Consider the following 111,236-nt stretch of genomic DNA (forward strand, 5'->3'; position numbering starts at 1 on the left):
CCTAGGACACCGCCCTTTCACGGCGGTAACAGGGGTTCGAGTCCCCTAGGGGACGCCACTTTTAAAAGTTGTACGCGGGAATAGCTCAGTTGGTAGAGCACGACCTTGCCAAGGTCGGGGTCGCGAGTTCGAGTCTCGTTTCCCGCTCCAAATAAACGAAAACGCCGCTCATTCGAGCGGCGTTTTCGTTTCTGCGTTCTGGACTCAGGCCAGGTCGTGCTGGCGGGTCGGAGACGCCTCGATGGCGCGTTCAGCCATCTCCTTCAGTTGCCGCATGGATTCGGCCGATTCCCGGTCGATCTTGCCGCGCATCACCAGCCAGTTCGCGATCTGCATGGCCAGTCCAGTGAAACGGTACTCCAGGGTGCGGACGAACCGGGTTCCGCTGTCTTTGCCTTCGCATTCATAGGTCAGCACCAATTCCAATCCATGGGTGCCCCGAGCGGTGGCACGCCAGAGACGGCCGGGGCTGTGCTCGGTCACGTCCCAGCTCAGGTGCCCCGCGCGCCCGCCGGCGTGAATGTCTTCCTCGAAATGGCTGCCGGCCGGCAGCGGACCGGCGGGCCCGTCCACGCGAAGGGAAGACGGGTGCCATTCGGGCCAGCGGGTGGCGGTGCTGGCGTACGCCAGGACGCGCTCCGGGCTGCGGTCGATCTGCACTTCGTGCTGCATTCGGGTCATGGAGCGCTCCTGTTCCAATGGTTCCCAGTGCAGGCTGCCCTTGAGCCAGTCCATCAGCGGGAATACCAGGTTGAAGTTGTGGGTCTGCATCAGGTCGCGGCGATGGTGAAGCTCGTGCAGCCGGCGCATGTGTCTGATCCATGGCAGGCGCGAAATGGGGTGATCGGCAGGCAGGTGCTCACAGGCGTGGAAGACTTCGTAGCTGAGGTAGCCGGCCAGTAGCGTGGTGGAGAAGAGGGCGGCGATGTTGCTGTTCACGAAGCACAGCAGCCACCAGGCGGCGAACAGACCGACGCTGTAGAAGACGATCAACCAGGCGGGAAAGAGAATTACGCGCCAGTCGCGGGCGGATTCCCAGGTCATCTTCCCAGCGACGAAGAAGCTGTGGTGATCGCCCGTATGGCGCTTGTAGAACATTGAGCCAGCACGGGTCTTGTGGTGGCCAAGATTCTTGTGGATGGAGTACTCGCCCCAGTTGAAGAAGACCAGGGCCGCGGGCACTACCAGCCATTCCCAGGTTTTCACGTCGCTCAGGCTGCTGATGAAGAAAGTCAGGCAGGCCGCGCCGTAGAGCAACACGAAACCGCCATGCAACCAGACGTTGTAGAGGGGGTGGATGCCCGCCCGATAGCGGTCGCGAAAGGCCTGGGTGTCGTGGCTCATGGCTGCTCCCGCAGTCTTGTTGACATATCAGGGAGCATAGTGATGAATGCTTTATTCCGATAATGGATAGTCGAAATGAGCATTATTCATGATCCTGAATTTGCGCCGAATCGACCTGAACCTGCTGCTGGTGTTCGACGCCCTGATGCAGGAGCAGAACCTGTCGCGGGCCGCCACGCGCCTGCATATGAGTCAGCCAGCGGTGAGCAATGCCCTGGCGCGGCTGCGTAGCCAACTGGGCGAGCCGTTGTTCAAGCGCACGGCGCGCGGCATGTCACCTACCGCCCATGCCCAGGTGCTCTACGCGCCAGTACGCCAGGCGCTGAACCTGCTGCAGCTGGGGCTGGGTGCCCAGGAAGTCTTCGATCCAGCGGCCGAGCATTGCTTTCGGCTGTCGATGAACGACTACGCCCAGGCCATGCTGCTGCCGGCGCTGCTGGAACAGTTGAAGGGCGAAGCGCCGAAGGTGGTGCTGGAGGTACAGGACGATGAAGCACAAAGCCTGGTGACACGTCTGGCAACCGGCGAGCTGGACCTGGCCATCGACTACCTCTATTTCGACAACCCTGACCTCTGCTACCAGCCCCTGATGGAAGAGGAGCTGGTGGTGATCGGTCGCGCCGGACACCCGGCTTTCGCGAATAGGCTCACCCGCGAGGGCTACCTGGACAGCCAGCACGTACTGATATTGCCGCGTGCCGGTCGTGGCTCGCCGCTGGAAATCGTGCTCGGCTCTGCGAAGGTGAAGCGTCGGGTCGGGCTGCAGGTTCCCCACTACCTGTCGATCCCGCCCATCGTGGCTCGCTCCGACCTGCTGGGCACCGTGCCGCGTCGGCTGGCGCTGCACTTCGCCGCCGTCTATGCGCTGGAGGTGGCGCCGCTGCCAGTGGAGACTGCGCCCGTGCAGGTGAGCCTGATCTGGCACCGTCAGCAGGAACTGGCGCCCGGACTGGGTTGGTTGCGAGAACAGTTGGCGGAACTCGGCGCGACACTGGCCATTGGCTGATATTCATCTGCGCGCCGCCATCATTTCGATCGCAATCAGTGGCTTGAACAGCTGGACCGACAGGCGGTTCGGGGCGCTCTAGGCTCCCGGCAACAGCGCGTTTCGATGTGTCTTTGGGGTGGGGCAAACAAGTTAGCTAGCGAACGAATTGCCATTTGGGTGGGTCCTATCTTCCGAATTGATCGTTGGCCCTTGGCTAGCCGCGCATCAGCGCCTGCCGAGTCACCGGCTTTGATCGGACCCCCGATGATCCTTTCCGTTTTGCCTTGTTTGTTGTCCGGAGTTTGATTTATGAAATCTGTTATCGCCCTTGCTTCCGCCCTGACCATCGTTCTTTCGGCCACCACCGCCATGGCCGCAGGCGGCGGCGATCGCACCACCCAGCGCTGGCAGGCTCGCCTGGCGAAGGTCCAGCTGGAGCAGAAGCAGCAAGAGGCTGTCGCCGCCAAGCAGCGCGCCGAACAGGCTCGTCAGGGCTGATCCGAAGCGGCGGCCGGCGTCCTTCCCCAGGCCCCGCATTCTCGCCCCATTAAAAAGGCCCGCCCGGCAATGCCAGGCGGGCCTTTTTGCATCTGCTTAATCGCGCGTACGGCGCAGGAGCGGCCAGGAGCCGAGCAGCGCGGGCACTCCCAGGCCCAGCCAGGCCAGGCTGTCCCACCAGCCGTCGCCCAGAAGCGCGCTGAAGAGGCCCACCGCACAGAGCAGGCCGATGACCAGGGGCAGGCTGAAGGTGGATTGGCGCCACTTCATGCCGCGGCCTCCCCGGAAGAACGTTGCGCGGTGCTGCGCCGCTGGCGAACCCACCAGAGATAGAGGCCGCTGCCCAGCACGATGATGGTGAGGACATCCAGCGCGGCCCAGAGCAGTTGCATGGGGCGGCCGCCATAGTCACCGAAATGCAGTGGCTGGGACATCGCTAGTGCATCCATGTACCACGGGCGTTGGGCGACGGCGGTGACCTCCAGGGTTCGCGCGTCGATCAGCACTGGCGTCCAGAGGTGAGCGGTCAGGTGCGTGCTGCCAACCATGAACACCGTGTAGTGATGCTCGCTGGAGAAGCGCGTGCCGGGGAAGGCGATGAAATCCGCCTGCATGCCCGGAAGTGCTGCGCTGGCGATCGTGAGTACGTTGTCCGCCGGGGCGCGCTCGGTCAGCGGCGGTGCGTTGCGGTACGGCTCCACCAGCGCGGTCAGTGCGTCCTGGCGCCAGGCGCCGATCAGCAGGTCGGCACAGGCGCTGACCACGCCGGTGATACCCACCACCAGGGCCCAGGTCAGGGTGACGATGCCGATCAGGTTGTGCAGGTCCAGCCAGCGCGTGCGGGTCGAGCGCTGGTGGCGTACCTCGGCGAACTTGAGTCGGCGCATGAAGGGCGAGTAGAGCACCACGCCGGAAACGATGGCGACGACGAAGAGGACGCCCATGAATGCCAGCAGCAGCTTGCCCGGCAGGCCGACGAACATGTCCACGTGCAGGCGCAGGATGAACATCAGCACGCCGCCATTGGCCGCTGGCATCGCCAGCGCTTCGCCGGTGCGGGCGTCGAGCATGAAGGTGTGCGAAGAGTTGGGCTCGGTTCCGGCGGTGGCTGCGGTAATGGCGACCACGCCGTTGGGCTCGTCCTTTTCATAGCCCAGGTATTGCACCACCTCGCCGGGACGGTGGCGCTGGGCGGCGTCCACCAGCTGCTGCAACCCGAGGTGCGGCGTTTTCGGGGCCATCTCGCGAAGTTCGGGTGCTTCGCCGAGGAGGTGCTCCAGCTCGTGATGAAAGATCAGCGGCAAGCCGGTGAGGGCCAGCATCAGAAGGAAGAGGGTGCAGATCAGGCTGGTCCAGGTGTGGATTACGGACCAGCGGCGGATGGTGGAAGATTTCATCGGCATTCCAATGGCGAAGGCCGCCCTTGAGGCGGCCTCGGTGGTACTGGGTAACGACCTAGTGCCTTACCACTTGTAGCTGGCACTCGCGATAACGCTGCGCTCGTCGCCGTAGTAGCAGTAGAAGCCGTCGCAGGTCGAAATGTAGTCCTTGTCGAGCAGGTTGGTCGCGTTCAGCGCAAGCGAGGCGCCGGTCAGGCTGCTGTCCAGGCGACCGAGGTCGTAATGCACGGCCGCGTCGAACACGGTGTAGGAGTCCGCATGGCCCAACTCGGTGTTGGCCTGGTCGCCATAGGTGTTGCCGGTATAGCGCGCGCCGGCGCCGATGCCGAAGCCGTCGAGCACGCCGTCGTGCCAGGTGTAGTCGGTCCACAGCGAAGCCTGGCGGTTGGGCATCAGCTGCAGGCGATTGCCCTTGAACTCACCGTCCTGCACTTCGGATTCCGCCTGGGTGTAGGCGGCGATCACTTTCAGGTTTTCAGTCACGTCCGCCACGGCTTCCAGCTCCAGGCCCTTGACCTTCACTTCGCCGGTCTGGCTGGTGACGGGGATGCCGGCGATGCGGTTGGTGACCGATACGTTCTGCTGCGTCAGGTCGTAGACGGCTGCGGTGAGCATGATGTCCGTGCCGGGCGGCTGGTACTTGACGCCCAGTTCCCACTGCTTGCCCTGGGTCGGCTTGAACGACTCGGTCGGCGAGGCCGTGGCATTGCTGGTCGGCTGGAAGGACTCGGCGTACGACAGGTACGGCACGAATCCGGACTCGAACACATAGCTGAGGGCGGCATTGCCGCTGAACTCCTGGTCGCGTTCGGTGTTGGTGGCGTCGCCCTTGTTGAAGAACTCGGTGCCGGTGTGCACCCAGTCTTCGCGGCCGCCAAGGGTCAGGCGCCACTGGTCGAGGGCCATCTGATCCTGGACGTAGAGGCCGGTCTGACGGGTCTTCTGGTTGTAGTCGTAGAAGGCGTCGGAGCGCGGCGGGCGAGTGATCGGCAGGCCGTAAATCGGATCGGTCACGTTGACGCCCGGTACCTGGCCGAAGATCGACAGGAAGTTGGTGTTGCTGCGCTGGTGGTCGAGACCGAGCAGCAGGGTGTGGGTGATGTCGCCGGTGGCGAAATCAGCCTGGAAGTTGTTGTCCACGGCGAACTGGCTGATGTCCTCGTCCACGTTGGTGGAGCTGCGGCCAGTGTTGCCCTCGTCGTCGACGACAAAGCCGAAATCGGCGAAGGCCGGGATGTAGCTGTTGACGGTAATGGTCTGGAACGACAGATCGGACTTGGTGTAGCGCAGGTTCTGACGGAACTGCCAGACGTCGTTGAAGCGATGCTCGAAGGCGTAGCCCAGCGCGTAATAGGTGCGGTCGTAGTACTCGTAATTCGGGTCGCCCAGGTTCTTGTGGTGGGAGATCTCGCCGAACGGCATGTCGATCTTGGTGCCCTGGATGGGGCGGAACTGGCTGGTAACGCCGGTATCGTCGCGGGTGAACTGCGACAGCAGGGTCAGGGTGGTATCGGTGTCGATGTTCCAGGTCAGGCTGGGCGCGATGTTGTAGCGCTTGTCATCGATATGGTCGATCTGCGTGCCGCCGTCGCGTACCACGCCGCTGACGCCGTAGAGGAACTGGCCCTGCTCATCGATCTTGCCGGTGCTGGCGAAGTTGATCTGGCGGTGATTGTCGCTGCCGTACTGGACCTCGATCTCATGGCTCGCGTCGGCGCTCGGACGGCGGCTGACCATGTCCAGCAGGCCGCCAGGCGGGGTCTGGCCATACACGGACGATGCCGGGCCGCGCAGCAGGGCCAGGCGGTCCAGGTTCCAGGTTTCCGGTTTCGGGTTGGCGTATACGCCCTTGGGCAGCGGCAGGCCATCGAGGAACTGGGTCGGCTCGAAGCCACGCACGCGCATCCAGTCGAAGCGGGTGTCGCTGCCGTAGCTGCTGGAGACGATCCCCGGCATGTACTTCACGGCGTCGTCGAGGCTATGCACGCCGCGGTCTTGCATCTGCTCGCGGGTGGCGACGGAAATCGAACGCGGGACCTCGACCAGGGCCGTGTCGGTCTTGGTGCCGGCGGCGGTGCGCTTGGCCAGGTAGCCGGTGGTGGGACCCCACGCGGTTTCGTAGCTGCGACTTCCGTCGATGTTCACATCCGGCAGGCTCATCGCTTCATCGGCCACCGGCGCCAGGCTGTAGCTGTCGGTACCGTTCTGCACCAGGCGCAGGTTGCTGCCCTGCAGCGCCTTGGACAGCGCCTGCAGCGGGCTCAGCTCGCCCTGCACCGAGGGAGCGGTCTTGCCGGCGGTGAGGGCGGGGTCAACGCTGAGGATGATGCCGGCATCCGCCGCGATGCGGTTCAGGGTGCTGGCCAGCGGCGCGGAGGGCAGCTCATAGGTGTCGGCCTGGGCCTGGCTGGCCAGACTGCCAACGGTGACGGCCAGCGCCATCAGGGTGCGGCGGAAGGGTGCGGAAGCGCGTTGCATTGCGAACATCTCCTAAGTGAGAAATCGTCTCAATGCCTTCTTGCCGAGCCAGAATCGAAAAGTGACAGGGGGACGCTAAATTTTTTTCCCCGTCCCTGGGTGTCGTTGTTTTCGAGGTGGGCAGCGCCGCGCTGCCCACCTTGCATCTTCAGTCCTTGGCCGGCACTACGCGTGTCCACCAGTGACCCATGCGCTCGATGCGTACGGGCAGGCTGGGGGGCAGGGCGGCCAGTGCCTTGTCGCTGTCGTTGAGCGGGAAGACGCCGCTGATACGCAGGTCGTCCAGGCCAGGGTCCAGGCCCAGATAACCTTCGTGGTACTCGCTCAGGGTGTCGAGCAACTGGGACAGCGGCATGTCTTCCGCCACCAGCAATCCCCGGCTCCAGGCTTCGGCACCCACGGGGGCGGCGCGCGTGGGCCCAAGATGGTTGTTGTCGATCCAGACCTGCTCGCCAGCGCGGACCACCCGCTCGGCTGAGCCGTTGTGCGGTCGTGCCGCTACGGCGGATTCCAGCACGATCAACTGGGTCGCCTCGCCGTCGCGGCGCACGAGGAAGCGGGTGCCGAGAGGCTGCAGACGGCCCTGATCGGTTTCGATGATGAAGGGGCGCGGGTCGTCGTGGCCGGTCTTCACCAGGATTTCACCGCTGCGCAGATAGATACGGCGCTGCGGACCGTCGAAATCGATGTCCAGTGCAGTGCGGCTGTTGAGTTGCACGAGGCTGCTGTCCGCGAGGCGCAGTTCACGGTGTTCGCCGTTGGCCGTTCTTTCATCGGCCAGGTAATCGCCGAGCGGACGCTGCTGGGCCAGCAGGCCAAGGCCAAGCCCAACCGCCAGAACCAGGGCCAAGGCATTGCCAGCCAGGCGATGCAGGCTGCGCCGACGTACGCCGCCACCGCGTAGTAGGGCGCGTCTGGCGTGGGGGGAGGCTGCCGCTGCCAGTTGCTGGTCGATGCCGGAAAGCTGCTGCCATACCTGGGCATGTTCGGGGTGCGCGCCGAGCCAGCGGCGGAACTCGTGCCGCTCCTGATCGGTGGCCTCACCGGAGTCCAGGCGCAGTTGCCAGGCGATGGCCTCGTCCAGCGCGCGTGCGGACACCCGGCTCATACCGGCTCCCCGTACAGGGCGATGTAGCACTGGCGCATGCCCTGGGCCAGGTATTGGCGAACCCGCGAGGGGGAAACGCCCAGGCGCTCGGCAATCTCGGCATGGCCGAGGCCGTCGACGCGGTTATAGAGGAATGCGGCGCGTGCCTTGCTGGACAGCTGGCCGAGCAGGCGATCGATTTCGCGCAGGCTTTCCAGGACCAGTGCCTGGTCTTCGGGACTCGGGTGCAAGTCTTCGGAGGTCTGGGCCAGCTCTTCCAGGTAGGCGCGCTCCAGGTCATTGCGGCGGAACTGGTCGACCAGCAGCCCACGGGCGATGGTGGCCAGCAGGGCGCGGGGTTCGCGGGGCGGTTGCAGGTCGGTTCGCGCGAGGAGGCGGACGAAAGTGTCCTGGCTCACGTCCTCGGCGCGATGGGGGCATTGCACCGTCTTGCGAAGCCAGTGGAACAGCCAGTCGCGATGGTCTCGGTAAAGCAGCCCTACCAGTTGCGGATTCGCGGAATTACCGGCCGACACGCTGACCTCATTGAGAAGTACTTGAAAGAGTGTTTACGAATGATTCGCAATGATGGCAGAGGCTGGCACCTTGCCGCAATTGTGTCGGTAAATCGGGCGATGGGTGGCGGAACTTGGGAACAAGAAGGGGCGGTCAGAGTGCCGCCCCGGCAGGGGTCAGTGCTTGTTGCCGTTTTCCGGCAGGGCCAGCAGTTGCTTTTCGTGGTTCCAGTCGAACGGCTCGCCATTCTGCTCGGCTTCGTAGCGGCGCTCGTCGAGGCGCTGGAACAGCTCGATTTCTTCGTCGGGCATGAAGTGCAGGCAGTCGCCGCCGAAGAACCAGAGCAGGTCGCGCGGCACCAGGTGGGCGATCTGCGGGTAGCGATGGAAGACCTGGCTGATCAGGTCCTGGCCGAGATACAGGCTGCCTTCCGGATCACGCGGGAGTTCACTCATCAGGTCGTCGAAACGCTCGACGAAGAGCGCATGGTTCTCCTCGGGAACCTGCTCTGCCTCGCCCAGGGCGACCAGGATGCTGCGCAGGTGAGCGAGCAGGGCGAGGTGGTGGTCGAGATAGGGATTGGACATGGCGGACTTCCTGAAGCTGGATCGGGCGCGGGAGTATAAGGCCCGCCGCGCCCTCTGTCCTGCCCACTGGCTTAGCGGATCTTGCCCGCGCTGGGTGCCAGTTCCTCCTTGCTGAAGTCGTCGACGTCTATGACCCGCCGTCGGGCCGCCTCGAGGGCGCGGAGCTGCGTGGCACCCTCCGCATCCAGCAGTCCCGCGGCCAGGGCCGCATCCACCAGCGGTTCCTCAGGGACGGGATTCAGGCTGCCCGCCTTGAGTGCATGTTGCAGCTTGCGCTGCAAGGGTTGGCAGTGGTTGGCGAGGTCGACGGCTTGTTGCAGGGCGCCCACCGGGTCGTCTGCCGATTGCGGTCGGTAGCAGCCGGCGAGCAGTTCCTCCAGCGCCGGATCGCCCCGGTCACGACCGATCACCCCGGCGACTTCGGCGGCCAGTGCATCCGAGGGACCGGGGTGGCGGCGGCCAAGCGGGAACACCAGCACGCGCAGCACTGCGCCCATGAACGCATTGGGGAAGTTGTCGAGCAGTCCGTCCAGGGCCTGCTCGGCCTTGCCCAGGCTTTCCTCCAGCGCCCAGCGCACCAGTGGTTGCAGGTATTCGGGATAGTCGCGGTCGTGATAGCGCTTGAGGGCCGCCGATGCCAGGTAGAGGTAGCTCAGGGCGTCGCCGAGTCGCGCGGACAGGCGCTCGCGGCGTTTCAGCTCACCGCCGAGCAGCAGCATGCTGCTGTCGGCGAGCAGGGCGAAGGACGCGGCCAGACGGTCGAGGGCGCGGAAGTAGGGGCGGCAAAGATTGTCGCCGGGCGCGTCGCCGATGCGCCCGAGGCTTAGGCCCAGCAACAGGCTGCTGGCGGCATTGCCCACGGCGAAGCCAATGTGCCCGAGCAGCAACTGGTCGAACTCCTCCAGTGCCTGCTCGGGGTCATCGTGGCCGGCCAGGGCCATTTCCTTGAGGACGAACGGATGGCAACGGATCGCGCCCTGGCCAAAGATCATCAGGTTGCGCGAGAGGATGTTGGCGCCTTCCACCGTGATGGAGATGGGCGCCCCCTGCCATGCGCGGCCCAGGTAGTTGTTCGGACCGAGGATGATGCCCTTGCCGCCATGCACGTCCATGGCGAGGCCAATGCATTCGCGGCCGCGCTCGGTGAGGTGGTACTTGAGGATGGCCGACAGCACCGAAGGCTTTTCGCCCAGGTCCACCGCGCTGGCGGTGAGGATGCGAGCGCTGTCCATCAGCCAGGCGTTGCCGGCAATGCGCGCCAGGGCTTCCTGGATGCCTTCGAACGCCGCCAGGGGCACGTTGAACTGTTCGCGGACGCGGGCGTACTGGCCCGTCACCAGGCTGGTGAACTTGGCGGCACCGGTGGAGGCGGCGGGAAGGGAAATGGAGCGGCCCACCGAGAGGCAATTCATCAGCATCATCCAACCCTTGCCGAGCATGGTCTGGCCGCCGATGACGAAGTCGAGCGGCACGAACACATCCTTGCCGGAATTCGGACCGTTCATGAAAGCCGCACCCAAGGGGAGGTGGCGCCGACCGATTTCCACGCCGGGGGTATTCGTCGGGATGAGCGCCAGGCTGATGCCGAGTTCTTCCTCTTCTCCCAGCAGATACTCCGGGTCGTAGGCCTTGAATGCCAACCCGAGCAAGGTGGCCACCGGACCGAGCGTGATGTAGCGCTTTTCCCAGGTCAGGCGCAGGCCGATTACTTCCTCGCCTTGCCACTGGCCCTTGCAGACGATGCCGACGTCCGGCATGGCGCCGGCATCCGAACCGGCGAGCGGTCCGGTGAGGGCGAAGCAGGGGATGTCCTCGCCGCTAGCCAGGCGTGGCAGATAGTGTTGGCGCTGCTCGTCGGTACCGTAATGCAGCAGCAGTTCGGCGGGGCCGAGCGAGTTGGGCACCATCACGGTGGAGGCCAGGTCGCCGCTACGGGTTGCGAGCTTCATCGCGACCTGGGAGTGGGCATAGGCAGAAAAACCCTTGCCGCCATATTCCTTCGGAATGATCAGGGCGAAGAATCCGTGCTGCTTGATGTGCGCCCAGGCCTCGGGCGGCAGGTCGAGTTGCTGGCCGATCTGCCAGTCGCTGACCATGGCGCAGAGTTCTTCAGTGGGGCCGTCGAGGAAGGCCTGTTCCTCTTCGGTCAGCTGCGGGCGAGGGGAATCCAGGAGCTTGCGCCAGTCCGGACGTCCGCTGAACAGTTCGCCGTCCCACCAGACCGTGCCGGCCTCGATGGCATCGCGCTCGGTCTCGGACATCGGCGGCAGCACGCGCTGGAACCAGGCAAACAGCGGTGCGCTGAGCCATTGCCTGCGCAGCCCAGGGAGCAGCAGCGGCAGGGCGACGGCCAGCCAGAGCAGCCAGAACACCAGCAGCAACCAGCCCGGGGGATGGCCGAATAGCCCCATCAGCAAGAGAAAACCGGCGACCAACCCCAGTGCGGGCAGGGGGGGCGTGCGGTGGTGGGCGAGCAAGGCGACGCCCAGGATCAGGGCGAGTAACCAGAGCAACAGCATGGTCGATCCTCCTTGATGGCGGCGCGGGACCGTCACGAGATTAGTCGCCAGCCATGAGCATGGCGACAGGAACGGCGAGCTTGGCCGGAATGTCGTACCCGGGGTCGCGGGGCGCTGGATAGACTTGCGTGTCACCCGTAGGAGAGCACGCCATGCAGCACTACCTGGAGCCCGGCCGCTTCGTTGATAGTGACCACCCCCTGGTGGTCGAGTTCGCGCAAATGCACCGTGGCGCAAGCCGCGACCCCATCGAGCAGGCGGTCAGCCTGTACCGCGCGGTGCGTGACGAGATTCGCTACAACCCCTATGTGTTCAGCCGCGACCCGCAGACCCTGAAGGCCAGCCATGCGCTGGGCGCTCGCGAATCCTACTGCGTGCCCAAGGCGATCCTGCTGGCAGCCTGCGCGCGGCATTGCGGCATTCCTGCACGCATCGGCCTGGCCGACGTACGCAACCACCTGGCCACGCCCCGGTTGCTGGAACTCTTGCGCAGCGAAGTGTTCGCCATGCACGGCTACACCGAGTTGCACCTCGACGGTCGTTGGGTCAAGGCCACACCAGCGTTCAACCTGGCGCTGTGCCGACTGTTCAATGTGCCGCCGCTGGAGTTCGACGGTCGCCAGGACAGCGTCTTCCACCCGTTCAACAAGAAGGGCGAGCGCTACATGGAATACCTGGCTGACCACGGCCAGTTCGCGGACCTGCCCGAGCAGCTGTTCTTCGACCACCTTGCCTCGGTTTACCCGCACCTGTTCCGTGAAGGTGCGGCTTTCCTGACCGGTGACCTGCATGCCGAGGCTGGCGCAGCGAGCTGACGCACAGTTTCATGAGTAAAGTTTGCCGGGCGCTTTGCCATTAACCGGCCTGCCAGTAGCATCGTCGCATTGCACAGGGAGCGACGAATGCGAACCAAACTGGATGCCTGTCTGCACGCGGTCAATCAGGTAGTGCTGGGCAAGGAAGCACAGGTGCGCCTGGCCCTGACCTGCCTGCTGGCCCGTGGACACCTGCTGATCGAAGACCTGCCCGGCATGGGCAAGACAACCCTGGGCCAGGCCCTGGCCAGGGTGCTGGGGCTGAGCTTCCAGCGCATCCAGTTCACCTCGGATCTCTTGCCCGGCGACATCCTCGGCACCTCGGTGTTCGACAAGGACAGCAGCCAGTTCGTCTTCCACCCCGGACCGGTATTTGCCGAGCTGGTGCTGGCCGACGAGATCAATCGCGCCACGCCCAAAAGCCAGAGCGCATTGCTGGAAGCCATGGAGGAGGGGCAGGTGACCATCGAGGGGGCGACTCGCCCGCTGCCGGAGCCCTTCTTCGTCATCGCCACGCAGAACCCGGCGAGCCAGGGTGGCACCTTCGCCTTGCCGGAGTCGCAGCTGGATCGCTTCCTTATGCGCCTGTCCCTCGGCTATCCGGCCAGGGCGGCGGAGAAGGCGCTGCTGCAAGGTGAAGCGCGGCGCGAGCTGCTGCCGCGCCTGGAGCCCATCTTCAATCACGCTGAACTCGGGCTGATCCAGGCGGAAGTACCCAAGGTGTTAGCCCGCGACGCACTGGTGGATTACGTGCTGCGCCTGGTGGATGCCACCCGCAGCCAACCGCAGTTCGCCTGGGGCCTGTCGCCCCGCGCCAGCCTGGCGTTGCTGTCGGCGGCGCGTGCCTGGGCGCTGCTGGCGGGGCGCGATTATGTGATTCCGGAAGATGTCCAGGCGGTCCTGCCTTCGGTGGTCGGCCACCGCCTGCGCGAGCGCGCCGATCCTTCCGGCCATGGCGGCGGCGCGCTGGTGCAGTGGTTGCTGCGCGAAGTGCCGGCCCTCTGATGTTGGAACTCCAGGTCGACCGCTGGCTGGCGCGGCGCATCCCGGCAGCGAACCAGGTGCGCCTGAATCAGCGGCGGATCTTCATTCTGCCCACCCGCGCCGGTGCCGCTTTCGGGCTGGCCCTCCTGCCGATGCTGCTGGTGGCGATCAATTACCAGAACAGCCTGGCCTACGCGCTGACCTTCCTGCTGCTGTCGGTGTTCCTGGTGGCCATCCTGCATACCTTCCGCAACCTTGCGGGGCTGAACCTCAAGGCGGCTGGCGGGGCGCCCGTATTCCTCGGCGAGCAGGCGCATTTCCACGTCACGCTGGAAAGCGGCGGCCGCGAACACCAGGCCATTGCGCTGGGCTGGCCGCCCTTACCGTTGCAGGTGCAGGACGTAGCGGCCAATGGCGCCTGCGAGGTCGAGCTGCACGTGCCCACCCGGCATCGTGGCTGGCTGCGGCCCCGGCGTCTGCGTGTCGAAAGCCGTTATCCGCTCGGCTTACTGGTGGCGTGGAGCTGGGTGGACCTGGATCAGGCCTTGCTGGTCTATCCGCGCCCGCTGGAGGGCGACCTTCCGCTGATGCCCGGCCGTGGTGATGATGACGGCGACGATGGCCAGCATGTGCTCGGCGCCGGGGCGGACGACTACCAGGGCCTGCGCGCCTACCAGCCGGGCGATTCGCGCCGGCGCTTGCACTGGAAGGCATTTTCCCGTGGCCAGGGGCTGTTCGTGAAAGACTTCGCCGCCCTGGCCGGACGCGACATCTGGCTCGACCTCGACCGACTGGACGGCGACCTGGAGCAGCGCCTGAGTCTGCTCTGCTACTGGGTGCTGCAGTTTTCCACCCGTGGCCAGCCGTTCGGCCTGCGCCTGGGCGGCCAGGAACTGGGGGCCGATGTCGGCGAAGGGCACCGGGAAGCCTGTCTGCGGGCCCTGGCCCTGTTCGGAACAGCGCAATGAAGGCCAGGCTGCCGATTACCCGGATCGGCCTGACCTGGCTGCTGGTGGCGCAGGTGCTGGTGATCCTGCCGCACCTGCCTTATCTGCCGCTGTGGATCATCGCCATGTGGCTGGGCTGCGCTGCCTGGCGCATCCAGATATTCCGCATGCGCGCGCAGTACCCCAGGGGCACGGTCAAGGCCGCGCTGATTCTGGCGATCGCCCTGGGTGTTTTCTTCTCCAGGGGCACCCTGGTGGGGCTGGAGGCAGCGGTCGTGCTGCTGGTGGCGGTGTTCATCCTCAAGCTTGTGGAACTGCGCACCCAGCGTGATGCGCTGGTGCTGGTCCTGCTCGGGTTTTTCACCCAGGTGACGGCCTACCTCTTCAACGACGGCATGTTGGCCGGCCTGTACAGCCTGCTGCCCCTTTGTGCGTTGTTGGCTTCACTGGTGGGGTTGCAGCAGAGCCGCTTCGCCGAACGCCCGCTGGTGCCGTTGAAGGCGGCGGGCAGCCTGTTGCTGCAGGCGATACCGCTGATGCTTTTGCTGTTCATGTTCTTTCCGCGCCTGGGGCCGTTGTGGTCGCTGCCCTTGCCGGGCGACAAGGGCGTCACTGGGCTCTCGGATGCCATGAGTCCGGCGGATATCGCTGAACTGAGCCGCTCCGGTGATCTGGCCTTCCGCGCCAGCTTCGAAGGACCGGTACCGCCGATGAGCCAGCTCTACTGGCGCGCGCTGACGCTCGAGCGATTCGATGGGCGTCGCTGGTCCCAGTCCCTTACGTCCCAGTTCGGCCAGGAGGCGGACTGGCGCCGCGAAGGTGAACCGCTGCGCTACAGCATCGTCATGCAGCCCAGCGGCAGGCCGTGGCTGTTCGGCCTGGACGTGGCCGAGACGCGCGAGGAAGGCGTACGCGCCCGGGGCGACTTCCGCCTCGAACGACGCACACCGGTGGATCGCCCGCTGCTCTATCAGGTCACCTCCTGGCCCCAGGCCGTGCGTGAACCCGAGGGCAACCCCGATGCTCTGCGCAGGGCCCTGCAGCTGCCGCCGAACGGAGAGTCGCGAACGCGAGCCTGGGCCGAGGAGCTCAAGCGGCAGCACGCCGAACCGCAACAGCTGGTGGATGCACTGCTGGCGCATTTCAATCGCGAGCCCTATGTCTACACGCTCAAGCCGCCGCCTCTCGGAGAGAACAACATCGATGCGTTCCTCTTCGATACGCGCCGGGGTTTCTGCGCCCATTACGCCGGCGCCATGACCTTCATCCTGCGAGCCGCCGGGGTTCCCGCGCGGGTCGTCGCCGGTTACCAGGGTGGCGAACTCAATCCCGCCGGCAACTATGTGCTGGTGCACCAGTTCGATGCGCATGCCTGGGTGGAGTACTGGCTGCCGGGACGCGGTTGGATCAGCGTCGATCCCACCTTCCAGGTGGCGCCCAACCGCATCGAACTTGGCCTTGAAGATGCCGTGGCCCGCGAACAGAGTTTCCTCGAGGGCTCGCCCCTATCTCCGTTGCGCTTTCGACAGCTGGGGTGGCTGAACCAGGCGCGCCTGGCCTGGGACAATCTCAACTACGGCTGGCAACGCTGGGTGCTGGGCTATCAGGGTGAGGCCCAGATGGAACTGGTGCGGCGCTGGTTCGGCAGCCTGGATGGACGCTCGCTCGGTCTCGGCATGGTCGGTGCTGGAGCGGTGCTGATGGCACTGCTGGCCGTGTTCCTGTTCGCGCCCTGGCGCCGTGGGCGTGACCCGCAGCTGCGTCAGTTCGAAGTGTTCGAGCGACTGCTGGCGCGTCATGGCGTAGTGCGCGGCAAGGGCGAAGGGCCGCGCGCCTTCGCTGAACGCGCGAGTCGCGAGTTGCCCCGGCAAGCGGCCCAGATCCGCGCGTTTCTCGCTGCATTCGAGGCCAGCCGATACGCCAGCCAGCGGGCGTCCGATCCCGCCACGCAGCTGCGCGCCCTGCGCAAGGCATTGCCCTGGCGCCTGCGTGGAACGCGCGGATGATCCATGCTGAGTAACCTGCCGCAGTCATTTGCGTGCCTGATCCCTGGAGAGACCGACGATGGCCGGAATGCTGGATGACCTGATCGCCCAAGTCATTGGTCTGGAGATTCGCCTGCATGCCTGTGCCGAGCGCCTGGCGGCCGGCACGGATGATGAGGCCCTGCATGACCTGCGCGTCGCTACCCGGCGCCTGCGCAGCCTGCTGCGGCCGTTTCGTGGCTTGCCTGCGGTCGATGTGCTGAACGAGTCGGCTGCCGCCCTGGCCGGTCTGAGCGGGCCGCTGCGAGATCTGGAAGTGCTGATCATCGAGTTGCGCAGCCACGGTCTGGATCGGCTGACGACTGACCGCGAACGTGCGCGGCACCTTGGCTACGCGCAGCTCCTGCTAGCGCCGGAGCTTGCTCGTCTCTTCCAGGTGCTCGAAGCCTGGCCCCATCTGATGCGCGTGTGCGAGCGCGAGGGATTACTGAAGGGCTTGCAGGGCGCCGTGGGCAAGTCGCTTCGCAAGAGTCGCCGTCGGCTCATACAAGCGCTGGAGGATCCTTCCCATGACCGCCATCGCCTGCGTCTGTTGATCAAGCGCCTGCGCTACGGCGTGGAAGCCCATCCGGACCTGATCGGCTTGTCGCCCAAGACCCAGAGGCTGCTGGTGGGCGCGCAATCGGCCCTGGGCAAGTGGCACGACAACGTGCAGTGGCTGGTCCGTGCGGAGCGGGAGCCGGACCTGCGTCCGCGAATTCGAGCCTGGCAGGTGGCGCTGCATGCCGCCGAAGTGCGTTCGGACCGGGTTCTGGAGAAGCTGCTGCGGCGTCTGGCCTGATCGATCGTGGCCGTTATCCCGTTGGCGTTGGCGCGGCAGCCCTGTGACGCGTCTTTCGAGCCGGTGGGGCAATGCCCTAAGATCGCCGACTGAACGATTTACTACAGGGACTGCAGATGAAATTTTTCTCCGAACTGATCCAGGCGGCTCGCAGCAATTCGAATGCAATCGTGGTGCCTGCCACCTGGGGACAGGGGCGGGCGGTCTTCGGTGGCGTCGTTGCGGCGCTGGCGTTCGAAGCCATGCGTGCCAAGGTCGAGGCGGGTCGGCCCGTTCGATCCCTGGCGATGACGTTCGTCGGTCCACTTGAGCCCGAAGTGCCTGCCAGTTTCGAGGCCGAACTGTTACGCGAAGGCAAGGCGGTGAGCCAGGTGTTCTGCCGCGTGGTGCAGAAGGGTCAGGTGGTGGCGTTGGTGCAAGGCAGCTTCGGCGGTTCGCGCCAGTCGGTGGTGCAGATGACCGCCGAGCCCGCCCCCGACATGAAGCCCGCCGCTGATTGCTTCGAATTGCCCTTCATCCCGGGCGTTACGCCGGAGTTCACCCGTCACCTGGCCATGCGCTGGGCCATCGGCGGCATGCCGTTCTCCGGAAGCCGCGAACGCGACATGGGCGGCTGGGTCCGTTTCCGGGGAGAAGTAGATCGGGAACCTGTCACTGAGGCCCATCTGCTGGCCCTGGTCGATGCCTGGCCGCCGGCTACGGTACCGCACCTCCCAGCGCCCGCACCGGGTAGCACGCTGACCTGGACCATCGAATTCGTGCAGCCGCTACCCGAGCTGGATACCCATGACTGGTGCAAATATCGCGCGCGCATCGAGCACGCGAGCGATGGTTACGGCCATGCGTCAGCGGCGCTGTGGACGCCGGACGGCCAGCTGGTGGCCATGAGTCGGCAGACCGTGGTGGTGTTTGGCTGATTGCGCCTTTCCGTAGGTTGGGCCGGGCGGCGTTCCGCGAGCGCAGCGAAGCCCAACGTGGCGCGGTATCAGGTCCGCACTGTTGGGCTTCGCGTAGCTCAGCCGCAACCTACAGTTAGGGCGGCGACCATTCGTGATCAGCGCTTCTTGTTGCGCCAGTTGCGCCACCACTGGCCACTGAGCAGGAAGCGCGGGAAGGTAATGAACTGCTCCACCAGCAACCGGCCGACAGCGTCCTTGCGATCGTGGAAGGGTTCCGGTGCCACCGCTTCCATCCTGTGCCCGCGTCCTTGCAGTGCAAGGGAGGCGACGATGCCGATGATGCCGAGCACGAACGGCCGGAAGCCCAGATTGAACAGCCCGTACACCAGGGTGATGGCCGCCAGGATGAACAGCGGCACGGCAATCACATGCAGGATCAGGTTGGCTGGATGCTGGTGATTGTCGGAGTAGGTCCGCCATTGCCACGCATGCAGGTTGGGAAGTCGTTTGCCCATGTCCGTCTCCTTGGGGGAATGTCGGCAGCATAGACCGGCCCTGATGGGCCGGCGAATGCCTTCTCCCTATGGAGCGGATAGCCTGTCGCCGAACTCTGCTGGATCTCGCGAGCTAGAGAAGAACAAGGCGAAAGAGGCTGAGGGGGCGGAGTTTACGAGCTGTAAATGAGCAAGCCCGAAGCCTCTTTTAACGCAGTTGTTCCGACGCGCAGCAGATCCAGCTCAGGCGCGCAGTTTGAGCTGGCGGATCGCCTGCGACAGCTCGCTGGCCAGCTCCGCCAGCTCGTTGCTGGTCGCGGCGGATTCTACGGTTTGGCTGACGGTCAGCTCAGTGACGTCGCGAATCCCCACCACGGCGCGGGTCATTTCCTCGGCCACCTGGCTCTGCTGTTCGGCGGCCACCGCGATCTGCGTATTGCTCTCGCGCATCTGGGCGACCGCGCCGGTGATCGCAGCGAGGGCAGCACCCGCCTCGTGGGCGGCCTGCACGCAATCGTCGGCCTTGATCGAGCTTTCCCGCATGAATTCCACCGCGTCGCGAGTGCCGGCCTGGAGGGCGCCGATCATGCTGGTGATCTCGTCGGTGGAGTCCTGCACACGCTTGGCCAGATTGCGCACTTCGTCCGCCACGACGGCGAATCCACGGCCCATTTCACCGGCGCGTGCGGCTTCGATAGCGGCGTTAAGCGCCAGCAGGTTGGTCTGCTCGGCGATGCCGTGGATGACGTTGACCACGCCGCTGATCTTCTGGCTGTCCTCGGCCAGCCGCTGAATCGTCTCCGCTGTCTGCTGAACGCCGGTCGAAAGCCCGGCGATGGAATGCTCGACACGTTCCACCACCAACTGACCGGCACCGGCTAGCTGGTCGGCGTTCTGCGACTGGTCGCGGGTGTCCGCCGCGTGCTGAGCGATGTGGTGCACGGTGGTGGACATCTCGTTGATGGCGGTGGCGGCCTGGTCGGTTTCGCTCTGCTGGCCGAGCATGCCCTGGCGCACCTCACCCATGCTGCCGGCAAGACGTGCTGCGCCTTCGTCGAGCCGCGCCACGGCCTGGGCAACGGTGCCAACCACCCGCGCATAACCGGCTTGCATGGCATTGAAGGCGCCGGCCATCTGTCCCACTTCGTCACGGCTGTCCAGCGGCACGCGCGCGGAAAGATCGCCGCTGCGTTCGACGTGAAGCATCACGTCCTTGAGGGTGTTGAGGTGACTGAGCAGGAAGCGGATCAGCAATTGCGAAGCCGCCAGCAGAGCGACCATCAGCAGGAATACGGAGATTGCGTACTCCACGGCGCGGGCGCCGAGCAGTTGGCTCAGGCTCGGGCTGCTGGCCAGCACGGCGACGCGCTGGCCCTCGGCGAGATCGAACACTTGGGCGCCGATGACCGGATCGCTGCCGAACAGAGCGTCAGGCTCCAGTTCCACCCAGCCGTTGGCGCGGGCCAGCGCCTGGCCGCCAGGCAATTGCGGGGCGCTACCGGCATCGAAGGCGAGGACCTGGGGTGAGGGGGGCAGGGGTTGGGCGGCGGGCCAGGATTTCAGTAGCTGGGCCTGGGCCGTAGCGGCTTTGCGGGCGTCTTCCGCCCGGCCCTGCTGCTCCAGGTAAAGCGCGTGGAGGACCAGCAGCAGTGTGGTGCAGAAGGCCACGGCGTTGACGGCCCAGAACTTGTACTTCAGGGAGATATCGCGAATCCAGGTTCCCATGATTTTCTTCTTGTGGCTCGGAGGGTATTGGCAAGGTGCCACTATTTTCTGACGGAAAATTCCTACCAGAGTTGATCCGAATCAAGAAGGAATCTGATTGCCTGCGTCAGTCGATGGTCGGGAGTCCGAAGAAGGCGCGTGCACACGCGGTGGTATGGCGAGCCAGTTCTTCAGGACTTTCGCCGCGATGCACGGCCACTTCCCGCAGTACTTCGGTGAGGAAGGCAGGTTCGTTGTGGCCATGCTTGGGTTTGGGGCGCAGGCTGCGCGGCAACAGGTAGGGCGCATCGCTTTCCAGCATCAGCCGGCCACGGGGAATGTCACGTACCAGGGCGTGTAGATGGGTGCCGCGACGCTCGTCGCAGATCCAGCCGGTGATGCCGATGTGCAGGTCGAGGTCCAGGTAACCGTAGAGGGCGCGCTTCTCGCCGGTGAAGCAGTGCACGACGGCGGCGCTGAGCTGATCGCGGAATTGCCGGACGATGGCCAGCAGGCGTTCATCGGCGTCGCGCTCGTGGAGAAACACCGGCTTACCCAGCTCGGCGGCCAGTGCCAGCTGCTCTTCCAGCGCCTTTTCCTGTTGCGGGCGGGGCGAGAAGTCACGATTGAAGTCCAGGCCGCATTCGCCCACTGCGCGTACCCGTGCTTCGCCCAGCAGTGCACGCAGTGTCCGCTGGCTATCGCTGTTCCAGTCGCTTGCTTCATGGGGATGGACGCCTGCGGTACTGAACAGCAGCAGGCCGCTTTCATCCAGTTGCTCGGCGACGAGCAGGGCCTTTTCGCTGTCATCCAGGTTGGTTCCGGTCAGCACCATCTGGCGGACGCCGGCGGCCTGGGCACGCTCCAGCAGGGCGCGGGCATCGCGGGCGAGGCTGGGGTGGGTCAGATTGACGCCGATGTCGATGAGTTGCATGGTGCTACCTCGGATTGGAGCAGAGCAGCGGAACAATGCTCGAAACAATTAAAAAAGCCAATCTTTACAGGAACTTGGCGCCTTGTGTTGAAGTCAATACCACGCTTTGGCTGGCGTCAGGCGCGTAGCTGTGACACTCTCCGCGCCCCTCGCTCGCCATCCAAGGTTTCGCGGCGCAGCAACTCTACACGTTCGGGTGCGCGCTGACGTCCCGCCCAGTCCCTGGAGAATTGATGACGCGACCGCTGCTGTTCCTGCTCTGCCTGCTGACGCTGTTGCCCTTCACGGCCAGCGCTCGCCTGGCTGGACCGCCGGAAGTCTGGCAGCAGCCGGCCGAAGCGCGCGACCTGGCACAGATCCGCCGCAGCGGTGTGCTCAAGGTGCTGGTGAACCAGAGCCGCAATAGCTCCGGCGAGGTCAAGGGCGAATCCGTCGGGGTCGAGTACCACCGCATCCGCACCTTCGAGCAGTACCTCAATCGCAATGCCCGAGACGGGCGCGAAATCAAACTGAAGATCATCCCGAAGGCCAAGGATCAGTTGCTGGTTGCATTGCAGCGGGGCGAGGGTGACCTCGTGGCGCCGGGGGAACTGATCAACCAGGGCATCGGCAGCAACGTCAGCGCCAGTGCGCCTCTGCGCAAGGATGTGCCGCTGGTACTGGTCAGTCGCCAGGGGCAGCGTCGTTATCAGCGCCTGGAGCAGTTGTCCGGCCGCAGCATCGCACTGCCGGTCGGTAGCGCGGCGGGTGAGGCGTTGCGGCCGGTGAACGAGAAGCTCGCGGCGCGCAAGCTCGCACCCATCGTCATCGAGTGGGTCGATTCGACGCTGGCGGTGGAAGATGTGCTGGAAATGGTCCAGGCCGGCATCTTCCCGCTGACGGCCGTGGAGCAACCGATTGCCGAGCGCTGGGCCAAGGTGATGCCGAAGCTGCGTCTGGACAAGCACCTGGTGCTCGACCGGCAGGGCGACATGACCTGGTTCGTGCGCCGCGATGCGCCGACGTTGCGGGCCAGCGTCGACCGTTTCCTGGCGGGATATCGCGCGCCTGAAGATCAGGATGCGGCGTTCCAGCGCGTCTACCGGCGCCTCTACAAGGTTCACAACCCCCTTGCCCGCACCGAGCGCCAACGCCTCGAGCGCGTGCGTCCGGTGCTGCAGCGCTACGCCGACCAGCATGACTTCGACTGGCTCAGCCTTGCTGCACTCGCCTATAAGGAGTCCAGCCTGAATCCGGCCGCCAGGGGCGCGGGCGGCGCCACCGGGCTGATGCAGATCACGCCGGGAGCCGCGAGCAGCGTGGGTGTGGGGAACATCCAGAAGCTCGACAACAATGTGCAGGCGTCAGCCCGGTACCTGGCCAAGCTGCGTCGCAGTTTCTTCTCCAGCACCCAGCTCGATGAGCGAGAGCGCATGGCCTTCGTGCTCGCCGCCTACAACCTCGGCCCGCAACGGGTCCAGGGGATGCGCGCCGAAGCCCGGCGGCGGGGCCTGAATCCCAATCAGTGGTTCTTCCAGGTAGAACGCATCGCTGCTGAACAGGCCGGGATGGGCGTGGTGAGCTACGTCAACAGCGTGAACAAGTACTACCTGGCCTTCGATCGCGAGCGTTATCTACTGGAGCCTTCGAAAAAGGCTGGCAAGGCGCGAAAATAATCGAACAATTCGATGATGTGGGTGAGAATTTTCCGGTTTTAATATCAAAAAATTCTACTAAACTTGTGTTCATCGACTCCCACAACACAAGGAACACCTCGATGAGCAACCCGATCAAATCCGTCCTCGCCACCAATGCTGGCTATGGCATCACCCTGCTGCGCGTCATCACTGGCCTGACTTTCATGGCACACGGCGCGCAGAAGCTCTTTGGCATGTTTGGTGGTTATGGCCTGGCGGGTACCGGGCAGTGGATGGAAAGCATCGGCCTGACTCCCGGCTACCTCATGGCCCTGATGGCCGGTAGCGCCGAGTTCTTCGGTGGCCTGGCTCTGGTGATCGGTTTGCTGGTGCGTCCGGCCGCCGCGGCGTTGATCGTTGCGATGGTCGTGGCGATCTTCAGCGTGCACTGGGCCAGCGGTTTCTTCATCACCAACGGTGGTTTCGAGTACGCCATGATCCTTGGCCTGATCAGCGCCACGCTGCTGGTCGAAGGCGCCGGCAAGATGTCCCTGGATCGCAACCTGGCCAGCTGAGCCAGGTCGTTGAAAAAAAGGCCCGCTCATGCGGGCCTTTTTGCGTTTCATGGCTGCTTTTTCCTGGCCATCGCCAACTCGGCGGCGGCCTGGAGACGCATGCGCTCCTGCGGGTTGAAGCCTTCCTCCTCCAGGCGGTTGATCGCAGCGGTCTTGTCACTCTGGCTCAGGCCTTCGCTGGCCTCGATACGGCCTTTCTCCTTCAGGTAGGCCTGCAGCCGTTGCTGCCATTGCAGGCGCTGCTGGTCCAGGTTCTCCAGCCTCGCCGTTGCTTCGGCCCCCACCAGTTGCTGGCGGAGCTGACGAACCTGCTCGGGGCTGCCGCCTGATGCCTGGAGCGCCCCCACCTGGACCCGGAGTTCGGCCTGCAACTGGCTCGCGGCCAGGGCCTGCATTTCTTCCGGCAAGCCGGCGCGTAGTTGGTCGATGGCTGCAGCCTTCGCGGCCGGGGTCATGTCGGCGTCGCGCTGGATGGCCAGGCGCTGCAGGGTGAAGGCGTTGTAGGCCTCCTCGGAGGCGAAGAAGGCTTGATGGGCATCGGTGCTGAAGATGCGAGCGCGCAGTGCCTGTACCGCCGCTTCACGCTGACGCAACGCGTTGAGGTCAGCGAGCAGCGGCAGATCGCGCTCCAGTTGTATGAGCTGACGCTTGTAGTCCAGGTACTGGTCGAGCAATGCTAGGGCCTGGCCTTGCGCTGGCGATTCCAGTTGCCCCGTTATGAAGCTTTTGAGGCGCTGGATGCTGTTGGCCAGCGACTCTTCGCCCTGGGTGCTGAGGAAGTAATCGAAGATGCGCCGGATGTCTTCGGTGATCAGCAGGTTGCCGGCGGCATCGAGGTGGAAGCGGCCGTCCACTTCTGTCCCCGCCAATGATCCGGGCTGTTTCGCGACGCTGGTTGCGCCCGCCAGGGAGCTTTGCAGCGGCTGCGAAGCGGGGAAGGCGTCGGCAGTTGGAGCGGGCGCTGCTGCGATGGTTTTCGGGGGGACAACGCCAGGTGAGGCTGGAGCCGGTTTGCCGCCCCCTTGCAGCAGGATGGCCAGGGCGCCGGCAAAGGCGAGAGGGAACAGCAGCAGGAGTTTTTTCACAGGGTCACTCGGCAGTCTGGAGGGAAACGGGGCCCGCAAGCCCCGCGCAGTTGCCTCAAAGGCCGTCGTTTTTCAGCCGGTTGGCCTGTTGACGATAGACGGTAGTTGGGTCTGTCTCGAACAGACTGGTCAGCCCCAGGGTCTGATTTACCTCGTCCAGGTGGTTCATCCGATAGTCGTCGCGGATGACCTTGCCCAGGTGCGAGCTGCAACGTCCCACCAGGCCGTCGTTGGCTTGGCCGTTGAAGGGCAGGGAGCTGGCGCCAAGCAGCCCGTCACTCACATCCAGCACATTGGTCAGGGGGCTGGTGCCGCTCCAGGAGTAGTAGCGCACCCCATTGACCTGGTAGGCGCCTTCACCACAGGCAGTGGTCGGCAGGCCCTGCGGGAAGCGTGCGTTGAACGCGGTCGCGCCCTGGCTGTTGAGGGATTCCAATGCGCCAAGGGCGTTCTGCTGGAGGTCGCTGTTGCTGCCGGAGAGGAAGTTGATCAGTGCGCCCAGGCCGTTGACGATGCCGGCCAGCATGACTTCACCCGCGGAGCCTGGTGGTATCTGACGAAGGAAGTCAGCAGTGGCGGAACCTTTGTGGGGCGCGCCGACGCTGGTGGCGGAGGCGACGAGATCCGGACGCACCGCTGCCACATAGCGAATAGTCGGGCCGCCATGGCTGTGACCGATCAGATTGACCTTGGGGCTGCCACTGATGGCGACGATCTCTTCCACCTGTTCGAGCAGTTCTTCGCCGCGTGCTTCGGTGGTGTTCAGCTGGCTGACTTCCGTGACATAGACGCGGGCGCCATCACTGCGCAAGGCAGAGGGAATGCCGTACCAGTAATCGACGCCAAGGATGCTGTCGAATCCGAGCATGCCGTGGGTCAGGACGATCGGGTAGCGGGTCTGGGTGTATCCGCTGGAACCGAACCAGAGTGCGTGGGCTTGTCCGGACGCAGCGAGTCCAGTGGCAAGGCAAAGGGCGAGCAGGGTCTTGTTGTTATTCATGTGCGCTCTCGATGTTGTGCGTGGGAGGGCCTGACTGCATTCCCTGGCATGGCCACGCCCTTCCTGGGCGTGCACTTCAGGCAGGGCGGAGCGCAGGAACCATGCCATTCGCTGCGAATATCGAGTAGCTGCTCTGGATTGGGCTTTTTGCGGATGTTTACATCCGTTCACCGTAGGATGTCGGCCAGTTTCCTGTTACGCGCCGAAACGTCAGGCTGGGGTCGAAGGCCGCAATGGCCAGTGTCCAAGCGCGCGATAACGGGTGCCTCTGGCGGTGTTTTCCGAGGCGAAGAGGGCGAATTCCGTGGCTGGCCAATCGAAGGTTGGGGTGCTGGCCGCGGGAAGTCGGGGGCAGTGGCGAGCCAGCGTCAGGTGAGGCTTGAAGGGGCGGGTTTCCAGGGTGAAGCCGGCGCCCAGCAATTGCTCGCGCAGGTCGCGTTCCAGTTCGAGCAGTGCGGGCGGTATCCGGCTGGGTGCCAGATACAGCAGGCCGTTTTTCCAGCGCGCCAGGCGATCCAGGTGCAGGGTGAACGCCTTGGGTTCCAGGCCAGCCGCCAAGGCTTCCAGGGCTTCTACCTGGCCACGGGGTTGCGAGCCGAGGAAGGCGAGGGTGAGGTGAAGCTTGTCGGGCGCCACGGGTTTACCGTCAACGGGGTTCCGGGTGCGCCAATCGGCAATGTCGTGGGCCAGTTGCGGGCAACAGGGAAGGGCGAAGAACAGGCGCAGGGGCGGGGTGCTCATGGGCGTCTCGCAAGGCGTGGTGGTCGCCTTGACAGTATTGCGCGGGCTTCTCTAGGATGTCGCCCCATGCGCCGATTTAGTCAGCTACTTGCGGGGCGCAGAAGTCTTCAGAGGCTTCCAAATACCGCTAAAACGCTGGTTCGGTGTCGCCTCTCACCGCTGCCCAGCGGGACCTCACGAGGCGGAGACATGACACCATGACCTGTCCCCAACCCCTGCTTCGACTAGCCCCGATCACCACCGGGCTGGTTTTGCGCAATCCCCGAATCCTGCTTGGCGGCTCGCACCAGCCAACGCTCCTGCGCTATCTCGAAGGCTGGCCCAAACGCTGGGGCCGTCCACGCAACTTCCTGATCCAGTTCGCCCGCGAAGGCGAGTCGTTGGCTCGCTTCGCCAGCGACAGCTTCGACATGGCGGTGATCCAGACACCATCAGCACAGGAGCTGCCGGAGGTGCTCGGCCAGTTGGTGCGGGTGGCGCGGCAGGGGCTGATCACTCGGCGCTGACCGGCCGGCTCGGCCGCTGATCTACGGATAATCGATCTCTACCACGTACCAGATCTTTTCCCCGGTTGGGGTGCTGACCCGGACTTCGGCGTCCAGTGGCTTGCCCACCAACGCGCGGGCAAGGGGGGAGTCGATGCTGATGAGGTTCTGCTTCAGGTCGAACTCGTCTGGTCCGACGATGCGGTAGCGCGCTTGCTCGCCATCGTCATCTTCCAGGGTGACCCAGGCGCCAAAGTAGACCTTGTCGGGATCGCTCGGACGCTCGCGCACCACTTTGAGGTTTTCCAGGCGTTTGGTGAGGAAGCGAACGCGACTGTCGATCTCCCGCAGCATCTTCTTCCCGTAGGTGAATTCGGCGTTCTCGGAGCGGTCGCCCTGGGCGGCCGCTTCACTCACAGCTTGCGTGACCTTGGGACGGCGTACATGCCACAGCTCATGTAGCTCGGCGCGCAGTCGGGCCTCGCCTTCCGGGGTGATCAGAGGGGTTCCGGCGGTGCGGGGCGGGCGATAACGGCTCATGGCGGTCCTACGGGGTTCTGGAGGGCGAAGCCTATCAAGCTTCGCGCAGGACCGTCAGTGGGCTGGCGTTGAGCGCGCGACGCGTCCCCATCACGCCTGCCGAACCCACGAGCAGGGCACCGAGCAATGGCAGCAGGAGCAGCCAGGGATGGGGTTGCCAATCCAGGTCGAAGGCGAAGCGATAGAGCAGGGCGCTGACCAGTTCGCAGCCGAGTGCCGCGAGCAAGCCGCTGCAGGCGCCGAGCAGGGCGAACTCTGCACGACGGGCTTTCAGCAGCAGCTGACGCTCGGCGCCCAGGGCGCGCAGCAGGGCGCCTTGGCGGATGCGCTCGTCCAGCGTGGATTGCAGCCCGGCAAAGAGTACGGCCATACCGGCCGCGAGGACGAAAAGCAGCACGAACTCCACTGCCAGGGTGACCTGGGCGAGGATGCTGCGCAGTTGCGCGAGGATGGCTTCCACCTGCAGCAGGGTCACCGCCGGGAAGGCACGGGACAGTTCCACCAGATCGCGGTCGTGGCGCGGCGGCAGATAGAAGCTGGTGAGATAGGTGACGGGAAGGTCGGACAGGGTGTTCGGCGCGAAGATCATGTAGAAGTTCGGCTGGAAGTTGTCCCAATCTACCTCGCGCAGGCTGGTCACTTCGGCGTCGCGTTGCAGGCCACCGACGCTGAAGCTGAGCTTGTCGCCCAGCTTGAGGCCAAGGCTTTCGGCAAGTTTGGATTCGACCGAAACACCCGGCAGGGCGGATTTGTCCAGGTCGCTCCACCAATGCCCGGCTACCAGGCGATTGTCGCCTGGGAGCTCGGCGGACCAGGTCAGGCTGAGGTCGCGCTGCACGGCGCGTTCGCCCTGGGAGTCCTTGCTCACCAGTTGGCGTACCGCTTCTCCGTTAATGGCCGTGAGCCGGCCGGGTACTACCGGATAAAGCGGCGACGGATGCGGCGACAGGCTGGCGAGGCGGCTGGCGAAGGCGTCTTTCTCCGCCGGCAGCACGTTCAGGGCGAAATGGTTGGGCGCGTTTTCGGGTAGCTGGTTCTGCCAGGTGTCCAGCAGTTCGCCCCGAAGCAACGCGATCAGCGCCATGGCCAGCAGAATCAGGCCAAAGGCCAGGGACTGGCCGGCTGCCGCCAATGGGTAGCGCAGCAGTTGGCCAAGGCCGAGTCGCCAGGGCAGGGCGGCGTTGGCCAGGGCCTTGCGCAGTCCCTTCAATCCGGCCAGCAGCAGGCCGCCCAGCAGCAGCGCCGCGATCAGGCCGCCACCGAGCAGGGCGAGCGTCAATTTCAGGTCCAGGCTCAGTCGCCACATGATCAGGCCAAGGGCCAGTAATGCCGCTCCATATATAAGCCAGGCACTGGGCGGCAGCGGCAGCAGGTCGCGGCGCAGGACGCGCAAGGGTGGCACCCGGCCCAGTGCGGCCAGCGGCGGCAGGGCGAAGCCGGCCAGGGCGAGCAGGCCGGTGGCGATCCCGGCCAGCGCGGGCACCAGGCCGCCGTCAGGAATTACTGCAGGCAGGAGTCCGCCGAGCAATTCGAACAGCACGACCTGCGCCAGCCAGCCGAGCAGGGCGCCCAGTGCACTGGCAAGCAGCCCCAGCAGAGCCAGCTGCAGACCAAATAGAAGGAGGGCTTCGCGGCGGGACAGGCCAAGGCAACGTAGCAGGGCGCTGGCGTCGTAACGACGTGCGGCGAATCGGGCCGCAGACAGCGCCACGGCGACACCGGCGAGCAACACGGCCGCGAGGCTGGCGAGGTTCAGGTAGCGCTCGGCGCGACCGAGGGCGCCACCGATCTGGCGGTTGCCTTGCCTGGCATCCTCCAGGCGCTGGTGCGCTGCCAGGCCGGGTTCAACCTCCGTCCGGTATTGCGCCAGCGCTTCATTCGAACCGCTCCACTGCTCCCGGTAACGCACCCTGCTACCGGGTTGCACGATGCCGGTGGCATCGAGGTCATCCAGGCTGATCAGCACCCGTGGGGTGAGGCTGTAGAAGTCACCTGCACGGTCGGGTTCGTAGGTGAGCACGCGCGCCAGGCGCAGGGTTTTCTGCCCGACATCGATACTGTCGCCGGGCTTGAGGTTCAGCGTTGCGAACAGCCTCGCTTCCGCCCAGGCTTCACCCGCTTTCGGGCCGCTGCCGGTGGTTTCCTCGCCATAAGGCTCCGCGGCGCTCTTCAATTCACCGCGCAGTGGATAGGCTGCGTCGGCGGCCTTGACGCTGGAGAGCTGGATACCGTTGTCGGTGGCGATAACGCTGGAGAATTCCACGGCGCTGGCATGTTTCAGGCCCAGCCGGTTGCCGCTTTCGACTTGACCGGCGCTGGCCGGTGACGAGCCGCTGAGCAGAAGGTCGGCACCGAGGAATTCCGTGGCACGCAGCAGCATGGCGCCATTCAGGCGGGCGCTGAAGTAGCCGATCGCACTGCTGGCGGCGACGGCTACCAGCAGGGAAAAGAACAGCACCCGCAATTCGCCGCTGTGGGCGTCGCGCCACAGTTGGCGGGCGGCCATCGTCAGCAGGCGAGCGAGTGGCAGGCGTCGCATCAGGGTTCCACCTGTTCGACCAGACGTCCGCCTTCGAGGCGAATAAGGCGGCGGCAGCGATGCGCGAGGCGTTCGTCGTGCGTCACCAGCACAAGGGTGGTGCCGCGCTCCTGGTTGAGTTGGAACAGCAGGTCGCTGATGCGCTCGCTGGTGTGGCTGTCGAGGTTGCCGGTGGGCTCGTCTGCGAACAGCACATCGGGTTCGGCAGCAAAGGCGCGGGCAATGGCGACGCGTTGCTGTTCGCCGCCGGAGAGCTGGCGCGGGTAATGGCTGAGGCGCTGGCCAAGGCCGACCCGTTCGAGCAGGTGGCGGGCACGTGAGCGCGCATCGCGGTTGCCTTCCAGCTCCAGCGGCAGCATGACGTTTTCCAGAGCGTTGAGGTTGTCCAGCAACTGGAATGACTGGAAAACGAAGCCAACATGCTCGGCGCGCACCCGGGCCCGCTGGTCCTCATCCAGGCTCGACAGGGCGCGCCCTGCCAGGTGCACCTCGCCGGCGCTGGGCAGGTCGAGCCCGGCGAGCAGGCCGAGGAGGGTGGATTTGCCGGACCCGGAGCTGCCGACGATGGCCAGACTGTCGCCCTTGCCGAGGTCGAAGGAGAGGTCGTGCAGGATGGTCAGCTCGCCTTCCGCGCTGGGAACCACTTTGCTAAGGTTCCGCGCATCGAGAATGCTTGCGCTCATGGAGAATCCAATGCGTGCCTGGTTGTTGGGTGGCTGCCTGTCACTGTTGCTGTTGGCGCAGGAGGCCATGGCGGGGATCGTGCTGGTCGTCGGCGATAGTATCAGCGCTGCTTTCGGGCTGGAATCCAGCCAGGGATGGGTCTCGCTGCTGGAAAAACGTCTTGCCGAAAAGGGTTACGAACAGCGCGTGGTGAATGCCTCCATCAGCGGTGACACCAGTGCCGGCGGGCTGTCCAGGCTGCCGGCGCTACTGGCCGAGCACAAGCCGGAGCTGGTGATCATAGAGCTTGGCGGCAACGATGGACTGCGTGGCCAGCCACCTGCGCAATTGCAACAGAATCTTGCCGCCATGATCGACAGCGCCAAGGCGCAGGGTGCTTCCGTGCTGTTGCTCGGTATGCGTCTACCGCCCAACTACGGCGTGCGCTATACGACGGCATTCGCCAATGTCTATAACAGCCTGGCAGCGGAAAAACAGGTGCCGCTGGTGCCCTTCTTCCTCGACGGGGTCGGGGGCGTGCCGGAAATGATGCAGGCCGATGGCCTTCACCCTCGCGCGCAGGCCCAGCCAAGGCTGCTGGACAACCTCTGGCCGACGCTGGAACCCATGCTCTGACGCTTTTCCCGAGGCTCGCTTTCGGCTAATGTTGCGCACCCTCCCTGGAGTCCTCCATGCCGCGCCCCGCCTGGTCCCTGTTTGGCTACAAAGTCATTGAGCCCGACGAGCAACTCGACCTGTTCGCTTGCCGCGAGATTCGCCTGCATCTGGTGGCGCGACAGCTGGAACTGGACGGCTTCGCGGATCGGACCCTTTGCGGCGGTTTGCTGCCGGCGCAGCCGCGCTGGAGTAGTCTGGAGCAGGAGTTGCTGCGTGATCGGCGGCTGTGCTCCAACTGCCGTTCCACCCTCGATGCACACCGCAAGGGGCAGCACTCGGTCTGGTCGGAGGCCTGAGGGCTCCCGGCGCGGCGCGCGCCGGTGTAGAATTCTGAGTCTTTTAATCAGTCAATTTGCCAAGGATTCCCGGATGTTGCCGCGCTTTACAGCCGTCGCCCGCTCCCTGTCGTTAGCGTCCCTGCTGGTGGCGGGCCCTGTCGTAGCCCTTGAGCTGCCCCTGCCGCCGCCCGGCGAAGATATCGTCGGCCAGGTCCAGGTGATCAAGGCCAAGTACGAAGACACCTTCGCCGATATCGGTGTAGCCAATGACCTGGGTTACCTGGAGATGGTCGCCGCCAACCCTGGCGTCGATCCCTGGCTGCCCGGCGCGGGCACCGAGGTCATCCTGCCGACCCGCTACATCCTCCCGGCCGGGCCGCGCGAAGGCATCGTCATCAACCTTGCTGAATACCGGATGTACTACTTCCCGAAAGGGCAGAATGTGGTGCATACGTACCCGCTGGGTATCGGTCGTGAAGGCTGGGGCTCGCCCATTGCGCACACCACCATCACCGCCAAGACCTCCAACCCGGCCTGGTATCCGCCGAAGTCGATCCGCGAAGAGCACGCGGCCGATGGCGATCCGCTTCCAACCATGGTGCCGCCGGGTCCTGACAATCCCCTTGGCCCGTTCAAGTTCAAGCTAGGCGTACCGGGCTACCTGATTCATGGCTCGAACAAGAAGTTCGGCATCGGCATGCGCGTCAGCCATGGCTGCTTCCGCATGCTGAACAACAACGTCCTGGCACTGGCTGCCATGGCGCCGGTGGGCACTCCGGTGCGCATCATCAATGAGCCCTACAAGTTCGGCGTGAGCGGCGGCAAGGTCTACCTGGAAGCCCATGCCCCGCTGGATGATCATGGCGACCCGTCCGTTGTGGACAAGCACACTGCCGTGATCAACGCGCTGCTCAAGCGTGAAGAGTTGGTCAACACCATTCGCCTGGATTGGGATGTGGTGCGCGAAGTAGTCGCGGCCGAGGACGGCCTGCCGGTAGAAATTGCCGAGCCCAACTCGGCGGTTGCGGCCACTATCCCCAATACCGAGCTGTAAGCGCCGGTCGTTTCAAGGAAGCCCGCTGAGCGATTCGCCAGCGGGCTTTTCTTTTGCCCGTGAGTTGGCGATGCAGCGGCGTTTGAAAGTAACTCGGAACAGAAGGGCAGAAAGTGCGGGCAATAAAAAAGCCGACCCAGCGAACTGGATCGGCTCTATAGCCCGAGAGCTATTACTTGCGGCTGGCTTTTTCCAGCATACGCAGGGCGCGCTCGTTAGCCTCGTCAGCGGTCTGCTGGGCTTTCTGAGCGGCGGCCAGAGCTTCGTCAGCCTTGCGGTAGGCTTCGTCAGCACGGGCTTGAGCGCGAGCAGCTGCGTCTTCAGTCGCAGTCAAACGAGCTTCGGTTTCTTTGGATACGCTGCTGCAACCGGTGGCCAGAACTGCGGCCAGAGCCAGAGCAGAGAATTTCAGAACGTTGTTCATCGTGTTCCCCTTAAGGTGGACATTTCCATAAAGCAATTCCCCGAGCTTGGGAAATTAGCCGGCGTACATACTACCCATAACTTGTAGTAAGTAAACTGACCTTGTGCAAGGCAGGCACATTTTTTTCAGCTTGCCGGCTAGTTCACGAGCAACTAACGAGGTCGCTGATCAAAAAACAGTCAGGCTGATTGTTCTTTGATCAGTCGAAATTCCAAGTGTAGGCCCTGCCCAGCACTCTGGGCCCTTTCCCTCCCATAATCTGACAAGCGTTACCTCGAGCCAGGGCAAGGGCATTCGTGCGCAAATCGTGCATTGAAAAGGGAACTTTTTCAGAGAACCGTGAATTATCACTCTCTATACAAAGAGCGGCCGTAGTAGTGCCTGTGGGCCGCTGATAAGCTTGCACGGCTTCCGATATCCGTAGCGAAGCGCAGACTTCAAGGACGTCACTATGTCGAAGATTCTCAAGTGGGGAGTGCTCTCGGTTCTGGCCGTGGGGTTGATCATCAAGTTGTCACTTTGGTGGTCGGTCAGATCGATCATGGATGACGCAATCAGCAAGTTGTCGCCGATGGTGGATATCACCTATGGCGGCATTACTTCTTCCTTCGATGGCCGGGTTGGCCTCGAGAACCTTCAACTTCGCGTCCCGGTCATGGGAGATAGCCTGCATGTGCAGCAGGCTGAACTGAAGTTCAAGAGCTTGCGCGAACTCCTCAGCTTCAAGGAGCGCCTCGCCGAGGGCAAGTTTCCCGAGCAGATGGCGCTCAGCCTGAAGGGAATGGCACTGGAAGTGCATGGGCCGTTCATGCAGCAGCTGTACAACACGCCCGCCGAGCGCAGTGTATTCACCGCAATGAGCGAAGTGGCGTGCGGCACGGTGCGCAATATCGGCACAGACGAACTGCTGGAGATGGGCTATCGCACCCTCGAGTCCGACGTCGAGTTCTCCTACCTGTTCCAGCCGGGCGCGCAGAAGCTCAACCTGAACCTGACTTCCGATACCCGGGACATGGGCGAGGTGCGTCTCAGCCTGTCGTTGTCTAACATGTCGGAGAAGCCGGGCGACCTGCGGGTCAATCCGCCGCAACTCTCCAGCGTGATCTTCGAGTTGAATGACAACCAGTACCAGCGCAAGGTGCAGCAGTTCTGCGCCGGTAAACTCGGTCAGACGCCGGACCTGTATCTGAAAGGCGCGGTTCAGCAGTTCGATACCGCACTGCGGAGCCAGAAGGTCGCCCTCGGACAGTCGATGCTGGATGCTTATGGGCGTTACCTGAAGGACCCGCAGTCGCTTCGCGTAGAACTCACCCCGAGCGAAGGCATGGCGTGGGATGGCCTGCAGTTCTTCGACGCCAAGGATGTTGTTGCCATGCTGCGTCCGGCGGTATTGGTGAACCAGGAGCTGGTCCAGCCGGTCGAATTCAGCTGGGTTGACCCCTCGGCAGCGCGCAACGAGCAAGTTGCAATGGAAAGGGTCACCGCAGAGCCGGAAAACGATGGCGACGGACGTGCCGTGCAGCAGTATGAGTTCGTCAATGTTGCCGACCTGCCGGGATATGCCGGCAAGCGACTGCAGTTCATCACCTTCGATGGCGCCTATTACCAGGGTGTATTACACAAGGTGGAGAACGGGAAGGCGTACCTCAGCGTGCAGTTCGGTTCCGGCACGGCAGAGATGTTCCTTCGGTTGGAAAAGATCGATAAGGTACGCGTAAGGTTTTAGATCCTCAGAGGAGTAGTGATGAGCGAGGCATTGTCCATCCACCATGACCAGGCTGGTCATCAGTTCGAGACCACCGTGGAAGGTCATCGTGCATACCTGGCCTATATGGACCTGGGTAAACAGACGTTGGACATCTATCGCACTTTCGTGCCGAACGTCCTGCGCGGCCGCGGGATTGCCGCAGCATTGACCGAGTCGGCCCTGGAATATGCCGAGGACCACGGCTATACCGTGATCCCATCCTGCTCCTACGTCGAGCGCTATATCGAGCGACGTCAGCGTCAGGCCCAGCGCAACGGCTGAGCTGAAGCGCAAAGAAAAACGCCGGGCAATTGCCCGGCGTTTTCGTTTTCAGCTTTCGATCAGCGCTGGCGCTTGGGCAGCACGTCCTTGAGCTTGGCGTGCATGCTGCGCAGGGCTTTCTCGGTGGCTTCCCAGTCGATGCAGGCGTCGGTGATGGAAACGCCGTACTTCAGCTGGTCGAGGTCTTTCGGGATCGACTGGCTGCCCCAGCCCAGATGGCTTTCCACCATCAGGCCGACGATGGAGTTGTTGCCTTCGAGGATCTGGTTGGCGACGTTGTCCATCACCAGCGGCTGCAGGGCAGGGTCCTTGTTGGAGTTGGCGTGGCTGCAATCGACCATGATGTTCGGGCGAATGCGCGCCTTGGTCAGTTCCTGTTCGCAGATGGCGACGCTGACCGAGTCATAGTTCGGCTTGCCGTTGCCGCCGCGCAGAACCACATGGCCATAGGCGTTGCCCTTGGTGGTGACGATGGACACGCCACCTTCCTGGTTGATGCCGAGGAAGCGGTGCGGGCTGGAAACCGATTGCAGGGCGTTGATCGCTACGGTCAGGCTGCCGTCGGTGCCGTTCTTGAAGCCGACCGCTGACGAAAGGCCGGAAGCCATCTCGCGGTGAGTCTGGGATTCGGTGGTACGGGCGCCGATGGCCGACCAGCTGATCAGGTCCTGCAGGTACTGCGGGGAAATCGGGTCCAGGGCTTCGGTGGCGGTGGGCAGGCCCTTTTCGGCCAGGTCGCGCAGCAGTTGGCGGCCGATGTGCAGGCCGTCCTGGATCTTGAAGGAGTCGTCGAGGTACGGGTCGTTGATCAGGCCTTTCCAGCCGACGGTGGTGCGCGGCTTCTCGAAGTACACGCGCATCACCAGGAAGAGGGTATCGGACACTTCGGCAGCCAGGACCTTCAGGCGATCGGCATACTCGTGAGCGGCCTTGATGTCGTGAATGGAGCAGGGGCCCACGACCACGAACAGGCGATGGTCCTTGCCATCGAGGATATTGCGGACCACCTGGCGGCCATTGGCTACGGTGCCCAGGGCTTCATCGGTCAGCGGAATTTCGCGCTTCAACTGCTCCGGCGTGATCAGGGTCTCGTTGGAGGCAACGTTAAGGTCGTCGATCTGTAAATCAGCCATCGTGCTTTTCATCGTTCAGGTCGTCAGGTCACGGGTGCAGGCCGCCAGCGATCCCCGTTTGGCGGAGAGCACAGCAGTAAAAACGCGGCGGGGACGGGAACCTTAACGCTTTCCACGTAACCTCGACAATGGCGAATGCATGCGCCGAACGTGGAATTTGCACGAATTCAGACGGGGGCGAAGTCGGCTGCGTGCAGGGTGATCCATTCCTGCGCCACCGCTTCCGGCGCCAGGGCATGGCCCACTGCCTCTTCGCGCTGCTTGCGGTACTGTTCGATCAGGCAGATCTGCTCGACCATGCGGGCGCGGAACATGTTTTCTTCATCGGTGAACGCGATGCCGATCATGTAGTCGTCGACCTGCTTGCGGCACCAGGCGACGGTCCCGGAAAAGCGTGCCTGGTCGCCCAGCAGCGGGATGCACAGTTCGATGGAGGTGCCGCGCCGGAACGCCCGGACGGAGTTGCATGCCACCCCACCCAGGCTGATATCGTGCAGCCGCTGCGGGGGCATGTGCCTGCCCTTGCGCGGAACCAGCTCCACGGGCATTTCCGTGGGGTGACGCAGGAATTGACGCATGACCGCGAACTCCAGATGCCTCGAACCCGGCATCGCACCAGAAACTATAGTGCCCGAGGTGGAACTGACTGACCTCGATGCCGATCGCCGTCTGCTCGACCTGCCCGGCACTTCACTGGTGATCTTCACCAGTGCCGGCTGCGCCAGTTGTCGCTGGGCGCGCGGGCATCTGCCGGGAGCCGGTCTGCCGGTGGACCGATTGTGCTGGATCGATGCCGGCAATAATGGTGGGCTGGTCGAGCGCTATGAGGTATTCCACCTGCCTGCGTTATTCGTGGTTCAAGATGGCAACTTCCATGGCGCGCTGCACTCCAGCCTGCGACGCGACGATCTGACAAAGTCCCTGGAACGGGCCTTGGCCCGGCCGGCAGAGGAGCTTCCTTAAATGAGTACGAGCAAACCGCGTATCGGCATTATCGGTACCGGCGCCATTGGCGGCTTTTATGGTGTGATGCTGGCGCGTGCCGGCTTTGATGTGCACTTCCTGCTGCGCAGCGAATACGACGCCGTGGTCGCGCGTGGCCTGCAACTGAACAGTGCGGTACATGGCGCCCAGGCGCTATTCCCTGTCCAGGCCTACCGTGATGCCGCCGACATGCCGCCTTGCGACTGGCTGCTGGTAGGTGCCAAGACCACCAGCAATGCCGCGCTCTCGCCGGCCATTGCCCAGGCTGCAGCGCCGGGCGCGAAGGTGGTATTGCTGCAGAACGGCCTCGCGGTGGAGGACGAACTCCGTCGGCTGCTGCCAAGCTCGCTGCATCTGCTGGGTGGCCTCTGCTACATCTGCGTCCACCGCTCGGAGCCGGGCGTGATCGAGCACCAGTCCCTGGGCGCGGTGAACCTCGGCTATCACTCCGGTCCGGCGGTGGGCGACGCAGAGCGTCAGGCGCTGACGGAGGAGGGCTCTGGTCTGTTCAAGGCAGCCGGAATCGATTCCGCAGCAGTCGCCAATCTGGACCAGGCACGCTGGCAGAAGCTGGTGTGGAACGTGCCCTACAACGGCCTGTCGGTGCTCCTGGATGCCGGCACCACTGCGCTCATGGGCAATGCCGATACCCGCGAATTGATCCAGGCGATCATGCAGGAAGTGGTGGATGCGGCGACCGCCATCGGGCATCGCATTCCGGATAACTTCGCTGCAAAGCTGCTGGCTTCCACCGATCGCATGCCCGATTACTTGCCGAGCATGTACCACGACTACGCTCAGAAGCGCCCGCTTGAACTCGGCGCCATATATGAAGCCCCTCTGGCCGCGGCTGCAGCCATCGGCTTCGAGATGCCGCGTATCCGTGCGCTCTATCAGGCGCTACGCTTCATCGACGCACGCAATCAGGGCTGAGGGGCGGACCTTCATGGGCAAGGGACTGGGTGACAAGCTGGTATTGGCAATCTCTTCGCGGGCGCTGTTCGACCTCGACGAAAGCCACCGGGTCTACGAGGCGGAAGGCATAGAAGCCTACCGCCAGTACCAGATCGACCATGAAGATGAAGTGCTCGCGCCTGGTGATGCCTATCCGCTGGTGGAGAAACTGCTCGGCCTGAACGAGCAACTGGGCCAGCAGCGAGTGGAGGTCATCCTGGTGTCGCGCAACAGCGCTGACACCGGGCTGCGGGCGTTCAACTCCATCCAGCACTACGGCCTCGGCATCTCCCGCGCCGCCTTTGTCGGAGGGCGCAGTCCCGAGCCGTATCTGCGCGCCTTTGGTTGTCACCTGTTCCTGTCTACCCATGCCGAAGATGTGCGTCGCGCCCTGCAAACCGGATACGCCGCCGCCACCATCCTCTCTGGAGGACCGCGCCGCGCCGCGAGCAACGAGCTGCGCATCGCTTTCGACGGCGACGCGGTGCTGTTTTCCGACCATTCCGAGCGCATCTACCAGACTGGCGGCCTTGAGGCCTTCCAGGCCCACGAGCGCGATTCGGCGCGCGAACCACTGGACGGTGGCCCCTTCAAACCCTTCCTTTCGGCGCTTAACCGGCTGCAGCAGGAGTTCCCGCCGGAGGCCTGCCCGATTCGCACGGCACTGGTAACCGCGCGCTCCGCACCGGCACATGAACGGGTCATCCGTACCCTTCGCGATTGGGATATCCGCCTGGACGAATCCTTCTTCCTCGGCGGGCTGGAAAAGGCCGCGATCCTCGAGACCTTTGGCGCAGACGTATTCTTCGACGACCAGGCCGGGCACTGCGAAAAGGCCCGTGATGTGGTCGCGACCGGGCATGTTCCGCATGGGGTGAGCAACGAACCACAGTTCTGACTAAGCTCTGGTGAGGCCAGCCAAGCATGGCGGTAGGAGGCCTCATGATTCGCTCCATTCTCTATGCCACGGACCTCGGTCTCTATGCCCCATATGTTCTGCAACACGCCCTGTCTCTTGCTCGCGCCTACAACGCCCAACTGTACGTAGTCCATGCGGTGGAGCCCCTCGGGCTGTTCGCCGAATCGGTGCTGCAAACCTATCTGGACGACGACACCCTGAAGGAGCTGCGGGCCAAGGGCCTGGGCACTGTCATGTCGAGCATCGAGCAAAGGGTGCTGGAAGGATTTCGCGATGAGATGGGGGAGGCCGTCCAGGACCTGGACATGATTCGCGCGGTACGGGTGGTCCAGGGGGACCCGCCGCTGGTCATTCTCGAAGAAGTGCAGAAGCTGTCCGTCGACCTGCTCGTCGTAGGTAGCCATAGCCACGGGACTTCGCTGGATACCCCGCTGGGGCGTACGGCTGCCAGATTGGTGCAACTTTCCGAGGTGCCGGTGTACCTCGTGCCGATGCTCCAGCATCGCGGACACAACGACTTCTGATCACCGCTGGTCGCTGGTTGTGCAAAGCGCAAAAAAACGTCTAGTTTTATTCAGCAAACCATTAATATGGTTATAAACGCCGCCGACATCCTGCGGCGTAACCGCTTTGAGGAATGCCTATGAAGCTCCAGCAATTGCGCTACATCTGGGAAGTAGCGCACCACGACCTTAACGTGTCCGCTACTGCCCAAAGTCTCTACACCTCGCAGCCGGGCATCAGCAAGCAGATCCGTCTGCTGGAAGACGAGCTGGGCGTCGAGGTTTTCGCTCGTAGCGGCAAGCACCTCACCCGTGTCACTCCGGCCGGTGAGCGCATCATCACCACCGCGGGCGAAATCCTGCGCAAGGTCGAAAGCATCAAGCAGATTGCCCAGGAGTTCTCCAACGAGAAGAAAGGCACCCTGTCCATCGCCACAACCCACACCCAGGCGCGCTATGCACTGCCGCCGGTGATTGGTGGATTCATCAAGCAGTACCCGGATGTCGCCCTGCACATGCACCAGGGCACGCCCATGCAGATTGCCGAGATGGCTGCCGATGGCACCGTCGATTTCGCCATCGCCACCGAAGCACTGGAGTTCTTCGGTGACCTGGTGATGATGCCGTGCTACCGCTGGAACCGCTGCGTCATCGTTCCCCAGGGCCACCCGCTGGCCAAGCTGCCCAAGCTGACCCTCGAAGCGCTGGCCGAACATCCCATCGTGACCTACGTGTTCGGCTTCACCGGCCGCTCCAAACTGGACGAGGCGTTCAGCCATCGCGGCCTGACGCCCAAGGTGGTCTTCACCGCGGCCGACGCCGACGTTATCAAGACTTACGTTCGCCTGGGACTGGGCGTGGGCATCGTCGCGAAGATGGCGGTGGATCCCAAGCTCGACAGCGACCTCGTGGTGCTGGACGCCAGCGAGCTGTTCGAGGCGAGCGTGACCAAGATCGGTTTTCGTCGTGGCACCTTCCTGCGCGGCTTCATGTGCGACTTCATCGAGAAGTTCGCCCCGCACCTGACCCGCGACGTTCAGGCTCGGGCCGTGCAGTGCCATAACAAGGCTGAGCTGGATGAGCTGTTCCACGACGTGGAACTGCCGACGTACTAAGTCATCTGGCAACGAAAAAGCCCGGCGGATGCCGGGCTTTTTTATGGGCGACGCTTGGGAGCTATGAGGCTGGGAGATGTTGGGTTTCGCTTCGCTCTACCACAACCTACCGACACCGGCACTCCGATAGCTTTTGTAGGTTGGGCAGAGCTCCGCGAAGCCCAACGCCTTGGCTGCAACCTACGACGATTGATCGGAGGCCGAGGCTTTCAGCACATCGCGCAGGAAGGCCAGGAACACGGTGTAGACCTGCTCCCGGCCATCATCATGTCGCACCACGAAGAACGGCGCGGTGTCCACGCCGTAATGCTGCGCCGCCATCCAGCCGGCGCTGCCTGGGTTGCGCTCATCGGCCACCAGGATGCGGTCGATCCGCCCCAGGTGGCCGCCGCGTTCCAGGCGGTCCATCACATCCCGGCATTTGCGACAGTCCTGGCCATCGGCGAGGACTTTCTTGACCAGGGTGATGCGCATGGCTCAGGCCTTGCTGATCAGGTTGCCGGCGTGCAGGCCGCATTCTTTCTGGGTGGCTTCCTCCCACCACCAGCGGCCTTCGCGTTCGTGCTGGTTCGGCAGCACCGGACGGGTGCAGGGCTCGCAGCCGATGCTGATGAAACCGCGCTCGTGCAGCGGGTTGTAAGGGATCTCCAGCATGCGGATATAGGCCCAGACTTCTTCGCTGCTCATCTGCGCCAGCGGATTGAACTTGTACAGCGGTTTGTCCGGAGTGGAGAAAGCGCCATCCACTTCCAGCACAGCCACTTGGGAACGGGTGCCGGGGCTCTGGTCGCGGCGTTGGCCGGTGGCCCAGGCCGTTACGGTGGAGAGCTTGCGGCGCAGCGGTTCGATCTTGCGGATGCCGCAGCATTCGCCATGGCCGTCCTTGAAGAAACTGAACAGGCCCTTTTCCTTGACCAAGGGTTCCAGCAGGCGCGGGTCCGGCGACAGCACCTCGATGGCGATGCCGTAGTGCTCACGGACCTGCTCGATGAAGCGGTAGGTTTCCGGATGCAGGCGGCCGGTATCCAGGCTGAATACCTTGACGTTCTTGTTCAGCTTCCAGGCCATGTCCACCAGTACGACGTCTTCGGCGCCGCTGAAGGAAATCCACAGGTCGTCGCCGAAATGCTCGAAGGCGAGCTTGAGAATGTCCTGGGGGGACTTGTTGGCGTAAGCCGTCGCGAGTTCGGCGACGTCGAAGGGGTGGCTCATCAGGCAGGCTTCCTTTTGGGGGTGGCGCTGGGCGCGCTCTATGGCGCGCATATTAACAAAGGGGGAGTTATGCCCCTAAATAACCAACGGGAAGTACCGCTGTGATGTTTGGGTATAAGGGCCGCGTTGCACGGTCCCGGTCGAGTCGCTAGAGTGCCGCCTCCAATCAAAAGCCATGCGGGGAATTTGCTCGTGGAAATCGCCTGTCTCGACCTTGAAGGTGTACTGGTTCCGGAAATCTGGATCGCTTTCGCGGAAAAAACCGGAATCGAAGCGCTGAAGGCGACCACCCGGGACATCCCGGACTACGACGTGCTGATGAAGCAGCGCCTGCGCATCCTCGACGAACACGGCCTGAAGCTTTCCGATATCCAGGAAGTGATCGCCACCCTGAAGCCGCTGGAAGGCGCCGTCGAATTCGTCGACTGGCTGCGTGAGCGCTTCCAGGTCGTCATCCTCTCCGACACTTTCTACGAGTTCTCCCAGCCGCTGATGCGCCAACTGGGCTTCCCGACGCTGCTGTGCCACCGCCTGATCACCGACGAGACTGATCGCGTAGTGGATTACCAACTGCGCCAGAAGGACCCGAAGCGCCAGTCCGTGCTCGCCTTCAAGAGCCTCTACTACCGCGTGATCGCGGCCGGCGACTCCTACAACGACACCACCATGCTCAGCGAAGCCCATGCCGGCATCCTGTTCCATGCGCCGGAAAACGTGATCCGCGAGTTCCCGCAGTTCCCGGCGGTGCATACCTACGAAGACCTCAAGCGCGAGTTCATCAATGCCTCCAACCGCCCGTTGAGCCTCTGAGCCCCGCCCATGAAAAAGCCCGCGAAAGCGGGCTTTTTTGTTTTTGTTGGCTGAAGGGATCAATGAAACCTTGTGGGGGCGAATTCATTCGCTAAGGGCAGCGAAGCTGCCCCGGTTGTTAAAGGGGCAGGCCTTCGGCCTGCACAGCGATTGAAATCGCCCCCACAGGTGAACGGTTCACTAATTCCCCAACCCCTCCAGTGCCGTCATCAGCACCTTCACCTTGGTGATGGACTCGCGGTACTCCTCTTGCCAGTCGGAGTCGGCGACGATGCCGCCGCCGCCCCAGCAGCTGGCCTGCCCGTCCTTCACCAGCACGGTGCGGATAGCAATGGAGCTGTCCAGCTCGCCGCGAACATCCAGGTAGAGCAGGGACCCGCAGTAGATCGAGCGTCGCGTAGGTTCCAGCTCGTCGATGATCTGCATGGCGCGGATCTTCGGCGCGCCGGTGATGGAACCGCCGGGGAAGCTGCCGGTAATCAGGTCCAGCGCGTCCTTGTCGTCGGCCAGGCGGCCGGTGATGGCGCTGACCAGGTGGTGCACGTTGGGGTAGCTCTCCAGGGCGAACAACTCCGGCACCCTCACCGAACCGATGGCGCAGCTGCGTCCCAGGTCGTTGCGCAGCAGGTCGACGATCATCAGGTTCTCGGCGCGGTCCTTGCGGCTGGCCAGCAGTTCCTCGGCCTGTGCGCGGTCTTCCTCCGGCGTCTGGCCGCGCGGTCGGGTGCCCTTGATCGGGCGGGTTTCCACCATGCCCTGGCTGACCTTGATGAAGCGCTCCGGCGACAGACTGAGGATGGCGCCACCATCGTCCAGCGCCTGATAGCCGGCGAATGGTGTCGGGCAGGCCGCGCGCAATGCCTGGTAGGCCGACCACGGATCGCCTTCGCAAGGAGCCTGGAAGCGCTGGGTGAAATTCACCTGATAACAGTCGCCGGCCTGGATATAGGCGTGCACCCGTTCAATTGCGTTGCGGTACTGCTCCTGGTCCAGGTTCGCGCGGAAGGGCGCCAGCAGGTGGAACGGAGTGGTCGTCGGTTCGGCAGACTCGCTGAACAGGGCAATCAGGCGAGCGCGCTCGGCTTGCGCGAGGCTCGGATGGAACACTAGTTGGCTGGTGCGCAACTGGTGATCGCTGACCAGCGCCCAGGCATAGAGGCCGAGCCGGGCGTCGGGCAAATTCAGGTCGTCGACGGCTTGTTCCGGCAGCTGTTCCACCCGGCGACCGAAGTCATAGGACAGGTAACCAATCAGGCCGCCGACGAACGGCAGCTCGATTCCGGCGGGCAGGCTCGCCTCGCCGAGGCTGGCCAGAGCCTTCCGCAGGCGCTGGGCGAAGTCGTTGGCCGATTCGCCCGGAGATGCTGCAAATGCTGCCAATGGCCAGGCGCTGAATAGGTCATAGCGTCCACGCTCGGCGACCGGGCGGCCAGCGTCCAGCAGCACGGCGCCAGGCGCCTGGCGGATGCGGGCGAAGCGTTCGCAGGGAGATTCCTGATAGGGAAGTGCGTGTAAATGACAGTCAGGCATGGGGGCGGCAGGGGCTGAATGCAGGAGCGGATTCTAGTCTGCCTGTAGTGGCGATCCTAGAGCCTTTTCTGACGTTTACGTAGGAAAAACATTCTGATACTTATGTACCAATCCCACGGAGATGTACCTCCGAACCACAACGATAACGACACAGGGATTCAGGCAGTGGACGCAGTTCTCAACCCCGCAGCCGGTAGCCGCCAGCGCTCCAAACTCGTGACACCCCAGGCATCTGCCGATTATCTGCCCAGACCCCAGGTTCAGGCGGCACTGGCCGCCCATCCTCATGCACGCCTCCTGCTGTTCTCGGCACCCGCCGGGTTCGGCAAGACCACCGCCCTCGCGGCCCTTACCGAGCAGCGTCGCGCCGCCGGCAGCGCGGTGGCCTGGTTCTCGCTGGAGAGCGAGGATGACGACCCCGCGCGATTCTTCCAGCAACTGATCAAAACCCTCGGCGAAGCCGTGCCCGGAGTCGGCGACTACGCCCGGGGCTACCTGCACAACACCATGCAGGTGCCGGTCAATGCCGTGCTGGAAAGCCTGCTGGTTGACCTCGCCCGGCACAATGGCCCGCTCCTGCTGGTGCTGGACGACCTGCACCTGCTCAAGGACCCGGAACTCTTCACCGCCCTCGGTCGCCTGGTGCGCCTGGCCCCCGCCAGTTTCACCCTGGCCGTCGGCAGCCGCTCCCTGCCGCCGCTGAGCCTGGCCACCTTGCGGGCCAAGGGCTGGTTGCTGGAGATCGGGCTCGACGAGTTGCGCCTGTCCGTCGAGGAAACCCGCGACTACCTGGCCCGTACCGGCCTGCAACTGGATGATGCCGTACTGGCCGCCCTGCATAGCCATACCGAAGGGTGGGCGATTGGGGTCCAGCTGGCGAGCCTGTGGCTGCGCCATCAGCCGCAAGCCACCGAGCAGATGGAATGCCTGGGCAGTGACCAGGCCACCGTGGGCCAATACCTGCTGGCCAGTGTTTTCGAGCATCTGTCCGCCGATCTGCAGGACGCCCTGCTGGCCCTCGGTATCGCCAGCCAGCTCAGTGGCGATCTGGCCAATGCGCTGACTGGGCGTCAGGACGGCCAGGCCTTGCTGGAACGGCTGGAAACCATGCAGCTGTTCCTGCTGCCACTGGATCGCGAGCGCCAGTGGTACCGCTTCCACCACCTGTTCGCCGATTTCCTGCGCGGCCGCCTCAAGACCCATGATCCGGAACGCCTGAAGCAACTGCACTTCAACGCCAGTCTGTGGTTCACCAACCACCACATGCAGAACCTCGCCATCGAGCACGCCAGCCTGGCCGAGGACCCGGACATGCTGGCTGCACTGGTGGATGGCTGCGGCCTGGAGCTGATCAACCGCGGCCAACTGAACAAGATCTACCGCTGGCGGCAGAAGGTGCCGGACGACATCGCCGCGCGTTACCCGACCCTGATCCTGGCGGATGTCTGGAACCGCGCAACCGAGATGGCCCTGCCGGAAGCCAACCAGATGCTCGACGAGTTGCTGGCCCGCTGGGGCGGCACCCGCGCCGAGGCCCAGATCAGCGACAAGTACCTGGCCACCCTGGCGGTGAAGGCGGCCCTCGCCCTGCAGAAGGACGACCTCGAGCTCTGCGTCACCATCGCACGCAGGGTGGAGGCGCAGCTCGGGCGCAACCAGGCCTTCCTCGAAGTCGCCATCCTGGTGATCGGCGCCATGGCGCTGGTGACCCTCGCCCAGCCGGACCAGGCGCGCCGCCTGCTGTCCCTGGCGCAGCAGCGCAACCATTTCCTCCAAGGCCGTTACCTGGACATGCAACTGGCCAACGTCGAAATTCTCCTCGCCCTGGAGCAGGGGCAGGTGCGGCAGGCACAGATGCTCTTCGAGCAGATGCGCGCGCAAGTCATTCCTCATCTGGGTGAGAAGTCCCGCGCCATGGCGCTGCCGGTCATAGTCGAGTCCCTGATCGCTTACCAGCAGGGGCGCCTCGATGGTCTGGAGGAGCGCCTCGGCGCCGCGCTGACCCATATCGACGTCATCCGGCCGATCGACATCTATGCCCAGGGCATGCTTTTCCTCGCGCGCATCCAGCGTATGCAGGACAAACCGAAGGAAGCGCAGGCGACCCTGGTGCTGATGCAGAACCTCGCTGCGCGCAACCAGTCCTGGCGCTTCTATGCGCGAGCAGTGGCGGACGAAATCTCGCTGATGCTCCAGGAGCCGGGTACCGACCGCATCAAGCGGGCCGAGCAACGCTTCAAGGGCGTGGACTGGAACAAGCTGGCCAATGGCGGCGGCACCCAGCACGGCGCCAATTCGGCGCTCTGGGTACAGGGGCTGATTCGCGTGCGCCTGCAGCAGGCGCGTGGCCACTTCAGCGAGGCCCTGCACGAGATCACCCAGCTGCGCGGCAAGCTCCAGACCAACTGGCATGGCATGCAACGCCTGCGCCTGGACCTGCTGGCCGCCCTCAGCTACCAGCGCCTGGGTTACCAGGAGCGTGCCCAGAGCCTGCTGGTGCAGTGCCTGCTCTGTGCCGAACGCGAAGGCGTGCGCAGCCTGTTCATAGAAGAGGGCGAGGCCATCCGCCAACTGCTCCAGCAACTGGAAGCGGCCGAGCGTCAGCCGGCCCTGCAAGGTTTCATTCGCGACCTGCTGGCGTCCTGGCCCGGCAACGACGCACGCAAATCCCTGGATGTGCTCGAAGAAGGACTCACCGACCGCGAGCGCGAGGTGGTCTGCCTGGCCGCCAAGGGCATGTCCAACGAAGAGATCGGACAGCAGCTGGCCCTGGCGCTGGGCACTGTCAAATGGCACCTGCACAACATCTACGAAAAGCTCAAGGTGCGTAACCGGACCCAGGCGATCCGGCGTGCCCGCGAGCTGGGGCTGCTCGAACCATGACCGACCTCTGCCTGTCACGCCCGCACCAGATTCCCTTGCTGCGCACCAAGCTATTCCCGGCCGATGCCGGTGGCCGACCGGTACTGCCGCGCCGCGCCCTGATCCAGCGCCTGCACGGTGCACGGAATCGCCGCGTACTGGTCCTCAGCGCTCCGGCCGGGTTCGGCAAGAGCACGGTGCTCAGCCTGTTCCGACAGCACCTCCAGGCCGATGGCGCGCACGTCGCCTGGTTGTCCTGCGATGAGGCCGACAGCGAGCCGCAGCGCCTGCTGCAATACCTGGTCGCTGCGGTGGATGCCACATTGCCCGGCTTCGGCGGCAATACCGTCGGCCTTCTGCAGGGGGATATGAACTGGCCCATCGAGGCCGTGATCGATGCCTTCGTCGGCGACCTGAAGCGCATCGAGGGCGACCTCTACCTCATGCTCGACGACTTCCACCGCATCCGTCATGCCGCCCTCGACCAGGGCGCGCGCTACCTGATCGAGAACCTGCCGGCCAACGTCCACCTGGTCAGCAGCACCCGCTTCACGCCGCGGCTGTTGTTCAGCGAGACGGAGTCGCTGCTGCTGAAAGCCGAAGACCTGCGCCTCAGCCTCGACGAAACCGAGGCCTATTTCCGCGAGGTGCGCCAGCTGCCGCTGGCCAGTGACGAAGTGCGCCTGCTGCACACCCGCACCGAGGGCTGGATCACCGCGCTGCACCTGGCGAGCCTGGCGCTCACCCGGCATCCCGACCGCGCCGCGTTCCTTGCCAGCCTCAGTGGCACCGAGCGCAACATCGCCGACTACCTGACCGAGGACGTGCTCGAAAGCCTGCCGCAACCCTTGCAGCAGTTCCTTGACCAGACCTCGGTGCTCGACGAGTTCTGCGCCGATCTTTGCAATGCGCTGACCGGTCGCCGCGACGGACTCGACATGCTGATGCGCCTGCAGCGCGAGCAACTCTTCATCATTCCCCTGGACGAGCACGGCGAGTGGTTCCGCTATCACCATCTGTTCGCCGAATTCCTCCAGGGCCGTCTGGCGCGCCAGACCGATTCGGCAACCCTGCTGCATGCGGCGGCGCGCTGGTGCGAAGGGCACGACATGCCGGATCGGGCCATCAAGTACGCCCTGCGTGGTCGGGATTTCGCCTTCGCCGCCCAGATGCTCGAGCGTCAGGGTGCACGGCTGATCGCCGGCAACCGCGTCTACGGCATCCTTTCGATGCTCAAGGGTGTGCCGGCCGAGGTCATCCGCGAACACCCGGTGTTCCAGATCTTCTATGCCTGGCAGCTGGCATTCGAACAGCGCTTCGCGGAGTCCGAGGCGCTGATAGAGGAAGTCAGCACGCGGCTGCTGCAGGGGCGCGGCAAGGTGATCCACTTTGGTCTCGGCGAACTGCTGGCTGCCTCCCAGGTGCTCAAGGCCCTGGTGATGCTCTACCAGGACAAACTGGAGGCCTGCCTCAAGGTCGCCCGCCAGTGGCTCTCCATGGTCCCGGACAACCAGCCGGTATTTCGCGCGAGCCTGGCCTGTGTGCAGGCGGCGGCCTACGCGCTGATGGGGGAGTTCGGCGAAGCCGCCAAGGCCATCGCCGTTGCCCGCGACAACCTGAAGCTGGTGGACAGCGAATACCTGCACGTCATGACCAGCCTGATCGAGGCGTTGATCTGCAAGGAGAGCGGCGAGCTGGAACGCGGCCGCGCCATCGCCGAAACCGCCCGCACCCGAGTGGAACGGGTGTTCGGCCGGCGCAGCCGGGTAGGTGGGCCGCTGGCCCTGGCCTATGCCGACCTTCTTTATGAGCAGGATCGCCAAGCCGCGATCCTCGCCGAATTGCCCCTGGCGACCACCTGGCGCGATGTGGCGACGCCCGTGGAGCTGATCAGCCGCGGCCAGTTGGTGATGGCGCGGGCGCGATTCTTCGCCGGCGAGCCGGAGCAGGCGCTGGTCCAGCTCGACGAATGGCTGGCTGGCCTGCAGGGCGCGGGCTACGAACGGGTCTTCGCCCACGGCATGGCCTGCAAGGTGCAGTTCCTGCTCTGGCTGCGCCGGCCCAATGAAGCAGAGCGCATCTGCCTGCAACTGCAACAACACCTCGCGGTGCTGCCACTGGCGCGTTACTCCGATGCGCACACGGTACTGGCCCTGACCGAAGCGCGCCTGGCGCTGACCGAACGCCGTCCCGAGCGCGCCCAGGCGAGCCTGGAGAATTGCCTCGCACGGCAACAGGATGAGCACCAGCGTGACCGTCGCCTGCGCCTGTCGCTGTTACTTTCTGTGGCGTATTGGCGCAAAGGTAACAGCGAGAAGGCCTTCGCCCTGTTCCAGAACACCCTGGAAGAGGCCTGGAACCGTGGTTACCGCCGGCTGTTCCAGGACGACGCGCTCTGGCTGCTACCGCTCTGGGATGCCTGGCGTGCGGCGGAACCGAAGCGTGCCGGCGCCTGGCAAGGCGTGGCCGAAAGCCTGCGCGAGCAATGCCGCCGGCTGGCCGTCGACCCAGAAACTTTCGATGAAAATCAAGATGTTAGCCATCGCGAGCGGGAAATCCTGCGGTATGTCGCGGCGGGTCTTTCCAACCGCGATATCGCCCAGGCGGTGCATCTGTCAGAGGCCACCATCAAGTGGCATCTGCACAACCTGTTCGCCAAGTTGGGGGTACGCAGCCGTACCCAGGCCGTGTTGAAAGGCAAGAGTCTGGGCCTGTTGAGCGAGGCCTGAGGTGGGAGTCCCGCCGCCCCTCCATCCCTTGGATGGGCTGGCAGCGGGGGAGGGGCTCAGTAGTTTTGTTCCCAGGTCGAGAAGCATGGTGCTTCACGAATCCTCGCCGGATGCGACTAAGGAAGCAGCGTCCGGCCAGGAGATCGGCGTCAGCCGGTCCAACTGCCGATGACAGGAGTCGACGGCAGGCCCCGGGGGCAACCCACCTGTGAACTTTGGAGATAAAAAGAATGAAAAGCTTCAAACAACTGGCTCTGGCCGCTGCTGTGCTCGCTGCTCCGTTCATGGCCCAGGCCGACCTCAAGGCCATGGACGATTCCGCTCTGTCCGGTGTGACCGGTCAGGACGGCATCAGCATCTCCGGTAGCTTCAACGGCTCCATCGGCAGCATCGTCTACACCGACTCCGAAACCTCCGGCAGCACCACCACCGCCGGTACCCTGCGTCTGGAAACCGTGTCCTTCACCGGCTTCGACATCCTCGACAGCGACCCGCTGAAGATCGACGTGATCGACGGTGGCGCCGGTGGCAGCGACAAGCTGCAGATCAGCCTGCCGTCCATCACCGGCCAGCTCTCGGTTGGCGCCATCCGCGTTGGCGACTCCAGTGCAGCCAGCATCGGTTCGCTGGCCGTCAACAACATGAACATGTCCGGCTCCACCCTGAAGGTTTGGGGTCACTGACAGCTGCGTTGATCCTGTAACCCGGAAACCTCGCCGACCAGGTCGGCGGGGCCTTCTCCGCGAAAAGAGTCGAGTAGTCGGAACGGCAATGATCGAAATCCTGATTGGCAGTTTGCTCGGTCTGTTCGGCTTCACCCAGACGGTGGACACCAAGCCGCAACCGCAAGGCGCGGTGAACATCAGCCAGCCGCTCTCGCCCAATGGCCCGTACCGTGAAACGGCGGTCGTCGAGCCGATGAGCCAGCTGCAATTCCGTAACGTCATCCGCCAGGCCTACGACTACAGCTGCGGTTCCGCCGCGCTGACCTCGCTGCTGGACTATTACCTGGGCCGCAACCTGGAAGAACGCCAGGTGATGGAAGGCCTGCTGCGCTATGGCGAAGCCGACAAGATCGTCGAGCGCCGTGGCTTTTCGCTGCTGGACATGAAGCGCTTCGTCGGCGCGCTGGGCTACAAGAGTGGCGGCTTCCGTGCCGAGTTCGGCGACCTCGACGCCCTCGAACACCCGGCCATCGTTCCGATCCACTACGGCGGCTTCAAGCATTTCGTCGTGGTGCGCGACGTCTACAACGACCACGTATTCGTCGCCGACCCCGCACTCGGCAACATCAGTTTCACCCGTGCCCGTTTCGAAGAAATCTGGGACCAGAACGTCCTCTTCGTGATCTTCCCCTCGGGCAACGAGCCGCAAAACGCCATGGCCCTCACCGAGCGCGACCTGCGCCTGGTGGACGACCGCATCGTCAGCCTGCTGGCGTTCAAGGAGTTTCCGCAGATCACCAAGTTCACCCAGAACGAAATCGACGAACTGGGTTCGGGGGGCGACATCCGCTACATCCGCCGCAAGTGACACCCGCTCATAACAAGAAAGACCTGGGGATAGCACCATGGGACCAAGGGAATACGCATGGCTGGCCATGCTGGTGCTCTGTACCAGTCTGCCGCTGCACGCCGAGGAGAGCTCGGTGGACGAGGCGCGTGACGCGCTGAGCAAAAAGGAAGACGACGCCGACAGCGCCAAGGCGCTGGAAGAGGTGTTCCAGGCCTCCGAGAAGAGCTACACGCTGCTCAAGAAAGGCGAGCGCACGCTCACCTACGGCTTCGACTATTCGCTGGTGCGCGATACCCAGATCGAAACCTTCCGCACCGGCAGCAACGTCTACAGCGTACTCAGCCAGAGCGAGGCCCAGCACACCTTCACCAACTCCTTCACCTTCGATTACGGGGTGTGGGACAACCTGACCTTCAGCGTGCGCCTGCCCTTCGTTGCCAAGTACGACACCGAACGCGACCTGAATGTCTACAGCCTCGGCGACATCTCCGCCTCCCTGCGCTGGCAGCCCTGGGCTTCGACCCGTGGCCGGCCGGTCACCACGCTCTTCGCGACCCTAGGCCTGCCCACCGGAGAAAGCCCGTACGACATAAACTCCGAAAACGACCTGTCCACCGGCAACGGCTACTACAGCCTGGGCGTGGGCGCCAACATGTCCTACGTGATCGACCCGGTCGTGCTGTTCGGCTCGGTGGGGTACACCTACAACCTGCCGGTGCATGACATCCATCAGATGCGCGGCGGGCGCATCCTGGAAGACGTGGAACCGGGCGACACCCTCAACTTCAGCATGGGCTTCGCCTATGCGCTGTCCTACGACGTGTCCCTGGCCACCTCCTATCAGATGGCCTACACGACCAAGCCGACCTACAAGTTCGAGACCGCCAACCTGGAGGGCACCGAACAGACCAGCTCGATCATGAACTTCTCCCTCGGCCTGCGAACGTCGCCGGACTACATCATCAACGTCAACGCCGGCTTCGGCATGACCGAGGACTCGCCGGACGTACTCCTGGGGCTCTCCGTACCCCTCGACATCAAAGGCCTCAAGGCCCAGTAACCGGCGAGAGATCACCTCATGAGCACGCACCTTTCGCCGCTTGCGCGGGCGATCGCCGGGGTCGGCCTGTGCTGGGCGGGCCTGGCCCAGGCCCAACTGGCCAACGACCTGACCATCGGCAACCCCAAGGCGATGGCCATGGCCAATGCCATTACCGCCGATTCCTCCGGGATCGACGCGGTGCACTACAACCCGGCCGCACTGACCAAGCTCAAGGGCCGCCAGACCACGGTGAAGTTCCTCACCGGCGTGATGGACATCCGCGCCAAGTTCGAAGCCCCCGAGGACTACGGCTTCCTCGGTTACGACGACGACCCGGTGGCGAACTCCAGCAGCCGCACCCTGACGCCAGCCATGTACCTGCCGGGCATGGGCGGCATGACCGAAGTGCCGGTGCTGTTCGCACCGCTGGCGGGTCTCTCGATCAATCCGCCGGGCTCCAAGTTCACCTTCGCCACCAACGTCTATGCGCCCATGGCGTTGGGTTACTCGCGGGATTCCGACAGCGATCCGGCGCGCTACCAGGGGCGTGAAGTCGCCTTGCAGCGCATCACCTACTTCTCGCCCTCGGTGGGCTACCAGATGAACGACGAGCTGGCGGTGGGCCTGTCCATCGGCTTCTCCCACCAGGCGATGGCGCTCAATCAGGACTTCCGCAACCCCGGCTTCCTGACCGGTCTGACCCGGCTGTTCAACGAGTTCCTCTGCCTGCCGGGGATGGGCGAAGTCGTCTCCGGGATCATCAACGTCTGCGGCGGCAAGATCGGCCCGTTCGACACGCTGGCCAACATGGACCTGGACCTTCAGCAGTCGCTGTCGCCCACCTGGAACATCGGCTTCCTCTGGGAACCCACCGACTGGTTCGCCTGGGGCGCCACCTACCAGAGCGAGGCGCGCATGCACCTGCAGGGCAAGTACCGGGTCGACTACAGCAAGGACTGGCAGGGCTTCTGGTCCGGCATGCAGTCCTCGCTGTTCGGCCAGGTGCTGAGCCCGTTGTTTCCCCTCGGCAACGTCGACGAAGAGCAGGGCAACGCGTCATTGGACATGACCTACCCGGACAATTTCTCCACCGGCATCAAGATCGTCCCCTTCGACCGCTGGCAGTTCAACTTCGACCTGAAGTGGAGCGGCTATAGCGACTGGAACGAATTCGAGATCGAATTCGACCGCGAACTGGACCTGTTGCGCATCGCCAAGAACTTCGGCGGCGGCAATGCCACCGACCGCAGCATCATCCTCGACCGTGGCTACCGCGACACCTGGAGCTGGGCACTCGGCATGCAGTACCAGTGGACCGACCGCCTGGCCGTGCGCGCCGGCTACGAATGGCGCCCCTCGGCCATTCCGGACGACAAGGCCGATGTGCTCGCACCCATCGGCGACGCCCATCTGTACGGCCTGGGCCTGGGGTACCGCTGGGACAAGGACACCAACATCGACATCGGCTTCAACTACTTCACCACCAAGCAGAGCACCAAGGCCGACACCAGCTGCAACCTCAACTGCAGCGGTATCGACAACCTGGTCTACAACCCCTACGCCGGCCAGAACGTCTCGACTTCGGTGAAGGCGTACATCCTGGCCCTGACCTACCAGACGACCTTCTGATGAAAGCGCCCATCCTGCTCATCGCCCTGACCCTCGCCGGCACCGCCCAGGCCAGCAGCGGTCGCTACCTGACCTGGATCGACAATCAGGGCCGGGTGCACAACACCTTCGTCGACAGCCGCTACAGCGAGCAGCAGCGTCAGGCGGCCAAACGCGTCGTCCAGAGCGACCAGGCACGCCTGAAGGACAGCGACGACGCCCAGTGGCCCGGCAGTGCGAAGGCCGGTGAAAGCAAGCGGCGCTATTTCACCTGGGTGGATGCCAGCGGCAACCTGCAGAACAGCTTCTACGCGGCCGGTCAGGTGGATTCGGGACAGCGCGACTTCGTGCTACCCAACGGCCAGCGCTCCGAGGAATACGTCGACTCGGACGTCCTCGAAGGCCGTGGCTATTCGCGGCCGGAGCAGGGCCCGGCCTACTTCACCTGGGTCGACGAACAGGGCCGCACCCATAACTCCCCGGTGCCGGCGCGAGGCAAGGAGACGGATCGGGATGATGCGCGACCCGGTCCCATCGCCTACACCGAAGCCCGCGAGATGGAATTCAAGCGCAAGGCTGCACTGTTGCCCTCTTTGGACGGGCAGCCCACCGCCGCCATGAAGGCCCTGCTGGAGGGCAGCGAAGAGCAGGGCGAGGCGCTCTACCAGAGCCTGGTGGACCGCTGCTGTGGCCAGTTGGCGGATGCCGCCTTCACCGAAGTCTCGGTCGAGGAGCCGCGTTACGAGGAGCTGAACAATCTCTCGCCAAGCTTCGACTTCCCCATGGGCCGCAGCTACTACAGCGCCCTGAAGCTGCCGCGCTCGCAGCACAGTTACGGCTTGCGCATCCGCAGCTTCGCCAATCGCCAGGTGGTCTATCCCTCGCTGCTGTTCCTCGACGAGGCCAAACGGCCCACTCGATTGGTGAGCGATGCGATCTACCAGCTCCACGGTGAAACCTGGTACCGCTATGCGTTCATCGAAGGCACGGTGCAGGTCCGCGCCAACCAGGGCGAACGCTACGTGCTGCTGCTGACCACCGATGAAGACCGCAGCCTGCAGACCCTGGATAACAAACCCTTCAAGCGCCCCCTGCAGGACCTGGCCCTGAGCGAAGCGGGGATGCAGGTGCATGAGCACGCGGACCAGGGCTCGTTCGAACTGGCCATTGTGAAATGAGGCAGGGCCTGCTCTTCATTTGTGGGGGCGAATTCATTCGCTAAGGGCAGCGCAGCTGCCCCAGCTCTTCCGGGCAGGCCTTCGGCCTGCTCAGCGATTGAAATCGTCCCCACAGGAGGTGCACAGGCACTCGGTGCCTGTGCGCTTTGCTCCCCTCTCCCTCCGGGAGAGGGGCCGGGGGTGAGGGAGGGCGGGTAAACCATCGCAGGGTGGCTTGACCGCGCGGTATGCTGGCAACCCCAGCGACCCGAAGCGGATTTCCTGCCATGTCCGACACCAGTGCGCTCTTCACCCGCAACTCCGACGCCTACCGCGCCAATCGTCCCTCCTATGACCCCGCCCTGATCACCTGGCTCAGCCAGCAGGCACCGGACCTTTCCCTCGCCTGGGACTGCGGCTGCGGTTCCGGCCAGGCGACCGTCGACCTCGCGCGGCATTTCCAGCGGGTGGTGGGGACCGATGTCAGCGCGTCGCAATTGGCCAAGGCCGAGCCGGCGGCCAATATCGACTACCGCTGCGAGCCGGCGGAGCAGACCTCGCTGGCCGACGCCAGTGTCTCCCTGACCCTGGTGGCGCAAGCGCTGCACTGGTTCGACCTGGAGCGCTTCTACGCGGAAGTGCGCCGCGCGAGCCGGCCGGGCGGGTTGCTGGCGGTGATCTCCTACAACCTCACGACGATCACGCCCGAAGTGGATGCACTGGTCAGTCACCTCTACAGCGACATTCTCGGCAGTTACTGGGCTGAGGAACGCCGGCACGTGGAGCAGGGCTACCGCACCTTGCCGTTCCCCTTCGAACGCATCGAAGTACCGCCCTTCACCCTGGATGCCGAGTGGGACCTGGCGCGGCTGCTGGGTTACCTGGAAAGCTGGTCCGCGCTGGCAACCTACCAGACGGCCCACGGCACCAACCCCCTCGACCCGCTGCGGGAGCGATTTGCGCAAGCCTGGGGTGACCCGGCCAGCACCCGCCGGGTGAGCTGGTCGTTGGTGGTGAATCTGGGGCGGGTTTCCTGAAGTCGGGCCGTTCCTTTGTGGGGGCGAATTCATTCGCTAAGGGCAGCGCAGCTGCCCCTGGCTCCCTGGCAGGCCTTCGGCCTGCTCAGCGATTGAAATCGCCCCCACAATGTATGTCGGCCGACGAGCCCCACCCTTAAGCCGGCAAGCTCGCATCCCTCCCGTTATGCGAAGTGAAGTCCACTGACCGGTCCACCATGTTGATCGCCGCCACCAGCTGTTCGGGTTGGGAGCGGGCCGAGGCCATGGTCCATTGGTCATAGCGGTCGTTGCCGATCCGCACCATGCGGATATGGGTGGTGCGGTCGGCGTCGACCACCGGGTCCGGGTCGAAGAAGCCGAGCTTGCGCCGCAGCTTCTCCAGGTCCGCCGGGTCGCCGGTAAGGAACAGCCAGCCCGGACCGACATGGTGGGACTCGGCGTACTCCCTGAGGATTTCCGGCGTATCCAGCTCCGGTTGCAGGGTGATGGAGTACATGAAGACATTCTTCCCGGCGCGGTCGCCCAGCAGCTTCTGGGTGCCGCGCAGGTTGGCGGTCATGGTGGGGCAGAGGCCGCCGCACATCGTGTACATCATGTTGAAGGCCACCACCTTGTCACGCATGAGGTCGTCGTAGAGCTTCACGCGTTTGCCCAGGTGCGTGTAGAGCGTGAGGTTTGGGAAGTAGCGGGCGCCGAAGCTGTCGCCCTCCGCGTACTCGGGTTCCGGGCCAGCCCAATTGCGGCCCACCAGGCCGGCGCCCAGCGCGGCCACGCCTGCGGCAGCCACACCGGCTCCGAACAGCAGGTTTCTGCGAGTGTTCATCTGGCATCTCCAGTAACGATCAAGGGTTGGCTTTGGCTCAGCTGACGCCGCACTCGGCTGGCGCTTCGGGTGGCGTGTCGTCCTCGATGTCCCAGCGCATCATCATGCCGTGGTCCTCATGGATCACGTTGTGGCAGTGCATGACGTACTTGCCGGTGAAGTCGCGGAAGCGCAGGAACACCCTGACGGCCTCGTTCTTGCCGAGCACATAGACGTCCTTGCGTCCTCGCTCGTGTTCCGGAATGGCCACGGGCACGCCGTTGACCGTCTTGCTGAGGATGCGGCCCTCCTCGAAGTGGATATGCACCGGGTGCTGCCAACCGCCGCTTTCGTTGACCAGTTCCCAGATCTCGCACTCGCCCTTGTCGATCTTCGCGCTGGTGTCGAGGATGTTTTCCGGCTTCCCGTTGACTGCCCATTCGCCGCCTTTGCGGTCGAACACCCAGCGGCGCACCTTGGCCCGTTCGATTTCCTCGTCGCACAGCGGGCGCAATGGCCGCAGTACATCGGGCACCTGGCTCAGGTCCTGCTCCGGAGGATCGCGGTCCACCAGCAGCTTGAGCACCTTGGTGCCGGAGCCGTCGACCTTGTCCGGCCCCTTGGTTGTTTCCTGGATCAGCCGGTTGGTGAGAAACAGCTCGGTGCCAACGGGGTACTTGGAGAAATCCACCACCAGGTCCGCGCGTTCGGCGACGCCCAGGTGCACCTTGCCCATGTTGCGGATGGGCGCGGGCAGCAGGTTGCCGTCGTTGGCGATGTAGGTGAAGGTCTGCGCCTTGCCCTTGCTGTCGTGCAGATAGAACTCGTAGAAGCGCGACGGGCCGGCATTGAGCAGGCGCAGCCGGTACTTGCGACGGGCGACTCGCAGCACCGGTTCGATCTTGCCGTTGACGAGGGTCTTGTCGCCCAGGGTGCCGTCAGGGCTGAAGCGGTCGAAGACCAGCTGGCCCTTCGAGTCGAAGCGCATGTCGTTGAAGCTCAGCATGTAGTCGTACGGGAAGCTGGGCAGGCGCAGCGCTTCCGGACTCGGGTCCTTCTCGTTGCCGGAATCCAGGTGGTCGAAGATGACGTAGAAGCCGAACATCCCGCGCACCACGTTCTGCGAGGTGGCCTGCCAGGTGTGGTCGTGGAACCACAGCGTGCCGAGGGCCTCACGGTAGTCGCCGATGCCATTCTGCATCTCGTCCAGCCCGGCGTAGACGTTGGGGTAGAAGTGGTCCTTGTACTCGCCCTTGTAATCCATCGTCAGGCCCTGCTTCTGGGCACTGAAGAAGTCGCCGGGAAAACCGTCACTTTCCGAAGGGCAGTGCAGGTTGTGCAGGTGCACCGAGATATAGGGAACGCCGACGCCGACGTGGTCCTTGGGCAACTTGCAGTGGAAGCGGCAAAGCACCGGCTGGCCATAGCGCGCGAAGATGATCGGGCTGAAACTGTCCGGGGTGGAATCGGCCGCGCGGTAGCTCCAGACCTTGATTTCCGGCAGGTCCGGGTGAGCCTTCCAGGGGCGCTCCACCACATTGATTTCGTACATCGTCGGGTTGACGCCCAGTTCGTCGTAGCGCTGGTGCGGCTTGCGGCCGCATTCGCCGTGTTCTGCGTCGGCGGTTGCGGAAGGCGGAGCCACCTGCACGCCGTCGGCGCCATGCAGCACGCTGACCGGGTTCAGCGGACTCATCTGATTGGGAAGGAATTCCTTCCACGGCGTGGTTCTTGGACTGGTGATTTCCGAGGTGTCGCTGTCCTTGGCCTGGCTGTCGCTTTCCGCGAGCAGAAGGGGCAGGGCGCTGGCGGCAGCGGACCATTTGAGGAACGAGCGGCGATGGGTGTTAGCGAGTTGTTCTGGTTGTTGGTGGCTGTCGCCGGTGGCATTGCTGGCGACAAGCGAGGTTCCCCTGTACAGCAAGCGAGAGATATTCACGGCTGCGGTCCTCCACAGCTTGATTGACGGTGAATTTTCGATCGCTCTGACTGCTTCAGAAGCACCTCGTACCGGTCGGCCTTATTGGCTCTGTAGTGATGCCGGTCGAAGCGTGTAACACGCTTTCTGAAACAGGTTGAAACAAACTTATAGGAGGCAATTCCGCAGTGCCATCATTCACCTGAGTGAAAACCGCCTTTGGCGGACTGGCGGCTGAACTACGGATACGAACGGTATAAAAGTACAAATGGATGAGTAACTTATCGAGGCAAAGCGCTGGCGCTTGAAAGCCGCTGGAAAGTTGACGCATGCAGGAGGAGAGATGCACCAGGTTTCACGCTATGCAGTAGGCGAAGGGCTGGACGCTGAACGCCAGTTGCTGGAGCACATCCAGCAGGGGGCAGCGGAATGTGGGTTGCTCCTGTGGCGACCGAGGGAAGCTGCGCTGGTCATGCCACAACGCATGAGTCGGCTGGCCGGGTTCGCCGCCGCCGGCTCGGAGTGCCAGGCGTTGGGCTGGCCGATCGCCTTGCGCGACAGCGGCGGTGAGCCCGTGCCGCAATCGCCGGCAGTGCTGAATGTGGCGCTGGTTTACGCGCTGCCGCCCCGCGAGAGCGAGCTGACCCGGATCGAGAACGCCTACCTGCGACTCTGCCAGCCGATGCTCGACTGGCTCGCCGGCATGGGGCTGGAAGGCGGGCTGGGCGAGGTGGACGGCGCATTCTGCGACGGCCGTTACAACGTCACCCTGGAGGAACGCAAACTGGTCGGCACCGCCCAGCGCTGGCGACGCCGGCGCGACGATGGCCGGCATGTGGTACTGGCCCATGCCGCCGTGCTGATGGAAAACCAGCGCGAACCCATGGTTGAGGTAGTGAATACCTTCTATCAGGGCTGCGAGCTGGATAATCGCTGCCGCGCCAGCAGCCATATCGCCCTGGACGAGTGCGTGGGGCAGGTGTGGAGCCGGCTTGATTCACTGCGGGATTGCTATCGCCGGACGCTGGCCGAGGCAGGGCTGAATCTGGAATGAGCAGGCAGTGAAGTGAGAGTCTTTCGTCAGTGAATAGAAGTAATTCACATTCGGTATCGAATATCGCTTGACTGAAAAATGAGAATCATTATTATTCCAATCACTGGCCTCGCGGCCAGCTGGATAAGCTGACAAGCCCAGTTTCGGACTCATCAGATTATCTCCTCATCAGGCTAATCACGGTTATTGACCCGGCAATTTGCCGGGTCTTTTTTTGCCTGCGAATTCATTCGCCAGGCGGGACGCAGTCCTGCCGTAGGTTGGTCCGAGGAACGAGGCCCAACAGAGACTTCCGGGAATCGTTGGGTTTCGCTGCGCTCTACACCAACCTACGGGAGGTTTGAGTGGGGCGTCGGCACTCATTTGTAGGGGCGAATTCATTCGCCAGGCGAGACGCAGTCCCGCCGTAGGTTGGTCCGAGGAACGAGGCCCAACAGCAGACTTCCGGGAATCGTTGGGTTTCGCTGCGCTCTACACCAACCTACGGGAGGTTTGCGTGAGGCGTCGGCACTCATTTGTAGGGGCGAATTCATTCGCCAAGCAGGCCGAAGGTCTGCCCATCGGATTTGCAGGGATCAATGCCCCTTCGCCTTCCTGATCCGCAGGACGATCGCGCCCAGGATCAGCACCACCACCGGCGTCATCACCAGGATCGCCGTCTTCGGCGACACATCCAGGCCGATGGTGTGCAGGCCGCCGTAGAACAGCTTGAACAGGCTCAGCAGGTAGTAGCTGATGGCGATGATCGACAGGCCTTCCACCGCCTTCTGGATCTTGATCTGGGTATCGGCGCGGGCGTTCAGGCTGCGCAGGATCTCCGAGTTCTGTTCTTCCACCTCCACATTGACCCGTGCCCGTAGCAGGTCACTGAGGTTGGCCACGCTCTGGCCCAGGCGCACCAGGCGCTGGTCGGTGGCCGCGCAGTAGCGCACGGTGGGACGGAAACGGCGTTCGATGAACACCCCCAGGCGCTGGCAATCATCGATGTGGGATTCGCGCAGCTCATTGATGCGCTCGAAGACGATCTGCGCGTACGCCTCCGTGGCGCTGAAGCGCTGGCGGGTGCGGGCGGTGCTGCGCACGATGCGGGCGGAGAGGGCGGCGATATCCGTCGACAGCTCCTTGGCGCTGCCTTTGCCCTCGGCGTTGCGGTCGGAGAGTCGGGCCAGTTCCTTGTCGTATTCCTTCAACTGCACGCTCACCGCCTGGGCAACCGGCAGGGTGAGCGAGGCCATCATGCGGTACGTCTCGATTTCCAGGAGGCGGCGGATCATCCGGCCCAGGCGGTAGGCATTGAGCCGGCGGTTGACCAGCAGGATGCGGTTCACGCCGTCTTCGCTCAGGCGGAAGTCCGACCAGGCGATGGCATCGCCGCCGCCCAGGGTGGAACCGGATGGGTCCTTGAACCCGTACGCGGCGGTGTCGCCCGCCCAGTTCGTATCCGACTCCACCAACACCTGGTCGGCATTGATCAGCAGGTGGCGATGGTCGGCCACCAGGCTTTCCAGCGCTGCCGGCAGAGGTGGCCAGAAGTCATCGCCCGCGTTGCGCGGTACCACCAGGGTGAGGGTGAAGAACTCGGTATGGCGTTCCCATTTCAGGGTGTTCTCGCCCATGCGCAGCAGGCCCTGGGAACCATTGCTGGCCAGTGGCGCGTCGGCGGTCTGGTTGAGGCGCTCGACCAGGGCGTCGCAGACGTCCTCGGCATCGGAAAAGGCGAAGTGATAGACGTTGGCCGGATCACGGAAATAGATCGACGGCCGCGAGTGCAACTCGTTATGCAGGGCTTTGCGAAGTGGATGCATGGGGACTTCTGCGAGCAGGGAGGTTTTCTTCGATGACGCGGCCAGGTCATGGCGCGGTCACACTCGCGAAGAACTTGCGACAGGAGCCACCGACCAGTCGGGGCGGGTAGCCCTTCAGGCCGGTGGCGACGGGGAGTGGCGACGAAGTCGCCTGATGACGCTCCTGAGTCTTGTGGACCCCTAGGCGCGAAACTGTTGCATCAGACCCTGCTGATGGTTGGCCAGTTCGTTGAGCTGGCGACTGACCCGGGCCGATTGCTCGGCCTGCCCGGAGAGCGATTCTGTCACGTCGCGGATGGCTTCGACGTTGCGATTGATCTCGTCTGCGACGCTGCTCTGTTCCTCGGCGGCACTGGCAATCTGCAGGTTCATCTCGGTGATCAGGTTGACGGCATCGCTGATGCGCTCCAGGGCGGCCACAGCCTGCTGCACCTGGCTCACGTTTTCCTGGGCCAGGCCGTGGCTGCCGTGCATGGCCTGGGTCACGTCGCGGGTGCCGTTCTGCAGGTTGTCGATCACCTGGCGGATCTCTTCCACCGAGTCCTGGGTACGCCGCGCCAGGCTGCGCACCTCGTCGGCCACCACGGCGAAACCGCGCCCGGCGTCGCCAGCGCGTGCGGCCTCGATGGCGGCATTCAGTGCCAGCAGGTTGGTCTGTCCGGCGATGGAGAGAATCACCTCCAACACCGAACCGATCTGCTCGCTGTTCTGGGCCAGTATCTGCAACTGGCTCATGGCTTCGCTCATGTCCCGCGCCTGCGCGTGGATGGCGTTGGTGGTGCGGGTGATCACCTCCAGGCCTTCGCGACTGGCCTGGTCGGCGTTACGCGCTGCATCCGCGGCCTGGGCCGCACTCTGCGCCGAGGCGTTGGCCGTGGCAGACATCTCGTGAAGGGCGGTGGCCACCTGGTCGATCTCGCGGAACTGCTGCTGCATGCCTTCGCTGGTCTGGCGCGCGATCAGCGCCGACTGGTCGGCGGTGTCACGGGCATCGCGCACCGAACCCTGGACCTTGGCGATCACCGGTTGCAACTTGTCGAGGAAGCGATTGAAGGCCAGCGCCAGGCGGCCCAGTTCGTCACGCCGGGCGTAGGTCAGACGGCGGGTGAGGTCGCCTTCTCCGTCGGCGATGTCCTCCAGCATGCCGGCTAGGCGCAACAGCGGACGCGTCACGCCACGGGCAGCCAGCCAGATCATGGCAACTCCGAGCAGGGCTGCGACCGAGCCGAGGATGAATTCCAGCGCCGAGCTTTGCAGGCGTTCGTCATCCATCTGGACTTTCAGGGCTTCGGCGGGCGCCAGCAGTACCCGCTGCGGCACGCCCAGCAACACGCCCCAAGGCTTGGTCCCGGCGATGGGCGAGAGGGGTTCGAGCACGCTGATCTGCCCCTTGTCGATAAAGGCATGGGGCTCGCTACGGCCGAGGAATTCGAGGACTTCGGTGGCCTGGTCCGGCAGCACCGCCTGGAGGCGCTTGCCCAGCTGGGCGGCATCCTGGCTATGGCCGGCAACCACGCCGGATGGGCTGACGATGCTGATGCGGCCATTGCCCTCATAGAGTTCACGGCTGCTGGTCAGCGCGTCCTGTTGCAGGCTGTCGAGACTGATATCGAGGCCGATAACCGCCAGCACCTTGCCATTCTCCAGCAGCGGGAACGCGATGCTGGTGACCAGCCTGCGAGCGCCCGAAGATTCGTCGAAGTACGGCTCCAACAAGCACAGCTGCCCGCTGTCGCGCGGGCAGGTGAAAAAGGCGTTGAAGGGCGCGCCGCTTGGACCGGGAGAGGTATCGGCCAGCAGCTTCTCGTCGCCCGGCACGGCTTGTAGTTCGCCCGGTTTGGCTTGCAGCCAGTACAGGGCGAAGCGCCCGGCATCGTTGCTGCCGAGCTCGTTGCGACCTTGGAATTCTGCGTCGCGGCCATCGAGGGCATCGGGCTGGAAGATCAGGAACAGCCCGAGCAGCTCCGGACGCTGCTCCACGGCCTTGCGCAGTTCCCCGGCCAGTTCGCCCCGCAGGGTTTCAGCACTGATCTCGCCGCGTGCGGCACGCTCGCGCAGATAGAGCAGGTGCCGTGCCAGGCCGAGGCCATATTCGTGGGTGCGGGTGAAGCTGCGCTGGATCTGCAGGGCCTGGACCCTACCCTGGGCCTCCAGATTGAGGCGCGCGGCTTCGGCGAGCATGCGCCCGCTGGAATCCTTGACCCGCTCGGTGCTGGCGCGGGTCTGGTAGAGCGACAGGCCGACCAGCAGTCCAACCACCAGGATCAGGCAGAGGCTCGCCAGAAGGGTGATCTTGCTTTGGATGCTTAGGCTGGGGCTGGACATGGGCGCGATCGCTTGGGAGGCCGGGGCGTTGCCGCCCCGGAAGGGTCAGAAGACGGTGACGAACACCAGCTGGCTGTAGAGGTTGCTGTCGTCGCCGCCGAGCTGGGTGCCGCCTTCATCGGCGCTGCGGTCTGGCTTGTAGAGGCCGACCACGGGCATGACGATCAGATTTTCGCTCACAGCCCACTCGGCGTAGAGGTCCACCTCGCGGCCGTCGAAGTTGCCCAGGTCGCGGTCCAGGGTGTTGAAGTCGAACCACAGGGCGCCAAGGCTCAGGTTCTCCAGCGGCGTCACCTTGAAGGCGACGTGGTGGACCTGGGTATTGGAGTTGAACGGGCCGGCGTAGTTGCCCGCCACCTCGCCCTGGAACCAGGTGCCGTAGCCACGGCTGAAGCCGGTGAACAGCGGGTCGTAACCTTCCGAGAAGCGGCTGTAGCGGTAGTTCACGCTCGGGCTCCAGGCCACGTCGGAGAAGGTCCAGCCGGCTTCCAGGTACCAGGCGTTCTCGTCGTCGACGTCCTTTTTGTCCTGCCAGGCGTATTCAGCGGAGAGGAACAGGTTCTCGACCCCGGCATTGCCCTGGCCACGCACGCTGTAGGTCTTCATGCCGTCGCGTTCGGCCTGGAAGGGCGATGCGAATTCTTCGTCGATATCGCGGATATCGATGGCGGTCAGGCCCAGGGTGCCGGCTTCGGAAACATGTTCCAGGTTGCCCACCAACAACTCGGGCTTGGCCTGGGCGCGGTTGTCGGACTTCAGCCACATCAGGTCGCCGCGCAGGCCGTCCTTGCCGCCGAGGCGAAGCACGGCGGTCTGATCGAAGGCTTTACGCGCGGCCAGCCAGTAGGCGCCACCACGGTTGAACTCGCCGTCGGCCAGGCCTTTACCGAGGTTCAGGGCATCGCCATTGATGAGGAAGCCGTCGCCGATCATCAGGTTCTGGCGGCCGAAGGAGAAGTCCACGCCGTCTTCGCCCAGAGCGTCGAACAGTTGGCCGGAACGCCAGCCGAGGTAGGCGTCTTCGATCTTGGTGGTGCGCTCGGAACCATCGGTGAAGCCAGCCGCGTCACCGTCACCCCAGGTGCCCGAGCTGAGCATGTTGAAGGCGCCATAGCTGGTGCCGGCCCCCGCCAGCCCCTGGTCGAAGCTGATGCCGTACTTGGCATAACCCTCGCGCCACGACGACGACCCCTCGCTCTTCGAGCCAGCGGTGGCGTAGTTCTCCTGGCTGTGGAAGAAGCCGTACACGGCCTCCAGGGTTGCATTCAGATGGGTGTCTTCGTCGGCGTACAGCTCGTAAGCACCCGCCTGAGTAGCGGCACCTACCAACAGCGCCAGGGTTGAGAGTCGGAACAGGTTCGACCGGAACATCGCGAGGCATCCTTCTTTTTGGAATTGGCAGCGGAGCGTTTCTGCGTCCGGATACTAAGGAGTTGCCGCGCGCTGGCCTTGTGCCTGCTTGCCAAGGGCTTGAGGCTGCGTGCCAGAATCAGCAGGGACTGCCAGTGTGGCTTTTGTTGTGGGGGCGAATTCATTCGCTATGCGGGACGCAGTCCCGCCGTAGGTTGGTCCGAGGAACGAGGCCCAACGAGTGGGAGCGCGCGTTGGGCTTCGCTTCGCTCTGCCGCAACCTACGGTCGCACGCGATGTACTGGCACTCATCTGTAGGGGCGAATTCATTCGCCAAGCGGGACGCAGTCCCGCCGTCGGGAGGTCCGAGCAGGCCAAAAAAAAACCGGCCCTAAGGCCGGTCATAAACTCACGCAGCGACTCGGTTTACACGGTTTCGGGGCGTTTCAGCACCAGGGTCAGGATGTCGTAGCTGGCCACCAGCTCGCCGTTCTGGTTGGTGACTTCCACATCCCAGGCGACCACGCCTTGCGGCTCGCCTTTCGGGCTCTTCTTGCCCTGGTCGATCTTGCGCTTGCAGGTCAGGCGCGCCTGGATGGTGTCGCCAATGCCCACCGGAGTGATGAAGCGCAGGCTGTCCAGGCCGTAGTTGGCCAGTACCGGGCCTGGGGCCGGGGAGACGAACAGGCCGGCGGCGGCGGAGAGCACGAAGTAGCCGTGGGCGATGCGCTTGCCGAACTGGGATTCCTTGGCGGCCAGCTCATCGAAGTGCATGTAGAAGTGGTCGCCCGACAGGCAGCCGAAGTTGACGATGTCGGCTTCGGTGACAGTGCGACGGTGGGTCAGCAGGGACTCGCCGACCTGCAGCTCGTCGAAGTAGCGGCGGAACGGATGCACTTCGGTCTCGACCACCTTGGCGCCACGCACGTATTCGCCGGTGACGGCGGCCAGCATGGTGGGCGAACCCTGGACGGCGGCGCGTTGCAGGTAGTGCTTCACCGCGCGCAGGCCGCCCAGTTCTTCACCACCGCCAGCGCGGCCGGGGCCGCCGTGCTTGAGCACCGGCAGCGGCGAGCCGTGGCCAGTGGATTCGGCGGCAGATTCGCGGTCGAGGATGTGCAGGCGGCCGTGCAGGGCGGCGGCTTGCGGTACCACGCGGGCGGCCACAGCGGGGTCCTTGGTGACCAGGCTGGCCACCAGACTGCCCTTGCCACGGGCGGCCAGGGCGATGGCTTCGTCGATGTCGTCGTAGGCCATCAGGGTGCTCACCGGGCCGAAGGCCTCGATGTCATGGGCACCGCCTTCGGCGTGCGGGTCGCGGGAGCGCAGCAGGGTGGGCGCGAAGAAGGCGCCTTCGTTAACGCCTTCGCCGCGCGGGGCGAAACCGTCGCGGGCACCGAACAGCAGGTCGCTGCTGGCAAGCAGGGCGTCCAGGCGCTCTGCCACGTCGGTCTGCTGGGCATGGGATGCCAGGGCGCCCATCTTCACGCCTTCCACGGCCGGGTCGCCGACCACCACCTTGGACAGGCGATCGCGCAGGCGTTCAGCCACGGCGTCGATGTGCTTGGCCGGTACGATGGCACGACGGATCGCGGTGCACTTCTGGCCGGCCTTGACGGTCATCTCGCGGGCCACTTCCTTGACGAAGAGGTCGAACTCCGGATCGTCCGGGGTGATTTCCGGAGCGAGGATGGCGCAGTTCAGCGAGTCCGCTTCTGCGTTGAAGGGCACGGAGTTGCGTATCAGGTTGGCGTTCACGCGCAGTTTGGCGGCGGTGTCGGCGGAACCGGTGAAGGTCACCACGTCCTGGCCTTGCAGGCGGTCCAGCAGGTCGCCGGTGCTGCCGATGATCAGCTGCAGGCTGCCTTCCGGAAGTAGGCCGGACTCGTGCATCAGGCGCACGGCGGCTTCGGTCAGGTAGCTGGTGGCGGTGGCCGGTTTGACGATGCAGGGCATGCCGGCCAGGAAGCTCGGGGCGAACTTCTCCAGCATCCCCCAGATCGGGAAGTTGAAGGCGTTGATGTGCACGGCCAGGCCACCGCGCGGCACCAGGATGTGGGTGCCGGCGAAGGTGCCCTGCTTGCCCAGCGGCATGGCCGGGCCTTCGTGGACGATGTTGCCCGACGGCAGTTCGCGGGCGCCGACGCCGGCATAGCTGAACAGGGTGGCGGCGCCGCCCTCGATGTCGATCCAGCTGTCGGCGCGGGTGGCGCCGCTGTGGCGGGACATCGTGTAGAGCTGTTCCTTGTGCTCGGTCAGGTACAGCGCCAGGGCTTTCAGGCGCGCCGCGCGCTGCTGGAAGTCCATGGCCATGAGGCTGGCGATACCGCGTTTGCGGCCATGTTCTACGGCTTCGGAGAAGTCCAGGGCTTCCTCGTGGGTGCGGAAGAGGTCGCTGCCGTCGATGGCGCTGCGCAGAGCCTGGGAACCGTGTTGGCCGATCCAGCGACCGCCGATGAAGCTTTGCAGCGTGGGGGCGTTACTCATGAGGAAATCTCCGTGAAGGGTGCCGGCGCAGAGCACCGGCGTTCATTCTTGGTTCGTAGGAGCGAGCTTGCTCGCGAATCGCGGTTGTTCGCGGCAAGCCCGCTCCTACAGGTTGGGTGCCTTACCAGAGGGCCAGCGTGTAGCCGAGGATCAGGCGGTTTTCATCGATATCGGTATTCAGTCCGTTGCCGGACCTGAAGGTGACGTTGCGCCAGCGCAGACTGAGGCCCTTCACCGGGCCGCTCTGGATCACGTAGGCGAGGTCGCTGTCGCGTTCCCATTCTTCGCCTTCGTCGCCGGTTGCGGTCTTGACGTTGCTGCCGTCGACATAACGGGTCATGAAGGTCAGGCCCGGGATGCCGAGGGCGGCGAAGTCATAGTCATAACGCAGTTGCCAGGCATCTTCCTCGGCGCGGGTGAAGGTATTGAAAGTCACCAGGTTGACCACGTAAGGGTCGCCGCCATTGAGGAAGGGGAAGGCGCTGTCGCCGGACATGCGCTGGAACGCCGCGCTGATCCGGTGGGCGCCCTTGCCCAGGCTGAACATGCCGTTGAAGTTGCGGTTGTCGATCTCACCCGCACGCTCGACGCCATCGCCGCGGCTGTCGAAGTAGCGGATGTCGCTCTTCAGATTGAAGCCCCCTGAGAGCGGTAGCGTGTGCACCAGACCGACGAACTGCTGGCGGTAGATGTCGTCCAGCAGGCCGTAGTAATAGCTCACCGCCAGCTGCGGGTTGATGGCGTAGGTGCCGCCGGCGAAGTCGAAGGCATCGCTGGTGGCGGCGCCTAAACCGATGTCGTCGCGGCCGGAGGAGTCGCGCAGGTTGGTGCGGGTCAGGCGGCCGCCGTTGAAGGTCAGGCCGGCCAGCTCCTGGCTGGTCAGCATGCCACCCTGGAAGGTGGAGGAGAGCAGCCGGGTGTCGTTGTAGCTCGCCACGGGCAGCAGCGGCTGCAGGGTGCCCAGGCGCAGCACGCTCTGAGAGGCGCGCAGCTTGGCGGTCAGGCCCAGCTCGCTGTAGTCGTCCACCGGCTCCTTCGACACCGGGTCGAACGGCAGCAGGCCGGTGCCACGGCGGTCGCGGCTGGAATCCAGCTTCACGCCCAGTTCGCCGATGGCATCCAGGCCGACGCCCACGGTGCCTTCGGTGAAGCCCGACTCGATGCGTGCGGTGAAGCCCTGGCCCCATTCTTCGGCCTTGGACTGGGCGGCGCCTTCCTGGCGGAAGTCGCGATTGATGTAGACGTTGCGCAGCTCCAGGCTGCCCTTGCTGTCTTCGATGAAACCCGCCAGCGCCGAGGTGGCAAAGGGCAGGGTGAGCGCCGCAAGCAGCGGCGCAGTGGTACGGCTTTGGGTCATTGTTCTTGTATCCATCGTCCGGTCGTTCTGGGCTCAGTGGCGGCTGGCGGCGGCTGCGCCGATGCCGGTCATGGAGCGGATGAACTGGGCCAGGTAGCGGCCGCGTTCTTCCTTGGCACGCTCGGAGGCATCGGTCACCGAAAGCAGCCAGGCACTGAAGAACGCCAGGCCCATGGAGAACAGCGCCGGGTTGGAATACGGGAACAGCGCCGTGTCGTGATGCAGCACGTTGACCCAGACAGCCGGGCTCAACACCAGCAGGACGATGGCGGACAGCAGGCCGGCCACGCTGCCGGCGACGGCGCCACGGGTGGTCAGGCCTTTCCAGAACATGGAAAGGAACAGCACCGGGAAGTTGACCGAGGCGGCGATGGCCAGCACCAGGCCGGAGAGGAAGGCGATGTTCTGCGACTCGAACAGCAGGCCGAGGATCACCGCCATTACGCCGATGCAGAGGGTGGCGATACGCGAGACGCGCATTTCCTCACGCTCGCTGGCCTTGCCCTTGCGGATCACGCAGGCATAGAGGTCGTGGGAAACCGCCGAGGCGCCGGACAGCGCGAGGCCGGCCACCACCGCCAGGATGGTGGCGAAGCCCACGGCGGAGATGAAGCCGAGGAACAGGCTGCCGCCAACCGCGTGGGACAGGTGCACCGCAACCATGTTGCCGCCGCCGATGATGGCGCCGGCCGCGTCACGGAATTCTGGGTTGGTGCCGACCATCACGATGGAGCCGAAGCCGACCACGATCAGCAGCAGATAGAAGTAGCCAATGAATCCAGTGGCGTAGAACACCGATTTGCGCGCTTCCTTGGCGTCGCTCACGGTGAAGAAACGCATCAGGATGTGCGGCAGGCCGGCGGTGCCGAACATCATGCCGAGGCCGAGGGAGATCGCGTCGATGGGGTTCGACAGCAGGCCGCCCGGCGCCATGATGGCCGCGCCCTTGGCGTGTACCGAGGCGGCAGCGGAGAACATGGCTTCGGTGCTGAAGCCGAAATGCTTGAGCACCATGAAGGCCATGAAGGTGGTGCCGGAGAGCAGCAGCACGGCCTTGATGATCTGCACCCAGGTGGTGGCCAACATGCCGCCGAAGGTCACGTAGCAGACCATCAGCACGCCCACCAGCATCACGGCCTGGGCGTAGGAGAGGCCGAACAGCAGCTCGATCAGCTTGCCGGCGCCGACCATTTGCGCCACCAGGTACATCAGCGCCACGGTCAGGGTGCCGAAGGCCGCGGTGATGCGGATCGGGCTTTGTTCAAGGCGATAGGACACCACGTCGGCGAAGGTGTACTTGCCGAGGTTGCGCAGGCGTTCGGCAATCAGGAACAGGATGATCGGCCAGCCGGCAAGTACACCCAGGGCGTAAAGCAGGCCGTCGTAGCCGTTCATGAACATCATCGCGGAAATGCCGAGGAAGGACGCCGCGCTGATCATGTCGCCGGCGATAGCCAGGCCGTTCTGGAAACCGGTAAGGCCGCCGCCGGCGGTGTAGAAGTCCGCGGCCGAGCGAGTGCGCAGTGCGGCCCAGCGGGTGATGCCGAGGGTGAAGAGCACGAACGCCAGGAACATGTAGATGGCGTTCCAGTTCAGCGGACGGGCCGCGGCATCGGCCGCGAAGGCGCCCTGGGAAACCACCAGGCCGGTAGCGAGCAGCAGAGAGGCGAGCGCTTTCATTGGCCACTCTCCTGCTTCAGCTTGTCGTTCAACGGGTCGAGGACGTTGGTGCGCTTCACGTAGATGCCGGTGAGCGCGAAGGAGAGCAGGATGATGACCACGCCCACCAGCATGCCCACGCTGGTGACGCCTCCATTGAGGGATTGGCCGAGCACGCCGGGGGCGAAGGCCACCAGCAGCACGAAGCCGTAGTAGATCACCAGCATGGCGGCGGTCAGCGTCCAGGTCAGGCGCTGCTTGCGGCGGACCAGCTGGATGAAGTCCGGGTTCTCCCGGATGCGATCGAGGTCTTGCGGGGTCATGGGTTGCTCTCTCTTTTTGTGATTGTCGAGGCGCCCGTTCGACGGCCGACGGCAAGGCTGCTTGTGTCGAACGGGGTACTGCTGGTGCTGCTTGTAGGAGCCAGCTTGCTGGCGAACAGGTTCTGCCAAACAGCTTCGCGAGCAAGCTCGCTCCTACGGGTGTCGCTTACAGCTGGTCGAAGTCCAGAACCACTTTTTCGCTGATCGGGAAGGTCTGGCAGGACAGCACGTAGCCGGCGGCCACTTCGTAGTCCTCCAGGGCGAAGTTGCTGTCCATCTCCACCTCACCTTCGACCACCTTGCACTTGCAGGTGGAGCACACGCCGGCCTTGCAGGAGTAGGGCAGTTCCATGCCCTGGGCGTTGCCGGCGTCCAGCACGCTGACGCTGTTGCGTGGCAGTTCGAAGGTCATTTCGCGGCCATCGCTGATCACGGTGACCTGGCTGCTGGCGCCGTCAGTGGCGCGGGCGGCTTCGCGGGCCTCACGCTTGGCGCTGCTGCCGGCGGCGGCGAACAGTTCGAAGTGAATGCGTTCGGCGGCCATGCCGTTGGCCTTGAGCTGGTCGCGGACGGTCTCGGTCATGGCCTGCGGGCCGCAGATGAAGGCGGCGTCGAGGGCCTTGACGTCGATCCAGCGGGAGAACAGCTGGCCGCACTTGTCGGCGTCGATCCGGCCGTTGTAGAGGTCCACGTCCTGTTGCTCGCGGCTGAACACGAAGATCAGGTTGAGGCGCTGCAGGTAGGTGTTCTTCAGGTCTTCCAGCTGCTCGCGGAACAGTGCCGAAGCGCTGGAGCGGTTGCCGTAGATCAGGGTGAAGCGGCTGTTCGGCTCGCTTTCCAGGGTGGTCTTGATGATCGACAGGATCGGCGTGATGCCACTGCCGGCTGCCACTGCCAGGTAGTTGCCGTGACGCGCGGCGTCCAGCTCGACGAAGAAGTGGCCGGAGGGCGGCATCACTTCCAGGCTATGGCCGGCTTTCAGGCTTTCATTGGCATAGGCGGAGAAACGGCCGCCGGCCACGCGCTTGATCGCCACCCGCAGCTCGCCGTCATTGACGCCGGTGCAGATGGAATAGGAGCGGCGCACTTCCTCGCCGTCCATCTGGGTACGCATCACCAGGTGCTGGCCCTGGGTGAAGCGGAACGCCTCGGTCAGGTCGGCGGGAATGTCGAAGGCGATGGAGACCGCATCGCGGGTTTCCGGGCGTACTTCTTTGATCTTCAGGCTGTGGAACTTGCTCATTGTTCTTCTCCTGCGGCATTGCCGCGCGGAGGGCGAATACAAACGACGCGAGCGAAGGTCAGGCTAGGCGGAAGCAGCCGAGGAAGCGGAGTTTACGTCTGTAAATGAGCATTCCGAGGCTGTTTCCAACGACGCATGGCCGAGCGCAGTAGTTTGTGTTCGTCCTCCTAGATGCACTTGAAATAGTCGAACGGCTCTAGGCAGTCGCGGCAGCGGTACAAGGCTTTGCACGCGGTGGAGCCAAACTGGCTGAGCAGTTCTGTGTGGGCGCTGCCGCACTGCGGGCAGCACACATCGCCGGCGTCGCCCATCAGGCTGCGCTTGCTGGTGCTGCCGGCCGGCGGGGCGATGCCGTAGGCGCGCAGGCGCTCGCGGCCGTCGGTGCTGATCCAGTCGGTGGTCCAGGCCGGCGTCAGGCGGCGCTCCAGTTTCGGCGCGGCGAAGCCAGCACCTTCCAGGGCCTGCTCGATGTCGTGCTCGATCACCTCGGTGGCCGGGCAGCCGGAGTAGGTCGGGGTGACCACCACATGCAGGTGGCCGTCCTGCCAGTCGAGGCCACGGACGATGCCGAGGTCGACCACGCTGACCACCGGCACTTCCGGGTCCATCACCTCGCCCAGCACCGACCAGGCGCGCGCCAGATCATCTGGCGCGCCAGGCCTTGCGCCACGGTCGCTGGTAATCAGCTCACCAGGACGCATCGGGGTGGGCCCGCTGGAGGAATTGCATTTCGGCCAGCAGCAGACCGAGGTGCTCGGTGTGCAGGCCCTTGCGGCCGTTCAGGTAGAAGTAGCTGGCCGGCTCAGGCATCGGCAGGGTGGCGCTGGCGAAGATGTCGGCAACCTTGGACTTCCAGGCTGCGGCGATTTCCACCGGGTTCGGCGCAATGCCGGCCTCGAACAGGCGCTGTTCCACGTCGTCGCCGTTCACCAGTTCGACGGTGAAGCGCCAGACATCACCGATCGCTGCCAGCATGCGCTTGTGGCTTTCTTCGGTGCCGTCGCCCAGGCGCTCGACCCACTCGCTGGAGCGGCGCAGGTGATAGGTGACTTCCTTCAGGGCCTTGGCAGCGATGCCGGCGACGCGCTCGTCGCTGGACTGCGAGAGGCCATGCAGGACCTGGAAGTGCCAGGCGTCGAAGAAGAATTGCTTGGTGATGGTCACGGCGTAGTCGCCGTTGGGCTGTTCCACCAGCAGCAGGTTGCGGTAGGCGCGCTCGTCGCGGCGGAAGGCCAGATGATCGGCGTCACGGCCGTCTTCCAGCAGTTCGGCGGCGTAGTCCAGCCAATTGCGGGCCTGGCCCACCAGGTCGAGGCCGACGTTCATCAGCGCCAGCTCTTCTTCCAGTGCCGGGGCGTGGCCGCACCATTCGCACAGGCGCTGGCCCTGGATCAGGGCGCTGTCGCCGAGGCGCAGCAGGTATTGAATGAGGTCTTCGCGTTGAGTCATGGCAGCGGCCTCACATGTGGCCGACTTCGGCCGGCAGCTCGTAGAAGCTGGCGTGGCGGTAGACCTTGTCCTGGGACGGGTCGAACAGCGGCTCTTTCTCGTCCGGCGAGGAAGCGGTGATCAGCGCGGACGGCACGACCCAGAGGCTCACGCCCTCATTGCGGCGGGTGTACAGCTCGCGGGCGTTCTCGATGGCCATGCGCGCATCGGCGGCATGCACGCTGCCGACGTGCTTGTGGTTCAGGCCGTGCTTGCTGCGCACGAAGACTTCAAAAAGGGTCCACTCAGACATGATTCTTATCTCCTCGAGACGGCTTACGCGGCGTCGCGTTTCTGTTGTTGTTTACGGGCATGGGCGACAGCGGCTTCGCGGACCCAGGCGCCGTCTTCGATGGCCTTGCGGCGGGTGGCGACGCGCTCGACATTGCACGGGCCGTTGCCCTTGAGCACTTCGTAGAATTCTTCCCACTGGATGTCGCCGAAGTCGTAGTGGCCGCGTTCCTCGTTCCACTTCAGGTCCGGGTCCGGGGCGGTGCAGCCGAGCAGTTCCAGCTGCGGCACGGTCTGGTCGATGAAGCGCTGGCGCAGTTCGTCGTTGCTCTGGCGCTTGATCTTCCAGGCCATGGACTGGGCACTGTTGGGGGAGTCGGCGTCGCTCGGGCCGAACATCATCAGCGACGGCCACCAGAGGCGGTTGATGGCGTCCTGGACCATGTCCTTCTGGGCCTGGGTGCCGTGACGCATCATGTGCAGGAGGATTTCGTAGCCCTGGCGCTGGTGGAAGGACTCTTCCTTGCAGATGCGGATCATGGCGCGGGAGTAGGGGCCGTAGGAGGTCCGCTGCAGCACCACCTGGTTGACGATGGCGGCGCCATCCACCAGCCAGCCCACGGCGCCCATGTCGGCCCAGCTCAGGGTCGGGTAGTTGAAGATGCTCGAGTACTTGGCCTTGCCGCTGTGCAGCTTGGCGACCTCAGCGTCGCGGTCGGCGCCCAGGGTTTCCATGGCGCTGTACAGGTAGAGGCCGTGGCCGGCTTCGTCCTGGATCTTGGCCATCAGTTGCAGCTTGCGTTTCAGGGTCGGGGCGCGGGTCACCCAGTTGCCCTCGGGCAGCATGCCGACGATCTCTGAGTGGGCGTGCTGGGAAATCTGGCGGATCAGAGTCTGCCGGTAAGCGTCCGGCATCCAGTTCTTCGCTTCGATCTTGATCTCCGCGTCGATCTTCTCCTGGAAGGCGCGTTCTTCGGAGGACATCTCCTCCAGCGCTTTCACGCGCTTCACGCCGGTCTCAACCAATTGTGCGTACATGCCGTTCTCCAGCCATGCAGGGTTCGTGGGGTGGCTTGGCCATGGCGCTATTTTTAAATGATACGAAATCAAATATCAAACACTAAATCATGTATCGAATATGGTTTTTGTATCGCTTTGATGAGAGATTAGGGTGAGCTTCGGGCATAAGGCGACAGGTATCAGCCTCTCACCTGTAGGAGCGAATTCATTCGCTAAAGCGCTCGAGATGCGGAGGTGATGCCCATTCCAGAGCGCCCGCAGCCAGTCATGCGAATGAATTTTCTCCCACGGAAAATGCCCACAATCCTGTATCGGATGATGTGATACAGGAGTTGTGATGTTTTTGGTTGCAAAGTGGATGGTTATCGCGCCAGGCGACAATCGGGAGGCTCGTCTAGAGTTTCAGGCGACGAATGGAGGAGGGTGGGACCATGGGATGTCCGCAGGTGTGCAGCGGTGCGACGCTGCAATGCAGTTTCGGCGTAGCGCCGACGGTACTGAACGTGTTGCCGGTGAACCGCACCCTGACGGGTGGAATGCCGGCGGCGAACATCATGGATCACATCCCCCTGGTGAACATTCCCACCTTCGGCATGTGCCAGAGCCTGGCCAATCCCACGGTGGCCGCCGCCACTGCTGCCGCCCTTGGCGTGTTGACCCCGATGCCCTGCATACCGGCCACGGCGGCGCCCTGGATTCCCGGCGGCGCACCCACTGTGCTGCTGGGCAACATGCCGGCGTTGGATTCCAACAGCACGCTCATGTGTAGCTGGGCGGGGGTGATCAAGATACAAGTGCCTGGGCAGATGCAGATGCTGATTCCCTAGGCCGCCGCAGGGCCTGGTTCGCGAGCAAGCTCGCTCCTACAAAGGAATAGCGTCCGGCTGCGAGATGCGAATGTAGGAGCCGGCTTGCCGGCGAATGGCTGGTTCGGTTCGCGAGCAAGCGCGCTCCTATAGGGAAGGAGTCAGGCTTCTGCCGGCTCGCTCCAGCGTCGCCACCACCACCGCAGTCGGGAGATGGGCTTGCCATCGGTGTCCAGCGGTCGACCGTCTTCGGCGAAGGGTTGGCCCGGTTCCAGTAACTGCCCTTTCAGATAGCGACTACGCAGGGCCACCTGGCCATTGCCGTGGAAGCGTTGGTAGGGACCGTCGCGCACACCGTCGCGATACTGCTCGATTTCCGCGACGCTGCCGTCCGGGTAATAGCTGGTCGCCTCTCCATGCATCAGCCCTTGGCGATAACTCACCTTGCGCTGGAGCCAGCCTTCCGGCGCGTGGAAGGTCGCTACGCCATGCAGTTTGCCGCGCATGTACGGCATCTGTGCAGATACGCGGCCGTTGGGGTGGAAAAGGGTGGTCGGACCATTCAGCTCGCCCTGGCTGTAGCTGAGTTGGGCCTGGGGGCGGCCGGCGTCCTCGATGCGCACCGGCCCTTCCAGATCGCCGTCCTGCAGGTTGCCCTGCATGCGACTGTCGCCACGGGTGAGGTCGAGCTTGCCGGATTGCGCCATGGTCAGTTCACCTTCACCAGGCCGCCCTTGATGGTCAGCATTCCGCCGCCGTCCACGGTCTGTTCGGCGCTGGCCTTGTTGGTCAGGCTGATGCCAGCGTCGTTGGTCAGAGTGGTGCCGGCCTTGTTGTCCAGCGACGTGCCCGCCTGGTTGGTGAGGGAGGTGCCGGCTTTCTGGGTGATGGAGGTTCCGGCCTGGGCGGCGAGGTCGGCATCGCTCTTGAGGGTCAGGCTGCCGCCGCTTTGCAGGGTGAGGGTACCGCTGACCTTGATGGTCAGGTTGCCGTCTACGGTGAGCTCGTAGTTACCCGTCACTTTGTGGCTGTAGTTGCCGCCGGTGCTGTGGGTCTGGTCGGCACCCACCGTTACCGTGCGGCTGTCCTTCACATCCAGGCTGTCGCTGCCGGTCTGGATGGTGACGCTGCGCTTGCCCTTCTCCAGCGTGACGGTCTCGTCGCCCTCCTTGACCGTGCGCGTGCGGGCGTTCTGCACCGTGAGGGTTTCGTCGTGGCCGATGGTGGCGGTGCTGTCGTTGAGCACATTCACCTTCATGTCCTTCTGCGCCTGCAGGAACACCTCTTCGGCGTCCTTCTTGTCTTCGAAGCGCAACTCGTTGAAGCCGCCGCCACCTTTGGAGGAGTTGGTCTTGATACCGGACTGGGTCTGGTTGTCCGGCAGGGCGTAGGGCAGGGTGTTGTCGCCGTTGTAGACGCAGCCGGTCACCAGCGGCCGGTCCGGGTCGCCATCGATGAAGGTGACGATCACCTCCTGGCCAATGCGCGGGATGAACTGCATGCCGAAGCCCTTGCCGCTCCAGGGCAGCACCACGCGTACCCAGCAAGAGGACGTCTCATCATTCTTGCCGTCGCGGTCCCAGGGGAACTGGATCTTGATGCGGCCATATTGGTCGGTCCAGATTTCCTCGCCGCTCTTGCCCACCACCACTGCTGTCTGGGTATGCATGCGCGGCTTGGGTGTGATGCGCGGCGGGCGATAGTGGGTGGCCTTGGGAATGGCTTCGAAGCGATTGCGGTAGTGCTCGTGGCTGGCCTCGTGGGTGACCGACGTCACCACCCAATCCATGTTGAGCGAGGCGTCGTCATGGCCGCTCAGGGTGAACCAGTGTCCTGGCACCAGCCAACGACAGTCGCTCTCGCCGATGAAACGCTTCTCCTGGCTGCGCAGCTCATCCACCCGCTGCTTGGACAGTGCATCACCACGGGCCTTGGCGGTATAGCCGCCCGGATGCTCGTACCTCGATCGAGTTCCGGACACCGCTTCGGCCTGGCTGTAGAGCGACGTGGTCGGCGTGGTGAATTCGTAATCCGTGGCGCTGTAGATCCCAGCCACCGCCTGCAGGCACAGCTGCCCGGAACGCACCCCGTGCAGCTCCCGCACACCGATCTCCTGGCCCAGATAAGGCACCTTCGGCCCGTTGGGAATCGGCGGAAACGCGTCGTTGCTGTCGCCCAGTACCAGGGTGTGCTTGCCGTCCTCGTGGGTGAAGAACCAGAAAATACCTTCCTCCTCCAGCAGCCGAGAAACGAAGGCGAAATCGGTTTCGCCGTACTGCACACAGTATTCGCGCGGGCTGTAGCTGCCGCTGAGCTTCAGCTGGTAGTCGCTGAAGCCATGGGCCGTGAAGATGCCGGTGACGATGTCGCTGGTGGTCTTGTTCTGGAACACCCGGTTGTTGCTGGCCAGGGTCAGCCACCAGAGCCAGGGGCGCAGTGCCAGCTGATAACGCTCGGCGGTGACATCGGCGGGGAGCTGGTGGATTTCGGCGACCAGGGCATCGAGGGCACGCTGGTTGGCGTCGTTGTGGAGGGTGGTGGTGAGGTGGGTGGCGACTGCATTGGCCAGTACCAGGGCGGTGGAGCTGCTGCCATTCAGGGTCAACGCACCAAGTGCATTTAAGGTCTCGTAGCCGGAAAAATCGTACGGATACAGATCCGCAAGGCTGGTTGCCTTGAGCGAGAGGCTGGTATTGGAGTCAGTAGGGCGAGTCATCTTGGGTCAGCGTAACGCTTCTCCGTCTGGGCTCAATACATGTAGGGATTGCCGTTTCTTGCACCGTTGCAAGGTGGGCACAACGGTCTGACATTGGTGATGTCATTGCGTAGCAGTTCAACAATGTCGTAGCTGACTGTCTTTGCGCTGAGGCCCGTGGCCTGCGGAAAGGTGACCAGAATGGTCCGGTTAAGCGGGGTGTAGACGTATTTCGCATTCAGCACGTCAGGGCCCTGGTGCGGGATGACCCAGATGTCGCCCTGGTCGCACACACGCCAGATCGACATCAATGCATCGCGGCCCACTGTTCCAGTGGTGGGCACGAAACCTCCTTGATACTGATTGCCAACCAGGGTTTGCGTGAACGATCCCAGACGATGGGAGAAGTTGGATTGCAGGGTCGCCTGCGGAATACGGTGATCCATCTGGGCGCAGTCCAACGGAAGCACTCGACCACCGCACTGACCTTCACACTTGAACGCATCGAAGTTGTGGTCGGATTCGAATTTTCGTTGGCCAGCGAAAGTCGATATGGCCACGCCGTACTTTCCCATCAGGTTGCAGATTGGCGACCAGTTGTTGCGCATCATCGTCTGGGTGTTGTCCCAGCTCAGCCCGCCATTCGGGCCGACAAATATCACCAGTGGAATCATTGTTCTTCATCTCCCTGCTGTTGCCCGCGTCTTGAGGAAATCTGAAATGGCTGCTCGGTGGGCCTTAACTCATCCTTCTTTCATGTAGAGAATTCCGCTCTTTCCGTGAAAGCAGACATCTTCGGTATTTCTCTGGAGAATGTTCGTCACCTGTGTGACACCGGTCCGGGTATACCTGGCGGCATTGGTTGCACCTTTTTGCCAATCGGCTTTTCCCTGCATTTGAGGGTTGATGTCGGAAAGTTTCAATGAGGCATTCTTTGCCTTGGGGTTTACTATCTGCACCCAGTTGCGTGCCTTGTATCTTTTGAAAAGGTAGTGAGACAAGAAATGCTGCTTGAGCGGTTGGAATTTATTGTCCTTTCCCAAGAGGTAGCGCGTTACATTCTGCGGGCTTCGGAAGGAGCTTGTCGTCAATAGTGGGTCGGGGTCTCTCGCGCCCCCTGTCAGGGGAAAACAGTCCACGAGGAATTGCCACATGTTGATGTTGGGGCTGTCCTTGGACATGAGCCAATAATCCACGGACTTTGCATAGAGGTCATGAATTGGCGCTGTCGTCTGGCCGGTCAGGGCATAGGCGATAGCCAGCCACTGCAGGCTGTGGCTGTGTTCGCCGTGGTCAGCGCTAATCGCATCCTTCCAAAAGAGCTTGTTTCTGATCAGGGTTCCAATGAATAGGTCGCCGTCGACAAGCGTTATTCCGATTGGCACGGTATTAAAGTTGGTGTCTGCCGTTAAGCCCTGCTGAAAATTGAAGTTGTATCGGGCAGCTACCAGGCCCAGACAGCGGGTAAAAACGTTTCCTGGTACCGGCGCAGCAGCTAGTGCCGATTTATCCTGATTGGTAATCAGAAGATATTTCTCCCAAAGCATCCGGGAAACGTCAGTCAGGGTGTTTTTGAAGTACGCCTGGTTCTCCAGGAAGTCGTAGATCTTTCCAAAATCTTCGCGATAGTTATTGAGTGCATGATCGCTCTGGATAACGATTTCTCTGTCCTTACCGCGCTCTTTCTTGGTCAGAAGAAATTTCAGCTCTTTTATTTTTTCGTATCCGGCCATCAGGCAACTCCAGGTAAGTCGGTGTGATTGCGCCGACTCCGTCAATCTCCCTGTAATCTGCGCCATCGACATACCTTTGGTACGCGAAGGCCCCTCGAACCGCGGTTTGGTGGACGACTACTCCAACACCCACTCCGCCAACTTCCCCGTCACCTGCGCCATCAGCACATTCTCGATATCCCGCGCCCCTGCCGAGCTGCACTTGGCCAATACCGCTTTCACGATGGCCGGGTCGAAGTCGAACTGCTTGCCGGTGGCGGCCTTGTAGCGGCCCTGCAACTTTTCCAGCTTGGCGACGATGATGCCTTCCAGGGTCGCTTCGTCCAGCGGGCGGTAGGGCACCACGGTCATGCGGGCGAGGAAGGCGGGGCGGAAGGCTTGCAGCAGGACCTTGCGCAGGCGTTCGTTGAAGGCGTCGCTGCCGAGTTGGTCGGGTGCGGTGTCGAGCACCAGCTCGGCGCCGACGTTGCTGGTGGCGAGCATCGCGGTGTTCTTGAAGTCCACCACCAGGCCGGTGCCGTCCTCCATCACGCCCTTGTCGAAGACGTTGTAGAAGGCTTCCAGCACGTCGGGGTGGGCCTTTTCAATTTCGTCCAGCAGTACCACGGAGTAGGGGCGGCGGCGCACGGCTTCGGTGAGCACGCCGCCGGAACCGTAGCCGACGTAGCCGGGCGGGGCGCCCTTGAGTTGGCTGACGGTGTGGGCCTCCTGGTACTCGGAGAGGTTGATGCTGATGAGGTTGCGCTCGCCGCCATAGAGGGCGTCGGCCAAGGCATAGGCGGTTTCGGTCTTGCCGACGCCGGTGGGGCCCACCAGCAGAAACACGCCCACCGGTTTGGCCGGGTCGGTGAGGCCCGCGCGGTACGCCTGGATGCGTTGGGCAATGGTACCGAGGGCGCTGTCCTGGCCCATGACACGCAGGGCCATGCGCTGGCCGAGGGTGCGCACAGCGTGGGCTTCGTCGGCGAGCATCTTGCCGATGGGAATGCCGGTCCAGCCGGCAATCACCGCTGCCACCGTCTTGGAGTCCACCTGTTCGGGCACCAGCGGATCGTCCTGGCGAATGGCGTCGAGCCCGGCTTCCAGGCGCGCCAGTTCGGCGGCCAGGTGGTCGATGCGGTCGTCCAGCTCTTCGTTCGGTTTGCTGGCGTCGACGCTGTCGCTGAGGGCGAGCAGTTCGCGGCGGGCGTCCAGCAGTTCGCGCACGGCCTCGCGCTCCTCGCCCCAGCGGGTTTCCAGTTCGCGGATGGCGACCAGGTTGTCGCGGGATTCGGTTTCCAGTGCGGTGATGCGCTCGCGGTGGTCGAGACCCGTTGCTTGCTCGCGGCGCAGGCGCAGGAGTTCTTCCACCAGCGCCTGTTCGCGATGACGCAGGCTCTCCAGTGGCGGTGGCACGTCATGCTGGCCCAGGGACACGCGGGCGCAGGCGGTGTCCAGCACGCTGATGGCCTTGTCCGGCAGTTGCCGGCCGGAAATGTAACGGTGGGAGAGTTTCACGGCGTCATGGATGGCGGCATCCAGCACCTGCACGCCATGGTGCTGTTCCAGCTTGGCGGCGACGCCGCGCAGCATTTCCACCGCTGTGGCCTCGTCCGGTTCTTCCACCTGTACGAGCTGGAAGCGCCGGGCCAGGGCCGGGTCTTTCTCGAAGTACTTTTTGTATTCCAGCCAGGTGGTCGCCGCCAAGGTGCGCAGTTCGCCACGGGCCAGGGCCGGCTTGAGCAGGTTGGCGGCATCGCTCTGGCCTTCGGCGGCGCCGGCGCCGATCAGGGTGTGGGCCTCGTCGATGAACAGGATGATCGGCTTCTCGGCATTGCGAACGCCGTCGATCACGCCCTTGAGGCGCTGTTCGAACTCGCCTTTGACGCCGGCGCCGGCCTGCAGCAGGCCAAGATCGAGGACTCGCAGGCTGACGTCCTGAAGCGGCGGCGGCACATCGCCGGCAGCGATGCGCAGGGCCAGGCCTTCCACGACGGCGGTTTTGCCGACGCCCGGCGCGCCCACGAGGATCGGGTTGTTCTGCCGACGACGCAGCAGGATGTCGATGCTCTGGCGAATCTCATTGTCACGCCCGACGATGGGGTCGATGCGCCCAGCGTGGGCATCGGCGGTGAGGTCCTGGGTGTACTGGTCGAGGAGGGTGTCCTGGACTTCGGCCTGGGCGGGTTTTCCCTTGGCAGCCTGGGCGACGGCCGGTTTCTCGCGGGAGGGCTGGGTCCATTCCAGCAGGTTGCTGCGCAGGGCTTCGCGCGGGATGCGCAGCAGTGAAGAGGCGCTGCTGAGCAGCAGCGTGCGGCGTTCGTCTCGATCGAGCAGGGCAAGCAGCAACAGGCCGGAGCGGATGCTTTGCTGACCCAGCACGCTGGCGTGCACCACCGCATCTTCGAGCACACCGACGGTTTGCGCGGAAAGTGCCGGGGTACGGGTGTTGCCGGCCTTGAACAATTCCAGCGCCTGGTTGATCTCCGAGGCGAGCGTGTCGCGTTCCAGGCCGAAACGCGGCAGCAGGCAGGCCAGGTCGCCTCCTTCGATATCCAGCAGTTCCAGCAGCAGGTGCTCGATTTCCACGTAATGGTGGGTGCGCTGCAGGCAGCGTTGCGCGGCCCGTTCCAGGGCACGGCGGCTTTCCGCGTTGAGGCGTCCGATCAGGCTACCGAGTTCCATGGTCAGGCCACCTCCGTTTGACGCAAGCGAGTGTCGATCTGTTGCAGGGTGTCGCTGCGCACTTGCAGGCCACCGCTCCAGCGCAGCCGCGGCGGTTGGGTGCGGTCGAGGCACAGCGGCGCACCGGGTCGAACCAGCAGGCGCAGGGTGCAGTCCAGGTCCGGGCCGAAGTAGAGGGCGGCCAGGCTTGCGAGCCGGTTGTGTTCAACCCCGCTGGGTAGAAATGCGGGGGCGCGCTCGCTGGACAGCGGGCCGACGGTCAGGCGGATGCCGGCGTGTTCATCCCATACGCGCGTACCGGCGATGGCGTCGCGACCCAGGTTGAGGTTGCGACCACCCCGTTGCAGGCGGCTGCGGCTGGCCGGCGGAATGTCGCGCCAACCGCCCTGGTAGGCCTCGTAACGCACGTTGACGTTGAACTGATGACGTACCAGGGTGGCGAAGCCGGCCAGGGAACGACGCCCCCCGGCGAATAGCGCGGTGCGTGCGGTCACAGCAGCGTCTGGCAAGGCCAGTCGATGCTGCAAGGGGGCGGGCAGCATGCCGCTGAGGGCCAGCAACTGGCCCTGCACCGGCGAATCTGCGGGCGCCCGAAAACCCAGTGCCAGGCGATGCTTGCCGAGCACGCGGTACAACAGGCTGAGCAGGCGATGCTGGAACAGATCGAGGAATTCCCCTGGGGCGTGATCCTTCGCTTTCGCCCGCTGTTGCAGCCACTCCTGGTAGGCATAGGGCAGAGGACCGTCCGGGCCGCCGAGACCGAATACCGGGGTAGTCAGTGTCGGTGGCTGGCCGGGCTCCTCTTCCAGCTTTTCTATCTGGCTGGCGGCGAAGGTCGGGGTCAGCGGGCCGCGCAGGCGCAAGGCCTCTCCCTGGGGCGCGCTGCCTTGGCCGAGCGCCTCCATGCCAGGCCGTTCACGCTCCAGCAGCAGGAGCGCCTGCAAGAGTTCGAAGGCCTGCGGCTCGTCGCGCAGGCGACGGCTCAGAGGGAGAGGGGCATGCCGGCTTGGGGTTGCCACGTCCTGACCTCCTTGTCGCCATCGACCAGCACGGTTCGCACGAAGCGGTTGGTGGTCGCGTAGAGGGAAAAGAATTGCGCCAGTACGGCGGAAAAGAGCACAGCGCTGGCACCAGCGAAGTGTTGCGGGTCGAGGCTGATACGTACCTCCAGACCGTTACGCCAGCCACGCCAGGCGTCGTCGCCAACACGCGCCACGACCCGTTCGCAGGTCAGCCGGGTGATGCCTTCGATCTGCCGGCGGGCACCGCTTTCGTCGCGCAGGTTGTGCAGGTTGAGCATTTCCTGGAGGGCTTCCAGCGCCTGCGGGCCTTCCACTAGGGACAGGTGGTTGAGGGTGAGCTGCGACACCATGCGCCAGCGCGATTCGCCGGACAGGTGCGGCAAGCTCTGCGGGCTGGGCGGGTTGCGCAAGTTGGCGCGGGCGACGGGGCCGGGACGCTCGAAGCCGAGGCGAGTGCCGGCAGGCAGGTTCTCCGCCAGGTGCCGGTTGGTGCACAGCAGCTCGGCGGTCAGGCTGTACTCGGGGGCATCCAGCAATGGATCGAACCCGGTGTCCACCAGGCTCAGCAACAGGTCGGTGCCCAGGCGGTTGGGCGTCATGCCTTGCACCCGGCGGGCGTGCCAGTAGAGGCGGGCACCGGGAATGGTCGCGCCATGGGCATGACCGTAGTAGGCCGGTACCGGAACCACGCCACGCGGCGAGGCAGCACGCATGGCGCGGATGCTGTGGATCTCCACGCTGCTTTCGCGGTGGGCGTCGGCGATCAGGCGATATTCGCTGCGCGTGCCGTCCGGGCGCAGCGGTTCGGACGTACGCGGGAACAGGTTGATGACGGGCGCGCAGCCCAGGCGCAGGTCGTCCTGTTGCAGGTGCAGGCGGCCAGTCGGAGCGCGGTCGAAGGCGATCACCAGCGCGCAGTCGCGTCCGCCCGCTACCGGTGGCTGGATCGGGACATCGAAGAAGGCGAATTTGTCCGGGAGGGTGAAGTACTCGGCCAGGAGGCGCAGGCCCGGATGCTGGCCATCCTCGTCGGGGAGCAATGCCTGGTCGTCGGCAAAACCCACCAGTTGCGGCTCGCCGGGGCAGGGCAGCAGCGGCATGCCGGGCACGCCGCAATGGATGCCGAGCGTGTGGGCGCCCAGCAAGTCGTAGAGCGCGGCGTTGGTCACCGGCGAGGCGGCGAGATGGAGGCGCAGTTGGCGGACGGGCAGTTGCGCCCAGTCGAACTCACCCAGGCAGTGCAGCTCCAGGCGCAGGGCCGCGCGTGCATTAGGGCGGCCGGTCAGGGCAACCGCCTCGTCGCCACCCAGCAACGTTGCGGCACCAACACGCACGGGCCACAGCGTCGCGTCGGCGGTGGTGCGCAAATGCACGCTGGCGCCCTGGCTGGTGGTGACGAACAGTGGTGTGTCGCGCGGCATCCGGTAGCCCTCGGCCAGACTGCCCTGGGTCGGGTCCGGCTCGAACTGGACGATGGCGCAGGACGGTAGAGGGCGCAGGGCCAGCGGGTAGAGCTGTTCCAACAGGGCGTCGCTGAACTCGGCGTAGTCGTCGTCGAGGCGCCGCTGCAGGCGTGCGGTCAGCAGGGAGAAGCCTTCCAGCAGCCGCTCCACGTGCGGGTCCGGGCATTCGCCGGGAGAGAGTTCCAAGCGCCGGGCGACCTTCGGGTAGCGTGCGGCGAACGCGGCGCCGGCATGGCGCAGCCAGGTGAGTTCGCGCTGGTAGTAGTCCAGTAGTTCCGGGTCAATCGAGTCGCTCATGGCGCACCTCGAGTCCCTCTTGGCTGTTGTCGATGACGAATACCGCCGGCCAGGTGCGCTGACCGCTGCGCAGGCTGCCGCCGAGACGTAGACGCAGGCGCTGGGGTTGGCCGGGGATGGGCTCGGCGTCCACGTCGGTCAGTTGCAGGCGGGGTTCGAAGTGCTGCACGGCCGCGCGGATTTCCCGCACCAATTGGCGACGGTCATCGCTGCGTCGTGCATGCAATGCGCTCCAGTCGGCGATGCCGTAGTCGAGGATGGTCAACGGCCGGCCGCTCCTGGTGCTGGCGCGGCGGGTGTTGAGCAGTCGCGTCAGCTCCTGGCGGACGGACTCCGCCAGGGCTTCGCGGTCGAAAACCGGCGCCTCGTCCGCCTGGGCGGCAAGGCGCTCGAACAGCGGTGGGAGCAGGCCGGCTTCCGACATGGCGGGTCGCCGCGCTTACTTGACCACCTTGTTGGCGGCAAGGTCCCAGGTGGACGCCGCCGTGCCTTCCTTGGTGCCGTCATCCTTTTGCGCGGTGAGTTCCCATTTGATCTTGGTGAAGTTCAGCGACAGGGTTTCCACCGGCTTGCCGCCGGCGCCACCGCTCACGCTGACGTTGGACAGCACCACGTTGTCCAGGGTGTAGACGATGAAGGGCAGCACCTTGCCGTCGCCCTCGGCAGCGTTACGGCCGATGGTGATCTTCGCCGTGGTGATGGGCTTGCCGGCACAGCAGTATTCGTTCAGCGACGGGGTGGAGGTGTCGATGAACTTGGTGAGGGTGAACTCGCCGATGTGCGGGCGGCCGGAGGTACGTTCCGAGTTGCTGACGTCGTTGGTGACCTGCATGGCCACGTTGTGGCTGTAGGACATCACTTCGATCTTGTCGGTGAAGCCCTCGAGCAGGCTGTCGCCTTTGATGTCGTCGCCGAGGTCGAGAATGATCGCATCCATCGATTGGAACTCCTGAATCTGGAAAGTCTGGCGAAAGGGTGGTGCCCGCCCGCCGGGCTAGCCGGCGGGCGGCTCGGGTCAGGCGGCTACCGGCGGCGGCAGGCTCGCGACCAGGCGGATCGAGGCGGTCAGCTCCTCCAGCTGGAAGTGCGGCCGCAGGAACACGGTCGCCCGGTACGCACCCGGCTTGCCGGCCACTTCGGTGACGTCCACCCGCGCTTCGCGCAGCGGGTACTGGGCCTTGATCTCCTGCGGCGCGTTGTCGTTGATCAGCACGTAGTCGGCGATCCAGTTGTTCAGGTAGGTCTGCACGTTGTCGCGGGTCATGAAGCTGCCCACCTTGTCGCGCATGATCACCTTCAGGTAGTGGGCGAAGCGCGAGGCCGCGAGCACGTACGGCAGCATCGCCGAGATGCGTGCGTTGGCATTGGCTTCGTTGGTGTTGTAGAGCTTGGCCTTGTTGGTGGTCTGGCCGCCGAAGAACACTGCGAGGTCGCTGTTCTTCTTGTGGCAGAGGGCGATGAACCCGAGTTCGTTGAGCTCCTTCTCGCGGCGGTCGGTGATCGCTACTTCGGTCGGGCACTTCAGCGACAGGTCGCCGGAACTGGTGCGGAAGGTATGCGCCGGCAGCCCTTCCACTGCACCGCCGCCTTCGGCGCCACGGATCGCCGCGCACCAGCCGTACTTGGCGAAGGCTTCGGTAATGCGCTGGGCCAGGGCCCAGGCGGCATTGCCCCAGAGGTACCGGGAGTGATCGGTGCCGTTGACGTCTTCGACGTAGTTCATGCCTTCCACCGGCAGGGTGTCCGGGCCATAGGGCAGGCGCAGGAGGAAGTGCGGCAGCACCAGGGAGACGTAGCGCGAGTCTTCGCTCTCGCGGAAGCTGCGCCACTTGATCAGCTCCTGGCTCTCGAAGATTTTCGCCAGGTCACGGGGCACGGCCATTTCGGTGAAGGCGTTCATGTCGAACAGCTTCGGATTGGCGGCTGCGATGAAGGGCGCGTGGGCCGCGGCGGCGACGTTGGAGAGTTTCTCCAGCAGGGCGACATCCTGGGGATGGCGGCCGAAGCTATAGTCGCCCACCAGCAAGCTGAAGGGATGGCCGCCGAAGGTGCCGTATTCCTCTTCGTAGATCTTCTTGAACAGCGCGCTCTGGTCGAACTCGACGGCCTTCTCCAGGTCGGTCTGCAGTTCTTTCTGGCTGACGTTGAGCAGGCGCAGTTTCAGGCGGGTGCTGGTCTCGGTGTTCTGCACCAGCAGGTGCAGGCCACGCCAGGACGCTTCCAGTTTCTGCATTTCGGGGTGGTGCAGGACTTCGTTGAGCTGGGCACTGATCAGCTCGTCGATCTGGCTGATGCGGTCGTTGATCATGGCCACGGTGTCCTTGTCGATGGCCATGCCTTCGTCGAGGACCTGGGTGGCGAATTCCGCGAGCATGTCGCGGGCGTAGTCCTGCTGGCTGTCGTCATGGGCCATGCGGCCCTCGGCGATGATGCGGTCGAGCAGGGTCAGGGTTTGAGTGGTGCTCTCGCTGTTCGCACCGGCTTCTGTTGCCATGGGCGATTCCTCCTGGAAGTCTGGCTACGGATCAGGCCTGGGGTTCGGCCGGTGCTTCGCCTTCGGGCGTGGCGGATTCGGCTTCGGGACGGGCCGACTTGATCTCCTGCAGGCCCTCTGTGTTGCTCACCACTTCCTGCAGCAGCTTGTCGAGGTCGTCATTGCCATCGAGCTTGGTGAGCAGGTCGCGCAGGCGTTGGCGGGCCTCGAACAGGCGGCGCAGCGGAGTGACCTGCTTGACGATGTTGACCGGGTCGAAGTCGTCCATGTCCTTGAAGCGCAGCTCGACGTTGAGCTTGCTGCCGTCGCCGGTGATGGTGTTGTCCACCTGCAGGGTGGCGCGCGGTGCGATGGAGGAGAGGACCTGGTTGAAGTTGTCGCGGTCGATCTCGGTGAAGCGGCGCTCGATGAGCTTCGGCAGGGGTTGCTCGGGCTTGCCGGAGAGGTCGGCTAGGATGCCGACGACCAGCGGCAGTTCCTTCTTCTCGATGGCATCGCCGATCTCGACGTCGTAGGTGATCTGAACCCGGGGCGGGCGTACCCGATCCAGTTTGTGCTGCGTGCTTTCTGCCATTTTGGTGGGCTCCGGTGCATTGCCACGAGCGCAATGCATCGGACTGATCCTGTCATCGCACTCCCTTGCTGGATCACGGCGCGACAGGAGGGGAACTACACGCAAGCCTGTCCTTGGCGATCCCACTAGTTCGTCTGTCCGACGAACTACTCAGACACGCTAGAACAGGTCTATAAATTTGCAAATGCAAACCAGAGTCTGACCACCATGAGGCAGGGACGTTTCATTTCCATCTCGAAATTCGTGTTGTTGGCCGTTGCGATCCTGTTGGGAGGCTGCTCCGATCTTCTCGGTCCGCGTGTCCAACTGGACAACCTGACCCTGGACGTCGCCGAGCGCGCCAACGACGACACGCCCATCGCCGTTGACTTCATCGCCGTGCGCGATCCCGAGTTGCTCAAGGTGCTTTCCGGCATCACCGCGCGGCAGTGGTTCACCGATCGCGAGCAATACCGTCGCGACTACCAGAAGCAGTTTTCCGTCTGGAGCCTGGAGCTGGTTCCCGGGCAATTCATGGAGGCTCGCGAGTTCCCGCTGACGGGGGATAGCGCGGCTGGACTTTTGGTCTTTGCCGGCTATAACACACCCGGTGCTCACCGCCTGAGGCTGGATGAGCAGAGCCGTGCCTGGCTCCGGTTCGATAGCAGGGAAATGCGCTTGCTGAGCGAGAACGAGCAGTGACGAAAGGCCCCTGAAGCATCAGGGCGTCGAGCTCGCGACAATGTCGGACGTCGAAGGGGAGTGGTATGAAAGTTCTGCCTGACGCGGTGTGCTGGCATGAGGGCATGCAGTTGCTGCCCCAGCATTTCCAGCTGCAAGGGTTGCGCGCGGAAGTTCTCGCCGCCCATTTCGCCCAAGCCGGCAATCCCTGGTTCTGGGGTGTCTCCCAACTTGAACTCGACCCCGCTGCCCTCAGCGCCGGCCTTGTGCGCGTACTCGCCCTCGAAGCCATCTTGCCCGACGGCCTGCCAGTGAGCATCAAGCCCGGTGAAGGCACGGTCCTGGAGCTGGACGTGAGCGCCGCCATCGCCCAGTCCGCGACCTCCAGCGCCACCGTCTTTCTCGCCGTCAATCCGCTTGGCCGTGGCGGCCAGGTACTGCCGCTGCGTGGCCGCCTGCAGTCGGCGGTAGGTGAAGCGGTGCCGGATCTGGCCAGCGGCGAACACCCCGAACCGATCCTGGTCTGGCGGCCCGCCGCGCGACTGGTGACCGAGACAGGCCGCGCGGATTCCGTCTGCCTCCCGCTGCTGCGCATCGCCAAGGAGGGCGGCGGCTTCGTCCGCCAGTCCTATGTGGCGCCGACCCCGCGCGTCCTGCCCGAATCCGTGCTCGGCCGCTCGGTTGCCGCCCTCTGCGCCCGCACGAGGGAGAAATGCCTGTTCCTCGGCGGCCGCCTGCGGCAAGCGGAGCAGGCGGGCAATCATGACGATATGGCGGAGATTCGCCGCCAGCTCGCCGCGCTCTGGGCGCGACTGCCTGAGGTGGAGGCGGCGCTCAACAGCCGGGTCGCCGCGCCTGACCGTCTACATGGTCTGTTGGTCGGCATGGCCGGCGCCTGGTGTGCGCTGGACCCGGTGGTCGGTGTGCCGGCTTTCGCGCCGCTGGATTACCTCGACCTCAAGCGCGGTTACGACGAAGTGCTCGACTGGCTGGAGAGCGCCCTGACCCGCGTGCGGGTCGGTTATCGCTGCCTGGTATTCGAGCAGGTGGAACAAGGTTTCACCATCCAGCTGCCAGACCTCCAGTCCCGTCGCCAGCGCCTGGTGATCGGCCTGCGCATGCCGGCCGGCGCCGGTGAGCAGGCGGCTTCCTACTGGCTGGGGCAGGCCATCATCGCCGCTCAGGGGCAAGTCCCCACCCTCGCTCGCCAGCGCATGAGTGGCCTGGCGCACCAATCCATGAGCCGCGCCGAGCAGGTCGCCTACAGCGTCGGGGAGGACACCCGGCTGTTCGTCGTCCAGGCTGCTGGAGAGTGGTTCGACCCCGAGCAGAAACTCTGCATCGTGGTGCCCGGCCAGGGTGCGCTGGTGGGGCCCTGGCAAGTGGTGCTGTTCGTCACCAACGCACACGAATTCGCCTGACCAGCCAAGGACGCGCAAATGCCGGAACGGAGTGTGGCCCTGTATCCGCCGGAGTTCGGTCAGGCACCCCTGAGCCTCGCGTTCCGCCAGGCCTGGCTGGAATGGCGTGATGCCTGGGACGAACTGGAAGACGCCGATGACAGCGACGGCCAGTTGGTAGAGCGCACCGCCGAGACCGCTACGCGCATCGTTCGCCGTCTCTGGCGCAGTGCCTTTGCCAGTGTCGGCGAGCCGGCTGCGGCGCAGGTCAAGGCGATGGTCTACGCCTTCGTGGCGCTGCTGGACGAGACCCTGGTGTTCGGCAACTGGGCCGGACAGGTCGCCTGGCAGGCGCGCCCGCTGGAGGCGCGGCTGTATGGATCGCGCAATGCCGGTGAGCGCTTGCCGATGGCCATTCGCGGCCTGCTCAAGGAGCGCGTTCCAGCGACCCGCGACCTGGCCAATGTCTACCTGCAATGCCTGGTGCTCGGCTTCCACGGCCAGCTGCGTGGTGAACGTGGCCAGGCCACGCACGAGCGCTGGCGGCAGGCGTTGTTCACCTTCGCCTGGCAGCGTGAGCCCGCCGCCGCCGGCGTGCTGCAAAGCCTCGAACGCCCGCTGCGGGCCGAACCCTTGAGCCGCCCCCTGCGTCGGGCCCTGCCGGATGGCCTGCGCCTGGGGTTGGCGATTACCGGTTTCGCGCTGCTGCTGACAGTTATCGGGCATTGGCTGTGGAGCGACATCCAGTCCGAGCTGGAGCCCGTCCTGCACCTGGCGGCCACTCTGGATGACGGGGAGCAGTCGGAATGAGCGGCTTCGCCATCGCCCTGATCGTCCTTGCGCTGCTCCTGCTCCTGGTCGCCCTCGCTGCACTCTGGTGGTGGCTGCGCACCCAGTCCGGCGCGGCCATCCGCAGTTTCTATGCCGCCGTGCGCAAGATGGAGCACGACCAGGGCAGCCAGGACCGTTACCAGACGCCCTGGCTGCTGTTGGTGGGCGACCCGCGTGAGGGCAGCCAGCTGTGCCCGGATTGGCAGTTGGCACCGGCCGGGCGGGCTGCCTGGTTCGGTCGCTGGTGGCTCGACCCCGACGGTTCGCTACTGGTGGTGCCCCAGGGGCTGTTCCTGCCGGAGGAGGGTGGCACCGTGCCGGCCTTTGCCTGGCGCCGGCTGCTCGGCATGTTGCTGCGTCTGCGTGGGCAGCGGCCGCTGGACGGCGTGGTCTGGACCATCCCGCTGCCGCGCCTGCTGGACGATGCCCAACTGGCGGCCGATGCCATCGCGGTACGGCGGCGTTTCGGAGAAATGCTGCAGCGCCTGGGCCTGAGCCTGCCGGTGCATGTACTGGTCACAGGCCTCGAGGAGCTCCCAGGGTTTCAGGAATTGGTCGCCGCCTTGCCCGAAGAGGGCTGTGAGCGTGCCCTGGGTTGGGCTTCACCCTATGCCCTGGAGGCTGGTTGGCAGGGCTATTGGCTGGATGACGCCATCGACCAGATGGTCCAGGGCGTGCAGGCGGCGATTCTCGAAGTGGCGGCTATCAAGGGTGAGCTGGGAGAGGACCTCTACCGTCTGCCGGGCCAGTTGGATGGCTTGCGCGGCAATCTGCGCGCGCTGCTCGAACCGGTTTTCCAGGGCAATGCCCAGGGTGAAGCACCGCGGCTGAGGGGGCTCTATCTCGGTGCGGCGCAGGTGGTCGCCAGCGAAGACGAGCCCTGGGAACTGGGCACCCGTGAGGCGGCCCCGGTACGCGGCGTATTCACGCGATCGCTCTGGCGTCAGCGCTTTCTCGCGGAACAAGGGCTGGCCCTGGCGGTACCGCGCATTTTGCACCTGCGCCAGCGTTGGCAGCGGGTGGTCGCCGGCACGGCAGCGGTTGTCGGTGCCTTCTGGCTGCTCGGGATGCTCTGGGTATGGCATGACGGCCAGCGCGACGCCCGCGAGCTGACGCGTGTGTTGCAAGTGGCGCAGAACAACCATGTGACGCTGAAGGACCCGGCACGCAGCGAGGAGCAGGCGCGGCGCAACCTGTTGGGCTTCTGGCGCCTGCTGCAGGACGCCCCGCGCTGGCATTTCGCTTCGCTGGTCTATCCCACGTCCTGGTTCTCGTCCCTCGATGGGCGCATGGACATCGTCCTCCGCTCCATGGCGCGCAGCGAGGCAATGCATCCCCTTGGGCAGTTGCAGCGCGCGGAACTGGACAAGCTCCTGGCGATACGCGTGGGCGATCGGCGTACCAGTGTCGAAGGCGAACAGCCAGAGGATTGGCCGAACTACGTCAAGGCGCGCAACCTGGCTTATGGCGCGTCCAGCCTGGTGCAGCAGAACCGCCTGTTCGCCGATGTCCTGTCCGGTGACAAGGGCGTGCTGGAGCCGCTGGCGCAACTGGGCAATACCGCGCTCGGGCTGGACCTGAACACCGCCGACCTGCGCCGCCGCGCTTACTACGACCGGGTTTTGCGCGGCCTCGGCGGCCCCGGCCTGGCGCCGCTCGACCTGCAGTCCCAGCGTCAGGCCCTGAGCCAGCAGTACCAGGCGCTGATGAAGCTCTGGCTCACGCAATACTTCCTCGCCGACAACTTCGTACGGCCGGCCGGGTACCTCAAGGTGCACCTGGAGAGCCTGCAAGGCGGGCAGGGCAACACTCTGCCCGAGCTGGAAGAGATCAACAGCCTGATCGATACCCTTGAAGACCTGATCGCACTGACCAACTCCGCCTGGAGTCACAGTAACGGCGAGGAGCTGGTGCCGGGGTATCGCAACCATATGGAAACCGTGCGCCAGAACGGCCTGCTGGGCTCCACCGTGGAGCAGAACCTCGAGGCTGAAGCGGGCCGGCTGCGCAAGGGTTTCCACGGGCAGTGGATCGCCAGCATCGGCACCCGCTCCAACTTGTTGCAACGCCAGGCCGGCGGCACGTTGACGCTGCAGGAGCACATCAGCGCCCTGGCCAAGGCGATCAAGGGACTGCTCAAGCGCGACTTCGTCGTCGTGGCCCTGCGCCGCGATGCTGGGGAGCCCGATCCACGGACCCTGCGCTATGTCGATTCGCGGGCATTGGCCCAGGCACAGGGCTTCGTCGACAGCTATCGCGCCTTCGTCGGCCAGGAGCTGGCACAGATTCCGCCGGACTACCGCGAAGGCATGCTCAAGGCCGCCGGTGAAGCCGCGACTCGCGCCATCTGGGCCAGCCTGAGCGCATCTGACCCGCGTCCGCAGAGTGGCGCCAGCAAGGCCTTCGATGTTCCCGTGGAACAGGCCGGCCAAGTACTGAATGCCCTGCTGGCGCTCGATCGGAGCGACCTTGCCGGCGCACTGCGCAACCAACTGACCCGCATGGCGATGGCAGATGTCGATACGGCCCTGGGCAGCATCGATGCCTTGCCGGTATTCACCCAGCGCTTCGCCATCGACCAGTGGGACGGTGGCCGCAACCTCGGCCTGCAACTCTTCCGTTCCAGCGATGTGCAGGACCTGAAGAACAGCCTTGGCCAGCAGTTCGCGGTCATTCTCTCTACCACCGAGGGGGCGGCGCCAGCGCTGAGCTGGCTCCAGGAACAGACCGGGCTGTCCTTCGCCGAACGCGACCGGGTAGCGCGTCTTGCCGCCTTGAGCGAGGAAATGACCAAGTACAAGGCGCAGAATCCCACCAGCTCACCGGCGCTGTTCGAGCAATTGGTCAGCCGCGACTTCGTCGAGATGGACATGGGTTCCTGCACTCAGGTGCTGGCCACCGCGACCCTTTCCGCCGGCGTCGGCGACTTGGCGCGGCGCACCCATGTCCTGCGCGAGCAGGCCGCGCAACGTTGCAGCCAGTTGCAGCAGCAGCGCGCCGCCCAGGCCTGGAACGACCTGGCCGACTTCTTCAACCAGTACCTCGCGGACCGCTTCCCCTTCGCCTACAGCCTCCAGGCCGACGATGCCGACCCGGCACGGGTGCAGCACCTGGTGGAGCTGATCGACAGCCGGCTGGCGCAGGCCGAAGAAGGTTTGAAATGGAGCAACGCCAATGACCGTCCGGCGGCGGAGGACTTCCTGGGCCGCCTGAAACAGGCGCGCAGTTGGCTGGGGCCGCTGTTCCCGCGGGACCCGTCCGGCTCCGTGGGCGTCGAGCTGGACGTGCGCTGGCGTACCGACCGCGATGACGAACGCGGGGCCGACCAGGTGATCACCTGGGGCCTGCATGCCGGCGACAAGCAGATCGGTTTCCCCGGTGAAGTGCAGCGCCTGCACTGGAACGTTGGCGATCCGATGCAACTGTTGCTGCGCTGGGCCAAGGACGGCGGCCAGAGGCCGAGCATCGACCCTTTGCAGCCGAGTATGGCGGTGTCCGACCTGGAGGCGGGTTGGGAGTATCGGGGGCCCTGGGCACTCCTGCGCCTGATGCGTTCCCATGTCGTGCTGCAACGTCAGCCGAGCATGGATTACACCGACTTCCCGCTGACCTTGCAGGTGCCGGTGCGAGGAACCCCGAGCGGCAACCAGCAGGCGTTGATGTTCATGCGACTGTCGCTGATGACCCAGGGCGGCAAGCTGCCGCTGTCGATCCAACCCTTACCGGTGAAGGCACCGCGCTCGCCCTTCACCAATAGCCACAGCGCTTCCCTGGTCAGTACCGAGGCGACGCCATGAACCTGCCGATAACCGACAGCCCGGCCAGTGACTTGCTGGAGCCCATTCCCGGCACCGATCCCTGCGGCCCCAGCCTGCGCTACGACCCAGCCTGGGACCGGCTGCGGGAGTTGCGCCGCGAAGACGATGCCAGCTTGCCGGCCGGCGTGTGGCAGGCGGACCTCAAGCGCGGCGACTGGGCCGCCGTGGAGCGCCTGGCCAGTGAACTGCTGCGCGAGCGCAGCAAGGACCTGATGCTGGCTGCCTGGCTGGGCGAGTCCTGGCTACTGCGCAGCGGCCTCGACGGTCTGGCGCCGGCGCTGGGACTGCTCGCTGGGCTCTGCGAGCGTTACCCGGACGAATTGCATCCGCGGCCGGAAGACGGCGACCGCTCCTGGCGTGTGGCGCCGATGGAGTGGATGGTGCGCCGCTACAGCGAAATCGTGCTGACCCGTTGCGCGTTGTTCGGGGCCGAGCATTCTGATCTTGCCCACCTGACCCTGCATGGCTGGCAGCAACTCCAGCAGCGGCAGGTGCAAGCCAGCGACAGCAAGGCGGACAAGGCCGCCGCCGAGGCGGCGCGGCTGGAGCAACGCAAGCTCGATGAAACGCTGAGACAGATGCCGCCGGCGATTTTCCTGCGTGTGCGCCAGGGCGCGGAGGCGAGCCTGGCGGAGTTGACTCGGCTGGATAGCTGGAGCGACGGCTGGCTGGGTGGCTTGGCCCCCAGCTTCGCGCCTTTGCAGCAGCCTTTGAACCTGATCCGCTCGCTCATGCAGGAGTTCGCGCCGATGCAATCCCAGACTCCGCCTGCCGTGGAACCCACTCCCGAAACCGCTGCGACTCCGGCCACCACTGCAGCGGTGGCCGCGCCCAGCTTCAGCGGCACCCCCGGCAGCCGTGAAGAAGCCTATCGCCAGCTGGCGCTGATCGCCGATTACCTGGCCCGCACCGAACCGCACAGCCCGGTGCCCTATGTGATCCGCCGTGCGGTGGAATGGGGCAACCAGCCCCTGAGCAATCTGCTGGAAGAACTGATCACGGCGGATGCCGAATCTCGTCGCCTCTGGAAGCTGTTGGGTGTACTCAAGTAGGGGCTAACCTTCGGGGCTCTGCTCTTTCTTGTGGGAGCGAATTTATTCGCGAATGGACAGCGCAGCTGTCCCCGGAGCTGCCAGGCAGGTCTTCGACCTGCATCGCGATTGAAATCGCTCCCACAGATCGAGCAGGCGATGTCGCTTTTCTTGTGAGGGCGAATTCATTCGCGATGGGCGGCGAAGCTGCCCCCTGAGGCCTACACGGCGAACCTTCGGTCCGCTTAGCGATTGAAATCGCCCCCACAGGGTCCGTGCCGGGGCTCGGTTTTTCCTTGTGGGAGCGAATTTATTCGCGAATGGACAGCGCAGCTGTCCCCGGAGCTGCCAGGCAGGACTTCGACCTGCATCGCGATTGAAATCGCTCTCACAGCTCGAGCAGGCGATGTCGCTTTTTTGTGGGGGCGAATTCATTCGCAAAAGGGCAGCGCAGCTGCCCCCAGCCAACAGCCCAATCAGGCCGTCACCAGCACCTCAAACCCACCAAAGATCATCCGCTGGCCATCGAACGGCATGTTGCTTGGATCAGGCTGCATGCGCGGGTCTTCCATCGCTTTCTTCATGCCTTCATCCCGGACCTGTTTCGAAGGCCAGGTGATCCAGGAGAAGACGACGGTTTCACCTTCCTTCAGCTTCACTGCCATGGGGAAGGACGTCACCTTGCCTTCGGGCACGTCATCGCCCCAGCATTCGACGACGCTGAGGGCGCCGCATTCCTTGAAGACACCGGCGGCCATCTCGGCCACTTTGCGGTAGGTCTCGCGGCTGGCGGTGGGGACGGGTACCAGGAATCCATCTACATAGCTCATATCCATTCTCCTTTCTGGATGGTGTGAAAAGGCATTGTCAGTCGTATCCGGTGCACGCAGGGATCACGCGCCCGATTCACTACTGAGTCGATCTGGATAGTGCTGGTTCGACAGACTCGCCAATTGGATGATGCTTGCTCCGACCAGCGGTCAATGCGCTGTGGCGCCACTACAATCTCGCAGTCAATTCAGACTGCGACGAAAGAATCGAGGGTGAAGGACCATGCCGATCACGTCATACGAGGGGGGTTGCCTGTGCGGCCACGTTCGCTTCCGCGTCACGGGTATCCCCGCCAATCCTCACGCCTGTTCCTGCGATTTCTGCCAGCGACATTCGGGAGCGGCGACATTGTGCTGGGTAGAGTTTCACCGCGGCGCGTTGCAGTGGATCGGCGAGGGTGGGGCGCCTGCGCTGTTTCGCTCATCGGACTATTCCAGCCGCGCTTTCTGTCCGCGCTGCGGCAGCACCTTGGGTGCGGTGGACGACGACCCTGTCATTGCCCTGGTGACAGGAGTGTTCGATCGACGTGACGCGCCGGAACTGCGCCCGCTGTCGCACTCCTTCCAGGACGTCTGCCCGGACTGGTGCCGTGTGACGGCGTGCTGAGCGCTCCCCGCGAAATTCACAAGAAGGCCTCTCAACCGGTTTTTGGGGAACTGAAATGCTCATCGTCTTCAGCGGGCTGCCTGGCACAGGGAAAACTACGATTGCGCGTCTACTGGTGCCCCGACTGGACGCGACCTACCTGCGGGTGGATGCCGTCGAGCAGGCAATACGTGATGCCGAGGTCCTCACCAGCGATGTCGGCCGAAGCGGGTACCTGGTCGCTATCGCCCTGGCTCGGTCGAATCTTGAGTTGGGGCGAGTGGTGATCGTCGATTGCGTCAATCCGGTGGCGGAAAGTCGTGCGGCATGGCGCGACGTTGCGGCGCAGGCCGGTGTGCCGCTGGTGAACATCGAGGTGGTCTGTTCCGACACACGCGTGCACCGTCACAGGGTTGAAACGCGCACGGTCGATGTGCCTGGCCTGAAGCCCCCAACCTGGTAGTCGGTCCTGGAGCATGACTACGAAGCGTGGGGCGAAGGGCCGTTGCGGCTCGATTCCAGCGTGCTTTTACCGGATGAGGCCGTAGAGGCAATCATCGAGCACTTATATCGCTGCTCATGAGAAAGCCCCGCCGGAGCGGGGCTGTTTCATGTCGCGAGACTTACTTGTTGCGGTTGTCGTACACGTGGCAGGAATTGCCTTCGGAGCGTTTCAGCGAGTAGCTGGGGCGCAGGACGATGCGCGAACCGATGCCGATGTAGGTCTTGATGTACTTCGACAGCTCATTGCACAGCGCTTGGTTTCGGTCGCGCCGGGCAACGCGCTGTGCGTCGTCAGTTGAAGTCGAACTTCAGTGTGGCAGTGCCTTCGAACGGGCCGGGCTCCACGTTGCGCTCCGTGCGCACGGGGAAGGCCTCGATGCTGAACTCCGCGCTCTGCTGGGTGTAGTTCAACGTCAGCGGAATGATGTTGGCGAAATCGGGGGCTGCGTCGGGTAACAGTGGTGAGATCATTCGGCCATTGTTATTGACCTGAATGCCCAGGTCGGTACGACCGTGAGTGGCGAAGACATTGGGGAAATGGGCATTGGCCGCCGACTCCAGGCTGAGATTGATAGCGACCCCCTGAGAGATATTGGTACAGGTGATCTGGAAGGTTCGCTCGCGGCTGTTGGCCGGGCTTGCTGCGCCGGGAACAGCCAGGCTTCTGGGCTCGACATTGTCGAAGTCGATTGTGGTGACCTGCCCGGACGCAAGCTTGCAGCTCTGTGGCACGCTCACCCTTCCCGTCATAGTGACCCCGGCAATTGGCGTAGTAGCGGCGGCGTTCGGGTGGGTGTCACCGAAGACTTCCAGCAGCTGGGTATTCGATATGGTGCTCTCGCCCACAAAGGGTCGATCGATCATCAGGTGAATCCGGCCTTTTGTACCTGTGCCGTAGTCCTTCCCGACCTGGCATGTCTTGGCGTAGTCCTCCAAGTTGGACACGGACGAGAAAGGCACCGGTACGTATTCTCGAAGATCGCCATCAACCCATAGTTCGAAGGCCACCTGCAGATTTCGGTTCAGCTTGTAGAACTGCAATTGCTGGCCATTGACCACGGCTTTGTTTCCTGGCACCAGGTCGGTTCGGGCCGTGTAGTAGTTCTCTCGGAATATCTGCCCCTTCGGGCAGTGACAGGTGGCCAGGTAGAGTGGCAGCTCCCATATGTTGGCGTTTGGCATGACCATGTTCGGCGCATTGTCATTCGGGCTGTTAAAGCGTTGGGTGAAGTCGAAGTGGTTCTGATGCGGGGGACCGGCGATGGTCACGCACGGAAAGGCCATCGCGAACTCAGTGGTCAGCAGGGACTGCAGCAATGCGGCGCAACCTAGCGAGGCCCTCATGATTGTTCGTACCGGGCCTCGAGGTGGAAGGGAGCGGGGTCGGGGCTTACTTGCGACGGTGAAATTGGCTGGCTTTCTCATAGGGGCGATCCCGTGGTAGTGGAAAGCCGTTACGTTAGGACGATGGACGCGTCCACAGACTCACCTCACGCTCATGCCGTATGTAGGAGATTTCCGTAGTTCTTGCATGAGTGCGGAAGTCTGGCGAGCTCCACCGATTGAGCACGTTGATCAGCTCGGCCAATCTGTATGGCAGGAAAGAGTCGCCGCCCGGATAACCGCCATGAAAAAGCCCCGCATGGCGGGGCTTTTTTGATGCGGCGCGGGCCTACTTGTTGCGGTTGTCGTAGACGTGGCAGGCCTTGCCTTCGGAGCGTTTCAGCGAGTAGCTGGGGCGCAGGACGATGCGCGAGCTGATGCCGATGTAGGTCTTGATGTACTTGCCCAACTCGTTGCACAGCGCCTGTTGCTGGCTTTCGCCCAGGCCGTCGTGCTCGTGCTTGAGTTCGACGTGGACTTCGATGCTGTCCAGGTTGCCGTTGCGGAACAGGTGGATCTCGTAGTTCTCGGACAGCTGCTTGACCTTCAGCACCTGCTCTTCGATCTGCGTCGGGAACACGTTCACGCCACGGATGATCAGCATGTCGTCGCTGCGGCCGGTGATCTTGTCCATGCGACGCATCGGGCGCGCGGTGCCCGGCAGCAGGCGGGTCAGGTCGCGGGTGCGGTAGCGGATCATCGGCAACGCTTCTTTCGACAGCGAAGTGAACACCAGCTCACCCATCTGGCCGTCCGGCAGCACTTCGCCGGTCACCGGGTCGATGATCTCGGGGTAGAAGTGGTCTTCCCAGATTGTCGGGCCGTCTTTGGTTTCCGCGCACTCCATGGCGACGCCCGGGCCCATGATTTCCGACAGGCCGTAGATGTCGAGGGCGGTGATGCCCATGCGCTCTTCGATGGCGCGGCGCAGCTCAGCGGTCCAGGGCTCGGCGCCGAAGATACCGAGGCGCAGGGCCAGCTTGTGCGGGTCGATGCCCTGGCGCTCGATCTCGTCGGCCAGGTTCAGCATGTAGGACGGGGTGACCATGATGATGTCCGGCTGGAAGTCGCGGATCAGCTGGACCTGCTTCTCGGTCTGGCCGCCGGACATCGGGATCACGGTGCAACCCAGGCGCTCGGCGCCGTAGTGGGCGCCCAGGCCGCCGGTGAACAGGCCGTAGCCGTAGGAGATGTGCACCTTGTCACCCTTGCGGCCGCCGGCGGCGCGGATCGAGCGAGCGACCACGTTGGCCCAGGTGTCGATGTCGTTCTGGGTGTAGCCGACCACGGTGGGCTTGCCGGTGGTGCCGCTGGAGGCGTGGATACGCACGACCTCGCTCTGCGGTACGGCGAACATGCCGAAGGGGTAGTTGTCGCGCAGGTCGTTCTTGCCGGTGAAGGGGAACTTGGCCAGGTCCTCGAGGGACTTCAGGTCGTCCGGGTGCACGCCTTTTTCATCGAAGCGCTGGCGGTACAGCGGGACGTTCTCGTAGGCGTGCTTCAGGCTCCAGCGCAGGCGCTCCAATTGGTGCTGGCGCAGCTGGTCGACGCTGGCAGTCTCCATCGGGTCAAGCAAGGCGGTGTTGGCAATCATGTTCATAGTTCACTCAAATTATTTTTGTACGGAAGCCGTAGGCTTCTGAGTGCTGATGAGGAGGATACTCCTCACCCGTTTTTCAGATCTCGGTTGTTGCGTTTCAGAGCCTTTCAATGATCAGGGCGATGCCCTGACCCACGCCGATGCACATGGTGCAGAGGGCGTAGCGGCCTTGACGTTCTTCCAGTTCGTGCAGCGCGGTGGTCACCAGGCGCGCACCGCTCATGCCCAGCGGGTGGCCGAGCGCAATGGCGCCGCCGTTGGGGTTCACGCGCGGATCGTTGTCGGACAGGCCCAGTTCGCGCAGGACGGCGAGGCCCTGGGCGGCGAAGGCTTCGTTGAGTTCGATGACGTCCATATCGGCCAGCGACAGGCCGGTCAGTTCCAGCACCTTGCGGGTCGCCGGTACCGGGCCGATGCCCATGATTCGTGGCTCGACGCCGGCGGTAGCCATGCCCACCACGCGGGCGCGGGCTTTGAGGCCGTGGGCCTTGGCCGCAGCGCTGCTGGCCAGCAGCAGGGCGCAGGCGCCGTCGTTCACACCCGAGGCGTTGCCGGCGGTGACGCTGCCGCCCTGGCGGAACGGCGTACCCAGCTTGGCCAGTTGTTCCAGGGTGGTGTCGCCGCGCGGGTGCTCATCCTGCTCGACGATCTTCGCCGGGCCTTTGCGCTGGGGAATCTCCACTGGGACGATTTCTTTCGCCAGTCGGCCATTGGCCTGGGCGGCGGCAGCACGCTGCTGGCTGCGCAGGGCGAAGGCGTCCTGGTCTTCACGGGAAATGTTGAACTGCTCGGCCACGTTCTCGGCGGTTTCCGGCATGGAGTCGATGCCGAACTGCGCCTTCATCAGCGGGTTGACGAAGCGCCAGCCGATGGTGGTGTCGAAGATTTCCGCCTGACGGGAGAAGGCGCTGTCGGCCTTGCCCATCACGAAGGGGGCACGGGACATGGATTCCACGCCACCGGCGATCATCAGGCCGGCTTCGCCACAGCGCAGGGCACGGGCGGCGTTGCCGATGGCGTCCAGGCCGGAGCCGCAGAGCCGGTTCAGGGTGGTGCCGGGCACGGTCACCGGCAGGCCGGCGAGCAGGGCGGACATGCGTGCGACGTTGCGGTTGTCTTCGCCGGCCTGGTTGGCGCAGCCGTAGATCACGTCGTCGATGGCGCTCCAGTCCAGTTCAGGGTGGCGCTGCATCAGGGCGCGCATGGGCACGGCGCCGAGGTCGTCGGCGCGCACCGCGGACAGGGCACCGGCGTAGCGACCGATGGGCGTACGCACGGCGTCGATAATCAGGGCGTCATTCATCAGGGGGCTCCTGCGCGAGTACCGAGCCGCGCACTTTGTAGGACTTGCCGTGGAAGAGGGCGATCAGTTGCCCGTTCTGGTTTTCGATGCGTACGTCGTAGTTGCCGGTGCGGCCGCTGCGGCTTTGCTCGATGGCCTGGGCGGTGAGGGTGTCGCCCAGGCGCGCCGGGGCCACGTAGTCGATGCTGCAGCCGATGGCGACAGTGGCCTCGTTGTAGGTGTTGCAGGCGAAGGCGAACGCCGAGTCGGCCAGGGCGAACAGGTAGCCGCCGTGGCAGGTGCCGTGGCCCTGGACCATGTCTTCGCGCACGCTCATGCCGACGCGGGCCTGGCCGGGTGCTACTGAGAGCAGGCGCATGCCCATGGCCTGGCTGGCGTTGTCGCGCTCGAACAGTTCGCTGGCGCAGGCTTCTGCGAGGGAAAGGGCTTCGTGGTTAGTCACGGAAATTTCTCCCTTCGGCGACCTGGCGACGCAGCAGCAGGGAAGGGCGGTAGCGCTCTTCGCCGTAGGCCGCCTGGAGGTTTTCCAGGGTGCGCAGTACCGCCGGCAGGCCAATGGCGTCGGCCCAGGCCAGCGGGCCTTGCGGATAGTTCACGCCGGCGCGCATGGCCAGATCGATGTCGCCGGCCGAGCCCACGCCTTGCAGCACGGCATCGGCGCCTTCGTTGGCGAGCATGGCCACGGTGCGCAGTGCGGCGAGGCCGGGGATGTCGCTGAGCTGGCTGACCTTGAGGCCGGCGCGTTGCAGCAGTGCCACCGCCTGGTCACGAGCCTGTTCCGAGGTGCTGGCGGCGCAGGCGATGCCGAGGCGGCTGGCCTTGGCGTAGTCGAGGGCGAGGTCGATCAGTACCAGGTTGGCGATGCCGTCCTCGCGGGAACGCTGGCTGGCCAGGCGACCGTCGGACAGGGCGATCACGGCGTCGCCAACTCGCAGCACGCCGCTGCCGTCACGACGGACCAAGTTTACGCCGGCGTCCGCCAGGCGCTGCAGCAGCGGTTCGGCAACGCCCAGGCTGCCTTCCACCACGCAGGAATCCACGCTGGTGTCGCTGGTCAGTTCGGCTGCTTGCGGGCGCTCGGCACCTTCGGCGTAGCTGTAGAAACCGTGACCGCTCTTGCGGCCCAGGCGGCCGGCATCCACCAGCTCTTTCTGGATCAGCGAGGGCTGGAAGCGGAAGTCGCCGTAGTAGGCATCGAACACCGAGCAGGTGACGGCGTAGTTCACGTCGTGGCCGATCAGGTCAGTCAGTTCGAAGGCGCCCATGCGGAAGCCGCCCGCGTCACGCATCAGCGCGTCGAGGGTGGCGCAATCGGCGGCGCCTTCCTGCAGCAGGCGCAGGCTTTCGGCATAGAAGGGGCGCGCAACGCGGTTGACGATGAAGCCCGGAGTGGACTTGGTGTGTACCGGCTGCTTGCCCCAGGCCTTGGCGGTTTCGTACAGGCCTTCGGCGAGGGTGCGGTCACTGGCCAGGCCGGAAACGATTTCCACCAGGGCCATCAGCGGCGCCGGGTTGAAGAAGTGCATGCCGATCACCCGGCCCGGATGCTTCAGGCCGGCAGCCAGGCTGGTGATGGACAGGGACGAGGTGTTGCTGGCGAGGATGCAATCCGCGCTGCACAGCTCTTCCAGCTGGCGCAGCAGGCCGCGCTTGACCTCGAGGTTCTCGACGATGGCTTCGATCACCAGGCTGGAATCGGCCAGGGCCTCGATGGCCTCAACTGGTTGCAGGCGGGCGACGATAGCGGCGCGGGCCTCGGCGGTGAGTTTGTTCTTCTCCACCAGGCGGCCGAGTTGGCGATCGATGCCTTCTATAGCCTGGGCGGAAGCGCCGGGGCGGTTGTCATAGAGCTTGACCGGGTGGCCAGCCTGGGCGGCGACCTGGGCGATACCGGCACCCATGGCGCCGGCGCCGATCACGGCGACAGGGGCGGAGGTGTGAAGGGCAGGCATGGGCTCAGCGTCCTTTAAAGGCCGGGGTGCGCTTTTCCATGAAGGCGCTGACGCCTTCACGGTAGTCCTCGCTGCGGCCGGCAAGGCGTTGCAGGTCGCGCTCGACGTCCAGTTGCTCGTCGAAGCTGTTGTTCAGGCTGGCATTGAGGCTGCGCTTGATCAGGGCCAGGCCGTAGGTGGGCTGGGTGGCCAGGTGGCGGGCGAGCTTCAGGGCTTCTTCGCGGAGGCTGGCGTCGTCCACCACACGGTAGATCAGGCCCCACTGCTCGGCCTGCTCGGCGGTCAGACGGTCACCCAGCAGGGTCAGGGCCTTGGCGCGGGCCATGCCGACCAGGCGGGGGAGGGTCCAGGTACCGCCGGAATCCGGGATCAGGCCGATCTTGCAGAAGGCCTGGATGAAGCTGGCGGAACGGCCGGCCAGGACCAGGTCGCAGGCCAGCGGAATGTTGGCACCAGCACCGGCGGCCACGCCATTGACCGCGCAGATCACCGGCAGCGGCAGGTCGCGCAGGGCACGGATCAGCGGGTTGTAGAACTTCTCGATGGACTCGCCAAGGTCCGGCGCGGCGGCACCGGGGGCCACGTTGCGGTCGCCCAGGTCCTGGCCTGCGCAGAAGCCACGGCCTTCGCCGGTCAGCAGCAGGACGCGGACTTCAGGGTTCTGGCGCACCTGCTTGAGGGCTTCGCGGACTTCGCCATGCATCTTGGCGTTGAAGCTGTTCAGCTGCTCCGGGCGGTTGAGGCTGAGGGTGGCAACGCCAGCCTCGATGGAAAACAGGATGTGCTCGAAGTTCATGGCTCTGGCGCTCTATGGAGTTCGAAGGAGTGGGCGGTCAGTGCTTACTGGCCGGTGAATTCGGGGCGGCGCTTTTCCTGGAAGGCGCGGATGCCTTCTTCGCGGTCGCGGGTGCCGGCCAACAGGGTGAAAGCGTGGCGCTCGAAGCGCAGGCCGCTGGCGAGGTCGGTGTCTTCGGCCTTCAGCAGTGCTTCCTTGGCGAGACGGACTGCCAGCGGCGCCTTCTGGGCGATGACGCGGCCAATGGCGATGGCGCGCTCGACGGTGAACTCGGGTTGGGTCACTTCGCTGACCAGGCCGGCGCGCTGGGCGTGGCGAGCGTCGATGGCTTCGCCGGTGAGCACCATCTGCATGGCCAGGGACTTGCCGACCGCGCGCAGCAGGCGCTGGGTGCCACCGGCACCGGGCATGATCCCGAGGTTGATTTCCGGCTGGCCGAAGCGGGCGTCTTCGCCAGCGATGAGGATGTCGGCGTGCATGGCCAGCTCGCAGCCGCCGCCCAGGCAGAAGCCATTGATGGCGGCGATCAGCGGCTTGCTGAAGCGGGTGATGCGCTGCCAGTGGGCCAGGCGCGGGTCGTTGAGGATGCCTACCAGGTCGCGCTCGGCCATTTCCTTGATATCGGCGCCGGCGGCAAAGGCCTTGCGGCTGCCGGTGATGACCACGACGCGGGTCTCGGCGTCCTGCTCGGCGGCATCCAGTTCGGCAGCCAGCTCACTCAGCAGCTCGGTATTGAGCGCGTTGAGCGCTTCCGGGCGCTGCAGGGTGATCAGACGGACACCCTGCTCGGGCGGCAGGACAGCAAGGGTACGAGGCATGTCGACTCTTCCTCAGGTGCACGCGCGGCCTTTGCGAGCCGCTCTTATTAGTGGGTTCGGGGTGGAGTCCGTTCCTGTGTCTGCCGCGCTGAGGGCGGGGCGACTTTGGCCGGAGTATAACCACAAAGCGATACAAAACAATAATGACAGATATGATTTATGTGTCTCATATGGCCTGTCTTTACTACCAAGGGACAGATTGCCAGGTGCTGTTCAGTGCATGTGAGCGCCGTGTTTTCTGGGGTTTATCGTTATTTTAGGGTGCGAAAGACGTGCCGATGACCGGTCGTCATCTGATACAAGCGCTGAAGCTTTAATGTTGCAGAATGATGTGATACAAAATTCACCATCAAGCGAATCGCTTTGCGCCACCTTGTGGCTTCATCTGTCTTGCTGAGGAGTTCTTCCATGTCGACCACCGCCCGCGCCGCCGCCCTCGAGCTGTTCGAGCACCATCGCGGCACCCTCGAGCGCGCCGTCCAGGCCATCAGCGAGCGCGGCTACTGGTCGCCCTTCCCGGAAAGCCTCAAGCAGTACCCGGAAGAATCGGTAAAAGGTGCCCAGGCTGCTTTCGAGGCGCTGCTGGGTCAGCACTTCGCCTTGGCGGGGCCGGAATCTGTCGGTCGCGCGGGTACCGAGCGCTCGCCCTATGGCTTCGATCTGAATGTGAGCTACGACCAGTACGACGCCGACGAGCTGCTTTCGCGCCAGCAGGCTGCCCTGCCGGCCTGGCGTGATGCCGGCCCGAAAGCGCGGGTCGGTGCGTGCCTGGAAATCCTCCAGCGCCTGAATGCCCTCAGCCCGACCCTGGCCCATGCCGTGATGCACACCAGCGGCCAGGCCTACATGATGGCCTTCCAGGCCGGCGGCCCCCACGCGCAGGACCGTGGCCTGGAAGTGCTGGCCTATGCCTGGCGCGCCATGGCCGAGGTGCCGGAAGCGGCGCGCTGGATCAAGCCCCAGGGCAAGCAGGACCCGCTGGTACTGGACAAGCGCTGGCACATCGTCCCGCGTGGCCTGTCGCTGGTGATCGCCTGCTCGACATTCCCCACCTGGAACACCTATCCCGGCCTGTTCGCCAGCCTCGCTACCGGCAACCCGGTACTGGTCAAGGCGCACCCCGGCTCCATCCTGCCGGTGGCCATGAGCGTCAAGGTTGCTCAGGACGTATTGGCTGAGCTGGGCTTCGATCCGGCCCTGGTCAGCCTCGTGGTGGACACCCCGGAAGCGCCCCTAAGCCAGCGCCTGGCCCTGGACCCGCGCGTGAAACTGGTGGACTTCACCGGCTCCAGCGTCTTTGGCAACTGGCTGGAAGACAACGCCCGCCAGGCCCAGGTGTTCACCGAGAAGGCCGGCATCAACAGCGTGATCATCGACAGCGTGCGTGACATCAAGGCCGTTGCGCGCAACCTGGCGTTCTCCCTGAGCCTCTATTCCGGCCAAATGTGCACCACGACTCAGGCCATCTATGTACCGCGCGGCGGTATCCGCAACGGTGACGAGCAACTGAGCTTCGACGAGGTCGCCCAGACCCTGGCCGGCGCCGTGAAGAGCTTCCTCGCCGACAACGAGCGTGCCTGTGCGGTGATCGGCGCCATCCAGTCCGAGGCCACTGCTCAGCGCATCCAGGTTTGCCGCCAACTGGGCGAGGTGCTGCTGGACAGCGAGGCCCGCGAGCATCCGCAGTTCCCCGGCGCGCGCGTCCATACGCCGCTGCTGCTGAAGGTGGACGCCGCCGACCGCGATGCCTATTCCGAAGAGCGTTTCGGCCCCATCGCCTTCGTCATCGCCACCGACGACACCGCGCACAGCCTGCGCCTGGCCGGTGAGGTGATCGCCGAGAAGGGCGCCCTGACCCTGGGCGTGTACTCCACTGACGAGGCGGTTTTGGACCAGGCCGAGCAACTGTCCCAGGACGTCGCCGTGGCGCTGTCGGTCAACTTCGACGGCGGCGTGTTCGTCAACCAGTCCGCGGCCTTCAGCGACTTCCATGCCAGCGGCGGCAACCCGGCGGCCAACGCCTCGATCACCGATGGTGCCTTCGTCGCCCGTCGCTTCGTCACCGTGCAGAGCCGCCGCCACGGCGCGGCGTGAGCCTATAAGAAGAAGGAGCCCTGCGATGACCTGCTACAGCCTCGACGGATTGACCCCGGTGGTGCATCCCACCGCCTATGTGCACCCCAGCGCCGTGCTGATCGGTGACGTGATCATCGGGCCGGGCTGTTACGTCGGTCCCCTGGCCAGCCTGCGGGGCGACTTCGGCCGGATCATCCTGGAGGAGGGCGCCAACATCCAGGACACCTGCGTGATGCACGGCTTTCCCGAGAGCGACACCGTGGTCGAGCGCAATGGCCACATCGGCCACGGCGCCGTGCTGCACGGCTGCCGCATCGGTGAAGACGCGCTGGTGGGAATGAACGCGGTGGTGATGGACGGCGCGCGGATCGGTGCGCGCTCCTTCGTTTCCGCCACCGCCTTCGTCAAGGCCGGCTTCAGCTGCGAGGCGCAGTCCCTGGTGATGGGCGCCCCGGCGCAGGTCAAGCGCAGCCTGAGCGACGAAGAAGTGGCCTGGAAACAGGCCGGTACCCGCGAATATCAGCAACTGGCCCAGCGGTGCCTGGCCAGCCTGGAAGTCTGCGAGCCCCTCGCCGAGGTGGAGGCCGACCGGCCGCGTATAGCCGATCGTGGGGTGCGTCCGAAAGGTACTTCGTCGCAATGAGTGCGGTCTTCGCACACCGGGGACGTTCCCCGATGGTCATGCCGATAAGCCTACGGGTATATTCGGCATCTTTTTCGTTTCCAGTATGCCCATGACTTCGCTCGTGCCCTTGGATCAACTCGTCACTCGCTTCCAGCAGCAGACGCCCATTCGTGCCAGCTCGCTGATCATCACCCTCTACGGCGATGCCATCGAACCGCACGGCGGCACTGTCTGGCTGGGTAGCCTGATCCAGTTGCTGGAGCCCATGGGCATCAACGAACGGTTGATCCGCACGTCCATCTTCCGCCTGACCAAGGAAGGCTGGCTGAGCGCCGAGAAGGTTGGCCGGCGCAGCTACTACAGCCTGACCGGCACCGGCCGGCGGCGGTTCGAGAAGGCCTTCAAGCGGGTGTACAGCTCCAGCGTCCCGGCCTGGGATGGCGCCTGGTCCCTGGTGATGCTGTCGCAGCTGCCCCAGGACAAGCGCAAACAGGTGCGCGAGGAGCTGGAATGGCAAGGTTTTGGTGCGATTTCGCCCACCGTGCTGGCCAACCCGCGCTGCGACCGGGTGGACCTGACCGCCACCCTGCAGGAACTGGATGCCGTTGAAGACAGCATCATTTTCGAGACCCGCTCTCAGGACGTGCTGGCCTCCAAGGCCCTGCGCATGCAGGTTCGCGAGAGCTGGAACATCGATGAGCTGGGTACGCACTACAGCGAGTTCATCCAGCTGTTCCGCCCGCTCTGGCAAGCGCTGCGCGAGCAGGAAAATCTGCAGCCGGCCGACTGCTTTGTGGCCCGAACCTTGCTGATCCACGAATACCGCAAATTGCTGCTGCGTGACCCGCAACTGCCCGATGAGCTCCTTCCGGGCGATTGGGAAGGCCGTGCGGCGCGCCAGCTTTGCCGCAATATCTACCGACTCATCTTTGCCAAGGCAGAGGAATGGCTGAACGCGGCACTGGAAACCGCGGATGGTCCGTTGCCTGATGCCGGAGAGAGCTTCTATCAGCGATTCGGTGGATTGAGGTAAAGCAGTCGCCCATTGGGCGACGGTCACGGACGAGGTGAACCCGGCAGCGCCGGATAACAAGAACAACGCCTAGCGTGAGGCTGAGAAAGCCATGATGAGTGCACAATCAGTGAGGGCAGACCGCTTCGACGAGTGGCTGCAAGGTATCAACCAGGTCTGCGGACGCTTCGGCGCCAAGCTGCTTGGCTCGGAGTTTTCCGGCTCGATCCGCGAGTACAAGGCCGGTGCCATCAAGCTGAGCTTCGTGGACGTGGCCCAGGCGCGCCTGTACCGCACCCCGAAGGAAGTGGCGCAGAGCGAAGGCAAGCATTTCTACCTGGCCTTCCAGCTGGCCGGTCGCGCAGGCATGGAGCAGGGCGGAAACAGCATCGAGCTGGCGCCGGGTGACATCACCCTGATCGACTCCACCCTGCCCAGTGATTTCGTTTATCACGAGAATTCCCGCCAGCTTTCGCTGATCGTGCCGCGCCACATCGTCGAGCAGGGCTTGCGCTTCACCGGCGTGCGCTGCGCCCAGCGCATCCCGGCCAGCTCGCCGGTGGCGGTGATGGCCAACCGGCTGATCATCGAGTCGACGCACCAGAACAGCCTCAGTCTGTGCGAGAGCGAAGCCACGCTTGAGGCGATGGTCAGCCTGCTGCGCCCGGCCCTGAGCGCCGCGGAAGTCGAGCAGGATGCCCACGAACGTCTGTTCCGCAAGACCGTGCGTTTCATCGACGAGAACATCTGCGCCGAAGAACTCTGCCCGGAAACCATCGCCCGCGAGGTGGGGGTTTCGGTGCGTGGCCTCTACCGCATGTTCGCCAAGAAGGGCCTGGTGGTGGCGCAATACATCAAGAACCGCCGCCTGGACTTCTGCGCCGAGAGCCTGCGTCACTCCAGTGGCGAGCAGAAACTCTCGGCCCTTGGCTACGCCTGGGGTTTCACCGATTCCAGCTACTTCTCCACGGCCTTCAAGGCACGTTTCGGCGTATCCCCCAGCGAGTACCGCAAGCAGTACAGCCAGGGTTGATCCCAGGCTCGATCGGATTTTCTGTAGGGGCGATTTCAATCGCCAAGGGCAGCGCAGCTGACCCCTGAGAGGCCTTTAGGCAGGACTGCGTCCTGCTTAGCGAATGAATTCGCCCCCACAGGTGCTGGCCCAGCCCCCCCGACATTCCGGCTTGCCTGCCTTTTTTGTGGGGGCGATTTCAATCGCTATGGGCAGCGCAGCTGCCCCCTGGAAGGCCTTGGGGCAGGACTGCGTCCTGCTTAGCGAATGAATTCGCCCCCACAGGTGCTGGCCCAGCCCCCCGACCTTCCGGCTTGCCTGCCTTTTTTGTGGGGGCGATTTCAATCGCTATGGGCAGCGCAGCTGCCCC

The 111,236-nt window shown here is 64.3% G+C and carries 98 protein-coding genes, 1 tRNA gene and 2 pseudogenes; 44 read left to right on the forward strand and 57 right to left on the reverse strand.

All coding sequences use genetic code 11. The annotated features are described in order from the left end of the window. The first annotated feature begins 74 nt into the window (after window positions 1–74). Window positions 75–150, forward strand: a tRNA-Gly gene (locus E8E95_RS01435). Window positions 151–204: 54 nt separating this feature from the next. On the opposite strand, the gene E8E95_RS01440 is transcribed toward E8E95_RS01435, so the two are convergent. Then, window positions 205–1,344 carry an SRPBCC family protein gene (locus tag E8E95_RS01440; protein ID WP_280347587.1) on the reverse strand — a complete coding sequence of 380 codons (1,140 nt, stop codon included), beginning with the start codon at window positions 1,342–1,344 and terminating at the stop codon, window positions 205–207. An 88-nt stretch (window positions 1,345–1,432) separates the two neighbouring features. On the opposite strand from E8E95_RS01440, the gene E8E95_RS01445 reads away from it, so the two are divergent. Both E8E95_RS01445 and E8E95_RS01450 read left to right on the forward strand, forming a co-directional pair. Next, window positions 1,433–2,350 carry a LysR family transcriptional regulator gene (locus tag E8E95_RS01445; protein ID WP_280347589.1) on the forward strand — a complete coding sequence of 306 codons (918 nt, stop codon included), beginning with the start codon at window positions 1,433–1,435 and terminating at the stop codon, window positions 2,348–2,350. Window positions 2,351–2,641: 291 nt separating this feature from the next. After that, on the forward strand, window positions 2,642–2,830 hold the full coding sequence (locus tag E8E95_RS01450) for a hypothetical protein (protein WP_179062743.1): 189 nt from the start codon (window positions 2,642–2,644) through the stop codon (window positions 2,828–2,830). Window positions 2,831–2,926: 96 nt separating this feature from the next. On the opposite strand, the gene E8E95_RS01455 is transcribed toward E8E95_RS01450, so the two are convergent. The 7 genes from E8E95_RS01455 to E8E95_RS01485 form a co-directional block, all read right to left on the reverse strand. After that, window positions 2,927–3,100 (reverse strand): hypothetical protein, encoded by a 174-nt coding sequence (locus E8E95_RS01455; RefSeq protein ID WP_280347591.1) that lies wholly within the window; start codon window positions 3,098–3,100, stop codon window positions 2,927–2,929. After that, entirely contained in the window at window positions 3,097–4,227 is a 1,131-nt protein-coding gene (locus E8E95_RS01460; RefSeq protein WP_280347593.1) for a PepSY-associated TM helix domain-containing protein, read from the reverse strand. The genes E8E95_RS01455 and E8E95_RS01460 overlap by 4 nt, the downstream gene beginning before the upstream one ends. Window positions 4,228–4,293: 66 nt before the next feature. Next, window positions 4,294–6,672, reverse strand: coding sequence for a TonB-dependent siderophore receptor (locus tag E8E95_RS01465; protein ID WP_280347737.1), 2,379 nt, complete (start codon window positions 6,670–6,672; stop codon window positions 4,294–4,296). Window positions 6,673–6,856: 184 nt separating this feature from the next. Beyond that, window positions 6,857–7,816 carry a FecR family protein gene (locus tag E8E95_RS01470; RefSeq protein WP_280347595.1) on the reverse strand — a complete coding sequence of 320 codons (960 nt, stop codon included), beginning with the start codon at window positions 7,814–7,816 and terminating at the stop codon, window positions 6,857–6,859. After that, entirely contained in the window at window positions 7,813–8,331 is a 519-nt protein-coding gene (locus tag E8E95_RS01475) for an RNA polymerase sigma factor (protein WP_280347598.1), read from the reverse strand. The genes E8E95_RS01470 and E8E95_RS01475 overlap by 4 nt, the downstream gene beginning before the upstream one ends. A 156-nt stretch (window positions 8,332–8,487) precedes the next feature. Beyond that, a complete protein-coding gene (locus tag E8E95_RS01480; protein WP_280347600.1) occupies window positions 8,488–8,898 on the reverse strand; it encodes a PA2817 family protein in 411 nt (136 codons plus the stop codon). A gap of 71 nt (window positions 8,899–8,969) precedes the next feature. Beyond that, window positions 8,970–11,417, reverse strand: coding sequence for an acyl-CoA dehydrogenase (locus tag E8E95_RS01485; RefSeq protein ID WP_280347602.1), 2,448 nt, complete (start codon window positions 11,415–11,417; stop codon window positions 8,970–8,972). Between the two features lie 152 nt (window positions 11,418–11,569). Here E8E95_RS01485 and E8E95_RS01490 point away from each other — a divergent pair, with 152 nt between their 5' ends. The 6 genes from E8E95_RS01490 (at window position 11,570) to E8E95_RS01515 (ending at window position 17,906) form a co-directional block, all read left to right on the forward strand. Next, window positions 11,570–12,232, forward strand: coding sequence for a transglutaminase family protein (locus tag E8E95_RS01490; protein ID WP_280347604.1), 663 nt, complete (start codon window positions 11,570–11,572; stop codon window positions 12,230–12,232). 87 nt (window positions 12,233–12,319) lie between these two features. Next, complete coding sequence (locus E8E95_RS01495; RefSeq protein ID WP_280347606.1) at window positions 12,320–13,237, forward strand: MoxR family ATPase; 918 nt, start codon at window positions 12,320–12,322, stop codon at window positions 13,235–13,237. Next, complete coding sequence (locus E8E95_RS01500) at window positions 13,237–14,184, forward strand: DUF58 domain-containing protein (protein ID WP_280347608.1); 948 nt, start codon at window positions 13,237–13,239, stop codon at window positions 14,182–14,184. Before E8E95_RS01495 ends, E8E95_RS01500 begins: the two co-directional genes overlap by 1 nt. Next, window positions 14,181–16,169: a DUF3488 and DUF4129 domain-containing transglutaminase family protein gene (locus E8E95_RS01505; protein WP_280347610.1), complete on the forward strand. Its 1,989-nt coding sequence runs from the start codon at window positions 14,181–14,183 to the stop codon at window positions 16,167–16,169. The genes E8E95_RS01500 and E8E95_RS01505 overlap by 4 nt, the downstream gene beginning before the upstream one ends. 58 nt (window positions 16,170–16,227) lie before the next feature. Continuing rightward, window positions 16,228–16,989, forward strand: coding sequence for a CHAD domain-containing protein (locus E8E95_RS01510; RefSeq protein ID WP_280347612.1), 762 nt, complete (start codon window positions 16,228–16,230; stop codon window positions 16,987–16,989). Window positions 16,990–17,105: 116 nt separating this feature from the next. Beyond that, on the forward strand, window positions 17,106–17,906 hold the full coding sequence (locus tag E8E95_RS01515; RefSeq protein WP_280347614.1) for an acyl-CoA thioesterase domain-containing protein: 801 nt from the start codon (window positions 17,106–17,108) through the stop codon (window positions 17,904–17,906). A gap of 137 nt (window positions 17,907–18,043) precedes the next feature. Here the strand turns inward: E8E95_RS01515 and E8E95_RS01520 are convergent, their stop codons facing one another. The 3 genes from E8E95_RS01520 to E8E95_RS01530 all read right to left on the reverse strand — a co-directional run bounded on the left by E8E95_RS01520 (window position 18,044) and on the right by E8E95_RS01530 (window position 21,020). Continuing rightward, a complete protein-coding gene (locus E8E95_RS01520) occupies window positions 18,044–18,403 on the reverse strand; it encodes an Mpo1-like protein (protein ID WP_280347616.1) in 360 nt (119 codons plus the stop codon). Between the two features lie 222 nt (window positions 18,404–18,625). Then, window positions 18,626–20,107, reverse strand: a complete 1,482-nt coding sequence (locus E8E95_RS01525) for a methyl-accepting chemotaxis protein (protein WP_280347618.1) — start codon at window positions 20,105–20,107, stop codon at window positions 18,626–18,628. 106 nt (window positions 20,108–20,213) lie between these two features. Continuing rightward, window positions 20,214–21,020 carry a TatD family hydrolase gene (locus E8E95_RS01530; RefSeq protein ID WP_280347620.1) on the reverse strand — a complete coding sequence of 269 codons (807 nt, stop codon included), beginning with the start codon at window positions 21,018–21,020 and terminating at the stop codon, window positions 20,214–20,216. Window positions 21,021–21,253: 233 nt separating this feature from the next. On the opposite strand from E8E95_RS01530, the gene E8E95_RS01535 reads away from it, so the two are divergent. After that, a complete protein-coding gene (locus tag E8E95_RS01535; protein ID WP_280347622.1) occupies window positions 21,254–22,675 on the forward strand; it encodes a transglycosylase SLT domain-containing protein in 1,422 nt (473 codons plus the stop codon). 101 nt (window positions 22,676–22,776) lie between these two features. Next, window positions 22,777–23,211 carry a DoxX family protein gene (locus tag E8E95_RS01540; protein WP_280347624.1) on the forward strand — a complete coding sequence of 145 codons (435 nt, stop codon included), beginning with the start codon at window positions 22,777–22,779 and terminating at the stop codon, window positions 23,209–23,211. 47 nt (window positions 23,212–23,258) lie between these two features. On the opposite strand, the gene E8E95_RS01545 is transcribed toward E8E95_RS01540, so the two are convergent. The 3 genes from E8E95_RS01545 to thpR form a co-directional block, all read right to left on the reverse strand. Then, window positions 23,259–24,296, reverse strand: coding sequence for a lipase secretion chaperone (locus E8E95_RS01545; protein WP_280347627.1), 1,038 nt, complete (start codon window positions 24,294–24,296; stop codon window positions 23,259–23,261). Window positions 24,297–24,351: 55 nt separating this feature from the next. Next, window positions 24,352–25,296 (reverse strand): triacylglycerol lipase, encoded by a 945-nt coding sequence (locus E8E95_RS01550; RefSeq protein ID WP_280347629.1) that lies wholly within the window; start codon window positions 25,294–25,296, stop codon window positions 24,352–24,354. Window positions 25,297–25,506: 210 nt separating this feature from the next. Beyond that, entirely contained in the window at window positions 25,507–26,037 is a 531-nt protein-coding gene (gene thpR / locus E8E95_RS01555) for an RNA 2',3'-cyclic phosphodiesterase (protein ID WP_280347631.1), read from the reverse strand. Window positions 26,038–26,234: 197 nt separating this feature from the next. Here thpR and E8E95_RS01560 point away from each other — a divergent pair, with 197 nt between their 5' ends. Then, a complete protein-coding gene (locus E8E95_RS01560; RefSeq protein ID WP_077523003.1) occupies window positions 26,235–26,543 on the forward strand; it encodes a hypothetical protein in 309 nt (102 codons plus the stop codon). A gap of 21 nt (window positions 26,544–26,564) precedes the next feature. Here the strand turns inward: E8E95_RS01560 and greB are convergent, their stop codons facing one another. From greB to E8E95_RS01575, 3 genes are read right to left on the reverse strand one after another with little or no spacing between them, the layout of a single operon-like run. After that, the gene (gene greB, locus E8E95_RS01565; RefSeq protein WP_280347634.1) at window positions 26,565–27,062 is read right to left on the reverse strand and encodes a transcription elongation factor GreB; all 498 of its coding nucleotides are present in this window, start codon (window positions 27,060–27,062) and stop codon (window positions 26,565–26,567) included. A 34-nt stretch (window positions 27,063–27,096) separates the two neighbouring features. Continuing rightward, complete coding sequence (locus E8E95_RS01570) at window positions 27,097–29,601, reverse strand: FtsX-like permease family protein (RefSeq protein ID WP_280347636.1); 2,505 nt, start codon at window positions 29,599–29,601, stop codon at window positions 27,097–27,099. Beyond that, window positions 29,601–30,284 carry an ABC transporter ATP-binding protein gene (locus tag E8E95_RS01575; protein ID WP_280347638.1) on the reverse strand — a complete coding sequence of 228 codons (684 nt, stop codon included), beginning with the start codon at window positions 30,282–30,284 and terminating at the stop codon, window positions 29,601–29,603. Before E8E95_RS01575 ends, E8E95_RS01570 begins: the two co-directional genes overlap by 1 nt. 10 nt (window positions 30,285–30,294) lie before the next feature. On the opposite strand from E8E95_RS01575, the gene E8E95_RS01580 reads away from it, so the two are divergent. From E8E95_RS01580 to E8E95_RS01590, 3 genes are all read left to right on the forward strand, one after another. Next, window positions 30,295–30,900 (forward strand): arylesterase, encoded by a 606-nt coding sequence (locus E8E95_RS01580; protein ID WP_280347640.1) that lies wholly within the window; start codon window positions 30,295–30,297, stop codon window positions 30,898–30,900. Window positions 30,901–30,956: 56 nt separating this feature from the next. After that, on the forward strand, window positions 30,957–31,238 hold the full coding sequence (locus E8E95_RS01585; RefSeq protein ID WP_077522992.1) for a hypothetical protein: 282 nt from the start codon (window positions 30,957–30,959) through the stop codon (window positions 31,236–31,238). Window positions 31,239–31,311: 73 nt separating this feature from the next. Next, window positions 31,312–32,274, forward strand: a complete 963-nt coding sequence (locus E8E95_RS01590; RefSeq protein WP_077522990.1) for a L,D-transpeptidase family protein — start codon at window positions 31,312–31,314, stop codon at window positions 32,272–32,274. 172 nt (window positions 32,275–32,446) lie between these two features. Here E8E95_RS01590 and oprI read toward each other — a convergent pair whose 3' ends face one another. Continuing rightward, complete coding sequence (oprI, locus tag E8E95_RS01595; protein ID WP_003448337.1) at window positions 32,447–32,698, reverse strand: outer membrane lipoprotei OprI; 252 nt, start codon at window positions 32,696–32,698, stop codon at window positions 32,447–32,449. 451 nt (window positions 32,699–33,149) lie between these two features. Here oprI and E8E95_RS01600 point away from each other — a divergent pair, with 451 nt between their 5' ends. Then, the gene (locus E8E95_RS01600) at window positions 33,150–34,424 is read left to right on the forward strand and encodes a hypothetical protein (RefSeq protein WP_280347643.1); all 1,275 of its coding nucleotides are present in this window, start codon (window positions 33,150–33,152) and stop codon (window positions 34,422–34,424) included. Window positions 34,425–34,442: 18 nt separating this feature from the next. Continuing rightward, entirely contained in the window at window positions 34,443–34,727 is a 285-nt protein-coding gene (locus E8E95_RS01605) for a GNAT family N-acetyltransferase (protein WP_077522986.1), read from the forward strand. Window positions 34,728–34,786: 59 nt separating this feature from the next. On the opposite strand, the gene E8E95_RS01610 is transcribed toward E8E95_RS01605, so the two are convergent. Together E8E95_RS01610 and E8E95_RS01615 are read right to left on the reverse strand one after the other, a co-directional pair. Continuing rightward, entirely contained in the window at window positions 34,787–35,860 is a 1,074-nt protein-coding gene (locus E8E95_RS01610) for a 3-deoxy-7-phosphoheptulonate synthase (protein WP_179062625.1), read from the reverse strand. Between the two features lie 167 nt (window positions 35,861–36,027). Then, on the reverse strand, window positions 36,028–36,438 hold the full coding sequence (locus E8E95_RS01615; protein ID WP_077522950.1) for a PilZ domain-containing protein: 411 nt from the start codon (window positions 36,436–36,438) through the stop codon (window positions 36,028–36,030). Between E8E95_RS01615 and E8E95_RS01620 the strand changes: the two genes are divergently transcribed. The 5 genes from E8E95_RS01620 (at window position 36,437) to cysB (ending at window position 40,335) form a co-directional block, all read left to right on the forward strand. Then, window positions 36,437–36,823: a thioredoxin gene (locus tag E8E95_RS01620; RefSeq protein ID WP_280347649.1), complete on the forward strand. Its 387-nt coding sequence runs from the start codon at window positions 36,437–36,439 to the stop codon at window positions 36,821–36,823. The two genes, E8E95_RS01615 and E8E95_RS01620, sit on opposite strands and share 2 nt — an antisense overlap. Further along, entirely contained in the window at window positions 36,824–37,777 is a 954-nt protein-coding gene (locus E8E95_RS01625; RefSeq protein WP_280347651.1) for a putative 2-dehydropantoate 2-reductase, read from the forward strand. Window positions 37,778–37,790: 13 nt separating this feature from the next. Beyond that, a complete protein-coding gene (locus tag E8E95_RS01630) occupies window positions 37,791–38,696 on the forward strand; it encodes a 5'-nucleotidase (protein WP_280347653.1) in 906 nt (301 codons plus the stop codon). A gap of 44 nt (window positions 38,697–38,740) precedes the next feature. Continuing rightward, the gene (locus E8E95_RS01635; RefSeq protein ID WP_077522945.1) at window positions 38,741–39,241 is read left to right on the forward strand and encodes a universal stress protein; all 501 of its coding nucleotides are present in this window, start codon (window positions 38,741–38,743) and stop codon (window positions 39,239–39,241) included. A gap of 119 nt (window positions 39,242–39,360) precedes the next feature. Then, window positions 39,361–40,335, forward strand: a complete 975-nt coding sequence (gene cysB, locus E8E95_RS01640) for an HTH-type transcriptional regulator CysB (RefSeq protein WP_120651462.1) — start codon at window positions 39,361–39,363, stop codon at window positions 40,333–40,335. 180 nt (window positions 40,336–40,515) lie between these two features. Here the strand turns inward: cysB and E8E95_RS01645 are convergent, their stop codons facing one another. After that, window positions 40,516–40,809: a hypothetical protein gene (locus E8E95_RS01645; RefSeq protein WP_280347656.1), complete on the reverse strand. Its 294-nt coding sequence runs from the start codon at window positions 40,807–40,809 to the stop codon at window positions 40,516–40,518. 3 nt (window positions 40,810–40,812) lie between these two features. After that, window positions 40,813–41,547: a phosphoadenylyl-sulfate reductase gene (locus tag E8E95_RS01650; protein WP_280347658.1), complete on the reverse strand. Its 735-nt coding sequence runs from the start codon at window positions 41,545–41,547 to the stop codon at window positions 40,813–40,815. Window positions 41,548–41,739: 192 nt separating this feature from the next. Here E8E95_RS01650 and thrH point away from each other — a divergent pair, with 192 nt between their 5' ends. Then, the gene (thrH, locus tag E8E95_RS01655) at window positions 41,740–42,357 is read left to right on the forward strand and encodes a bifunctional phosphoserine phosphatase/homoserine phosphotransferase ThrH (protein WP_280347660.1); all 618 of its coding nucleotides are present in this window, start codon (window positions 41,740–41,742) and stop codon (window positions 42,355–42,357) included. 180 nt (window positions 42,358–42,537) lie between these two features. On the opposite strand, the gene pabB is transcribed toward thrH, so the two are convergent. Further along, on the reverse strand, window positions 42,538–43,887 hold the full coding sequence (gene pabB / locus E8E95_RS01660; protein WP_280347662.1) for an aminodeoxychorismate synthase component I: 1,350 nt from the start codon (window positions 43,885–43,887) through the stop codon (window positions 42,538–42,540). A gap of 165 nt (window positions 43,888–44,052) precedes the next feature. On the opposite strand from pabB, the gene E8E95_RS01665 reads away from it, so the two are divergent. The 8 genes from E8E95_RS01665 (at window position 44,053) to E8E95_RS01700 (ending at window position 55,837) form a co-directional block, all read left to right on the forward strand. After that, on the forward strand, window positions 44,053–46,770 hold the full coding sequence (locus E8E95_RS01665) for a LuxR C-terminal-related transcriptional regulator (protein ID WP_280347663.1): 2,718 nt from the start codon (window positions 44,053–44,055) through the stop codon (window positions 46,768–46,770). Further along, window positions 46,767–49,478 carry a helix-turn-helix transcriptional regulator gene (locus E8E95_RS01670; RefSeq protein ID WP_280347665.1) on the forward strand — a complete coding sequence of 904 codons (2,712 nt, stop codon included), beginning with the start codon at window positions 46,767–46,769 and terminating at the stop codon, window positions 49,476–49,478. The genes E8E95_RS01665 and E8E95_RS01670 overlap by 4 nt, the downstream gene beginning before the upstream one ends. Before the next feature lie 230 nt (window positions 49,479–49,708). After that, window positions 49,709–50,161 (forward strand): DUF6160 family protein, encoded by a 453-nt coding sequence (locus E8E95_RS01675; protein ID WP_077526271.1) that lies wholly within the window; start codon window positions 49,709–49,711, stop codon window positions 50,159–50,161. An 88-nt stretch (window positions 50,162–50,249) separates the two neighbouring features. Beyond that, window positions 50,250–51,011: a C39 family peptidase gene (locus E8E95_RS01680; protein ID WP_077526270.1), complete on the forward strand. Its 762-nt coding sequence runs from the start codon at window positions 50,250–50,252 to the stop codon at window positions 51,009–51,011. A gap of 67 nt (window positions 51,012–51,078) precedes the next feature. Next, window positions 51,079–52,053, forward strand: coding sequence for a transporter (locus E8E95_RS01685; RefSeq protein WP_280347739.1), 975 nt, complete (start codon window positions 51,079–51,081; stop codon window positions 52,051–52,053). 18 nt (window positions 52,054–52,071) lie between these two features. Continuing rightward, on the forward strand, window positions 52,072–53,664 hold the full coding sequence (locus tag E8E95_RS01690) for an outer membrane protein transport protein (RefSeq protein WP_179062614.1): 1,593 nt from the start codon (window positions 52,072–52,074) through the stop codon (window positions 53,662–53,664). Beyond that, a complete protein-coding gene (locus E8E95_RS01695; protein WP_280347666.1) occupies window positions 53,664–54,821 on the forward strand; it encodes a MalM family protein in 1,158 nt (385 codons plus the stop codon). Before E8E95_RS01690 ends, E8E95_RS01695 begins: the two co-directional genes overlap by 1 nt. Before the next feature lie 266 nt (window positions 54,822–55,087). Continuing rightward, window positions 55,088–55,837 (forward strand): class I SAM-dependent methyltransferase, encoded by a 750-nt coding sequence (locus E8E95_RS01700; protein WP_280347668.1) that lies wholly within the window; start codon window positions 55,088–55,090, stop codon window positions 55,835–55,837. Window positions 55,838–55,973: 136 nt separating this feature from the next. On the opposite strand, the gene E8E95_RS01705 is transcribed toward E8E95_RS01700, so the two are convergent. Together E8E95_RS01705 and E8E95_RS01710 are read right to left on the reverse strand one after the other, a co-directional pair. Continuing rightward, the gene (locus E8E95_RS01705; RefSeq protein ID WP_280347669.1) at window positions 55,974–56,642 is read right to left on the reverse strand and encodes an SCO family protein; all 669 of its coding nucleotides are present in this window, start codon (window positions 56,640–56,642) and stop codon (window positions 55,974–55,976) included. Window positions 56,643–56,679: 37 nt separating this feature from the next. Then, entirely contained in the window at window positions 56,680–58,560 is a 1,881-nt protein-coding gene (locus tag E8E95_RS01710) for a multicopper oxidase domain-containing protein (RefSeq protein WP_280347670.1), read from the reverse strand. A 322-nt stretch (window positions 58,561–58,882) separates the two neighbouring features. Between E8E95_RS01710 and E8E95_RS01715 the strand changes: the two genes are divergently transcribed. Then, the gene (locus E8E95_RS01715) at window positions 58,883–59,593 is read left to right on the forward strand and encodes a lipoate--protein ligase family protein (RefSeq protein WP_280347671.1); all 711 of its coding nucleotides are present in this window, start codon (window positions 58,883–58,885) and stop codon (window positions 59,591–59,593) included. A gap of 575 nt (window positions 59,594–60,168) precedes the next feature. Here E8E95_RS01715 and E8E95_RS01720 read toward each other — a convergent pair. The 12 genes from E8E95_RS01720 to paaA all read right to left on the reverse strand — a co-directional run bounded on the left by E8E95_RS01720 (window position 60,169) and on the right by paaA (window position 74,899). Beyond that, entirely contained in the window at window positions 60,169–61,398 is a 1,230-nt protein-coding gene (locus E8E95_RS01720) for a DUF3422 domain-containing protein (RefSeq protein WP_280347672.1), read from the reverse strand. 180 nt (window positions 61,399–61,578) lie between these two features. Next, window positions 61,579–63,723: a methyl-accepting chemotaxis protein gene (locus tag E8E95_RS01725; RefSeq protein ID WP_280347673.1), complete on the reverse strand. Its 2,145-nt coding sequence runs from the start codon at window positions 63,721–63,723 to the stop codon at window positions 61,579–61,581. Between the two features lie 45 nt (window positions 63,724–63,768). Beyond that, the gene (locus tag E8E95_RS01730) at window positions 63,769–65,094 is read right to left on the reverse strand and encodes a hypothetical protein (protein WP_280347675.1); all 1,326 of its coding nucleotides are present in this window, start codon (window positions 65,092–65,094) and stop codon (window positions 63,769–63,771) included. A gap of 405 nt (window positions 65,095–65,499) precedes the next feature. Then, window positions 65,500–67,560 carry a phenylacetic acid degradation bifunctional protein PaaZ gene (gene paaZ, locus E8E95_RS01735; protein ID WP_280347676.1) on the reverse strand — a complete coding sequence of 687 codons (2,061 nt, stop codon included), beginning with the start codon at window positions 67,558–67,560 and terminating at the stop codon, window positions 65,500–65,502. A gap of 121 nt (window positions 67,561–67,681) precedes the next feature. Further along, the gene (locus E8E95_RS01740) at window positions 67,682–68,917 is read right to left on the reverse strand and encodes an OprD family porin (protein ID WP_280347677.1); all 1,236 of its coding nucleotides are present in this window, start codon (window positions 68,915–68,917) and stop codon (window positions 67,682–67,684) included. A 33-nt stretch (window positions 68,918–68,950) separates the two neighbouring features. Beyond that, window positions 68,951–70,597 carry a cation acetate symporter gene (locus tag E8E95_RS01745; RefSeq protein ID WP_280347678.1) on the reverse strand — a complete coding sequence of 549 codons (1,647 nt, stop codon included), beginning with the start codon at window positions 70,595–70,597 and terminating at the stop codon, window positions 68,951–68,953. Beyond that, the gene (locus tag E8E95_RS01750; protein ID WP_179062602.1) at window positions 70,594–70,899 is read right to left on the reverse strand and encodes a DUF485 domain-containing protein; all 306 of its coding nucleotides are present in this window, start codon (window positions 70,897–70,899) and stop codon (window positions 70,594–70,596) included. Before E8E95_RS01750 ends, E8E95_RS01745 begins: the two co-directional genes overlap by 4 nt. Window positions 70,900–71,065: 166 nt before the next feature. Next, window positions 71,066–72,142: a 1,2-phenylacetyl-CoA epoxidase subunit PaaE gene (paaE, locus tag E8E95_RS01755; protein WP_280347680.1), complete on the reverse strand. Its 1,077-nt coding sequence runs from the start codon at window positions 72,140–72,142 to the stop codon at window positions 71,066–71,068. 167 nt (window positions 72,143–72,309) lie between these two features. After that, window positions 72,310–72,843: a 1,2-phenylacetyl-CoA epoxidase subunit PaaD gene (gene paaD / locus E8E95_RS01760; RefSeq protein ID WP_271472279.1), complete on the reverse strand. Its 534-nt coding sequence runs from the start codon at window positions 72,841–72,843 to the stop codon at window positions 72,310–72,312. Further along, a complete protein-coding gene (paaC, locus tag E8E95_RS01765; protein ID WP_280347681.1) occupies window positions 72,830–73,591 on the reverse strand; it encodes a 1,2-phenylacetyl-CoA epoxidase subunit PaaC in 762 nt (253 codons plus the stop codon). The genes paaD and paaC overlap by 14 nt, the downstream gene beginning before the upstream one ends. 10 nt (window positions 73,592–73,601) lie before the next feature. Further along, on the reverse strand, window positions 73,602–73,883 hold the full coding sequence (paaB, locus tag E8E95_RS01770) for a 1,2-phenylacetyl-CoA epoxidase subunit PaaB (protein ID WP_016493150.1): 282 nt from the start codon (window positions 73,881–73,883) through the stop codon (window positions 73,602–73,604). 23 nt (window positions 73,884–73,906) lie between these two features. Continuing rightward, window positions 73,907–74,899, reverse strand: coding sequence for a 1,2-phenylacetyl-CoA epoxidase subunit PaaA (gene paaA, locus E8E95_RS01775; protein ID WP_077526252.1), 993 nt, complete (start codon window positions 74,897–74,899; stop codon window positions 73,907–73,909). A gap of 413 nt (window positions 74,900–75,312) precedes the next feature. Between paaA and E8E95_RS01780 the strand changes: the two genes are divergently transcribed. After that, complete coding sequence (locus tag E8E95_RS01780) at window positions 75,313–75,708, forward strand: DUF4280 domain-containing protein (protein ID WP_280347683.1); 396 nt, start codon at window positions 75,313–75,315, stop codon at window positions 75,706–75,708. A gap of 140 nt (window positions 75,709–75,848) precedes the next feature. On the opposite strand, the gene E8E95_RS01785 is transcribed toward E8E95_RS01780, so the two are convergent. The 11 genes from E8E95_RS01785 to tssB all read right to left on the reverse strand — a co-directional run bounded on the left by E8E95_RS01785 (window position 75,849) and on the right by tssB (window position 88,629). After that, a complete protein-coding gene (locus E8E95_RS01785; protein ID WP_280347685.1) occupies window positions 75,849–76,394 on the reverse strand; it encodes a toxin-antitoxin system YwqK family antitoxin in 546 nt (181 codons plus the stop codon). A 2-nt stretch (window positions 76,395–76,396) separates the two neighbouring features. Beyond that, window positions 76,397–78,403: a type VI secretion system tip protein TssI/VgrG gene (gene tssI / locus E8E95_RS01790; protein WP_280347687.1), complete on the reverse strand. Its 2,007-nt coding sequence runs from the start codon at window positions 78,401–78,403 to the stop codon at window positions 76,397–76,399. A gap of 32 nt (window positions 78,404–78,435) precedes the next feature. Further along, on the reverse strand, window positions 78,436–79,056 hold the full coding sequence (locus E8E95_RS01795; RefSeq protein WP_280347688.1) for a hypothetical protein: 621 nt from the start codon (window positions 79,054–79,056) through the stop codon (window positions 78,436–78,438). Window positions 79,057–79,125: 69 nt separating this feature from the next. Then, on the reverse strand, window positions 79,126–80,115 hold the full coding sequence (locus E8E95_RS01800; protein WP_280347689.1) for a LirA/MavJ family T4SS effector: 990 nt from the start codon (window positions 80,113–80,115) through the stop codon (window positions 79,126–79,128). A 117-nt stretch (window positions 80,116–80,232) separates the two neighbouring features. Further along, window positions 80,233–82,779, reverse strand: coding sequence for a type VI secretion system ATPase TssH (gene tssH / locus E8E95_RS01805; RefSeq protein ID WP_280347690.1), 2,547 nt, complete (start codon window positions 82,777–82,779; stop codon window positions 80,233–80,235). Between the two features lie 2 nt (window positions 82,780–82,781). After that, window positions 82,782–83,798 carry a type VI secretion system baseplate subunit TssG gene (gene tssG, locus E8E95_RS01810; protein ID WP_280347691.1) on the reverse strand — a complete coding sequence of 339 codons (1,017 nt, stop codon included), beginning with the start codon at window positions 83,796–83,798 and terminating at the stop codon, window positions 82,782–82,784. After that, on the reverse strand, window positions 83,762–85,561 hold the full coding sequence (tssF, locus tag E8E95_RS01815; RefSeq protein ID WP_280347692.1) for a type VI secretion system baseplate subunit TssF: 1,800 nt from the start codon (window positions 85,559–85,561) through the stop codon (window positions 83,762–83,764). Before tssF ends, tssG begins: the two co-directional genes overlap by 37 nt. Next, on the reverse strand, window positions 85,545–85,985 hold the full coding sequence (gene tssE, locus E8E95_RS01820; protein WP_280347695.1) for a type VI secretion system baseplate subunit TssE: 441 nt from the start codon (window positions 85,983–85,985) through the stop codon (window positions 85,545–85,547). The genes tssF and tssE overlap by 17 nt, the downstream gene beginning before the upstream one ends. Before the next feature lie 15 nt (window positions 85,986–86,000). Next, window positions 86,001–86,498 carry an Hcp family type VI secretion system effector gene (locus E8E95_RS01825; protein ID WP_280347697.1) on the reverse strand — a complete coding sequence of 166 codons (498 nt, stop codon included), beginning with the start codon at window positions 86,496–86,498 and terminating at the stop codon, window positions 86,001–86,003. A gap of 78 nt (window positions 86,499–86,576) precedes the next feature. Next, on the reverse strand, window positions 86,577–88,055 hold the full coding sequence (gene tssC, locus E8E95_RS01830; RefSeq protein ID WP_280347699.1) for a type VI secretion system contractile sheath large subunit: 1,479 nt from the start codon (window positions 88,053–88,055) through the stop codon (window positions 86,577–86,579). A 31-nt stretch (window positions 88,056–88,086) separates the two neighbouring features. After that, the gene (gene tssB, locus E8E95_RS01835; protein WP_280347701.1) at window positions 88,087–88,629 is read right to left on the reverse strand and encodes a type VI secretion system contractile sheath small subunit; all 543 of its coding nucleotides are present in this window, start codon (window positions 88,627–88,629) and stop codon (window positions 88,087–88,089) included. A 207-nt stretch (window positions 88,630–88,836) separates the two neighbouring features. Between tssB and E8E95_RS01840 the strand changes: the two genes are divergently transcribed. The 5 genes from E8E95_RS01840 (at window position 88,837) to tssA (ending at window position 96,390) form a co-directional block, all read left to right on the forward strand. Next, window positions 88,837–89,310, forward strand: a complete 474-nt coding sequence (locus E8E95_RS01840; protein ID WP_280347703.1) for a type VI secretion protein — start codon at window positions 88,837–88,839, stop codon at window positions 89,308–89,310. Window positions 89,311–89,375: 65 nt separating this feature from the next. Beyond that, the gene (gene tssK / locus E8E95_RS01845; protein ID WP_280347705.1) at window positions 89,376–90,710 is read left to right on the forward strand and encodes a type VI secretion system baseplate subunit TssK; all 1,335 of its coding nucleotides are present in this window, start codon (window positions 89,376–89,378) and stop codon (window positions 90,708–90,710) included. 18 nt (window positions 90,711–90,728) lie between these two features. Beyond that, a complete protein-coding gene (locus E8E95_RS01850; RefSeq protein ID WP_280347707.1) occupies window positions 90,729–91,499 on the forward strand; it encodes a DotU/TssL family secretion system protein in 771 nt (256 codons plus the stop codon). Further along, entirely contained in the window at window positions 91,496–95,317 is a 3,822-nt protein-coding gene (locus tag E8E95_RS01855; protein WP_280347709.1) for a type VI secretion protein IcmF/TssM N-terminal domain-containing protein, read from the forward strand. Before E8E95_RS01850 ends, E8E95_RS01855 begins: the two co-directional genes overlap by 4 nt. Next, window positions 95,314–96,390, forward strand: a complete 1,077-nt coding sequence (tssA, locus tag E8E95_RS01860) for a type VI secretion system protein TssA (protein WP_280347711.1) — start codon at window positions 95,314–95,316, stop codon at window positions 96,388–96,390. Before E8E95_RS01855 ends, tssA begins: the two co-directional genes overlap by 4 nt. Before the next feature lie 455 nt (window positions 96,391–96,845). Here tssA and E8E95_RS01865 read toward each other — a convergent pair whose 3' ends face one another. Beyond that, window positions 96,846–97,199 (reverse strand): DUF1428 domain-containing protein, encoded by a 354-nt coding sequence (locus E8E95_RS01865; RefSeq protein WP_280347713.1) that lies wholly within the window; start codon window positions 97,197–97,199, stop codon window positions 96,846–96,848. Window positions 97,200–97,422: 223 nt separating this feature from the next. On the opposite strand from E8E95_RS01865, the gene E8E95_RS01870 reads away from it, so the two are divergent. Both E8E95_RS01870 and E8E95_RS01875 read left to right on the forward strand, forming a co-directional pair. Next, window positions 97,423–97,806 carry a GFA family protein gene (locus tag E8E95_RS01870; protein ID WP_280347715.1) on the forward strand — a complete coding sequence of 128 codons (384 nt, stop codon included), beginning with the start codon at window positions 97,423–97,425 and terminating at the stop codon, window positions 97,804–97,806. A 55-nt stretch (window positions 97,807–97,861) separates the two neighbouring features. Next, a pseudogene (locus tag E8E95_RS01875) lies at window positions 97,862–98,368 on the forward strand (AAA family ATPase). Window positions 98,369–98,408: 40 nt separating this feature from the next. On the opposite strand, the pseudogene E8E95_RS01880 reads toward E8E95_RS01875, so the two are convergent. The 8 genes and pseudogenes from E8E95_RS01880 to paaF all read right to left on the reverse strand — a co-directional run. Further along, a pseudogene (locus E8E95_RS01880) lies at window positions 98,409–98,546 on the reverse strand (phenylacetate--CoA ligase); the annotation flags it as partial. 34 nt (window positions 98,547–98,580) lie between these two features. Next, on the reverse strand, window positions 98,581–99,606 hold the full coding sequence (locus tag E8E95_RS01885) for a fimbrial protein (RefSeq protein ID WP_280347717.1): 1,026 nt from the start codon (window positions 99,604–99,606) through the stop codon (window positions 98,581–98,583). A 355-nt stretch (window positions 99,607–99,961) separates the two neighbouring features. Beyond that, on the reverse strand, window positions 99,962–101,272 hold the full coding sequence (paaK, locus tag E8E95_RS01890; RefSeq protein WP_280347719.1) for a phenylacetate--CoA ligase PaaK: 1,311 nt from the start codon (window positions 101,270–101,272) through the stop codon (window positions 99,962–99,964). A gap of 97 nt (window positions 101,273–101,369) precedes the next feature. Then, the gene (gene pcaF, locus E8E95_RS01895; RefSeq protein WP_280347721.1) at window positions 101,370–102,575 is read right to left on the reverse strand and encodes a 3-oxoadipyl-CoA thiolase; all 1,206 of its coding nucleotides are present in this window, start codon (window positions 102,573–102,575) and stop codon (window positions 101,370–101,372) included. Beyond that, complete coding sequence (paaI, locus tag E8E95_RS01900; protein WP_280347723.1) at window positions 102,568–103,017, reverse strand: hydroxyphenylacetyl-CoA thioesterase PaaI; 450 nt, start codon at window positions 103,015–103,017, stop codon at window positions 102,568–102,570. The genes pcaF and paaI overlap by 8 nt, the downstream gene beginning before the upstream one ends. Beyond that, window positions 103,010–104,527 (reverse strand): 3-hydroxyacyl-CoA dehydrogenase PaaH, encoded by a 1,518-nt coding sequence (gene paaH / locus E8E95_RS01905; RefSeq protein WP_280347725.1) that lies wholly within the window; start codon window positions 104,525–104,527, stop codon window positions 103,010–103,012. Before paaH ends, paaI begins: the two co-directional genes overlap by 8 nt. A gap of 4 nt (window positions 104,528–104,531) precedes the next feature. Next, complete coding sequence (paaG, locus tag E8E95_RS01910) at window positions 104,532–105,323, reverse strand: 2-(1,2-epoxy-1,2-dihydrophenyl)acetyl-CoA isomerase PaaG (RefSeq protein WP_179062574.1); 792 nt, start codon at window positions 105,321–105,323, stop codon at window positions 104,532–104,534. 44 nt (window positions 105,324–105,367) lie between these two features. Continuing rightward, window positions 105,368–106,141 (reverse strand): 2,3-dehydroadipyl-CoA hydratase PaaF, encoded by a 774-nt coding sequence (gene paaF / locus E8E95_RS01915; RefSeq protein WP_280347728.1) that lies wholly within the window; start codon window positions 106,139–106,141, stop codon window positions 105,368–105,370. A 408-nt stretch (window positions 106,142–106,549) separates the two neighbouring features. Between paaF and paaN the strand changes: the two genes are divergently transcribed. From paaN to feaR, 4 genes are all read left to right on the forward strand, one after another. Next, window positions 106,550–108,235 (forward strand): phenylacetic acid degradation protein PaaN, encoded by a 1,686-nt coding sequence (gene paaN / locus E8E95_RS01920; RefSeq protein ID WP_280347730.1) that lies wholly within the window; start codon window positions 106,550–106,552, stop codon window positions 108,233–108,235. A 25-nt stretch (window positions 108,236–108,260) separates the two neighbouring features. Continuing rightward, window positions 108,261–108,860: a phenylacetic acid degradation protein PaaY gene (gene paaY, locus E8E95_RS01925; RefSeq protein WP_280347732.1), complete on the forward strand. Its 600-nt coding sequence runs from the start codon at window positions 108,261–108,263 to the stop codon at window positions 108,858–108,860. 91 nt (window positions 108,861–108,951) lie between these two features. Next, window positions 108,952–109,875 carry a phenylacetic acid degradation operon negative regulatory protein PaaX gene (paaX, locus tag E8E95_RS01930; RefSeq protein WP_179062571.1) on the forward strand — a complete coding sequence of 308 codons (924 nt, stop codon included), beginning with the start codon at window positions 108,952–108,954 and terminating at the stop codon, window positions 109,873–109,875. Between the two features lie 91 nt (window positions 109,876–109,966). Further along, window positions 109,967–110,887 carry a transcriptional regulator FeaR gene (gene feaR / locus E8E95_RS01935; protein ID WP_280347735.1) on the forward strand — a complete coding sequence of 307 codons (921 nt, stop codon included), beginning with the start codon at window positions 109,967–109,969 and terminating at the stop codon, window positions 110,885–110,887. Window positions 110,888–111,236: the final 349 nt, after the last annotated feature.

Source organism: Pseudomonas sp. BN414, assembly GCF_029871275.1.
GTDB lineage: Bacteria > Pseudomonadota > Gammaproteobacteria > Pseudomonadales > Pseudomonadaceae > Metapseudomonas > Metapseudomonas resinovorans_C.

What these genes read in the sequence shown, in the direction of transcription:
- paaA (WP_077526252.1), bottom strand. Translation starts at nt 74,899, where the DNA reads ATGTACGCACAATTGGTTGAGACCGGCGTGAAGCGCGTGAAAGCGCTG.
- E8E95_RS01450 (WP_179062743.1), top strand. Translation starts at nt 2,642, where the DNA reads ATGAAATCTGTTATCGCCCTTGCTTCCGCCCTGACCATCGTTCTTTCG.
- paaC (WP_280347681.1), bottom strand. Translation starts at nt 73,591, where the DNA reads ATGACTCAACGCGAAGACCTCATTCAATACCTGCTGCGCCTCGGCGAC.
- E8E95_RS01505 (WP_280347610.1), top strand. Translation starts at nt 14,181, where the DNA reads ATGAAGGCCAGGCTGCCGATTACCCGGATCGGCCTGACCTGGCTGCTG.
- paaY (WP_280347732.1), top strand. Translation starts at nt 108,261, where the DNA reads ATGACCTGCTACAGCCTCGACGGATTGACCCCGGTGGTGCATCCCACC.
- E8E95_RS01740 (WP_280347677.1), bottom strand. Translation starts at nt 68,917, where the DNA reads ATGACCCAAAGCCGTACCACTGCGCCGCTGCTTGCGGCGCTCACCCTG.
- E8E95_RS01440 (WP_280347587.1), bottom strand. Translation starts at nt 1,344, where the DNA reads ATGAGCCACGACACCCAGGCCTTTCGCGACCGCTATCGGGCGGGCATC.
- E8E95_RS01455 (WP_280347591.1), bottom strand. Translation starts at nt 3,100, where the DNA reads ATGAAGTGGCGCCAATCCACCTTCAGCCTGCCCCTGGTCATCGGCCTG.
- E8E95_RS01530 (WP_280347620.1), bottom strand. Translation starts at nt 21,020, where the DNA reads ATGCAACTCATCGACATCGGCGTCAATCTGACCCACCCCAGCCTCGCC.
- E8E95_RS01715 (WP_280347671.1), top strand. Translation starts at nt 58,883, where the DNA reads ATGCACCAGGTTTCACGCTATGCAGTAGGCGAAGGGCTGGACGCTGAA.
- oprI (WP_003448337.1), bottom strand. Translation starts at nt 32,698, where the DNA reads ATGAACAACGTTCTGAAATTCTCTGCTCTGGCTCTGGCCGCAGTTCTG.
- E8E95_RS01795 (WP_280347688.1), bottom strand. Translation starts at nt 79,056, where the DNA reads ATGATTCCACTGGTGATATTTGTCGGCCCGAATGGCGGGCTGAGCTGG.
- E8E95_RS01535 (WP_280347622.1), top strand. Translation starts at nt 21,254, where the DNA reads ATGACGCGACCGCTGCTGTTCCTGCTCTGCCTGCTGACGCTGTTGCCC.
- E8E95_RS01645 (WP_280347656.1), bottom strand. Translation starts at nt 40,809, where the DNA reads ATGCGCATCACCCTGGTCAAGAAAGTCCTCGCCGATGGCCAGGACTGT.
- E8E95_RS01620 (WP_280347649.1), top strand. Translation starts at nt 36,437, where the DNA reads ATGACCGCGAACTCCAGATGCCTCGAACCCGGCATCGCACCAGAAACT.
- paaZ (WP_280347676.1), bottom strand. Translation starts at nt 67,560, where the DNA reads ATGAGTAACGCCCCCACGCTGCAAAGCTTCATCGGCGGTCGCTGGATC.
- E8E95_RS01730 (WP_280347675.1), bottom strand. Translation starts at nt 65,094, where the DNA reads ATGTTCCGGTCGAACCTGTTCCGACTCTCAACCCTGGCGCTGTTGGTA.
- tssB (WP_280347701.1), bottom strand. Translation starts at nt 88,629, where the DNA reads ATGGCAGAAAGCACGCAGCACAAACTGGATCGGGTACGCCCGCCCCGG.
- E8E95_RS01495 (WP_280347606.1), top strand. Translation starts at nt 12,320, where the DNA reads ATGCGAACCAAACTGGATGCCTGTCTGCACGCGGTCAATCAGGTAGTG.
- paaF (WP_280347728.1), bottom strand. Translation starts at nt 106,141, where the DNA reads ATGCCTCGTACCCTTGCTGTCCTGCCGCCCGAGCAGGGTGTCCGTCTG.
- E8E95_RS01650 (WP_280347658.1), bottom strand. Translation starts at nt 41,547, where the DNA reads ATGAGCCACCCCTTCGACGTCGCCGAACTCGCGACGGCTTACGCCAAC.
- E8E95_RS01580 (WP_280347640.1), top strand. Translation starts at nt 30,295, where the DNA reads ATGCGTGCCTGGTTGTTGGGTGGCTGCCTGTCACTGTTGCTGTTGGCG.
- E8E95_RS01550 (WP_280347629.1), bottom strand. Translation starts at nt 25,296, where the DNA reads ATGAATAACAACAAGACCCTGCTCGCCCTTTGCCTTGCCACTGGACTC.
- tssA (WP_280347711.1), top strand. Translation starts at nt 95,314, where the DNA reads ATGAACCTGCCGATAACCGACAGCCCGGCCAGTGACTTGCTGGAGCCC.
- cysB (WP_120651462.1), top strand. Translation starts at nt 39,361, where the DNA reads ATGAAGCTCCAGCAATTGCGCTACATCTGGGAAGTAGCGCACCACGAC.
- E8E95_RS01585 (WP_077522992.1), top strand. Translation starts at nt 30,957, where the DNA reads ATGCCGCGCCCCGCCTGGTCCCTGTTTGGCTACAAAGTCATTGAGCCC.
- E8E95_RS01840 (WP_280347703.1), top strand. Translation starts at nt 88,837, where the DNA reads ATGAGGCAGGGACGTTTCATTTCCATCTCGAAATTCGTGTTGTTGGCC.
- E8E95_RS01460 (WP_280347593.1), bottom strand. Translation starts at nt 4,227, where the DNA reads ATGAAATCTTCCACCATCCGCCGCTGGTCCGTAATCCACACCTGGACC.
- E8E95_RS01750 (WP_179062602.1), bottom strand. Translation starts at nt 70,899, where the DNA reads ATGACCCCGCAAGACCTCGATCGCATCCGGGAGAACCCGGACTTCATC.
- paaH (WP_280347725.1), bottom strand. Translation starts at nt 104,527, where the DNA reads ATGCCTGCCCTTCACACCTCCGCCCCTGTCGCCGTGATCGGCGCCGGC.
- E8E95_RS01480 (WP_280347600.1), bottom strand. Translation starts at nt 8,898, where the DNA reads ATGTCCAATCCCTATCTCGACCACCACCTCGCCCTGCTCGCTCACCTG.
- E8E95_RS01695 (WP_280347666.1), top strand. Translation starts at nt 53,664, where the DNA reads ATGAAAGCGCCCATCCTGCTCATCGCCCTGACCCTCGCCGGCACCGCC.
- E8E95_RS01520 (WP_280347616.1), bottom strand. Translation starts at nt 18,403, where the DNA reads ATGGGCAAACGACTTCCCAACCTGCATGCGTGGCAATGGCGGACCTAC.
- E8E95_RS01590 (WP_077522990.1), top strand. Translation starts at nt 31,312, where the DNA reads ATGTTGCCGCGCTTTACAGCCGTCGCCCGCTCCCTGTCGTTAGCGTCC.
- tssF (WP_280347692.1), bottom strand. Translation starts at nt 85,561, where the DNA reads ATGAGCGACTCGATTGACCCGGAACTACTGGACTACTACCAGCGCGAA.
- tssC (WP_280347699.1), bottom strand. Translation starts at nt 88,055, where the DNA reads ATGGCAACAGAAGCCGGTGCGAACAGCGAGAGCACCACTCAAACCCTG.
- E8E95_RS01615 (WP_077522950.1), bottom strand. Translation starts at nt 36,438, where the DNA reads ATGCGTCAATTCCTGCGTCACCCCACGGAAATGCCCGTGGAGCTGGTT.
- E8E95_RS01610 (WP_179062625.1), bottom strand. Translation starts at nt 35,860, where the DNA reads ATGGCTGATTTACAGATCGACGACCTTAACGTTGCCTCCAACGAGACC.
- E8E95_RS01560 (WP_077523003.1), top strand. Translation starts at nt 26,235, where the DNA reads ATGACCTGTCCCCAACCCCTGCTTCGACTAGCCCCGATCACCACCGGG.
- E8E95_RS01540 (WP_280347624.1), top strand. Translation starts at nt 22,777, where the DNA reads ATGAGCAACCCGATCAAATCCGTCCTCGCCACCAATGCTGGCTATGGC.
- E8E95_RS01625 (WP_280347651.1), top strand. Translation starts at nt 36,824, where the DNA reads ATGAGTACGAGCAAACCGCGTATCGGCATTATCGGTACCGGCGCCATT.
- E8E95_RS01700 (WP_280347668.1), top strand. Translation starts at nt 55,088, where the DNA reads ATGTCCGACACCAGTGCGCTCTTCACCCGCAACTCCGACGCCTACCGC.
- E8E95_RS01515 (WP_280347614.1), top strand. Translation starts at nt 17,106, where the DNA reads ATGAAATTTTTCTCCGAACTGATCCAGGCGGCTCGCAGCAATTCGAAT.
- E8E95_RS01445 (WP_280347589.1), top strand. Translation starts at nt 1,433, where the DNA reads ATGATCCTGAATTTGCGCCGAATCGACCTGAACCTGCTGCTGGTGTTC.
- E8E95_RS01800 (WP_280347689.1), bottom strand. Translation starts at nt 80,115, where the DNA reads ATGGCCGGATACGAAAAAATAAAAGAGCTGAAATTTCTTCTGACCAAG.
- E8E95_RS01600 (WP_280347643.1), top strand. Translation starts at nt 33,150, where the DNA reads ATGTCGAAGATTCTCAAGTGGGGAGTGCTCTCGGTTCTGGCCGTGGGG.
- paaX (WP_179062571.1), top strand. Translation starts at nt 108,952, where the DNA reads ATGACTTCGCTCGTGCCCTTGGATCAACTCGTCACTCGCTTCCAGCAG.
- E8E95_RS01500 (WP_280347608.1), top strand. Translation starts at nt 13,237, where the DNA reads ATGTTGGAACTCCAGGTCGACCGCTGGCTGGCGCGGCGCATCCCGGCA.
- E8E95_RS01485 (WP_280347602.1), bottom strand. Translation starts at nt 11,417, where the DNA reads ATGCTGTTGCTCTGGTTACTCGCCCTGATCCTGGGCGTCGCCTTGCTC.
- paaN (WP_280347730.1), top strand. Translation starts at nt 106,550, where the DNA reads ATGTCGACCACCGCCCGCGCCGCCGCCCTCGAGCTGTTCGAGCACCAT.
- greB (WP_280347634.1), bottom strand. Translation starts at nt 27,062, where the DNA reads ATGAGCCGTTATCGCCCGCCCCGCACCGCCGGAACCCCTCTGATCACC.
- E8E95_RS01685 (WP_280347739.1), top strand. Translation starts at nt 51,079, where the DNA reads ATGCTGGTGCTCTGTACCAGTCTGCCGCTGCACGCCGAGGAGAGCTCG.
- pabB (WP_280347662.1), bottom strand. Translation starts at nt 43,887, where the DNA reads ATGCCTGACTGTCATTTACACGCACTTCCCTATCAGGAATCTCCCTGC.
- paaD (WP_271472279.1), bottom strand. Translation starts at nt 72,843, where the DNA reads ATGCGTCCTGGTGAGCTGATTACCAGCGACCGTGGCGCAAGGCCTGGC.
- paaK (WP_280347719.1), bottom strand. Translation starts at nt 101,272, where the DNA reads ATGAACATGATTGCCAACACCGCCTTGCTTGACCCGATGGAGACTGCC.
- E8E95_RS01780 (WP_280347683.1), top strand. Translation starts at nt 75,313, where the DNA reads ATGGGATGTCCGCAGGTGTGCAGCGGTGCGACGCTGCAATGCAGTTTC.
- tssK (WP_280347705.1), top strand. Translation starts at nt 89,376, where the DNA reads ATGAAAGTTCTGCCTGACGCGGTGTGCTGGCATGAGGGCATGCAGTTG.
- E8E95_RS01605 (WP_077522986.1), top strand. Translation starts at nt 34,443, where the DNA reads ATGAGCGAGGCATTGTCCATCCACCATGACCAGGCTGGTCATCAGTTC.
- E8E95_RS01785 (WP_280347685.1), bottom strand. Translation starts at nt 76,394, where the DNA reads ATGGCGCAATCCGGCAAGCTCGACCTCACCCGTGGCGACAGTCGCATG.
- E8E95_RS01855 (WP_280347709.1), top strand. Translation starts at nt 91,496, where the DNA reads ATGAGCGGCTTCGCCATCGCCCTGATCGTCCTTGCGCTGCTCCTGCTC.
- E8E95_RS01570 (WP_280347636.1), bottom strand. Translation starts at nt 29,601, where the DNA reads ATGCGACGCCTGCCACTCGCTCGCCTGCTGACGATGGCCGCCCGCCAA.
- paaG (WP_179062574.1), bottom strand. Translation starts at nt 105,323, where the DNA reads ATGAACTTCGAGCACATCCTGTTTTCCATCGAGGCTGGCGTTGCCACC.
- E8E95_RS01865 (WP_280347713.1), bottom strand. Translation starts at nt 97,199, where the DNA reads ATGAGCTATGTAGATGGATTCCTGGTACCCGTCCCCACCGCCAGCCGC.
- E8E95_RS01680 (WP_077526270.1), top strand. Translation starts at nt 50,250, where the DNA reads ATGATCGAAATCCTGATTGGCAGTTTGCTCGGTCTGTTCGGCTTCACC.
- E8E95_RS01725 (WP_280347673.1), bottom strand. Translation starts at nt 63,723, where the DNA reads ATGTCCAGCCCCAGCCTAAGCATCCAAAGCAAGATCACCCTTCTGGCG.
- E8E95_RS01690 (WP_179062614.1), top strand. Translation starts at nt 52,072, where the DNA reads ATGAGCACGCACCTTTCGCCGCTTGCGCGGGCGATCGCCGGGGTCGGC.
- thpR (WP_280347631.1), bottom strand. Translation starts at nt 26,037, where the DNA reads ATGAGCACCCCGCCCCTGCGCCTGTTCTTCGCCCTTCCCTGTTGCCCG.
- paaB (WP_016493150.1), bottom strand. Translation starts at nt 73,883, where the DNA reads ATGTCTGAGTGGACCCTTTTTGAAGTCTTCGTGCGCAGCAAGCACGGC.
- E8E95_RS01465 (WP_280347737.1), bottom strand. Translation starts at nt 6,672, where the DNA reads ATGGCGCTGGCCGTCACCGTTGGCAGTCTGGCCAGCCAGGCCCAGGCC.
- E8E95_RS01825 (WP_280347697.1), bottom strand. Translation starts at nt 86,498, where the DNA reads ATGGATGCGATCATTCTCGACCTCGGCGACGACATCAAAGGCGACAGC.
- E8E95_RS01745 (WP_280347678.1), bottom strand. Translation starts at nt 70,597, where the DNA reads ATGAAAGCGCTCGCCTCTCTGCTGCTCGCTACCGGCCTGGTGGTTTCC.
- E8E95_RS01575 (WP_280347638.1), bottom strand. Translation starts at nt 30,284, where the DNA reads ATGAGCGCAAGCATTCTCGATGCGCGGAACCTTAGCAAAGTGGTTCCC.
- E8E95_RS01850 (WP_280347707.1), top strand. Translation starts at nt 90,729, where the DNA reads ATGCCGGAACGGAGTGTGGCCCTGTATCCGCCGGAGTTCGGTCAGGCA.
- E8E95_RS01720 (WP_280347672.1), bottom strand. Translation starts at nt 61,398, where the DNA reads ATGCATCCACTTCGCAAAGCCCTGCATAACGAGTTGCACTCGCGGCCG.
- tssE (WP_280347695.1), bottom strand. Translation starts at nt 85,985, where the DNA reads ATGTCGGAAGCCGGCCTGCTCCCACCGCTGTTCGAGCGCCTTGCCGCC.
- paaE (WP_280347680.1), bottom strand. Translation starts at nt 72,142, where the DNA reads ATGAGCAAGTTCCACAGCCTGAAGATCAAAGAAGTACGCCCGGAAACC.
- E8E95_RS01670 (WP_280347665.1), top strand. Translation starts at nt 46,767, where the DNA reads ATGACCGACCTCTGCCTGTCACGCCCGCACCAGATTCCCTTGCTGCGC.
- E8E95_RS01870 (WP_280347715.1), top strand. Translation starts at nt 97,423, where the DNA reads ATGCCGATCACGTCATACGAGGGGGGTTGCCTGTGCGGCCACGTTCGC.
- pcaF (WP_280347721.1), bottom strand. Translation starts at nt 102,575, where the DNA reads ATGAATGACGCCCTGATTATCGACGCCGTGCGTACGCCCATCGGTCGC.
- E8E95_RS01525 (WP_280347618.1), bottom strand. Translation starts at nt 20,107, where the DNA reads ATGGGAACCTGGATTCGCGATATCTCCCTGAAGTACAAGTTCTGGGCC.
- tssH (WP_280347690.1), bottom strand. Translation starts at nt 82,779, where the DNA reads ATGGAACTCGGTAGCCTGATCGGACGCCTCAACGCGGAAAGCCGCCGT.
- E8E95_RS01635 (WP_077522945.1), top strand. Translation starts at nt 38,741, where the DNA reads ATGATTCGCTCCATTCTCTATGCCACGGACCTCGGTCTCTATGCCCCA.
- E8E95_RS01470 (WP_280347595.1), bottom strand. Translation starts at nt 7,816, where the DNA reads ATGAGCCGGGTGTCCGCACGCGCGCTGGACGAGGCCATCGCCTGGCAA.
- feaR (WP_280347735.1), top strand. Translation starts at nt 109,967, where the DNA reads ATGATGAGTGCACAATCAGTGAGGGCAGACCGCTTCGACGAGTGGCTG.
- E8E95_RS01675 (WP_077526271.1), top strand. Translation starts at nt 49,709, where the DNA reads ATGAAAAGCTTCAAACAACTGGCTCTGGCCGCTGCTGTGCTCGCTGCT.
- E8E95_RS01705 (WP_280347669.1), bottom strand. Translation starts at nt 56,642, where the DNA reads ATGAACACTCGCAGAAACCTGCTGTTCGGAGCCGGTGTGGCTGCCGCA.
- tssI (WP_280347687.1), bottom strand. Translation starts at nt 78,403, where the DNA reads ATGACTCGCCCTACTGACTCCAATACCAGCCTCTCGCTCAAGGCAACC.
- E8E95_RS01490 (WP_280347604.1), top strand. Translation starts at nt 11,570, where the DNA reads ATGCAGCACTACCTGGAGCCCGGCCGCTTCGTTGATAGTGACCACCCC.
- E8E95_RS01630 (WP_280347653.1), top strand. Translation starts at nt 37,791, where the DNA reads ATGGGCAAGGGACTGGGTGACAAGCTGGTATTGGCAATCTCTTCGCGG.
- E8E95_RS01510 (WP_280347612.1), top strand. Translation starts at nt 16,228, where the DNA reads ATGGCCGGAATGCTGGATGACCTGATCGCCCAAGTCATTGGTCTGGAG.